Genomic DNA, 115,343 nt, shown 5'->3' on the forward strand with positions numbered 1-115,343 from the left:
CAAAAGAACGTTATCAAGGAAATAACCAGTTCTGTCATTGGTTCGTTAGCCCACCTTCAAACCCAGGTTGAACGAGGCGAACTGACTGAAGAAGTCGCAAAAACAACGGCTAAAGAAATGGTCAAGACCATGCGATACGGCCAAGACTTCAAAGATTATTTCTGGATATCCGACATGAACGCCATCATGGTCATGCATCCGTACCTTCCAGAACTGGATGGTCAGGACCTCACGGATTTTCAGGACATGAAAGGCAACCCCGTCTTCAAAAATTTCGCAAAAACCATCCGAGAAAAAGGCGACGGATTTGTCGAATACTACTGGCAGTGGCAGGATCAACCAAACCAAATTGCCCACAAGATTTCTTATATCCGCGAATTCAAACCATGGGGATGGATTATCGGGACAGGGCTCTATACCGAGGACGTTGCGGCTAAAATCGCAACATACCGAAACAGACTCGCAATTGTTTTCCTTGCCATCCTCGTGGTCGTCACCCTGCTCTCCTTATACATCATTCAACAAATGTTCCTGTCTGAAAAGAAACGATCCACCATTCAGAATCAACGGGAACGTCTGGTCCGCGTCCTCCAAGAGAGTGAAGAAAGATACCGAACCATCGCGGACTTCGCATATGATTGGGAAACCTGGGTCGATACCAACGGCTCCATCCTATACTGCTCTCCTGCCTGCGAACGCATCACCGGATATCCCCCTGAAAAATTCTTCACCACCCCGGAACTTGTCCGTGACATCATTATTGATGAAGATCTGGCATCTTGGGATGCATACTGCGTCAAAGCCAACACCGACCACGGGGATTCTCTGGATTTTCGCATCACATCAGCACACGGCGAAACTCGTTGGCTCGGAGTGGTAGGCAGGGCTGTATCCGGTATCGGGGGCAAGCCGCTGGGCATCCGATTCAGCTTTCGGGACATAACAGATCGCAAACTCATGGAAGACCAACTCCGACATCAAGCGCTGCATGATCCATTGACCAACCTGGCCAACCGCACACTCTGCCTGGACCGCATCGAACAAGCCATGCACAGAGCTAAACGGCGAGAAAATTATTTTTTTGCTGTCGTCTTTCTGGACCTTGATCGTTTCAAGATCATCAATGACTCACTAGGGCATCGCTTCGGGGACATGGTCCTGACTGAAACAGGTGTACGACTGTCTGAAGAAATGCGAGGGCTGGACACTGTTTCCCGATTCGGCGGAGATGAATTCGTCCTGCTTCTCGATGAACTCTCCAGTCCCGGCGAAGCCATACGAATTATCAAACGCATCCGTGAAAAAATGTCCAAACCCTTCCGTTTCAGCGGCAGCGAAGTACAGACAACAGCCAGTTTTGGCATTGTTCTCAGCCCCGTGATCGACATCAAACCGGCTGATGTACTTCAACATGCAAACATTGCCATGCACCGCGCCAAAGAAGCAGGACGTAATCGATTCAAGGTCTTTACCGAACGCATGCTGGAAACTGCAGTAGACCAACTGACACTCGAAAACGATATGCGTCGCGGACTTAAATCCAACGAATTTCATCTGGCCTACCAACCCATTTTGAATCTGGACAACTCCGACCTGATAGGCTTTGAAGCATTAGCCAGATGGAGTCACCCTAGGCGAGGCAATATTCCACCGTCAGAGTTCATCCCCATGGCTGAAGAATCAGGACTTATTATCCAACTCGGCGAGTGGGTGTTGCGTAAGGCGCTGGAAACTCTCGCTCAATGGCGTGAAAAATCACCTGGCGCAGAGAATGTCTATATGTCCGTCAATCTCTCAAGCAAACAATTCACCCGGCTCGAGCTCGATAAGATGGTCGTCAAGGCGTTGAAAGACCACGACCTTCCACCATCATGCCTCCAACTGGAAATCACTGAGTCAGCCATCATGGATAACACGGAATCCGCCATTCGCTCGCTCCACCGTTTGCGCAAGGCTGGCATCCACTTTTCCATTGACGACTTTGGCACAGGGTATTCTTCACTGTCACAGCTTCAACAATTGCCGGTCGACACACTCAAAGTGGACCGCGCCTTTATTTCTCGCATGAAAACAGACCCCGAGAATATGGAGATCGTCCGCGCCGTTATTGCTTTGGCTCATTCTCTTGAATTGAACGTCATTGCCGAGGGCGTTGAAGACCCAGACCAGCTCTGTTCACTCATGGATCTAAATTGCCAATGCGTTCAAGGATTTTTCTTCCATGAACCCATGACCAACACAAAAGCTCTGGAACTCATTGAACGACGGAGTAATAAAGGGAGTGGGACTTCTAAAAATAAATTGGAACAAGCCAAACGGGACTGCAAAAAGGACAAAGGAAATAAGTAATCAATGCAAGAAAGCCTTCCGAAAGTAATACTTTCAGAAGGCTTTCTTGCATTTTTATACGTGTAGTTATTCGCCGAGATATGCCTTTCTGATATCAGGATTGGACAGCAGTTTGTGTGCGTCGTCCTCCATGACCACCTTACCGGTTTCCAAAACATACCCACGCTGTGCGGCCTGCAAAGCAAGATTGGCATTCTGTTCAACCAACACCACGGTCACACCTTGACTGTTTATCATCTTCACGATGTCGAAAATCTGCTTGACGAGCAATGGGGCTAACCCCATGGACGGCTCATCCAAAAGCAAAACTTTGGGACGGCTCATAAGGGCACGGGCCATGGCCAGCATTTGCTGCTCACCACCGGATAGAGTGCCGCCGAGCTGTTTGCGCCGCTCCCGAAGCTTCGGGAACAAATCAAACACGCGCTCCACGTCTTCCTTGATATTCGACGAGTCAGTGCGAAAAAACGCGCCCATGTCGAGATTCTCCAACACGGTCAAACGCGGAAAAATACGACGGCCCTCGGGTACCTGACATAATCCCATGGTGGGCAATACTTCGGACCCAACGTCGTTAATGCGTTTACCTTTGTAGAGGATATCGCCCTCCACGGCCTTGATTATATTGCAGATCGTCATCAACGTAGTAGACTTTCCGGCACCGTTAGCCCCAATGATGGAAACGATCTCACCATCATAGACCTTGAGCGAGATACTCTTCAACGCCTGGATGCGACCATAGGCCGAAACCACATTCTTCAATTCCAATATAGGTGTCTTATCCGCCATAATTCTACTTTAATTACTCCGCTTCTTCGGAACGGCGTCCGACACGTTTTGCAGGCCAGATACCAGCCGGACGAATAAGCATCATAAGAGTCATGACACCACCGAACACGAGCATTCGGTATAACTCCAGCCCTCTGAACATCTCAGGTAAAGCCACCAAGGCAAGAACGCCGAGGATAACACCCGGGATGGACCCCATGCCACCAAGCACAACCATGGCGAGCACCATTGCGGATTCCAGAAAGGAAAAGGACTCAGGTCCCACAAATTTCATACGCGCGGCAAAAAAGGCACCAGCAAACCCGGCGAATGTTGCACCCATGGCATACGCCAAAAGCTTCAGAAGAAACGTATTCACACCCATAAGTTCCGCAGCCGTCTCATCCTCACGAATGGCTTCCCAGGCACGCCCGATGCGCGAATAGTTCAACCGATATACCGCAAGAATGGTGAATACCGCGATAGCCAGAATGACATAATACATGGACCAAAGCGGTTTGAAATTGAAACCGAACAGCTCAGGGCGAGGAATGGACAATATACCATTTGGACCATTTGTCAGTGCCATCCAGTTGTTCAGGATAAGCCGGACGATCTCACCGAATCCGAGGGTGACGATAGCCAGATAATCGCCACGCATACGCAGTGTCGGATACCCGATTATACAACCGGCAATGGCAGCAGTCAGTGCGGATATGGGCAGACACAGCCAGAACGACAGCCCGAAATGCAGGCTCATGAGGGCATAGGTATATGCACCGACGCCATAAAAGGCGATATATCCAAGATCGAGCAGACCGGCCAAACCGACAACAATATTCAAACCAAGTCCGAGACAGATATAAATAAGCACGGAAATGGACACATCGTGAGCATACCGGCCAGTGACCAACGGGAAAATGATGGCAAGAGCAAGGACAATGGTCAGCAAAATCCAACGAGGTGTTTTCTCATAGGCCTGCCCCAAAACTCCAGTTGCGGACTTGAGGGGCGTGCCCACCATATCCAGATGACCGGCTTCCTTGACCTGATAGAAGAACATGATGAAGACAGCAGCCACAGCCACATAGCCGAAGACCTTGAACGTCTTGCCGAATTCCAGTCCCTCTGGAGTGATACCGAGCAACGGCCACAGCAGAATGAGAAACCAGATCAGGCCGACACCGCAGCCTATCCATAATTTTTTAGACTCGCGTATCGTCAACGTTCTCTCCCATAATGCCGGTGGGTCGGAAATACAGCACGGCGATCAAAATAATGAAGGCGAACACATCCTTGTACTCACCGGAAATGTATCCGGCGGCAAAGATCTCAACCATGCCGATAATCAGCCCGCCAACAAGCGCGCCGGTAATGTTGCCGATACCGCCGAGCACGGCTGCGGCAAAAGCCTTGATTCCGGGAACGAATCCCATGGAATAGTTAACCGAGCCATAATACAGGCCGACCATGATACCCGCTGCCGCAGCCAACCCCGCGCCGATGGCGAAAGTAATAGCAATGATGCGGTTGGAATTGATACCTACCAGCGCGGACATGATCTTGTCCTGTGATGTGGCACGCATGGCACGTCCTATGCGGGTCTTGAAGACCAACACGTTCAGCCCAACCAGAAGTACTGCGGTCAAGGCCACAATGAAAATCTGCATATAGGAAACTGAGACCAGCCCCCATTCGAATCCACCGGATGTAATTTCCGTGGGATATGCCTTGTCATAGACGCCCTGGGTAAGCATAAGCCCATTTTGCAGAAAAATGGACATACCGAGCGCGGCCAGAAGCGCGGCCAGTCGAGAGGCCTGTCTGAGCGGCTTGTAGGCGAGCTGCTCCACGGCCATGGCAAGCAAAGCACAGTATCCCATGGACAGAACCAGCGCGATGGCCAGACAGGCATATGGGTGCAGGCCTTGCGCGGCCAGATAAGAAATCAGGATCACGCCCATATACCCACCCGCAGCAAAAAATTCACCGTGAGCAAAGTTGATGAGCTGAATGATGCCGTAGACCATGGTATACCCCAAGGCTATCAGTGCATAGACACCGCCAAGGGTGATACCGTTGATCAACTGCTGTATGAAAAATTCTAAATCCATGGTGTTCCAGTATCCGGGGCCCTGCTCAAGCAGGGCCCCGATTTGGTTGCAATCTGGTGTATATTAATACTTTTCGCCGGTCAGAGAATTCCAGTACGGAGTAAACTCGCCGTTGATAACCTTGTACACGGTGTAGTTGGAGCCGGAATCACCGTTTTCCACATAGCTGAGCTGTTTGGAAGCGCCGGTAAAATCGAGCTTCAACAGTTCTTCGCGGACCTTGGAAGGTTCCGTGGTTCCAGCGGCCTTGACTGCCAGCATATATGCCATGGCGGAGTCAAAGGAATATGCTGAGTATGCACCAGGTTCATTACCGGTCTTGGCCTTATACTTGGTCAAGAATTCAATATATTTCGGAGCGTCTTTATCAATTGCACCGAAAGTACAATACATGCCATCGGAATCACCCTTGGCAATTTCGATGAGTTTGGGATGATAAACAGCGTCCTGTCCCATCAAAGTAGCAGTGATACCCATACGCTTGGCCTGAAGAACCATGAGCGCACCAGTGGCGGAGTTCTGCAAGGAGATATAAAAGAGATCCGGGTTAGCGGCTTTGACCTTGGTCAGCACAGCCGAAAAGTCCTTGTCGCCCTGATTCACATGGTCATGTTCCAAAACGTTGATACCAGCGGCGGTGGCGGCGGTGGCAACACCTTCAGCAAGTCCCTGTGAATATGTGGTCTTATCGTCAACGATAAAGACAGACTTTACATTTTCAACGTCTGTCATGAATTTAACAGCTGCCGGAGCCTGATGGTCATCACGACCACAGGTACGGAACATATAAGGCAAACCACGCTCGGTCACCTTGGGGTTGGTAGACCCCGGAGTGATCATAATAATATTTTCTTCAGCCAAAGTCTCGGAAGCAGGGATGGTAGAGCTGGAGCAATATGAACCGACAACACCCGTAACTTCTTCGTTTATGAGCTTGTTTGCAGCAGCCACGGCCTGTTTGGGATCACACGCAGTATCCTGAGGAAAGACTTGAATATCGGTAAATCCGGGAATCCCACCCTCAGCCTTGATAACTTCAACGGCAATCTCTGTGCCCTGACGAATATCGTTACCATCAGCAGCATACGGGCCAGTCAGCGGGGACATGGTACCGATCTTGAGAATCTGTTCGGCTTTTTTCTCTTCGCCGCCGCAGCCCGCGAGCAGCAGACCAAGAGCAGCCAGAGCCACTACCAGTACGAGTAAACGTTTCATAAACACTCTCTCCATTCGTTGCGGTTGCAGCCAGCCTCTCTACTGGCCCAAATATGCTTCAATTACTTCAGGATTCTTCTGAATTTCTTCAGGCAGTCCTTCCGCAATCATCACCCCATGATCGAGAACAACGATTCTATTGCATATGCCCATAACGACCTTCATATCATGCTCCACCATAAGCACGTTAATGCCGAGGTCGGTGATATGGCCGATAAATTCCATCAACTCCAAAGATTCTGCCGGATTCAAACCAGCCGCAGGTTCATCAAGTAAAAGTGTGTGCGGTTCACTCGACAAGGCACGGGCTATCTCGAGTCTCCGCTGATGACCATACGGCAGATTGGAAGCCACCTCATCGGAGATGTCACCCAGTCCCATGAACTCAAGGGCTTTTTGCGATTTCTCGATGATGCGCTCTTCTTCCCGCTTCTGACCGGGACTGCGCAAAATCGCACCGATAACACCGCTTTTTGACCGGCTATGCTGGGCCACCATGCAGTTCTCCAGCGCCGTCATATTCTGAAAAAGCCTGATATTCTGAAAAGTACGGGCTACGCCCATGGAAAGGACTTGATACGGTCGGCGGCCCGTAATGGTCGTCCCGTCATAGGACACAGTGCCACTCGAAGCCGTATATACGCCAGTGATGACATTGAAGACAGTCGTTTTCCCCGCTCCGTTGGGGCCGATCAATCCGACGACCTCGCCCTTACCCACGGAAAAGGAAACGTCGGTCAAAGCTTGTAGCCCACCGAATCGGACACATATGTCGTCAAGAATAAGATTTGCCATACAATTCCAATGAAAGAGTAGTATCATGCACTCCCGAGTGGGAGTCTCCGAGCCATTCCAATGCAATCATATGAAATGACGAACTTTTTACAGGGGCTATATTTATTACCCCATTTAAAAAAAAATGTCTAACTCACGTTGAAACAATTGATAAACAGAGTAATATTTAGCCAACTTCACAAAACACAGAATTTCATTCAGAATTGATCACGCTTTTTTCAAACAAACGTGATAATTGTTGCGAATTCTCATTCTTTCGAATCCGTGGAAAAACCAACGCGTGCGCTTTTCTTCTTTTCGCGGATGCGATAATCCCTTGCCAGACATCAAAGAGGAGAGTCCAAATGACAAAGACAGTTTTGATTACAGGTGCCACAGCCGGATTCGGAAAGGCTATGGCCGAACGTTATGCGGCAGAAGGCTGGCAATTGGTCCTGACAGGACGTCGAAGCGACAGGTTGGAACAATTAAAACAAGATCTCACCCCAGCCAAAGTTCACACCATCACCTTCGATATTCGCGACAAAGAAGCCTGCTTCAAAGCAGTGGAAAAACTCCCTTCCGGATTCAAAAATGTGGATGTTCTCGTCAACAACGCAGGTCTTGCACTCGGTCTTGACCCAGCCCAGTCCTGCGATCTCACAGATTGGGAAACAATGATCGACACCAACATCAAGGGACTCATGTACATGACCCGCGCCCTGCTCCCGTCCATGGTCGAACGCGATCAGGGCCATATCGTCAATCTCGGTTCCGTGGCCGGTACATATCCATATCCCGGTGGCAACTGCTACGGCGGAACCAAGGCGTTCGTAAATCACTTCTCCAAGAACCTCCTTGCTGATCTGCTCGGCACCAAGATCCGCGTCACCAACATCGAACCCGGACTCTGCGAATCCGAGTTCTCAGTCGTCCGCTTCAAAGGCGACAAAAACTCCGCCGACAAGGTCTACCAAGGTACCCAACCCATCGTCCCCCAAGACATAGCCGAGATCGTTTACTGGACAACAACCTTACCCGCACACATCAACATCAACTCACTCGAAGTCATGCCCGTCGACCAAGCTTTCTCGCCTTTCGCTATCAATAGAAAATAAGAATGCCTCCGGCGGCTGGGGGAAGGGGAGGAAAACCCCTTTGAAAAGGGTTCTTTCCTCCCCTTCCCCCAGACCCCCATCCCTTCCTTTTCCTAAACTTTTTGTGTCGCCTTCGGCGATAAAAACGCTTAATCACTATTTGTAATATTCAAAAAAAACGTCTTTATAGTATCCAACTCCTAATATAGCATTTAGCTAAAACATTAAGGAGATGCCATGACTGACTTTCATTTTTCATTACGCTTTAGTCCCGATAAAATCCCCGCATTAGCAAGTAAATATAACCCTAAAGATGATTTAGAAGTCGAACAAATTGGTAAGACAGCACAAGAGCGAGGGTTTTTATTAAAACCCGAATTCCTTAAAATTTGCGCCTGAAAGTCACCAAGAACAAAACCACATGTCGAAAAAAATGAAGCATCGCTCGTTGAAGAAATCACACGCATAGCGTTCTCCAATCCCTTTGAAGACATTCGCATCGGCATATTACCCTTATTACAAGGTGTTCAATTCCCGACAGCCTCTGCAATTCTCCACCTAACTCATAAAGATCGTTATCCCATTCTCGACTTTCGAGCCTTATGGTCATTAGGCATTGATCCTCTTCCAAATGATTACACAGTTTCCTTTTGGAACAACTACACAAAAAAATGTCGCAAATTAGCCGACCAAACTAAACTCTCTATGCGCACAGTTGACCGTGCCCTCTGGCAATATTCATCAGAAAACCAACCCAAATGATCTAAACAGCTCTTCAAATTTAGCTGGAGTGCCTTGGGGTGCATCGCACCCCAACAACGGCTATCCCTCCCCGACCACGTGAGACTTGGGAGAGTGGTGCAGATGTGCATTTTCTCGGGCGCAGCCGACCCGCAACCGTATCTTCATACGGTGAGGACTCGGTAAGGCCGAAAAATGTGCAGATGCGCCGCTATCGCAAGCCGTGTGTAGCCCGGATAACGCGCAAAAAAAGACCCCGCGCCATACAGCGCGGGGTCTTGTTTTTGAGCGGTAATCCGGGTCTACCAGCTATCGCCGCCGAATGCGTCGCCACCGAGACCAAAGTCGGCTTCGGGTTCGCCGCCAACTTCGGGGCCGGTGGACTGAGCGTCACCAGCGTCAGCAGCAGCGCCGTCACCGGCAACACCGGCAACCACAACGCCCTGGCTCTTGACCTTGTCGACTTCCGCCATCAGATCATTGAGCTTCTTGGTCATATCGTCGAGCTTACCAGAAGCAACGGTGACTTTCTGTTCACCAGCAGCATTCTGAGCATCGATGGTCTTGACCTTGGCTTCCAAGGGGCTGATCTTTGCAGCCAGCTCGGCCTTTTCAGCATTCAGTTTTTCAACTTCAGCCTGAAGGGCAGCTTTTTCTTCTTTCAAACCGGCCAGGATGTCCAGGACAGCCTTGGCGCGGACAGCCTCACCTTCGGGCAGGGCTTCAATCTTGACCTGATTACCGAGCTTGGCGATGTCGCCTTCGGCATAAGAAGTCAGACCGGGTTCTTGTTCATAAATCCAGGCCTTGGACAGAGCTTGTGCCACAGGGGCGACGTCTGCGTCCACGGAATCAGCCTGGGTGATGTAAGCCAGCATATCGAGCTGAGTCTGGTCAGCGGTGTCACCGCGGAGCACAGACACAAAAGCGTTCATTGGGAATACCTTAGCTTCAGCCATTTGATGCCTCCTTAACTAAGTAAGCTTCGTTTTTATGTTCACCCAGGCGACTATTTGTCGGCGCCCATGGGGATGCGGCCAATCTTCTTGGCGTAGGACAATGCCACTGTACGGTATACCAAATGACCCAACTTGGACCACGGCAGGTACGCGAGCAACATGAACACACCGATCAGATGCACGTAATAGATCGGGTAAGCCAGTACTGCTACGTCGAGTACACGGAAAACCATGGCAGCGATACCAGTCAGAAAGATGGTCCAGATCAAAGTGATCAGGTACCAGTCATACCAACTGGAGGACTGCTTGGCTTCGTCCAGGTTCACACGACGTTTGGTCAGAGCCATAAGGCCGTAAACCCCCAGACCAGCGCCGACCAGAGCCAGCAGCTTGACAGGATGATAAAACGGCATGGGTGTATGACCGATAGCAGACACGATGTCGCCCAAGCCAGTGATGCCAAGGAAACGCAGTGTCCAGCCGCCCCAGTGACCTGCAGCGACAGTACCGGTAACGATCATCAGAGCGATAAAAGAGAACATCAACCAGCGGTGGCCGGCAGCGCGCTTGATATCCAACTCGTCAGCTTCGTCATCATTACAATCCAGAAACTGGGTGTGCTGCAGAATTTCATACTTGGCAGTATCGATCAGACAAGCAATGAAGCTCGGCTCATCCTTACGACCAACGATGAATGTCTTGGGCTGCTCTTTGAAGGCCTTGAGCATATTGCGCACACCTGCATAAAAACCCCAAATCATGAAGGCGAAAACCAACATGAAGACAGGGTCAATGACATAGTCACCAGGGAACAGACCACCAAAGACGATCTGGCCGTCTGCGGCGGGGACCCAACCATGAGTGGCTGCATCCCAGTTGAATGTAGGCAGGAATGAACCAACCTTGCTGGCCATAATAAACCAGACGATACCATAAAACAGGGCCGGAACAGCAGCCAGAGGCAGCATGCCGCTGGAGCTGGACATCAGCTTGCCGATAATCGGCAGCGGAGCCAGAGTGCGATAGGCCATGTTACGCAGGGCAGCCAGCAGGTCACCCGGCTTGGCACCACGAGGGCACAATGTAGAACAGGTGCCGCAGTTATGACACAACCAGATATCAATATCGTTAACCAGGCGATCCTTGAGTCCCCACTGAGCCCAGACCATCTCCTTGCGGGGATACGGGTTGTCAGCCGGAGACAGAGGACAGACCACCGAACAGGTGGCGCACTGGTAGCATTTTTTCAGGGAGTCGCCGCCTATGGCCTGCAACTCTTCTACGAACTTAAGGTCCGGTTGTACCTTGACGGTATTAGACATGCCGTACCTCCTAGTAACCCTTGAACGGGTTGGGGCCGAAGTTGGTGGTGATGTTCTCAACGAACTCGTCGATCATGGCCGGAACCTGATCGTACATGTCGATGGAGACCTCGTACTGTTCAACGCGTTCAGGCTCGACACCGAGACGTCCCAGGGACTCAGCGATGTTTTCCTTACGGCGGTTACACAGTTCCGAACCCTTGACGAAGTGGCACTGATAGTCGTCGCCGTACTTACAGCCAAGCATCATCACGCCATCAATGCCCTTGGACATTGCGTCAGCGACCCAGATGGCATTGACAGAACCAAGGCAGCGCACAGGAAGGAAGCGCACATATGGGCTCCAGCTTTTACCGCGCATAGCAGCCATGTCCAGAGCCGGGGTAGCATCGTTCTCACACGCCAGGACGATAATGCGGGGACCGCCTTCTTCCAGGGTATCGGGAACTTTGACTTCCTTGATGGCCTGACCAATCTGGCTGACGCCATAGTTGGAGAAGGAGATAACACGTTCCGGACATGCACCCATGCAGGTACCGCAACGGCGGCAGCGGGTGGGATTCGGAAGCGGCGTACCCTTCTCGTCATCGTCCAGAGCACCAAACGGACACTCCTCGGTGCAACGCTTACACTGAGTACAACGCATGAAGTTAAACTCAGGAAAGCTCAAGTCACCAGAACGGGGATGTACAGACATACCACGGTTGGCGGACTCAATGCACTGGATAGCCTTAAGGGCGGCACCAGCTGCATCCTCTGCGGCAAGACCAAGGCCCATGGGCTGACGCACGCAACCAGCGGCGTAAACGCCTGTGCGGCGGGTCTCGTAAGGGAAGCAGATATAGTTGGAATCAGCGAACCCGTCGAACAACTCAAGGTCCGGGAATGCCGGGCCTTGGCGGTAGACGAAGTTCATAGTCGGATTTGCTGCGGTAGTCGGGACGATGGCGGTGGGAACCACAACCATGTCGGCGGCCAATTCGATATCTGCACCCAACAGGGTATTCTCGGCCTTGATGACAACGGAGCTGCCAGCCTCGGAAACACCGGTCACGGTGCCCTTGGTCAACATGATGCCCGGATCGTCCTGAGCGGCCTGATAGTATTTTTCATTAATGCCGGGAACCATCATGTGATCATAGATCACGTAGGCTGTAGCATTGGGAGCAAGCTCACGCACATAGTTGGCATGTTTCAAAGCGACCAGGGAAGTCAGCTCAGAACTGTATGCCAGGTGCTTAGCGGATTCCTTATCAGGATAATGGAAGGTCTCACACTCATCTTCTTCAGTGCTGCTTTCGTCGCAAGGCAATTCTTCTTCACATGCTTCGCCGCATGGGTCGTAAGAAACGCCTTCCATCAACAGAGTGGTATCAACGATGAAAGCGACAGAGGACGGAGTGCGACCATCTGCGGTCTTAATGCCACCGTTTGCAGCCATGGCTTCAAATTCGGCAGAAGTCACGACGTTCTTGATGGAACCGTAACCCAAAGGAGCCAAGAATTCGGTCTTGCCCGGCACGAATCCGGTAGCCATGACGACTGCGCCGATCTCGTACTCGGTACCAGCGATGGTAGCCTTGTACTGAGCCGGAGCGCCAGCCAGGGCTTCAACAGTAGCACCGGTAATAACCTGAATCTTGTCGTTGGACTCGACCTGGCTAATAACACCGGCAATATCAATCTTCTCCGCACGGTCACCAAAAGGTGCACCCAGCGGATAGGATTTATACATGGTAGCAGCCTTGCCACCAAGCTTATCATCCTGTTCAACGAGGATTACGGAGTAACCCACACTGGCAGCGTTGAGAGCCGCGTTCAAACCGGTGTAACCACCACCCACGACCAAAATGGTCTTGTAGGGATCCGGCAGTTCCGGTTCGGGAATCCGGCTGTTGAACAGCTTGATGATTCCCATGTTAGTGTAATCCTTGGCGATGACTTCCATCTGACCAGGGAACTGAGGATCTTCCTGATAGGACCAGACGCACTGCTCACGCAGAGAGACTCGTTCCACCTGGACTTTTTCGCCGAACTTGAAAACGTCCCACTTGGCGCGGGGCGAGCAGGCGCAGCAAACCACGCCATCCAGATCGTTCTCGGCGATATCGGCCTCAATCATGGCCTTGCCTTCCGGGCTACAAAGAACCGGGTTGGACTTGGCCACGGCAACGTAGGAGGAGTGTTTGCCATTGGCAGCGAATTCGGCCAGGGCATCGACATCGAGATTTGCCCCGATGTCACAACCTCCACAGATATATACTCCAAGCTTTTCAGCCATTGGTTACCTCCCTACCACGGTTTGAATCGCCTTCATCGCGGCAGCAGTGCCGGACTGGGCGGACTTCATGACGTCAAAGGGCTGTTTGGCACAACCGGCGGCAATGATTCCTTCGCCGTCGATGACGAAACCGTCAACGTCAATCTTTCCAGCCGGGGCCTTAAGACCAGCACAGCTGGGCTCCATACCGGTAGCCAGAACGACCATGTCATATGTCTCTTCGGTCTTGATACCGGTGAGCGCATTTTCCACGGTGACGATGGGGTTGCCTTGGGCGTCTTCAACAATGTCAGCGACCTTGCCCTTAACCAAGCTGAGTTTTTCATCGGCTTCGGTGATGGACTTGAACTTGTCATAACGACCGGGGGTACGCAGATCAATGTAGTAGATCGTTGCACTGGCGTCAGAACGTTCACGGACATAGCGAACATGCTTAAGTGAAGCCATGCAGCAAATGTAGGAACAGTAGTTCAGATGATTCTGGTCGCGAGAACCGGCACACTGGACAAAAGCAATCTTCTTGGGTTCTGCACCGTCAGAAGGACGCTGAATCTTACCAGAGGTCGGGCCGTTAGGCGCACACAGACGCTCGAACTGCATGTTGGTGACCACATTTTTCAAAGTACCGCCACCAAGGTTGGTCAGCTTGGAAACATCATAAGGTTTCCAACCCGTTGCAACAACAATAGCACCGACAGCCAAGTCAATTTCCTTGGCAGCGTCGTCCAGCTCAACGGCATCGTACGGACAGGATGCCTTAATGGCTTCCAGTTCGGACTCGGATGCATTCTCAGCATCCACAACGTAGCGCATGGGGAACATGAAGGGATGTGTCTTGTATGCCAGACTGCGAGTACCTGTGCCGAAATCAAATTCGGACTCGATCTTGGTGGAAGTTGCCTTCTCACACTTGCCACAGGCAGTACATTTTTCATTCACGAAGCGAGGACGCTGCGTGATCTTGACATCGTAGTTACCGGCGGTACCGGAAACGGATGTCACATCGGCCATTGTAATGACCTTTACATTTGGATTGTTCTTAATCCGTTGAAACTGAATCTCCAGACCACAGGACGGAGGACACAGCTTAGGGAAATACCGATTCAGCTGTGCAACCCTACCACCAATGTAGGGGTTTGTTTCAACGATGTAAACCTCGTAGCCGACTTCGGCAGCTTCGAGGGCGGCGGTGATTCCTGCGAACCCCCCGCCTACAACGAGAATACTATTATTCGACATTCTCTTAATTCCTCCCGAATAAAGTTGAGGCTCAGCCAACAAAATGGCCTAAACCCGGACCGGGAGCCCGTTCCCGGCCCGGATTCAGACCATTTTAGCCCCGGACATTTAGAAGTGTCCGCGGGCCGGGGGCCCGCGGACACGGGGTGATCATTACCTAATGCTTAGGCGTCGGGGATGATCTTGACGTAAGGCTTCTTGAAGATAGTAGTCACGCCAGTGGCGGGATCGTACGTGGAGTTACAGAAGCACTTCCACTTGGAATCGTCCAGACCCATGAAGTCGCCGCGGTAGTAGAAGCCCGGGTAACGGGATTCTTCACGGAACTCGATGTGCTGCATGTGCAGGCGGACGGTCCAGAGGCGGTGGAACTGTTCCCAACAGCGCATCAGTTCGTGGAGATCACGAGCTGCGAGCTTCTTGGAATCTTCTTCCATCATGCCGATCAACCAGAAACCGGTGTTCAGCAGAGCCTTGGAGGTCATGTACAGAGTAGCAACACCACCACCATATTCATCGGTGCACTTAATGAGGCGCATCATGAAGTTATGGGGAGTGATGTAAGCAGGGTTGACAACAGGATCGGTGGAACCGGCCTTGTTCTCTTCGTATGTGTACCAGGGCTGATAGAGCTCTTTAGCGAGATCAGCAGCGGTTTCCTTGATTGCGGGCTTGAAGTCCTTGTGGTCGACAACCCAACGGACCATCTGCTTACCGACGATGCGGCCTTCAGCATGGGAACCGGAGGAGAACTTGTGACCAGAAGCGCCAACACCATCAGCACAAGTCCAGAGGCCGTTGACGGAGGTCATACGGTTGTAGACCTTACCGTTGTCAGCTTTGATCTTGTAAGACTCGGGAACCCATTCTTCATCAGGGCCGGAACACCAGATGCCGCAGCAACCGGAGTGAGAGCCGAGGAGGTAAGGTTCGGTAGGCATGATTTCAGAACCACGATCCTCAGGAGCGCAGTTAGTAGCAGCCCAGAGGTTAGCCTGGCCAACGCACATGTCGAGGAAATCTTCCCAAGCTTCAGACTCGAGATGCTTCCATTCGGGACCGGACAGGTCGCCGCCAACAGTGTTCAGCAGGGCAGTCTTGGTGTCCATGAAGATCGGGCCGCGGCCTTCACGCATTTCACGGAGCATCATGTGGTTACGCAAGCAGGTGGGGATAATGTGACCCTTGGCGTAGCCGCGATCCTCGTAAGGCTTCAGCATAGCACGGTTGGTCTCACAGTAATCTTCACCCTTGTAGTTGGTAGCTTTGGCCTTGAAGAGGAGGAACCAAGCGCCGACCGGACCGTAACCATCTTTGAAACGGGCGGGGACGAAGCGGTTTTCCATCATGGTCATTTCGCCGCCAACCTGGGCAACCATGGTGTAAGTGGAACCTGCGTTCCATACGGGGTACCATGCGCGACCCATTCCCTCTCCAGTGGAGCGGGGACGGTACACGTTAACAGCACCACCACAAGCGACAACAGCTGCGTTGCACTTGTAGACGTAAACTTTATTCTCGCGAGTGGAGAAACCAACAGCACCAGCGATGCGGTTAGGCTCGTTAGCGTCCAGCAACATCTTAACGATGAATACACGCTCAACGTAACGATCTTCACCAATGGCGTTCTTGGCAGCTTCAGCAACGATGCACTTGTAGGACTCACCGTTGATCATGATCTGCCAACGACCGGAGCGAACCGGAGCGTCGCCGTTACGGATGGCGAGGCCTTCAGCCTTAGCCTTGGCACCGTCGAGGTTCTTGCCGTCTTTCTTAACCCAAACGGGGAGGCCCCATTCTTCAAAGAGATGGACAGAATCATCAACGTGACGGCCGAGGTCGAAGATCAAATCTTCGCGGACGATGCCCATGAGGTCGGTACGGACCATACGGACGTAATCGTCGACATCGTTGTCGCCGCAGTATGTGTTAATAGCAGACAAACCCTGAGCAATTGCGCCGGAGCGATCAAGAGCAGCCTTGTCAACGAGTTCGAGGGTGATGGACGGATCGACTTTTTCGATCCAGCGCATGGCTTCGAAAGCGGCACCGCAGTTACCCATGCCACCGCCGACCATCAGAATATCAACGTCTTTTTCGATGATTTCCGGCTCGGCGAGAGCAACACCCTTGGAAGCTTCTTTGCTGGGAAGCAGAGGCATAATATTTCTCCTAGTATTTAACGTGATTCAAGCAGTCTTAAAGACAATTACACAGGCTGGACTAGACCAGGCTGCCGTAATCTTCCATCTTCCACTCTTTCTTCAGGTCAGCTTCGGTGATGGAAGCTTCTTCCATTGCAGTCGCAATCGGGGTAACGAGTTCAGACTCGGTGAACAACAATTCGTTGTCCAGATCGGTCGGCTCGGGCTTACCTTCGAAAGGCTTGATGGAACCTTCAGCAGTAGTACGGATGGGGAACTTGAAACGTTTCACGCTGCCATTACGGAATTTGATGGTCCACATGATATCTTCAGCGGAGCGCATCGGGATGGAAGTACCACCCATGGGGGCGAAGTCGGCATACGGACGGGCTTCAATAGCGCCCTGGGGGCAAATTTTCACGCAAGAATAACATTCCCAACATGCAGATGGTTCCTGGTTGTAAGCTTTCATTTCGTCAGCATCCAGAATCATCAAGTCGTTAGGGCAAATGTACATGCAAGCGGTCTTTTCGCCACCCTTGCAGCCATCACATTTTTCCGGGTTAACAAAGGTCGGCATAACTTCTCCTCCTAAATAGGGTTTTATTATTCACAAGAACCGACATCCTCTACCTAAACAAAATATGCTCCACACAGTTCAACTGTGCGGAATCTGGGAATTAGCAAGACGATCATCCCTTGTCAACGTGAAAGTGAATTTTTTAACAAGCGACCCCTTTCTTACCAGGCACCAACCTCTTGGATATCGGCATAAAACCTCGGGTTTCGGCCTATTCCCACCAGAATAAAACCTGTGCGTCATGCCGTATATAATCCATGAAACACCAAATTTATTAATTTAAATAAACGGATCAATGCAAGCCTTTTTTCCAGCATCGATATCTTTATCACTTCTATTTCATAAGTTGTCTAAATATAAGACTAAAATTATTCGGGGCAAAAGCCTTTTCTCTAGACTTTCTTCTGAAAAACTCTACTGAGACTATTCCGCATCATATTCCTATAAAGACGATACCCTATCGCCAGAAAAAACAGCTTGACACGACTTTCACAAACGGACAATAAAGGCTGACCCTTACATGGGAAATAATCATGATGGATTGAGCGACTAGAATCGCACATCATGAATTAAGGCAATGGTTTCATTGACAAAAACTATTTTAGGAGGCTTAAATGTCCAACCTCGTAGCACCTCACGGTGGAAAAGGTCTCGTCTGCTGCCTGCTCGAAGGCGCTGAGCTCGAAGCTGAAATCAAAAAGGCTGAAGGCCTGAAGACTCTGGAAATTTCTGATCGCGCCAAAGGCGACCTGATCATGATGGGTATCGGTGGCTTCTCTCCGCTGAACGGCTTCATGACCCAGGCTGACTGGAAAGGCGTCTGCAAAGACTTCCTGATGGCTGATGGCACCTTCTGGCCCATCCCCATCACTCTGGACACCAATGACGAAGACGTCGCAGTTGGTGATGAAGTCGCTCTGAAAGCTGCTGATGGCACCGTTTACGCCACCATGAAGGTCGAAGAAAAATTCGCGATGTCCGAAGAAGACAAGAAGTGGGAATGCGAACTCGTCTACAAGGGCGAGGGCGAAGAGTCCGCTGATGACGTTTTCTGGAAGATCGCCATGGAAGATCATCCGGGCGTTCAGATGGTTATGGCTCAGGGCAAGTTCAACTTGGCCGGCCCCGTCAAAGTCCTGTCCGAAGGCGACTACGCTGCTCGTTTCCCCGGCGTTTACCTGACTCCTGCTCAGATCCGCGCTGAAATGGAAAAACGTGGCTGGTCCAACGTTGCCGCTCTGCAGCTGCGTAACCCCATGCACCGTTCCCACGAATTCCTCGCCAAGATCGCTGTTGAAGTCTGTGATGGCGTCGTGATTCACTCCTTGATCGGTAACTTGAAGCCGGGCGATATTCCCGGAGATGTCCGCATCGAGTGCATCCAGATCCTCATCGACAACTACTTCGTTCCCGAGAACGTCATCAATGCCGGTTACCCCCTGGACATGCGTTATGCTGGTCCCCGTGAAGGTCTCATCCACGCTACCTTCCGTCAGAACTACGGCATCAACAACATGCTCATCGGTCGTGACCACGCTGGCGTCGGCGACTTCTACGGTCTGTTCGAAGCTCAGGATATCTTCAAGAAGATCCCTTACCAAGATGGTTGCACCGCCGAGCCCGGAAAGGCCCTGCTTTGCAAGAACATGAACATCGACTGGACCTTCTACTGCTACAAGTGCGACGGCATGGCTTCCATGCGTACGTGCCCCCATACCAAAGAAGACCGCGTCATCCTGTCCGGTACCAAGCTGCGTAAAGCCCTGTCCGAAGGCGCTGAAGTTGTCGACCACTTTGGTCGTGACGAAGTGCTCGTTCGCCTGCGCGAATACTACGCCAGCCTGACCGAAAAGGTTGAAGTCAAGATGCAGAAAGCAGCATCCGGCGCAGACATGTAGTTCTGTCCGGTCGCTTTTTAGCTGACCATTCAAGGGGAGGTAGCAATGCTACCTCCCCTTTTTGTTTACCAGCTCTTACAAATTCCTCACGACATCGATGAAAAAGTCGCTGTTGGACAGATATATCAAAAAAAGGAGGCAATCGACTCTCGATTGCCTCTCTTTTCACAAGCGTATCAAACCAACTCTCTAAAAGATTATCCATGATACCTTTTACTGCTTGAGATGCCACACGCCCTTGTCATCACGCCAAGCCTTGGCCATAATTTCCTGACCATCCTTGGCATCTTTGATAACTACGTCACGATACACCTTTTCTTCCGACATATAAGGCGGCGCAGGTGTCGCGGAATAACTTGCACCCGTATCAGGATTGGTCCATGTCTGAGCCTGACCGGAACGACCTTTTTCAAGCGTATGCTGCACCTGTTTTTCGTCGCTTTTGTCCCACTCATTACCTACTATATAGCCCATCAAAACACCCACGCCAGCGCCGACTGCCGCACCGAGCAACTTATCATTGAAGGTCAACGCGCCGATGGTCGCACCGGCCAGACCTCCCACCGTGGCCCCTTGCTGTGCTTTGTTAGCACAACCGACTCCGGCCACTAGAAAACAAATCAGCAATGTCACAATCAAAATATTTCGCATAACAGACCTCCATTTGTTTAAAAACGACGACTATCTATTCAGACATATGTATTTTTCACGCACCTTCCATATCCTTCCAATTGCTGGCACTTTATCTCAATAAGTAAACCGAGCTTATTATTATTTCCATATCACAATTATGCCCATACCGTCACGAGCAACCTTAAAGCTTAGGTAAATTAGTGAGATAACCACCCGACAGAGCCACTTTCTGCAACACTTGCATATCGGGAACTTTCACGGTAGGAAGTCGGTTCCTCTTTTTTTGAAGAGGAACCATATCATTTATAAGGAAGACGGTAAGACTATGATCAAGATCCGCAAAAACGACAGCGGTGGTCCCTCCCCGGAACGCCCACGCAGAGACGACAGCCGAGCTCCACGCAGAGACGACAGTCGCTCCGGTAGAGACGAAAACCGAGCCCCGCGCAGAGATGAAAGCCGCGGCCCACGCAAATTTGAGAAACGAGATGGTCCTAGAGATGGCGGCCGCAAGTTCAACAAACGAGGTGGTGGCAACCGTGGTGGCCGCGACTTCTTCGGCAACAAGCCAGAAAGGCCCATGCGTGACGACGATGCTCCCGCCAAGTCCGAAGTTGTCGCCAACCATCGATTCAACGACATTTCCGACATTGACGATCAGATTCTTCATCTGCTGGAAAAACGTGCGTTCCTCATCCGCAAGGAAGGCGCATGGCGCAAATCCAGACAGAAATCCCTTGTCGATCCCAAACTTGAGAAATTGCTCAGAGGCTCCTTTGACCGCAAGGCCGGAGAACTCAGCCTCGACGCCAAGCTCGCCAAACAGCTCTTTACCGTGCTCAACCAGTTCTCACTGGCTGACGTTCGCAAAAAGTTTGAAGGTGAAGGCTACAAACTCGCTCCCCGAGTAGATCGCATCAAGGCCGGTATCGCCGGACCTCGTTCCTTCCGCTACACCCGCATGATGCTCGCTATGGCCGCAAGCTCCGGCTCAAAGGTCTCGTTGTCTCCGGTGACCATGAACGCACCCAACAAGGACTTGGCCAAAGCACTGAAACAAGTGGGCGCCCCCATTTTCTGGGACGACGATTGGATCAAGAACGAAGGCGGAAAAACCCTCGAATTTGAAGGCAACATGGCCTTCGTGGGCGAAGACCCGTTCAACTTTTACATGCTGCTTTGTCTCGCACTGGGCCATGCAGGCCGCTGCAAATTCACCGGCAAGCCGGCTTTGCAACTGCTGGACGTAGCCTCCCTGAACAAAACACTGCCGAGCCTCGGTGCACGTCTTGTTCCCATGAATCCGAACAACCCCGGCCTGCCTGTACGGTTAGAGTGTGGCGGTTTCATGGATGAAGCAATCACCCTGCCTGGCAACGTTGACCCGGAATTTGCAGCCGCACTGACGCTGGCTGCCTGGTCCTTCTCCGGTGGCCTGACGATCAAAGGTTTGAACAAGGCCGCACGCGTCCGTGTTGCTGAAGCAGTGGAGGTTCTGACCGCCTGCGGAATCAAGGCCACACTGAAAAAGGATTCTGTCACCATATCCGACGGTGTTCCAGTCATTGACACCAACCCGCTCTTGCCGTTGTCTGTCAAGCTCAACTCCATGCTCCTGGCTCTGCCCATCCTCAGTGGTGGCTCCATCAACATCGAGGGGGGCTGGCCCAAAAACGATCACGCAGACAAGGTGCTGGAACAACTCGGCGCTCTTGGCCTGACCGTGAATGTTGCCACGGAAAATGTGGTAGCCGTCATGGATGGCACTCTGCCCGAAAGTGCAATGATTACTCTTGGTGAAGACGCAGATCTCATGCCCCTGGCACTGGCTCTGGCCCTCAAGGTGGGCAACGCCACTCTGGTTGGGGCTGAAGACCCAACGGTTTTGGAATTGCTTGATCGCATGGGTGCTTCTTACGAAATAACCGAAGAAGGCGTAGAGCTAAAAGCCGGAAGACGTAAATGGGATGACACATGGTTCAGCCCGGACCCGACTTGGTCCATGGGTTGTGCGCTGGCCGCTTACTCCGTCCCCGGCATTGTGCTTGAAAACCATGGAGAGGTTACCTCGACTTGGCCTGAATTCTGGAACTTCTACAACTCCCTGCCCACCGGCATCATGAAACCCAAACCGGTACGCGAGAAGAAAGATGACACACGCAGAAGAATCAAAATTCGTTGAGAAACGTCTCAGTGAAGACATACCGACTCTGGAAGCCGAAGTCGTTGAACTGACCGTTGAGCGTGACGAAGCCATGCTCAAGATACGTCAGCTCAGGAACGATGAAGACCCGAAAAATGGCGTCTATTACCATAAAGAGATTTTCCAGTTACAGCAGGACAAGCTGCGGTTGGATGTGGAAATCAAATTCCGCACCAACAAAATCAACAGGATCAATCTTGGCATTGAGGAAATGGACACCAGCGGCGGTGTGAAGAACGGATTCCTGTTCTAGACTGGTAGCTATCCGCTTGAGCGCGTCACATCCGGGAGGTGAGAGACCCGGACAGCCTTCGGGCGCGCGCTCAAACGGCTTTGAGAGAGACCCTTTTGAACATTGAGGATTGAAGACATGGGCAAGAGCATTACGCACAAGATCATTGAAAAACATCTCGTATCCGGCGAAATGATCCCCGGACAGGAAGTTGGACTGCGCATCGATCAGACCCTGACCCAGGATGCCACCGGCACCATGGCATGGCTCCAGTTCGAAGCCATCGGCGTTGGCACGGTCAAAACAGACCTGTCCGTTAGCTACGTGGATCACAACACGTTGCAGATGGGCTTCCGCAACCCCGACGACCATCGCTATCTGCGCACTGTAGCCGCCAAATCCGGCGCTATTTTCTCCCCGGCTGGCACAGGCATCTGCCACCAGCTGCACCTGGAGAACTTCGGCAAACCCGGCACGACCCTGATCGGTTCCGATTCCCACACGCCCACGGCGGGTGGCATCGGTTCCATGGCCATGGGCGCAGGCGGGCTGTCCGTTGCACTCGCCATGGCTGGCGAAGCATACTTCATTCCCATGCCCGAAGTGGTCAAAGTCAACCTGACCGGCGAACTCACCGGCTGGGCCGCAGGCAAAGACGTTATTCTTGAACTGCTCCGTCGCCTGACCGTTAAAGGTGGCGTAGGCAAAGTCTTCGAATACGCTGGACCGGGTGTTGCAGCCCTTTCCGTGCCGGATCGCGCCACCATCACCAACATGGGTGCAGAACTCGGTGCCACCACCTCCATTTTCCCATCTGATGACCGGACCCGGGATTTTCTGGAGAAAATGGGCCGTAGCGACGACTTCATGGAATTGATCGCTGACGAAGACGCGCACTATGACGACGTCATCGAAATCAACCTGTCCGAACTTGAGCCGCTGGTCGCCCAGCCTCACATGCCGGATCAGGTGTGCAAAATCAAAGATCTGGCCGGGAAAAAGATCGACCAGTGTGCCATTGGTTCCTGCACCAACTCTTCGTACTCCGACCTCAAGAACACGGCCCAGATTCTGACTGGCAAACAAACTCCGCCTGAAACCGACCTGATGATTTCTCCCGGTTCCAAGCAGGTTATGAAAATGCTGGCCCGTGAAGGCCTCATCGAACCACTGCTGGATGCTGGAGCACGCCTGCTGGAATGTTCCTGCGGTCCATGCATCGGCATGGGCGGATCTCCGACCACAGCGGGTGTATCCGTTCGTACCTTCAACCGCAACTTCGAGGGCCGTTCCGGTACTCTGGACGGCCAGGTGTATCTGGCTTCAGCCCAGTCCGCTGCCCGTTTAGCACTGGACGGTGAATTCACTGATCCCGCCACCTGGGGCCCAGCCCCTGAGCGCGTGGAGTTGCCCGAGGACGTCCCTTCCATCCGCAACCTGTTCGTGTTTCCACCTGAAGAGACTGCCTCCGTCGAGATTCTTCGTGGACCAAACATCGTGGCCCTTGAAAATTTCGATAAACTACCTGAGACTATCGAAGCCAAAGTGCTTCTCAAGGTCGAAGACAACATTACCACCGATCATATCCTGCCTGCCGGTGCCGAGATCACGGCCTTACGGTCCAATATCCCGGCCATCAGCCAATACATCTTTAGTCGTGTCGACCAAGGATTCGTTGGCCGCATGAAAGAAGCTGGAACAGGTATTATCCTGGGTGGTGAAAACTACGGACAGGGTTCCAGCCGTGAGCATGCCGCTCTCGGCCCCCGCCATCTCGGCGTCAAAGCCGTAATCGTCAAGTCCCTGGCCCGTATCCACCGCGCCAATCTCATCAACTTCGGTATCCTGCCGTTACTGCTGGTCACCCCGGCAGACTACGACACTTTATCTGAAGGGTGCGAGTTGACGATTCCTGCCAACGACATGACAGCGGGCGGAACTATCGACATTTCGATAGACTCTGGAGAAACCATTACGGTCACAAATGATTTGACCAAAAAGGAACTGGAGATTATCCAGTCAGGTGGTCTTCTCAATGCTGTCCGAGAAGATCAATCATAAGAAGCGAGCAATTGCCGCCCTTTTTTTCGGGGTGGCGTCCTGTCAAACAGAGCTACTGGAGCTGAAATGTTAGAGATAATGCGTGAGAACGCCTCCGGCTGGATCGTCAAGATCCTGTTTGCCATCATCATCATCGTTTTCGTATTTGCCTTTGGTATGTCCGGCCTTGCCCCTACCGGTGATCCGGTTCTGGCGACCGTGAACGACCAAGTCGTCACAAGAGCCGAATACGAATTCGCTTACCAGCGCATGGCAGAAGCCATTGGCCGCTCAAATCCGAACGTCACCTCCGCACAATTGCAGAGCGCACAATTCAAGCAGATGGTCATGGGCGAACTCATCAGCAAAAAACTCCTGTTGGGTGAAGCCGAGAAACTCGGCATAGGCGCATCCGACAAGGAAATGATTGAAGGCATTGCTGCCCAGTCCATGTTCAAAGATAAGAAAGGCGCGTTCAACAAGAACATCTATCAGGCCGCTCTGCGAAGCATTCGCATGACTCCGGCCCAGTTTGAAGCCGACTTCAAGCAAGAAATAATCATTGAGAAGGTCAAGCAGGGCGTCGGGAGTGCCGCCTCGGCGACTCCAGCTCAGGCTCGCCAGTTGTTTGACTGGGTGGGAGAGCAGGTCCGCATCGACTATATTCAGGTCGCTCCCAAAGATTTCATGGACACCGTCACGGTATCCAATGATGAAATCAAAGCCTACTTCATGGCCAATCAGGAACGCTTTACCGCTCCCGCACAGGTTCGCCTGCGTGTGATCTCCTTTACCCCTGACGCTCTGGCCAAATTCCAGACCGTCACTGATGACGAGATCAAGGCTTACTATGAAGCCAACTCGAAGCTCATGCAGCAACCGGAGCAGATTCACGCCCGTCACATCCTCGTGATGATCAAAGACTCTGATTCTGACGCTGACAAAGGAAAAGCCAAGGCCAAGATTGAGGAAGTCCTCAAAAAAGCCAAAGCTGGTGAAGATTTCGCATCCTTGGCTCAGGAATACTCCGAAGGTCCCAGCGCCCCGAACGGTGGCGAACTTGGCTGGTTTGGTCGTGGTGCCATGGTCCCTGAATTCGAAAAGGCCGCATTCGACACCGTCACCGGTGACATCTCCGGGCTGGTCAAGACCCAATTCGGCTGGCACATCATCAAGGTTGAAGAACGCAAAGATGCTTCTACTCAGACATTGGATGACGTCAAAGACGAACTGCGCACAAAGATCGCTCAGGAAAAAGCTTCCGAAAAGATCACCGAGCAGTTGGATCAAGCCATGGATCGTTTGATTTCCGGTATGACCATCGAAGAAATCGCCAAAGAACTCAAACTTGAAGCAGTCACCACCGAGCCCATGCCTGCGCTCTTCCTGACCCAGATATTCGGCCTGTCTCCTGAAGCAGCCAAAACGGTTCAGGATCTGGCTGTCGGCGAAGCTCACAAGGCTCCCATTGCCGTCAACGGTGGATACATGCTCGTCGAAAAAGTCGAGGACATTCCGCCGACTCTCATGTCGCTGGACAAAGTCAAATCGAACGTCGTCGGCAGCATCAAAAAGCAAAAATGCGACGAAATGGCCCAGAATGAAGCTGAAAAGATTCATGCTGCGTTGACCGGTACAAACGCTGCCAAGGCCGCCAAAACCTACGCAAAACGCATCAAGACCTCCAAGCCTTTTGGTCGTCAGGGTAACGTTGCAGGACTGGGTCAGAGCAAGCCTTTGACCGAAGCCGCTTTCTCGGCCGAAGATACCGCATGGCTGCCTTTGGTCTACACCATGCCGAATAGCGTTCTGGTCGTCCGACTGAACGAACGCGTCCCCGCCTCCGAAGACGCATGGAAGGAACAAAAGAAGTTCTGGATGGAACAGGCGACACAAAATTACCGCAAGGAAATGCTCGCATCCTTCATGGATGAGTTGAGCAAAAACGCGAAAATCGACATCGTCCAACCAGAAGTTCTCCAATAGACTTCATCAAAAAGAAATCAAAACGGCCTTCCCTAATACAGGGAAGGCCGTTTTTTTGGTTCATCCGGCTCACAAATACTTTTGAGCCAAATGCATCTTATTTTTCACGCTTCACAATTTGTTGATAATAATCTCCCACGGCTTCCTGCAAGGCGTTAGCTGCCAGCCAGGCGCAATGTTGATCATCTGTAGGCAAACATTCTGTCCCTCCCAAGCCCTCAAGGACAGTCTCTCCGGTGATGGCAACAATCTCGTCACAAGGCTTGCCCACTGCCAGTTCTGCAGCCATAGACCCACTGATCATGCTAGAACCGCAGCCGTCAGTAGCAAACCCGGCGTCACACACTTTGTCATCGTCAATATACAGAAATATTCGTATGGTATCACCGCATCCCCCGGTGGATGCGCCCTCATAATTGGCCTTGGCGGGTTTACCCCGATGCGGCGGGTTGCGCCAACGCTCAAACCCCGCCTGCCCATAGGCCTCAATAGTTTCTTCATTAACCTTACCCTGAAGTTCATTCACAATATCATCAAAACTGGGCATTCTCTCGTCCGTTTGTTGAATGGTTATCTGCCCCAATGTGAGGTCTTCGGCAGGCCTGTTAACAACCCGCGCCTTGCTCAGCAATAATACAGGTTCATCCAATTTAAAAGTATCCTTAGCTTATATAAAATCGTTTTTTTACACTGTTCATTCTGTCGAAATTCAACCGACTTGCAAAATCTCATCCCACACTGTCGTGTATCGTGGAGAACGCATCTCCCGTTTCATCTTCCACCCTTGGCGAATACCTGATGCCGCGAATGCAACCGTATCACGCCCCCATTTTGTATTGCAGTTGTCCACGGCCTGCATAAGCGGCTTATCGCTTGGACGGTGTGCAGGAGGCAATGCCAACAGATTAAGCCAACGTCCATGCTCAGGTTCAAGCCCCGAAAGCATGACCCCGCACTTCTTGTAGGTGTATCCCTCTTTAAAAAGACGCTCCATGCCCGCCTGGGCAGCACGAATAAACGTGGGCGTATGTGAGGTGCTTATTGCCAACGGAATAGATAAGGTGTCGGAATATTGCGGCTCCCCCAATTTGAACCGATTGGTCTCCAAAGAAACGTGAATAATCGAAGCCACGGACCGTTGCTTGCGCAATTTCTCGACAGCACGGGTCATATATTTTGCCGTTGCCTCCAGCATATCCTCCAACGAAGTCACCGGATGACCGAAGGAACGGGACGAAACTATGGTTTTCTTGCCCACCGGCCCCATAGCAAAATCAAGACACGGCCAACCTCGCAATTCCAACAAGGTCTGAAGTCCGGCCACAGTCATCTTCTTCTTGACCCAGTTTCGTTTCAATTCCCGAAATTTCAACGCATTGGTCACGCCCATTTTTCGCAACCGTTTTGCATGGCGTGGGCCTATGCCCCACACATCCCCGATCTCAGTCCATTGCAAAACCAGATCAGGGGCCGGACTCGCTCCGAAATCAAACACCCCACGGCACCGTTCCTGTTTCTTGGCAAAACGATTGGCAAGCTTTGCCAACGTCTTGGTTGGCCCCACACCCACAGAGACCGGAATCCCTGTCCACGCATGCACTGTGGCTCGCAGTTTGCGTCCAAATGCCTCGGCTCCCCCTTGTATGCCTGTCAGATCGCAAAAGGCCTCATCAATGGAATATATCTCCACCTCCGGACAAAACCGAGTCAAAATCTTCATAACACGCGCCGACATATCTCCGTACAGGGCATAGTTGGATGAAAAGACAGCCACGCCACGGCGCTCCAGCATAGACCGGCATTTATAATATGGTGCTCCCATGGGTACGCCCATATCTTTTGCCTCGTTCGACCTTGCAATCACGCACCCGTCATTATTGGACAGAACCACCACAGGACGACCAACCAGATCAGGTCGGAACGCCCGCTCGCAGGAAGCATAGAAATTGTTGCAGTCGATCAGTGCGTAGCTTTTCGGCATGGTGGATCTCGTTATGGAAATGTCTCCGACGGGCCTACCGGCGGTCCCTCCGGGGGCTCAAGAACCTTTTGAAAAAGGTTCTTGAGCATCTCCCAAACTTTTTATTGCGCCTTCGGCGGGGTATTTATGGTGTGTTTTAAGAAAAAAAGAGAATCCATTTTCAAAGCTTGTGAATCACGTGTTGAACAACACCCCAGACTTGAAAATCGGTATCTTCGGAAAGTGGGACCGGCGGGTACTCTGGATTTTCCGGGGCAAGCTCCAGACCAGTCGCAGTCTTGCGGAGTCGCTTGACCGTGAATTCACCGTCCACGCAGGCGATGATGACATCACCAGAGCGCGGTGTCCGGGATCTATCTACCACCAACAAATCATCATGATGAATGGCTGCACCGATCATTGAATCGCCACAGACACGGACAAAAAACGTTGCCTCCGGCCTCGGCACAAGGTGCTCGTTCAAATCAAGCGTCTTCTCAAAATACTCCTCGGCTGGCGATGGAAACCCCGCAGGTACGGCCTCGCCAGCCAAGACGATAGGCACGTGGCTCCCACAATCAGCCCGAGCAACGCTCTCAACCCAATCAACTGAAACCGGCAGCCCGGTCCCTTCATATATTTGCATTGTTCCATGCACCGTTTGTTAAATTTAATAAAACATTCTTTCGTTTTCTACTCATTTTTGTCAATCAAAATAATACACAATTCGTCAGTTCTCCCGCTATAGACCGAAAAAAAAGGCGCACTATGAACATAGTGCGCCGCCTATTCTGCTTTGTTTCTTACAACAATTAAATTTCACAGCCTACTCTGGCATTCGTGTCATACAATAAAATCCGGCTGAATGATGCCCGTTCATTGTTTCGAACACGACCTCCTCAAAGGTTAGGGTGTCAAAGTCAAAGAACAAGGCCTCCATATGATTACGATCATGATGCCTAACGATACCACCGTCAGGCAAATCAAAAATGCCGTAAATACCATGCTTTTCATGACCAAGTTTGTACCGATCAAGATTGCGTTTATCCCGGTTGAGCAAAAAATCGTTAACGTACAGCAGCCCGCCCGGAACAAGAACCCGCTTCAACTCAAGCAGCGTCTCGGCCTGCATCTTGGTTTCGGGCATGCAAGTGAATACACCAAGCATGATTGCCGCATCAAAACTATTGTCCTCAAAAGGCAAAGGGCCGCCGGGATAGGCTCGCAGGTCAAGAGTGGGATATTCACGTCGCCCCCGATCAACGAGAGGTTGTGAAAAATCAATACCAGTCACATGGACATATCCGGTCTCGGTCAACTCTGCGACAGTTCGGCCATACCCACACCCAAAATCAAGTACCCGTGTGTCCAAAGGGACATAGCCCTTGAATTCATCAAGCATAAGTGGCGTGGTAAAGGTCTTGTCCGCGCCTTTGCCGGTCCAGTATTCTTGTTGGGATTCGATGACGGACCTCCTACAGAGTCATACGAACATTATACAAATTACGCCCCCGCTGCACGCGCATGAGAATTGTCTTCTGCATACGATTGCGCAGGAAGGCATTGAGCAAGTCAATGCCTGACTTAAGCCGCCTGTTACCTATCTGATGGATAGTGTCACCGGTTTTCAGACCAAGTTTGGCAGCTGCAGAACCGGGGACCACCATAGTTACTTCCGCACCGGCCCCTTTCGCGCGATCACCCAGCTCAAATCCCCAACGGGTACGAACGAGATCCAGCGCCATACGCTTATCCAACACTTGAGGCTTGAGCGTGTGACGAAATTTCTTCCCGTCACGAAGGACAACCAAAGAAAGGGCTTCCGATTTAGTCGTACTGTAAATCCGGGTCAGATACTCATCCTTATTGGTGATATTCTGCCCGTTGACAGTCAAAATAATATCCGCCGCCTTGATACCGGCCTTGGCTGCTGGCGTATTGGGGTAAACCTCGGAAACCAGCATCCCTTTCAAGTTCTTCAAGTTAAAGTAACGGGCTGCGGCCTGATCAATGTCCTGTCCGAACATTCCGAGCCAGATGGGAGAAACATGGCCGGAATCCAACAGTTCGTCGATCACGAATTTGGCCTTGTTGATCGGAATGGCAAAACCGATACCCTCGGCGCGGGCATGGATGGCAGTATTAATGCCGATGAGTTCTCCGTGAATATTCAAAAGCGGCCCACCGGAGTTGCCGGGATTAATGGCCGCGTCGGTCTGAATAAAACTGCCGAACGCCCCCTTGTTGGTACGCATGGGCCGATTCAGGGCCGAAACAACACCAGTGGTCACCGTATGGGAATAGCCAAAAGGATTACCGATGGCGATAACGGTTTCGCCAATAAAAATATCACCGGAATCACCCATGTCGACCTGCGGCAGATTGAAAGCCTTGTCCAGCTTGAGTACAGCCAAATCAAAATCAGTATCCGAACCAACCAGTTCCGCCGTAAACTCACGTCCATCGTTGAGACGAACCGTAATCTTGCCACCCGATGCAACCACATGCGCATTGGTCAACACCAGGGCTTTAGCACCGTCGATAATAACGCCAGAACCGAGGCTCTGAGAATCCCGTTTGCGTTGATTACCATAAAATTCCTTGAAAAATTGATCAAAAAAAGGATCACCAAAAGGCGATACCGAACCGCCTTTGTTCTTCTTGATGACAGTAATATTAACAACTGACGGACTGACGGCTTCCACGGCCTTGACCACTGGAGTACGACGATCATTTTCTGCTTGGGCCGGACTGATAACGACAGCGAAGCACAGAATGAAGGAGAGAACGACAAGCAACTTATTCATACTATTTATTCTCCTGCCATGGCACGAAGCCGGGCAATACGATCTTCAATGGGAGGATGCGTCGCGAACAGGGACATGGTCCGTCTGCCCGAAAAAGGATTGACGATAAACATGTTTTCCGTGGCCGGGCTGCCCTCAAGCGGAACCTGTCGAGAGGCTGCATCAAGTTTTGCCAATGCCCCGGCAAGATGCAGGGGATTCTGCGCAAGTCGCGCTCCGGTTGAATCAGCCAAATATTCACGGGAACGGGAAATAGCCATCTGAATCAATCCGGCCGCCACGGGAGCAAGAAAGGCCATGGCTAACGCAGCAAGAGGGCTGCCGCCTTCATCGTCGTCACGGGAAAAACCACCGAAAATAGCGGTCCACTGCAACATGTTGGCAATAAAAACAATAGCCCCGGCCAACACCGCCGCGATAGTTTGGATGAGAATATCACGATTGGCGATATGCCCGAGTTCGTGCGCAAGCACACCTTTGAGTTCGTCGGGACTCAGGATGTTGACGATACCACGAGTGACAGCCACCACGGCGTTCTCAGGGTTACGCCCCGTTGCAAAGGCATTGGGCGAATCTTGAGGGATGAGAAAAACACGCGGCTTGGGAATGCCTGCGGAAACGGCCATTTCTTCCACTACACGGTGGATATGCGGAGCATCGCCCGGAGACAATTCCTGTGCTTTGTACATCTTGAGCACAATTTTATCCGAATACCAATAGCTACCCACATTCATGAGCATGGCAAGGCCAAAGGCCAGAAACAAACCAACACGGCCCCCCATGGCACCGCCGAGCATCATGAGCAGGCCGGTGAGTAAGCCCAGAAGCAAAACTGTCTTTATCTGACTGGTCATGTCAGCTGTATCCTCCAAAATATTTCAACTTGTTGACTGCCAATAGATAGGAATTCGGGTACAAAGGTCAAGAGAAAGGCAAAGGGAGAAATCCGGCCACAAAGCTCTGCTGTCACATAATTGAATGACAATTATTTGCATAACGCGCCGAGAAAACGCATTTATAATTTGCCCAAGCGCCAAAATCATTATATTTACATGTTCAATAACCACCCTCGCGCCCGGGAGATCGTTTATGAAAACAAACCAGGACGAAACTGTAATGCCAAAAAGCACTGAAATTCTGACCGTTGGTCCAGCCAAGATCAAAAATCCAATTAATTTCGGAAGATTCGCCGAAGATGATGAAGCGGTTCTGGTAAACATCTCTCGCAGAAATGTGGATGGTTCCAACCGGAGCAAGAAGACCCCGGACCATGTTTATTTCGAAGCCGCCGGGCCCCGTGAAAAAATCTATTATGACGCGAGCAAAACCAAATGTGCTGTCGTAACCTGCGGCGGCCTGTGCCCCGGCCTGAACGATGTTATCCGGGCTATCGTCATGACCGCCCACCACGAATACAAGGTCACATCTGTCTTCGGCATCCAGTATGGTCTGGCCGGATTTGTACCAGAACAAGGCTATGACGTAATCGACCTGACCCCGGAATATGTCAGCCGCATCCACGAATTCGGTGGAACCGTGCTTGGCAGCTCCCGAGGTCCTCAGGAACCGGAAGCTATTGTGGATGCTCTGGAGCGCATGAATGTCGGCATCCTGTTCATGATCGGCGGTGACGGGACCATGCGGGCCGCCTCCAAGGTCGTAAAAGAAATTTCTCACCGGGGCCTGTCCATTTCTGTAGTGGGACTGCCAAAAACCATTGACAACGACATCAATTATGCCTCGCCATCATTCGGCTTCGACACCTCCGTAGAAACTGCGGCCATGGCCATCAAGGGCGCACATGTTGAAGCCACGGGCGCACCCTGGGGTATTGGCCTAGTCAAGGTCATGGGACGTGATGCAGGTTACATAGCCGCACAAAGTGCACTCTCCTGCCAAGAAGTCAACTTCTGTCTCATCCCCGAAGATCCGTTCGACATTCATGGTGAAAATGGTCTTCTGGCCGCTCTGGACAAACGAATGAGAAAGAGTGGTGATGCGGTCATCGTGGTGGCTGAAGGGGCAGGGCAGGAACTCCTCAAAGAATCCAGCCAGAAAGATGCTTCGGGCAATGTCCAACTGAGCGACATCGCCTCCCTACTCAAAAAAGAAATCATCACGTACTTCGAAGATCAAGGGATCGAGCCGACCCTGAAATACATCGACCCGAGTTATATCATCCGTTCCGTCCCGGCCAACGCCAACGACCGTATCTACTGCTCATTCCTCGGCATCAACGCCGTCCATGCAGGCATGACCGGACGCACAGGGATGGTCATCTCCCGCTGGAACGGACGGTACGTCCACATTCCCATAGAGTTGGTGACTAAAGGGAAAAAACGTATCAACGTTCAGTCCAATTACTGGCGCGCAGTGCTTGAGTCCACAGGGCAACCAACAAGCCTGAAAAATTCATAACGACTTATGAGAGTGATAATTATTGTTGATAAAGACAAAAGATAGGTATAGGGTCCTCAGAATCTTGAATAAATTTTTGGTAAAAGTTTACGAGCAATATCCGCAAGGGGGTTTGTATGGATGTGCTGATGCTTTCACGGCTGCAATTTGCTGCGGCCACCATGTTTCACTTCATCTTCGTCCCACTGACTCTGGGGCTATCGGTACTCATCGCGTTCATGGAAACAAGGTATGTCCAGACCGGCGATGAAGTGTATCGAAAAATGGCAAAATTCTGGGGAAAAATCTTCCTGGTCAACTTTGCCCTCGGTGTTGTCACCGGTATCACGCTGGAATTCCAATTCGGCACAAACTGGTCAAGATACTCCGCCTACGTGGGCGATATCTTCGGTTCGCTGCTCGCCATTGAAGCGACAGCCGCATTTTTCCTTGAATCCACCTTTATCGGCGTCTGGCATTTCGGTTGGGAAAAACTGTCACCCAAGGCTCACGCCACCGTGGCATGGCTGGTGGCCGGTGCTTCCAACCTGTCCGCCATCTGGATTCTCATTGCCAACGGCTTCATGCAAGACCCGACCGGTTTTGTCCTCCGTAACGGTCGCGCTGAGCTGACCGACTTTGTGGCAGTCATCACCAACAAGTGGGCATGGCTGGAATTCTTCCACATGATCCCAGCGGCTTTGTGTCTCGCAGGATTCTTCCTCATGGGCGTCTCCGCATGGCACTTAATCCGAAAGAGTGAAGTCGATTTCTTCCAGAAGTCCTTCAATATCGGTGTCACCGTAGCACTGGTCTTCTCCATAGTCGTTGCGGCCGAAGGGCACATCCATGGTAACAACATGTCCCTCAAGCAACCCGCCAAGCTGGCTGCCATGGAATCCCACTGGGAAACCCAGACCAATGCGCCCATGTACCTGCTGGTTGTTCCGGGTGAAGATGGCAATCTGGTGGAAGCCCTACCGATCCCCGGTGCTTTAAGCTTCCTGGCCTACAACGATTTCAACGCCGAGGTGAAAGGGCTGAACGACTTCCCCAAGGAAGACCGTCCGCCTGTGCTCATCACTTTCCTGGCCTTCAGGACCATGGTTGGCATCGGAACACTGATGCCTGCAATTGCTCTGCTCGGTTGGGTCATGCGCAACAAGCTTGATAAAATTCCGTTGTACCTCAAAGTACTACCGTACTGCATTCCGCTTCCCTATATCGCCATCTGGGCCGGTTGGACTCTGGCAGAGGTCGGACGTCAGCCGTGGATCGTCTACGGACTCATGCGCACCTCGGATGCCGTTTCACCAGTCGGGGCGGGCGAGGTCACATTCTCGTTCGTTCTCATGTGCCTCCTGTATTCCCTGCTTGGTGCAGCCGGTATATGGCTGATGATTAAGCTTGCCAAAAAGGGTCCCGAAGACAACAGCCCCATCCAGGTCTAGCCTGAGTGTGCGAATAGAAGGAGTTACTCTATGGAAAATCTGATAGAAATCGGTTCGCTGCACTATTACCTGGCGATGATCTGGTTCGTCCTCTGGGGTGTGCTTTGGGCCGTCTATTTCATTCTGGATGGCTTTGACCTTGGCGTGGGGACCCTACTTCCCTTCCTTGCAAAGGATGAAGCAGAGAAACGGGCCATGCTCAATTCCACCGGCCCATTCTGGGACGGCAACGAAGTCTGGTTGATCGCAGCAGGTGGTGTCACTTTCGCAGCCTTCCCATATGCATATGCCCAGATGTTCAGCGGGCTATACACTGCCCTCATGCTGCTCTTGTTCACCCTCATCGTGCGCGGTGTGTCCTTTGAATTCCGTTCAAAGGTGGAACATGACGGCTGGAAAAAACTCTGGGACACCGCCCACGCGGTCTGTTCCTTCCTTCCCGCCTTGCTTCTCGGGGTTACCTTTGGAAACATCTTCCAGGGACTGCCTCTGGATGCAACCGGATTCTCCCAGGCCGGACTACTCGGCCTGCTCAATCCGTACGGTCTTGCTGGCGGCGTGCTGTTCGTCGTCATCTTTTTGATGCACGGCGCACTCTGGATGACCATCCGCACTACCGGCGAACTGCATACGCGGGCCGAGAATTTGGCCATCAAGCTCTGGCCAGTTGAAGTCGTCCTGACGGTCCTGTTCCTCGCCTTCACAGCCGTGAGCACCAAGCTGTTCACCAACTACCTGGTCTACCCGATCCTCTTCGTCATCCTATTGCTGCCCGTGGCCGGCCTGGTGCTCATGCGCACCTACCTCGGCGCGAAGAAGTACTGGATGGCATGGGGCGCATCTTGCCTGTACATCGGCGGGACAGCGTTGTTCGGTGTAGTCGGTATCTTCCCGGCCATTATCCCGTCCAACCCAAGCCCGGCCAACAGCTTGACCATTCTGAATTCCTCATCGAGTGAATTGACGCTGACAATTATGCTCGGCGTGGCCGTGATTTTCATCCCGTTGATTATCGGTTACCAATTCTGGGCATACAAGACCCTTGCAACGCCTATCACAGATGAAGATATTCATTACTAGGCCACAAACCAATTGAAATATAAAAGCCCTGCCCAGTTAACTGGGCAGGGCTTTTATTGTATTCATTAAACCGCCTTCGGCGAAGGAGGATATAATTTTTTTTTATAAACGACAGCCTTCGCGAAGCGACACAAAAAATTTTGGAAAGTCCAGAGAACCTTTTGGAAAAGGTTCTCTGGTCCCGCTGAAAACGACCGCCGGTAGGCCCGCCGGAAGCATTCGGTTATTTTTGTTTACGGGTTCCGGCGTAAAGTTCGTATTCGAGCAACCGGCATTCGATTTTAGCGTTCCAGAAAATCTTTCGACTCTTAGTGCGTAAACCGATGCGCTTGGCGAGACTGGAGTTACCTGTAAAAATAAACCCTGTTTTGCCACCGCAGTGCTGCTTAAAGAAATCGCCGATGCCACTATAAACACTTTCGAGTTGTTGAATTTCGCCAAGCCGCTGGCCATATTCCGGGTTGAGCATAACAATACCGGGACCTTCAGGAATCTCTGTTTCCGAATAATCACAGAGAGCAAACTCAATAAAATCACCGACTCCTGCGAGACGGGCATTATCCTTGGCGGCCTCGATAGCTTCAGGATCATGATCGGTCGCGATAATCCGACCCTTGATTTCAGGGTTCTCTGCATCTTCGGCCTGACCGAGCATGTCATCCCAGAATTCCTGATCAAATCCAAGAAGCTGCTTAAAAGCGAAATCATCCCGCAACAACCCAGGAGCACCATTCAGAGCCATAAGTGCAGCCTCAATGGCAAGAGTGCCTGCGCCACACATGGGACCGATGAAATGTCCGCCCTGCTTGGCAAGCTCTGGCCATCCTGAAGAAAGTACACAGGCAGCAGCCAGCGTTTCCTGCATGGGTGCAGTGTGGGGACGCTTGCGGTACCCACGCCGAGGCAAAGGATCACCTGTTGTGTCGAGATAGATGGTCGCCTGATTTTCCCGCCAATGCAGGAACAAACAGACACCTGTTGTCTCCGGGCCTGAATCCGGCCGCACATCAAACATCTCCATGAAGCGATCAGCCACAGCATCCTTGACCCGCAAACCAGCGAATCTGGAATCTGTAACCGTTGTATCGCGAATGGAAGCATCCACTCGAAAATACCCGTCTTTGGCAATAAACTCTTCCCATTGAAGGGACCGAATTTCACGATAGAGTTCATCAGTATCAAAAGCGCGGAATCGCTTAAGCTCAAGAAGCACGCGATGACCGGTTCGAATCCAGAGATTCAGGTTCATGCAATCCTTGAGTGAACCATAGGTCTGAACGCCAGCATCCATGACATACCTGCGAGAATACCCGAGCTGTTCAAGCTCACGGTCAAGATACTCGGGGATACCCTTGGGACAGGTGACGAGAATGGGGGCCTCTTGAGAAAAAATATCCATGAAAACCTCGATTATAAAGGACGCATGTCCCACTCGACCACAGGATCATGATCGGCGGCGGGACCGGATGAAAAGTCAGTAACGGAAGCCGTCCTGACATTGGGCAAGGGGGCGGGACTGGACAGGGCCAAAAAGAAAGCCAGGCCAGTGGCAACACCCAATGACGGATCAAACAACAAGGGAACAACCATCCCCAAGGTAAACAAGACAACGAACAGCCCTGCGCCCAATCGTGACATCCTACGATACAATAGGACAAACAAAACAACCAGACAAAGACCCGGAAGAATCATGCCCCACCCCAGAACAAGCCGAAGCCAGAATGCGGACACCTGAGGAAGATGCGCTCCCATAAGAGCAAGCGATCCTGTCGCGGCTTCCCAAAGCCCGGCCATACCGGGCGGGAAAGTCAAAGGCAGGGCCTTGGTCAAAGGAAGACCGGTCAAAAGCAACATAGGGTCGCTGACAAACAGAGACAAAGATTTGGCCCACAACCAATAATCCACATAGCGAACGGCTTCGGAGGAAGTCGTTGGTAAAAGAAAGGTCACACCGATCAACAATAAAAAAGCAAGTAGAACTACTGTACGAATAGTCTTTGACCCACGGCCAAAACAAAGAAATATCCAACCGGCAGCAAACAGACCGGTCCGGGACAAAGTGGCTGCTATGCCAAGCAAAATCAAGAACCGCCACACCGGCCTTCCCTGATCAGGTTCGTATACGCCGCCGTCGTTTTCTCCACACCGAAGGCTGGCGCACAAAGAAAGCAGCAGCAACCCGGCCAGAATGTCGATATTCCCAATCCAACGCGTAACAGGCGCACTGTGATAAATAGACGCCTCGACCGCCAGATCAATCAAGCACAGGAGACCAAGCAGGCCGCCATACCGTTGAAAATCAGCCCTATCCGGCAAGCCAAAGGTGATGATCCACAAGAAACAAAATACGAGCATGACCACTGGCGTCAACTCGACAACTACTGGCACAAAAATTTTCAACTGATGTATGAGATCCTGACCATTTTTGACAACTATAAAGACCAACGTAATAAACATTCCCACTTCAAAAAAGAAACGCTTTTTAAGACGAGCACCGGAACGGCGGAACAACATGGCGTAGATTACCCCGACACCGGCAAGAAGCAACCACGGCAGGACTGGCGAAACAGGTCGAGTCGAAGGCATAAAGACGCTCAACACTGCCACCAACGGCACAGCCACATATGCAATGGCAAGAGGAAATGGTGCCAGTCTGGTTGCGGCACCGGATACGGGTTGTTCCTGTTTCATACGCACCGTCAGTTACCTTGTTGGGTAACGCAGGTAAAGGCGGATTCCACACCCGGAGTTTGTTCCCCTAAAGCCTCTTAAAAATATGTTTTTTTAACTCACCGCGATTATTAAAGATTCGCTGCAAATTTCCACACAAGAGACAATGTGCCGATATAATTAAGAAAACATGCAACCCCTTAAAGAAATTGAAAATATTGTTTAATACAAAAAATTCCTGTATAGTAGCACGGTGTTACCAAGCCTGGGGGGCATGTGTGGACAACGATATTCCGATAGGAGTGTCCATGAAAAAGGTTGCACTGATTAATTCCGGGAAACCGGTTTTCACTGCATTTCTCCTGACTCTGCTACTCGGACTTTTGCCGGGATGCGCAGTAGTGGGACCGTTGTTGAGTTTAGGCAGTTTTGCAGGGCTCGCGCCGCTTCAGTATATTTCGACAGCCTACACCATAGGTGAATTCTCTTACGAATACGCTGCCAATGACAAGGACCCCGGTGAAGTCATTGAGGGCAAGATCAACGCCATGGTTTCCGGCGAAGCGTTTGAACTACCCGAGTATATGCAGGATGACCCCGCAGGGCCTGAAGCACCTGTCATGGTTGCGGAAGCAGAAATTGACCAGACACCATCCATGGCCGAAGAAGCCCGACAGCACCGGATCGAGAATCTCATGGGCCGCCGCCAGGTGCAATTTGAACGACTGGAGCTACGACGCATGGCCTTTCTCAAGGCGCAATCCAACAACGAATTAAGCCTTCGCCAGACTGCAATGTCAGAAAGGACCGACCTGTTCCGAGGTGCCATCGACGAGGTCTCATTGGACTAATTGCACCCGCTCTCCGCGGAATTTCAGGCACACGTCCCACCGGATGTGTGCCTTTTTTCGTCTGGATAAATAAAACCAACATGCGTATATCCTTTTTCAACACTATGAAAAAATCACTCACATACACATACGTTCTGCTCATTACCAGCATGATGCTGTGGGGCGGCACCTGGGTGGCTGGCCGAGTTCTGGTACAGTACATACACCCTATGTCCGCAGCTTTTCTGCGTTTTACATTTGCTTCAGCAACGCTCATCTTGATGTGCTGGAAAACAGAAGGACGCATTCCTCGACTCGCCCGCCACGAAATCATACCGGTCCTCGGCCTCGGTGCGACGGGCGTATTCGCCTATAGCTACTTCTTTTTCACCGGGCTACAGACGACTTCAGCCGGACGTGCCGCGCTCATCGTGGCCTGTATTCCGGTCTGCATCTCCGTACTCTCGGCCGTGTTCTACAAGGAAAGATTCGGCCCGATACGCATCGTTGGCGCACTCATTTCTCTCGTCGGGGTATCCGTGGTCATCGCCAACGGCAGTCCTCTCGCCCTTCTCTCCGAGGGAGTGAGTCGGGGAGACTTCCTGATTCTCGGCTGTGTAGCCAGTTGGACCGCCTATACGATGGGTGGACGATCAGTCACAAAAACCCTGTCTCCCCTCACTTCAGTGGCATGGTCCTGCATTTTCGGAACGATGTTGCTCATCCCCGCAGCCTTCGCAAACGGCCTGATTTCGGATATCAGCAACGTCCCGCCCGTAGGATGGGTTTGTGTCGTCTTTCTCGGAGTTCTCGCGACAGGATTCGCTTATTGTTGGTACTATGAAGCCATTTCCATCATCGGTGCATCCAGATCAGGTATCTTCATCAACACGGTCCCCATATTCGCAGTGGTCATGGGCTTTTTCCTGCTGGATGAACCTATCCATCTTTCTTTGGCCCTCGGTGGCTTCATGGTCATCACAGGCGTATACCTGACCAACAGACAGTAACCCTTTCATTGCCAACACACAGCGCATGGCGCACAATGGGTTCTCCAAGGAGGACATCATGGAAAAACGTTTGGAACGACTGGAAAGCCTTGTGGCTCTTCAGGACAGGACCATGGAAAAACTAAACGATCAGTTGTTTGAACAACAACAGCAGATCACAGGTTTGGAACAATTGGTACGTCGGTTGGCGGGTAAAGTCCGCGAACTGGATGCAGACATGGAACAATCAGGCGGATTGGACGTTCCGCCGCCTCACTATAACGGATAAAGGCGTTCCATGACACACCCCACAGCACAACAAGTCATCGACCACCTCGGACTCATCCCGCACCCGGAAGAAGGTGGTTGGTTTCTTGAAACCCACCGTTCCGAGGAATCTTTCACGCAAGAGATTTTACCCAAACGGTACTCTGGCAACCGCTGCCACTCTACGGCCATCTACTACTTGCTAACGCCGGACACTTATTCTCATATGCATCGCCTCGTGACCGATGAAATATTTCATTTTTATGCAGGAGATCCGTGCGAGATGCTCCAGCTTCATCCAAATGGAAATGGGGAAATCATTACTTTAGGAAACGACTTGCTGTCCGACCAAAATCCACAGGTAAGAGTTCCGAGTTCCTCGTGGCAGGGTATGCGCCTCCTCCCCGGTGGCACCTTCGCCCTCATGGGATGCACTGTCGCCCCTGGCTTTGAATTCGCAGACTATTCTCATGGCACGCGGCATGACCTCATCGAAAAATTCCCAGATTTCGAAGTGCAAATCAGCAGACTGACAACCAAATAGCAAAAGGCGTCTTCATATGAAGACGCCCCTTTCACAAATCGGCACAAACGCTTATACCGACTCAACGTAACAGACTTCAATGACTTCCACTTCCGCAGCAGTAACCGCCGCATCCAATCTGTCCTGATAGGCAAGCCGTTGGCCGACAATTGTCCCGGCAAGCAGTCCCCAGGCTGCACGATTTTCAACGATGTGCATAGCCAATGTAGACACGTCCATGCCCCTGTTCACGGCAATGACATCCAGAAGCGGAACACTTGATTCAGGATCAGCACGATACGCAAGGGCCTCGGCGTATTGCTGTCCCCAGGTCTGTCGCTCCATCAACCCATACTTGCCTTCAACCTCCATGATAAAGGAATCTGCAAGATTGGATATTTCCCGCTGTTTAGCTTTGCGGGCGGCATTCATTTTGGCAGTTTCATCCACCGTGGCCGTGATGATCTTTTCCCGAAAAATCAGATCATCATTTTTACACCACTCGGTTACATAGGTTGTAAACGGCTCCCGATCGATGGGGACGGCTTCATTATAACCCAACCCATCCCACTGTTCTCGAGACAAGTCTGTAAATTTTCGAATAAGCCCCATGTGCTCGACTTTGGCCGGGGGATTCTGTCGATAAGTACCATCGGAATATCTAAACATGACGTTCTCCTTAAAAGGCGTTGCTGTATTTTGTTGATTCAAGAATGGCGAGGCCAACGACTGTACTGGCAGCACCATTGATCCACGCATCCGGGCGAATGACCTTAAAGCCCTGCGATGTCGCAAGGACAACATCCCCTGTCCACTCGGCGCTATTATCCGAGGGGATAAGCCCCTCGTTGACCGGATTGGTCATTGACCTCCGGGTATCAAAGTTCTGCCAATCAGTAGATGAAGACGCTGTATTTTTGAGGAAGGGGACCGAAAGCAGTTTCCCGCCAAGGCTCACAAACGGACCGTCAGCAAGGCCATTGCCAACATACGAAAAGGCCTTGAACACGTCTGAATCAGTGAACAGGTACGCGACATATTGACCCGTCGGCGCGTCGTGAGAAAAGCCAAATGAGGTGGCTGTATTACTCCACGACATAGGGCTTGCGGCGGTAGTATCGAATTTCAACCCAAGGGCTTGCCCTAGAGCAGTATGGTATATCCGCCATGGATCTTCCCCGTCTCTCCGCTTGACCATTGCAAAGGTCACAGGTTTTCCAAATCCATGCCCCACGGAGGTTTCAACGCCTGAAACATGATCAAATGTCACAATCTCAAACCCATGCGCACTTCCGGCCTTCAAACAAAGATCGATAAACCTGTCATCAAATTTATTGCAATTATCATTCGGACCTAACGAATATCCATTGCTATCAAACGATTTGAGAGCAATGGCAGACGACCTCTCCCACACATCGTAGTTTGTATTCAACATCTTTGTCGCGCCACGCTTAGAGTCGCAAAGTGTCCACTTAAAAGAACAATCCCTATTTTTTATATTTACAAAATCAGGACAAAAACCCAATGAGCAAATAGCTGTGGTCCCCACTTTTCCAGTAAAGAATTGAGCTTCGATAAGGTACACCGTATCCACGCCCGCCCCCGGAATCAGCATCCGATGTTGCAGATAGGCGACAGACCCTGCGTAATCTATGGTAGCGACTTTTTCGTCAGTAATGGTTAGGGTTCCAAGCGTTTCCCAATGTGTTCCATCATCCGACCCTTGAAACTGTATTTCACGAGAATGATGTTGATAGGTAATTCCATAATTGGAAGCCCCGTACCACCGTGCGCGGGAAATCAATTTCGGCTCATCCCATATCTTTCCAATCATCGGAGATGGGCCAGCATTGGCCAGCCTCTGAGAACCATTGGAACTAATGGACAACGTTATTCCATTAAATGCTTTGCTCAGATTACCGTCTGAATTGTATGTCCACGTACTTCCAATCGGTGTACCGACAGCACCATCAACAAGACTTGCTCCTGCATCCTCGCCTTCTCCCACCCGACAGACGATATCTACAACGGTTGCAGAGACAAGGGGACAGGGAGTTGGGAGTTTATTGGAACAAAGCGGCAGATATCCGGCGGGAAGCCAATCGAAGTCTTCGGAACCAAAAGAGACAACACTGCTAAGGGTATCTCCACTGTTGTACTTACCAAATACCGGAACATAGTCCCCATCAGACACTATGGCGACGGTCCCTACAGCAACCCCGTTGTTCCAAATCTCGACGGGAGAATTATCCCTCATGATCCTGAGTTCTCTCAAATCAGCATCATACATGATGATTGCAGACGAAGGGAGCAAGTTGTTTTTAGCGACACTGCCACCCCAGGAATCACCTGTTAGACCGACCATGCTTTTGGATGCGCCCTTAACCTTCATGATTCCGGAAAAAGATTGAGGACCTGACATCGCAGTAGTTTCAACCCTCCATGCCCACCTGCCGATCTTCGGCAAAACATATGTGCCTGTGGACCATTCATCGCCTGCACCACCAGTGCATTTTCTGACACAATTTCCATGAGAATACTGAACCGTCCCATTGTCCAACGAAGATAAAGGATTCAACACACAAAAGTTGTTGGTTGGCGTGTCCACGGTCTGCGTCGCATTGTTAAAGGTCCAGTCGTTCCCATTACCAGAACTGTCTTTCCCCAAATTGGAGGCGTCCGAAAAACCCAAATAGGTATGTTTTATAATATATTCATCCAGCTTCTGACGCCGAACGACAAGACCGGAAACAATATCTGACACTTCCAGAAAATTAAAAGGATTTGGCCATGTTGCATTATCATCAAAAACAATCAGGTCAGAATAATAGCCCTTGTCAGTTCCGGCAAACTCAGTCAGGACAGCCGACACGAAAGCGGCATGGGTTGAAGGGACAGCCCCGGAGAACTCTCCGATTTTCACTGTATTTTTGTAAACATTGACGCGAAGGTTCCCGACTTTCTGAATAGTGATCCAATAGTGATTCGTCGGATCGCCAAGCGGTTTGACGGGATTAACGGCTGTCGGCTTGAATCCAAAATGGATTGTACAACCATACCCAACCGTGGCTGAAGAGGAGAACCCCGACTCACAAAGGGCGGAATAGGCTATCTCAATCGGATAGACAGCCCTTCCACCAACTGTTTCCTTTGGTGTGAGCATGGCTAGACCTCCATATTCTGCACAACAAGAATGGTCTTGCGTGCATTGAATTGCTCAACCACCACACGAATTTCCCCAGCCAATGGATTGGGACTCGCCAGCATTTCACTCATCTTGTAGGAAACTGCCAGATTCAATTCGTAGCCTGCGGGATATACGTGAAAGACATAGGTCCCATCATACGGCAGGGATACATCCGTAAAATGGCTTTCTTCCGTTAGGGTCCAGACAACATGATTGCGTTCCACCACCAGTTCGGACAAATCCGTACCGGTATGTACCTGGGCCTCATCTCCATAGACAGCCTTGAGCAAACTGCCGGAAAGAGTCCGAACGATGTTCCCTTCCGAATCAATGGTCTGAAGAACTTCCTCTCCGGTACTGCAACAGGACACAGCCATACCAGTCGCTCCGAACCCAAGGCCAATCAGGGCCTCCGTGGGATTCGTGGCCCCGGTTCCGCCCTGCGTCACAGAGATAGGAATAGCAACCTGACCAAAATCTATGATCTCCTTATTTTCCAAATTATCTTGAGCGGCATTCCAACCAAGGACGTTGTCTGCGGCTGGTTCCGGCAAAACCAAACCTTCTACGGCGGATGAAATGCGCAACGAGATCGTCCTATCGAGCCGTTCGGACAACGCCTGACAAATCATGGTCAACTTATCCAGAGCCGCTTCATGGGATGCGGCAGGAAAAGCCCCATTCTCGAGATAATCCGCCTCCTGGGTCAAAGCAGGACAACGACGCACAAACAGGACCTCCCCCTTCTGCAAAGTCCGGTTCATGTGGCATTCCCCACACGCCTGTTCTCCGGCCCCTGTCAGTGTATAATCAGAGCCAAGAATCTGTACGGTTTCAACGCCTTCAACGTCACTCACAAGAACTTTAACGTCTTCATCCCGCATAAACATAAACGGCAGTTCAAAAACGCAAGTCGACCCATTCCCATCAAAATAATCTCTTGTCTTCAGTGATGCGATAGTCATGACTATTTCCCCGTTCCATAGATTTTCGATCCCATGGACAAAATGGAACGATTGGGTGACGCGCCACTATTGATGCGCAACATGTTCGCACTGTTCCTCCCATCCTGAAGGGAGGATTCGGCATCTGCAGCACCTTCGAACAACACGTCTTCTTCATCCTGCCTGTCCTTGATGCGATCAGCGTCCCGAACCAATGATTTGGAGCCGGACATGACAAGGTTCGACCCACCCCACCCGGCGGCCCGTCTGGACCGACCTCGTTCTCTTTCGGATCGCAAATCCTCAGCATCACCCGCCGCATGTCGTTGTGTTTCCCAGGCCTTACGCTTGGCATCAGTTTCCCTGAGTCTGGCCTGCTCTTCACTGGAATTGTCACCCGAAGAGGGGTTCCCCACCATTTTCTGAAAATCCTGGACCAGCCCCAGCCCGTCCTGAACCATGTTTAAAGCCTGCGTCGAATTGGTTCCCATAATCTTATCCTTATATATTTCAGGGTTGATCCCGGTTATTCGTTGACCACCAGATATGGAACAATGAGCAAAACCGACATGGGCAGAGGTTGATCCTGCACAATGGTAAGCACACCGTCCCGATTCCAGCCTTTAGGGAAATTCACGATCTTGTCGCCGCTAAATGCGTCAGGGGCATACCCCATGGGGACGGCAGCTGTGCGGAAGTAGACCGGCTCAAGATGTTGCTCATCCGGGCCAATCTTGCCGCCCAAAGTATTGTAAAATCGAGCCGCCACCTTGACGATACGTTTCTTCTTGGTCTGGGCCGTGCCACGCTGACTCCCCGATTCAATACGCATCGGCTGGACTTTGGAGACAAAGGGCAGCCCCGCATGGACCGTGGAAGCAAAACGATCAAGCTGGATGGTTCCATCGTCCGCCACGGCTCTGTCGGCCAAGACAGCTCCATCAGCGAGCACAGACACCGTCCGCCCCGCGAGATGCCCCAGTCCTCCCATGGTGACCGCAGGCTCGCCTTCATACGTCACGCCGCTATCCACGAAAAAACCATTGGTAATTGATCCGTCGAAATCCCCTTCAAGAATTTCGAGAAATCGCCGATCAACTCCTCGGACGACACGACGAACGACAATCCACAATTCATCTCGCTTGTCCCTGTCACTATAAATTGACGTGACACCCTCCACGATTCCGTCAGTGAGGATTCGAGACCATGCCGCGACCTCCTGATCCGGCACATACGTCATAGCAACCATGACCCCGTCCTTGCGTACGCCGTACACAATGGAGTCCGGCTCCTGCACATAGGCCATCTGGGTCAATCCGCTTTCGGTGATATGTTCGGACAAAATGGTCAGGTCCTTGGAAACATAGGCGTCGGATTCATATCGATAGGCCATCTCTCGAATCTTCTTGCCCGCCCGTTGAATATAGAGCGTGGCAAATCCAACAGACTCAGGCCGAGTGGGAGAAGCCCCACTGGTACCTTCGTGATTGGCCTTGATATTTTCTGGCGTCACAGGCTCACTCATGCCGCCGCCCAATGTCCACTCACCACCCGCCGTGCCGACCCACAAAAGGTTACGAGGAACAATGAACTCAATTCCATTCCCCTGATGACCGGCCAGAGTGACTTCAATGGCGTCATCATCAAGCGGTTTTTCTCCTGCCGGAGCAGCCGTCCTGTCGCCGACCTCAAAACATTCCCAAAACTCGCTCTGAAGTTCTCCGGCTGCATCCCAAATGGATTCAATCTGCTTGTCTCCCGGCGAATCCTTAAAGGTGATGGTGACATTGGAGCCGGTAGCCACATAATTTTTCGCGCCTTTGTATCTGTAATACCGAGTGGAGCCATCCCCGTGCTGTCCCTTGAGACCGTCTTTTGCTTCAAAACCGTCACCGTCGAGCAACTCAATTGTGTCACCGGCTTTTCCATCACGAAAGCCATCACTGTTGGCATCCTTGATTTCACGGTCACGCCAGCCGTCGAATGGCACTTCACACGTCTTCAGACGAAAATCCTTCATCTCTCCAACACGGGACATCCACAAGGTGTCAGGTTTGTCCGGTATCCCTGCCAAAACCAGTCGTTGTTGATAAAAGCCAACCACTGACGGATAATTATTTTCAGCCCAGGATTTTGGCTTGCCGATAAAAACCATTTCTTCAATGGTCCACGCCTCAACACTTTCACGTTTCACGGTGCGGGGGGGGATGGTCGGGATGCACGACAATAAGCATGTCACCGGACTGTGCATACCGAAGCTGTTTGAATTCCTGTGCCTTGTAGGGGATGTCTCCCTCGAATTCGCTCTCTCTCGTCAGGGCTGAAAAAACACGCATACGCCCTTGCCCGGATTGATCCTCACCAAACTCCACAACAAAAGTTCGTGAACCATCCAATTCAAACGGTATAAGCAGCGCCTTTTTTTTCGAATTTATGGCTTCTGCCAAAAATCGAAAACCGGACCGTCGAGTCGTCCCACCGTGGGGATGTACTTGAAAATTCTCTAGAATTCGGCATCCGTTGAAATATTTGGAAATGTCAGTTCGTCCGTCCAAACGGGGACTGATTTCACCCGCTGTAAAATTTGTCACTGATGGTGTACTTATACTCATAACTCGCTGGCTCCTTTTATCGGGGGCTCACCCCTGGCATGCGACAGAGCGTAGCCCCGGTTTTCGCACCGGAGAACGATCCGGTACTCACAGGAGCCGAGAGGTATAAAAAAACAACTTGACGATGTTTTAGGAATGACGATGACGGGGATGCTTCAATAGGAATATTTTACCGACATAATATCAAATAGTTACAGCTATATTCAAATCTAAAACTACGGTTATAAGACACAAGATGTGAAAGAATGACATACGAATGAGTATCCAATGACATACCAAAACACAGGCAAAGGAAATTCTCGATCGGCAGGGGAAGCAAAAGATAAAAAAATACAACAAAAAAAACCCTTATTTCAACAGTTTAAGCTGAAATAAGGGCATTAAAAACGCCGTGCGGATGCACACGATTAATTCACCGCTGCGGACACCGGTTCGTCACCGCCTCCCTTCTCACGGTTCAAACGAATGACCTGCGTGGTAAAAGTTGTCTCACCGGGCATACAGGCAGGGCATCCTTCGGACAGAATCACGCACCGTTGATCAAGAGTAGACACATCGATTCCGGCCAACTTGAGCAGCCGAGTTGTCATGCCTGGCCGCCAAAGGACTGGCTGGCCACATCGGTGGCACTCCACATACAGAGTTTCAGGATCAAATTTCTTTGTCATACTTAGAAAATAATCCTCCTCAGAAGGAATGGCAAGGGCGATGATAGTATAATCATTCATATTTGACAGACCGGAAAACCCTGCTTGGCATTAAATTTGATATATCGAATCGGTTGGCAATATATTCCCCAAAACGCTTTCAAGGACACGTTGTGAAAACTCAATATTTGATTATCGGAGCAGGCCCCACCGGACTTGGCGCGGCTCATCGACTGAAAGAACTGGGCAATGACGATTTCCTGATTCTGGAACAAAACGACTACGCAGGCGGTTTGTCGGCCAGTTTCACGGATGACAAAGGATTCACTTGGGACATCGGTGGACACGTTGTCTTTTCCCATTATAAATATTTCGACACGCTCATGGACTCCCTACTCGGCGACGAACGACTGGAACACGAACGAGAATCATGGGTCCGTTCCAACGACACATGGGTGCCATACCCGTTTCAGAACAATATCCGCCATCTGCCCAAAGAGGCACGGTGGGAATGTGTCAAAGGACTGTTGCCGGGAAACAGGACCGAAGTCTCGCCCACAAATTTCGCACAGTGGATCGACTCTATTTTCGGGACGGGCATCGCAAAACATTTCATGACCCCATACAATTTTAAAGTATGGGCCACGCCACCTGAATTAATGCAGTTCAACTGGATCGGCGAACGCGTGTCTGTTGTGGACCTGAAAAAAGTGCTCAAAAACATTATCCTTGAACAGGACGATGTTGCCTGGGGACCAAACAATACTTTCAAATTTCCGCTCAAGGGTGGCACGGGTGAAATATTCCGGCGTCTGGCTTCACGCATGGAAGACCGTATTCAATACGGGCAATCTGTGGTCGCCATTGATGCAAAAAGCAAAAAAGCAACGACTGCTGAAGGGCTTGAAATCGAATACGAGACCCTGCTCAACACGGCTCCTCTCGACATGTTGGCAAGCCAATGGCTCACCGAAAAAGATGATACTATGATAGATGCCGCTGGCAAGCTCACCCATAATTCGGTCTATGTGGCAGGCGTGGGCATGGACATTAAAAATGACGCCGAGCGCAATTCCCGGTGCTGGATGTACTACCCAGAGTCAAATTCACCCTTTTACAGGGTCACAAATTTCCATAACTACTCACCCAACAACGTGGCCAAACCGGGACAGCAACTCGGATTCATGTGTGAATCATCCTTCTCCGAACACAAGCCGGAAAAGCTCAACGAACTGATGGACCGCACCATAGAGGGTCTGGTAAACACTTCCATGATGGACGCGGCCAGGAAAGACGACATCCTGACCACATGGGATATCGCTGTGGATTACGGATACCCCGTACCCTGTCTGGAGCGCGACAAGGCTCTTGCCGTACTTCAACCGACGTTGGAAGCCATGCAAATCTATTCCCGAGGCCGTTTCGGTGGCTGGAAATATGAAGTCGCCAACATGGACCACTCGGTTATGCAGGGTGTGGAATGGGCAGAACGCATGGTCCTCGGCACACCTGAAAAGACCTATACACTGGATTAACACACCATGAATACAGCTGTTTTTGAACTACGCCGCGAAGCTCTGAAAGAAGAACTCAAGGCGCGTAATCTTCCTGCTTTGCTCGTTTCCCACGCCGCCAACCGCTATTACCTGTCCGGTTTTGAACTGCACGATCCACAGTGCAATGAATCCGCTGGCTGGCTGCTCATCACGGCAGATGGCGACGACTACCTCTTCACCGATCCCCGGTATATGGATGCAGCCCGACAGGTTTGGGATGAAAAGAATATCGGCATCTATGCGGCCAGAAAACACGATGAAGTCTGCGCATTCCTCAAGGGAAAAGGCATTACTTCCATGGGATTCGAACCCAAAGCGCTGCATCTTTTCGACTACGACAAGCTCAGCTCTTTGGTCCAACTAACCCTCACGGAAAACGTAGTTGAGAGCCTGCGCCTGTACAAGGATGACGAAGAAATCCGACGCATGGAAGAATCCATCCGACTCAACCATGAACTTTTCGAATACATTGAAGGGCAACTTGTCCCCGGTAAAACCGAAGTGGAAATCGCCTGGGAAGTTGAAAAATTTTTCCGTGAACAGGGAGCCGAAGAATTGGCTTTCTCCACCATCGTCGGCGTTGGCCCCAACGCGGCCAAGCCCCACTGCATCCCCAGTGAAACCAAGCTGAGAGACAACGAACTGGTCCTCATCGATACAGGGTGCCGGTATCTGGACTACAATTCCGACCAGACACGCACCTTCTGGGTCGGCGACACGCCATCCGACCGCTTCAAAAAGACCATGGATCAAGTCCGTGAAGCACAACAGGTCGCCATCGACATCATCCGTCCGGGTCTACCCTTTGTAGACGCTTACAAGGCTTCCTACGCCGTTTTTGAGAAGGCTGGTGTAGAGTCATTGTTCACCCATGGTCTCGGCCACGGTGTTGGTCTGGAGACCCACGAACCTCCGAGTCTGTCCAGGGGTGCCAGAGGCGTACTGGAAGCAGGCATGGTGGTCACAGTAGAACCCGGCCTTTACGACCCCGAATGGGGCGGCATCCGCTGGGAATACGAAATACTGGTCACCGAAGACGGCTGCCGAGTATTGTAGTCCTATCCTGATTCAATAACAAAAAAAGCCCTGATACTTCATTGGTATCAGGGCTTTTTCATTGCAAAAAAATATACACTAAAGCAAGAACATCTTCACAGCCAACGCCACCCCCAACCAGAGGCCGGAGCTGACAATGCCGAACCATGCGAAACGGGCCAATGGTTCGGACAACCATCGTTTCTGTACGATCAGACCGATAAAGATAATATGCAAAGGCACCGGAAGTGCCAAAAGCAGGGCATATGTATGGTGCTCTGCGACAAGTTGACTGCCTGAAAAGTACTTGACAGCTAAAGTACCTTCATAGGCATCAAGACCAACCAAACCAAGCAGGCACAGACCGATAATAGTCACGGTGGTGCAGATGTTGCGAATAATGCCTTTGAATGCCGGAGAATCAAACATGGTCAAGATCATGCCTCAAACCGTCTGATACCGCAACATCCCGCCAATCACCCCCTTGACCAAGAGGCTACGCTCTGTCATCGTTTTGAATGACAGAGTGAAAACATGTGAGGTGGCCATGAGCAAGAAAGTCCGTAGCGTCCGCGTCCCCAAGGAATTCGAGACCTTGAACCTTTCAGGCATGATCCGTGAGTGCGAAAAACATTTACGCGACATCGAATCAGCCACCTTGCTCAAACAGCAAGGCAACCCGGATGCAGCCGAAGCCCTTATCAAGGCGCGGCAGCAAGACCTCGGCCGCAAGGTCGGCAAATTAGTCTGGGAAGCCCGCGTTCAATTCGGAAAAACACGAGGGGATTAATATGGAACCGAAATCCGCCACAGAATCCGCCGTGGTCATGACCCATCTGGTCCTGCCACAGGACGCCAATCCCGCCGGCAATTTGCACGGTGGCGTCATCCTCAAGCATATCGATACGGCAGGCGGTGTGGTCGCAAAGAAGCACTCGCGCACCAATGTCGTCACAGTATCCATCGACCGCATGGCCTTCAAGCAGCCCGCATATATGGGTGAACTGCTGACCTTCAAGGCGAGCCTCAACTATGTAGGTCGGTCCAGTATGGAAATCGGCGTCCGAGTGGAAGCCGAGAACCTCGCCACCGGAGAAGTGCGTCACACAAATTCCGCCTATCTGACCTATGTGGCGTTGGGTGAAGACAGCAAACCGACCCCGGTTCCGCCGCTCACACTTGAAAATGAGACAACCAAACGGCGACATAAAGAGGCCGTGCTTCGGCGAGAACTTCGCAAAAAGGAACTGGAGTTGGAAGCAGGTCAAAAAATCTGTCTTGAGAAGAAATAGAAAACCGCCTGCGGCGGATTGTCAGATGATTTCGTCTCCGACGGCTTAAGGCCGAAGGCCTTGAGAACCCCGTGTCGCCTACGGCGAAGCTACTTATATGAATAATATTTTTTTACAAACGACAATTTTCGCGAAGTGCACCAAAAAGTTTAGGAAAGTCCAGAGAACCCTTTTCAAAGGGGACTTTGGCTGGTCCAGGACAGCGTCCTGGTCCCGCTGAAAGCGGTCACGGCAAAACGACAGAAAGTCGTTGCCCCAGAGTAATTCCATGCTCATTCACATGAGCAACGTAGGGCCACATTTCGACGCCTTTGTCCATCGCTTCGTAAAACAATTCGGCATACACAGGGTCGATAAAATCCGCTGGCCCGAAACAATCTCCATCAGAGCGCTGGATCAAAAAGAAAAGAGCCACTCGTGCCCCGGTCTTGGCGAGTGCCATAAGCTCACGCAAATGCTTTTGCCCCCGCTCGGTGATAGCATCAGGGAAACAGGCTATACCGTCCTCAACCATGGTGACATTCTTACATTCCACCCAAAGATCACCACGCTCGCCGGACAAAAACGCATCAAGCCGACTCTGACCAACCTTGGCTTCCTTCTTGAAATACTCGTAGCCATCCATCTCTGACAAGGCACTAATTTCCCAAGCCTTATAAAGCATTCGGTTGGGAGTGAGCGTATTCACACCAACCATGGTTCCGGCAAGATCCAACGCCTCCAGGGTATACTTGAGCTTCCGATTGGGATTGGCTGCCGGAGACAGCAATGCAGTAGAGCCGGGCCTGAGCAGCCCGAGCATGGAGCCGGTATTATTGGTATGTGCCTTGAGTATCTCACCTGCATCCGGGCCAGTCAGGGCTTCAGCATCCACAGTGAATCGCTTGATACGCCGAATAAAAGCAGCAGTCCGGCAAGGCGCATGAAACGGAAGCGTACACGACATGTCAGACAAAACTATTTCCCATTCCTTTTCCGCAATGCATCGACCACCTGCCGTCCTTCTCCTTCATACACTTCCCGTTCACCATCAGAGGTAGGATATGTCACCTTAGGCCAGACTCCGGGCTGCCTTTCGGGACCCTTTCTGGCCTCAATACTGGGATTGGAATCCGCCATAATCGGCGTCTTTCGCAGGTCCACGCCCGCCACAGGCGCACTAAATTCGATGGGGATATTATTGGGATCAAAGGCATAGATTGAATGGATAAACCCGTGGTCCACCACTTCAGAACACCAAAGATCAGCCGCCTCAAGCTTATCTTTGATCTCCCACAGATCATCATCCGAGGCCACACCAAAAGAGACGTGATCAAAACCAATTCGACCTTTCACCGGGAACCCGTGATCTCGTTCCTCAAGTGATTCAACATCCGGCCACTCGAAAAAGGCAATCATATCCTGTTCGGAAATCTCCAAAAAATAATGACGATAACCGGGATGACCAAGTCCGGCCACCAAACGCATACCGAGCAGGTCACGCCAAAACCGGATGGTACCATCCATATCCCCGGTGACCATGGCGAGATGGTTGACGCCGGTGTATTGAGGCATGAAATCCTCCTTTTGTTATCCGAAAGCGAGCCGCTGAATGATAACATTGGACACGAGCATACCATTCTTGGTCAACCTAAGTCGCCCCTGATTGATACGCACCAAATTTTCACGATGCAAAGCCGAGATCAACTGCTCCTGTCGCTTCACCAGATCATACCCGGTCCGCTCCCTGAATGCCTTGAGATCAAGACCACGACTGGTCCGCAAGGACAACATAATCATCTCTGCAAGCAGATCATTCTCGGTCAGATCTTCAAAATCATTGCCCACCATGTCACCACGCACATAGGCGTCGTATTCATCCATGTACCGAGGCGTGGTGAAACGACGCTTACCGAGAGTGGAGACCGCTGAAGGACCAAGACCAAGGTAATCTGACCCATCCCAATACCCGGAATTATGCACGGACATAAAACCCATGCGCGCGAAATTGGACACCTCGTAATGCATGTATCCCATGGACTCCAGATATTCAGCGCCATAGATGAACATCCGCCCCTGCTCCGTATCGGTGGGTAGGGTCAGATCGCCGGACTCGCCGCACCGCTTCGCCATGAGGGTGTCGGATTCCAACGTCAGATTATATGCGGAAAGATGCTCGGGCCGCATTTCAGCCACGACCTTCAACTGGTCAAGCCATGCCTTAAGCCGCTGACCAGGCAACCCCCAAATCAAGTCCAGTCCGATATTACCAAACCCCGCTCGTTGGGCATTGGCATACGCCTGCATGGTCATGGCAGCGGAATGCGGTCTATTCATGATCTGAAGATCATGGTCATTACCACTCTGCATCCCCAGAGAAAGACGATTGAATCCGATAGAAAGCAACCCTCTGAAATAACTGACGTCCTGCGCCGAATCAGGATTGGCCTCCAACGTCACTTCCATGCCCTCACTCAACACGAAGTGCTTATCGAGGGTCTTCATAATTTGATCAAGCTGATTCAAAGGAATAAGACTCGGAGTACCACCACCAAAATAAATAGTCCGCAAGACCGGCCGCTTCAGTCGTCTGCCCCACAACGCGATCTCTTGCAGCAACAGCTTATAGTACCACGCAAAGGTGACATCATTAAAGGCCTGCGAGTGAAAATTACAATAGGAACAACGAGATTTGCAAAAAGGGACATGAATATATAGATACAGCCCTTTGCCATTGGGATTCGTTCCTTTTTCCCGGCTGCTGACTTCCGGGAACGCAGGCTTTACAGGGACTCCTTCACCATAGATTTTACCCATGACTTACCCCTGACCATGACGGCTGGAGAACACGACCAGCCCACCAAGGATGAGATACGCTCCGACAACAAATCCGAGGGAAGCCAAGGCTGGCGATGAGGCAAAATACGTCCAGGACGTGAGCAGCGTTCCGGCCCCTTCATAAAGCATGATTATGGACAAGGCCCAAATGGAGATAACCCGCCGCTTGTAAGCGAACCAGGCGATGACCCCGTAGGTCAGCACTGCAAGGACACCAATACCCCATATTTCGTTGGAGTTGACGGTCACCCCGGAAAAGACGGCGGCAATGGTCTTAAGAATCATAAATACGACAAGCACGACTTCACGCCGAAAGAGGAGGTCGAACAACTTGCGCATGATTATTTCCCCAGCTCTCGTTGATACCGTTCATTTTCGCTGTAAAGACAGCCACAATACTGTTGGCGGTAAATCCCCCATTCCTTGGAGATCACAATGCCGTCCTGCCAACCTTCACGAAAATCATGGTAGAAGAAGCGCGTCTTCTCGGACTGAAGGTCCTGTCCAAGCTTCGAAATATCGTCATGCTTCTGATATTTTGAGTACAACAATGTCGTGGTGAAAAAATCGAACCCACCCTTCTTGGCTATCTGGGATGTACGCTCCATTCGACCGGCATAACAATGAAAACAACGGTTAATCTCACGGTAGGCCACACTGCGGAACCATTCCTGCGGCTTATACTCGTTATCCTTGACGATAACCTTGATGCCGAGCTTTTCCGCCACTTCCAGACAGCCATCGCGCCGCTTCACATACTCCATCAGGGGATGAATGTTCGGATTGTAGAATAATCCGGTGACATCATGTCCCTGATCCTGAAGGGTTTTAATGGTGGTGATGGAACACGGACCGCAACATATGTGAAGAAGGACTCTTTTCATTTAAGAACCATTTTGAGCGCATTTGATGCGATTTGTAAAGGATATGCCATGCCACCCGCAACCGAGATGGAATCTAGGAAGATTTGGCTGCCTGTCCGGTGGAAATGGTCTTGCCGATTTCAGACGTTTTTGCTGCAAGCTTATCAAAATCAATAAACCGCTGGAGCATGGTCTCTACTTCATCCAAAGCCACGGTGGTATCGAGACACGGACCATTGGGCCGTTGATTGAGCACACCATACACCGGCAACGGATAGGTATCCTGAATACCGCTGGATAAATCTCGATGACAGGCCACGGCAATAATCATCTGCGGCCGAAGCTGTACCACAATACGGCGGGCAATGGTGCCGCCTGTAGCTACAGCCAGATTCACCCCGTATTTATCATGCAAACCAAGCAACCCGGCAATGGGACATTTCCCGCATCGCTCGCAATTGTTGATATCGTAAGTCAGTCGTTTGTCGCACCGGGAATTCTGCAGGCAATGCGGCATGAGCAACAGAATCTTATCAGGAGCATACCGCCCCGCTTCAGCCAAAACTAAATCGTTGTTCACAGAAATAAACGATAGTCGAATCAATTCCTTTTCAATGCCGAACACTCGACCGAGCAAAACCATCAGTGGCAAGAAAAGCTTGATTGTCAGGCCGCGAAACCGTTTGGCTCCGGGCAGAGGCTTTCTGATGATGATATTCAGAAACAAGCCCCAATAGGCGATACAAACCACTCCAATCAGAATAACAAGTACACTACCCAACACCCATTTGGCCGCAGGGTGTATATTCTCAAGCCCCACATAGGGGACCACCCATAGAGCCATAAGGAACAGACAGACCACCAGACAGGCGCAACTTATCAGGCCGATAAAGAGACGTTTACGCGCCTTATGTATGGATCGAATCGGACTCATGTCGCGCCCTCTATTTGCATTCCTTCATGTACCCACAAGTAAAAGCCGTGGCATCCATCGCTTTTTTGCCCTGAGGTTTCACTTCCGGGGTCAAATAAATAGTGTCAGCGGCAACAATGGCGAGCTTGCCGTCCATTTCACCCAACACTGTTCCCGGTTCGACATTGGGAGCAGAATCTTCGGAGGGCTCACCCGGCGTAACATTCAATCGAATGACCTTGCCTTCCGGGTTGGTCCAGTCAAAAAAGGCTCCGGGCCACGGATACATGGCACGAATCTGGTTATGGATGGCCGCAACAGGACGGTTCCAATTGATTTCGCCTTCCTTCTTTTCCAACTTCTTGGCGTAGGTGGCATTTTCGTTATCCTGCTCCTTGAGGTCATAGGCTCCGGTCTGTAATCGGGCCATGGCCTCACAGATACAAATGCCACCAAGTTTTGCCAGTTCATCATGGATGGTCCCGGCGTGGTCGTTATGGCCTATACGCAGAGCGCGTTGTACCATGACCGGGCCGGTGTCCAATCCGGCTTCCATCTTCATGATAGAAACGCCAGTAACCACATCCCCATTCTCAATAGCCCGTTGAATCGGAGCCGCGCCACGCCACTGAGGCAACAGGGAGGCGTGGATATTAAGCGGATGAATGGTCGGAATATCAAGCACAGCCTGCGGCAGAATCAACCCGTAGGCAGCCACCACCAGCACATCAGGTTTAAGCGCGGCCAGCTCGTCGATAGCTTTCTGATCCTTAAAATTTTCAGGCTGAAAAACAGGAATATCATTTTCCAAAGCCACCTTTTTCACTGCGGACGGCTTGCACTGTCTGCCACGACCGCACGGACGATCTGGCTGGGAATATACCCCGACAACATCAGCAGCATCAAAAGCGAGCAGGATGCTCAATGCCTCGGCAGCAAAGTCAGGCGTCCCCATGAAGACTATGCGCAACGGCTTCAAATCCACAGCGCCCCACGACTCGGAGGGGGTCGAATTCGTATTTATCTCTTCCACTTGAGAGCCTTTTTTTTGTACATGGCTTTTTTCAGACGCCCAACACGATCAGCCAGGGTCACACCTTCAAGGTGATCTATTTCATGCTGTAATATGATCGCCAAAAAACCAGCGGTATCAATGACAACTTCCTTGCCGTCCGGGTCCAGAGCCTTGCATACGACATGCTCGGAACGTTTGACCTTGGTGCTCAGTTCCGGGCAGCTCAGGCAGCCTTCCTCGGATTCCACTTCACCGTCACATTCCACGATTTCCGGGTTGATGAGCACCCGCAGATCGCCACGCACCTTGGGACCTGTCTGATCCACACAGATGAGTCGGATGGACTCGCCAATCTGCGGGGCAGCAAGGCCCACGCCATCAGACTCGTACATGGTCTCGATCATGTTTTCGATGAGTTCTTTCAACTCGGGAGTGACCTCTCCAAGAGGTTCGGCCTTGGCAGCCAAGACTTCATCAGGCCACGTACATATATCTAATTTCATTATATTGCCTCCGGCGGCTGGGGAAAGGGAAGAGGGAAACCTCTTGAAAAAGGTTCTCCCTCTTCCCTTTCCCCAGACCCCTATCCCATTTCCTTTCCAAAACTTATTATAACGCCGCTGGAAAGGCATTCGTTATCGAGAAAATTATATGCGGCGAAACGAAAACAGATTCGTTTTATATCAATAAGTCCTAAAATTCAAAAGGCGAGTTTTTTTGTGACCCGCCAACCCCTTACCATCGAAATCTTCGTGGCGATTATTTTCAATCCCGCACAACTTCGAGCGAAGCGAGCGATATTAAATTTCAAAAAAAAGAATGCGAGAGGAAAACCTTTCTCAAAAGGTTTTCCTCTCGCATCTTCAATTCTTACTCTTCTTTTTTCTTTTCCCGTAAACGAATGCCCAAATCGCGAAGCTGCTTGTTCGGCACTTCGGACGGAGCTTCTGTCATGAGACAAGTGGCCCTCTGTGTCTTGGGGAAAGCTATGACGTCACGAATGGACTTGGAACCAGTCAAAATCATGATGAGACGATCCAGACCAAAAGCGATTCCGCCATGGGGCGGTGCACCAAACTTGAGAGCGTCCATAAGGAAACCGAACTTCGCACGGGCTTCTTCTTCATCAATACCGAGGGCAGCGAACATGTGCTTCTGCTGTTCCGGGGTATGAATACGGATAGAGCCACCGCCAACCTCGTAACCGTTCATGACCAGGTCATAAGCGCGGGCAATGGCGTTGCCGGGATCTTTTTCCAGCACTTCCATCTGCTCAGGCAGAGCGGAGGTGAAGGGATGATGACGAGCAACATAACGCTTTTCTTCAGCATCATATTCAAGCAGCGGGAAATCTGTGATCCAAACCGGCTTGAACACGGATTCATCAATGAGATCCATGTCTTTAGCGATTTCGCAACGCAGGTTACCAAGTGCAGCGTTGGCAATGTCAGCGGGACCGGCCTGAAAAAACAGGATGTCTCCGGGCTGACAATTGGTGCGGCTGCGCAATTCTGCAATCTCGTCTTCGGAGAAGAACTTGACGATAGGCGACTGCCATGCGCCGTCTTCCTTGACCTTGATCCAAGCAAGGCCCTTGGAACCATAAATTTCAACAAACTTGGTGTACTGATCGATCTCCTTGCGGGACAAAGTCGCGCCGCCGGGGACGAGCATGACCTTGACCAATTCGGAAGAAGCGAAAACTTTGAAACCAGAGTTTTTGAACACGTCGGTGATATCGATGTGCTTCAATTCGAAACGAAGGTCAGGCTTGTCTACACCATAATAATTCATAGCGTCTGCGAAGCTCATACGAGGAAACTCGGCGGGCAGTTCCACGTCGATGGTTTCCTTGAACAAGGTCTTGACCATGCCTTCAGCCATATCCTGAATCAGGGCTTCGTCGGTGAAGGACATTTCGATATCAATCTGAGTGAACTCAGGCTGACGATCGGCTCGCAAGTCCTCGTCGCGGAAGCACTTGACGATCTGGAAATACCGGTCCATGCCGGAAACCATGAGCATCTGCTTGAACAACTGTGGAGACTGAGGCAGAGCGTAAAACTCACCCTGATTGACGCGACTGGGCACCAAGAAGTCACGCGCACCTTCGGGGGTGGACTTGGTCAGTACCGGAGTCTCAACCTCAAGGAAGCCGAGGGCATCCAAATAGCGACGCACAGACTGGGCAGCCTTGTTGCGGATAATAAAATTCTTTGCCAGCGAAGGACGACGCAGGTCGAGGAAGCGATACTTGAGGCGCAGGTTCTCGCCCACTTCCACGCGATCTTCGATGGGGAACGGCGGGGTATCGGAGGTATTGAGCAACTTGTACTCGAAAACTTCGATTTCCACTTCACCGGTGACCATATTCGAATTAGCCATGCCTTCGGGACGAGGACGGACCTTGCCCTTGATTGCCACCACATATTCGGGACGGATGGCGTGGGCGCGTTCATGCACCTCAGCGTTTTCCTCAGGATTGAAAACCACCTGAGTCAAACCTTCACGATCACGCAGATCGAGAAAAATCAATCCACCATGGTCGCGTCGGAACTGGACCCAACCCATGAGACAAACTTCCTCGTCCATATTGGCCGCGGTCAGCTGATTATTGTGATGTGTACGGCGCCAACCGGCCAAATCTTCAATAACGCGAAATTCTTCGTAGTCTCGTTCTTCCTGATGTTCAGACATTATTTCTCCATTCTCTCAAATGATGTCGGTCCGAGCTTTGCCGAACCGCGATAGTCATATTTATACTTTCGCCAAATACTCGGACCGGCCCAGGGTTTCCTGGTCGCGCTCCTCTTCCATGTACTTGACGGTGATGGTCTCATTCGTCAACTCGTCGCCACCCATGATCAGGCAGACTTTTGCGCCGGACTTGTTGGCGGCACGCATGCGGGACTTCATGGACCCGCCGGAAAAACTCGTTTCACCCTTGAGTCCCTTATCGCGAAGCTGCTGGGCAAAAAGCATGGCCGCATTGGCCGCGCCCTTGTCCACCACTGCGAGATAAAAGTCGGGCTTGTCCAGCTCCATCTGATCGAGCAAAAGAGCCAGTCGTTCCATACCACAGGCAAACCCCGTGGCAGGACAATCTGCGCCTCCAAGATTCTTGATCAGGCCGTCATATCGACCACCACCTGCAACAGCGGTCTGGGAACCAATATCATAAGACGCCACCTCAAAACAGGTACGCACATAATAATCCAATCCACGCACCAATCGGGGATTCAGCTCGTAGGCAACGCCGGCGCCATCCAGAATGGTCTTCACATCCGTGAAATGCGTTTCACACTCATCGCACAGGTGATCGGTAATGCTGGGGGCATCCGCAACCAATTCCTTGCAGGCAGGAACCTTGCAGTCGAGAACACGTAACGGATTGGTTTCCATGCGGCGCTGACAGTCTTCGCAGAACTGTTCCTTGTCTTTGGACAAGTAGTAATCCACCAAAGCCTGCTTGTAGGTAGGACGGCACTCGTGACAACCCAGCGAATTCAGCTCGATAGTCAGCTTGGTCAGTCCAAGGCTGTTCAGGAAAGAACGGAGCATGAGAATCAACTCGGCATCAGCCTGTGCCTCAGGAGCGCCGAAAATCTCGGCATTAATCTGATGAAACTGACGCTGACGGCCCTTTTGAGGGCGCTCATAGCGAAACATCGGACCGAACGTGAAATATTTGGAAACCTTGCCGGGCTGATGCGTCTTGGATTCGATGAATGCACGGACAACACCCGCCGTGGCTTCAGGCCGCATTGTCAGGGAACGATTCTTGCGGTCAGGAAAAGTGAACATTTCCTTGCCCACCACGTCTGTGTCTTCACCGATGGATTTCTGGAACAATTCCGTCTTTTCCAAAATAGGTGTGCGCAATTCGCCAAACCCATATCGCGTGAAGGCTTCACGAGCCTGAGACTCCATAAATGAGAATTTGGCGGCCTCTTCTGGGAAAAGGTCCACGAATCCTTTGATTTTTTGTACTTTCGCCATGTCGCGTTCAATATCCTTAATAAGTGTCAGGTCGCTGGAACCGAATTTGGTTAGACCATTCGACGCCAATTGTCAAAAAATGCCTGCCAAACGCCCCTTTTTTTCGCTGTTTTTCACAACTGACACATAAACAACGAATCGATTTTGCACCAATGAACATATGAGCGGGCATTGACATCATCAAATCACGAGAGTATTTGCCAAACAGTTTGTTGCGGAAATCAAATACGACTTCAGGCAGCGGACATAACAGGCAAAGGTGCCTGATTATTTTTTCAGCAACACTTGGCTTTTTTGCCAAGCATTACCTCTTGACCAATGATAAAGGAGTTACTGATGGACGAGTTCAATGACATCTTGGAAGAAATGGACTTTCAGTTCTTTGGAGCCGGCGAACATGGCATGAGCGTTGAAGATATGCGTCACGCAATCGGCAATGATCATTTCCTTTTTCTGGACGTTCGCACCAACGAAGAAGTTGCTCACGTATCTTTCCCGTTTGCCAAACATATTCCGCTCAACGAATTACCGAAACGTCTGGATGAACTCCCCCGCGACAAGTTCATTGTAACTTTTTGCGCAGCAGTATTCCGTGGCGCCATCGCCTTTGCCTACCTGCGAGCCAACGGCTTTGATGAAGTCAAAGGACTGACCGCATCGCTGGAAGACATGGTCATGCCATTCAAACCCGGCCCGCTGGCTAAAATCTAGCGTATATGCCGCGCCGTGACAGCTATCTGACACGACGCGGCTTATTTTTTATACGAGAATTATGGCATGTCCACCCTTGAATTAATCATCGCAATCCTCTCATTCAGCCTGAGTTTCGTTTTTGCTCTGGGTGGCGTGGGTTCGGCCCTCGTCCTCATTCCGACCCTGACATGGATGGGGGTCCCCTTGAGCATGGCACGACCAACCGGCCTGTTTGTCAATGCCGTCTCCATGCTCGGTGCGACCTATTCCAATATCAAAGAAAAGCGTCTCGACTTTCGCCTTGGTGTACCCATCATCGTGGCGTCCATCCTTCTAGCTCCAGTGGGAGCCTGGGTGGGACACCTCATGCCAACACGCATCGTTCTCATAACATTCATCGGCTTTCTCATTTTCGCAGGAAGCATGATGATCTTTTTCAAAAGTTCAAAATACGCCGATCAATACCGAGAAGACAGACCTGTACTCGGTCCACTGCTGGTGGGTATAGTCGCTGGATTCTTCTCCGGCCTACTCGGCGTGGGTGGTGGCGGACTTATTTCTCCACTCATGATCCTGCAAGGATTCAACCCGAAAAAAATCGCCGCAGTGACAGCTCTCGCCGTCCCTTTCTCTTCACTCTCGGCCTTCGCCGCATATGCCGCCATGGGTTCTGTTTCCTGGCGACTGCTCATCTTCGCAGGACTGGCCGCATGGGGTGGAGGATACCTTGGCACCAAGGTCATGCAACGAAAAATGCAACCCGGCACGGTCAAAAAATTCCTCGGTGGTGTTCTGCTCGCCCTCGCCTCAAAACTCCTCTGGCAAACGCTTTCTTAAATCGAACACAACCCACTACACTTCTTTCTCTTGATAAAAACAAACAGGCTGTCGCGCCCAATATGCATTTGACCTGAGAAGAAAACTCCTCCAAACTTATGGCTGGAGGACGATCATGACTATAATCACGGCCTGCACCATGGACTGCGGGGACGCCTGTTCCCTTCTTGTCGATACGGACAAAAAATCCATCAAAGGCAATCCCAAGCATCCGTTTACCAAAGGATTTTGCTGCAAAAAAGGCAGCCGGTATTTCGAACGTCTCGATGCCGAAGACCGCATTGTTACGCCTCAAATCAAGGAAAACGGCGAATTTCGAGAGGCTTCCTGGGATGAAGCCATGGATTTGGTCGTCGCGAAACTTGATACAGCACGAGCTGTGCCTAAATCCATCCTGCACATCCACGGACACGGCTACCGGGGTATACTCGGCAAAGCGAGTGACATCCTTTTCAACAAAATGGGAGCCTCCACCACGTATGGTGCAGTCTGCGACGACACAGGCATCACCGCGTCCATCCGAGACTTTGGTGTCCTCAATCACAACGCTCCTGAGGATATCCTGAACGCCAGCCGCGTCATCAACTGGGGTCGGGATTTAACACGATGCTCCATCCATCAGCTCGCTCTCATCCACAAGGCTCGTAAAAACGGCACCGAGGTGCTGACCATCTCCCCCGGCGGAGACGGCACCGCAGAATTTTCCGATGTCAACGTCGTTATCCGTCCCGGCACAGACCGATTCCTGGCTGCCGCTGTCCTCAAACTCTATCTGGAAGCCGGCGACCTCAATCCGTGGGTTCTGAATCGTACGTTCAACTGGCCCGCCCTTCGAGGTCTTATCGACGGCATGAGTTTCAATGAGTTGTGCTCGACGTGCGAAGTTTCCTCCTCGGACGTCGAGATGATTTACGACTGGTATGCCGACACAGGCAACGTTGCCACCGTCATCAGCTGGGGTGTTCAACGCCATGTTTTCGGCGGCGAAAACGTCCGCTTCATCAATGCTTTGGCAATGATCTCCGGCAACATCGGCGTTCCCGGAGGAGGGGCATATTTTAATGTTTCCTCAGGCCGAGATCTCGGTACTTGGGAGCATCTGGTCAAGGGAGGCAGCTCGGCCAAACGCCGTGAACTTCTCATCCAAAACATTGGTGCTGAAATACGAAAAGCGACCCCACCCATCGAATTCATCTGGGTGGACGGGCACAACATCGTCAATCAGGTCCCGGATTGCCTTTCGGTAGTCGAAGCCTTTGCCAAACCCTTTGTGGTCGTAGTGGACGGATTCATGAACGACACAGCCATGCAAGCTGATGTCATCCTCCCGCCCGCCTTCATGTTTGAACGTGAAGATGTGCTCGGCTCATTTGTCCACAATTACGTGAACCACTGTGCTGCAGTCGTCAAACCACGCGGTCAATGCCGATCCGACTTCGACGTATACAGCGACTTAGGCTCACGTTTGGCCGCCCCCATCACTTTTCCGGACAGCGAGACCTGTATCAGGGAAGGACTGAAGCAGGCTGACATCTCTTATGATGAACTCATGGAAAACGGATTCGTTAAAGTACACCACCCTTCCGTGGCCTTTGAAAACATGCAGTTCGGCCATCTGGACGGGTTATATCGTTTCCCAGAAGAGCTTCACCCAGAGCCACAACGCGACCCGGATTACCCCTTGCAACTTCTCTCTTTGGTGAGTGGCAAATATCTTCACTCCCAAATCCCGGAGAAGGATCAAGCTGGAGCTCCGGTGGTTTTTGTGTCTAAACAAAATCCTGCATGGGGCGCACTCAATCCAGCCATGGACACCTACCTCGTCACACCGGAAGGCGCGATGCAGGTCAAGGTTGATACCGTGGAAGAACTCCACCACCGTGCAGTCATCATCCGTCGCGGCGGGTGGATGAAATATGGACAAAATGCTAATGTCATCATCAAGCCCATGATGACGGACATGGGTGATGGGACAGCGTATTACAGCCAAGGTTGTCGATTGGAAAACAGATAAAACATTGAGGGATGTTATGAAAACATGGAAAAAATTGATTCTGGTTGCCTGTGTACTCACCATGCTCATTCCTGCGTTCGGATGCAGTGAAGAAGGCCCCATGGAAAAAGCGGGGAAACAGCTCGACCAGGCCGCTGACGATGCTGCTGACGCAGCCAAAAAAGTATTCGAATAGACCTGCACACGCCTTACCACGTAAAACAGCCTCTTCACATTGATGCTTCTTTAAAGGAATCATGAGAGTGGAGAGGCTTTTTCCATATCTAAAGGCAACATGCAGCTTGCACAATGACCGCTTTGAGAGTAATGATTCCTGAATGCAAGCACGTTCAATAAAGCCCCTTCCTCCGGCGAGGCAGGTGGCGCTCGAAGCACTTTTCCGCTGCCTCATGAATAAGCAGGACATTCAGGCTGCTCTTGATGTAGCGCTCTCCTCCGGCGAAATTGACCCCCGCGATGCGGGCCTCGCCACTGAACTCTCTTACGGGTATCTCCGTTACAAAAAACGCATAGAATATGTATTGTCGCGGTTCCTCAAGGATCCTAGCAAACTAACACCCAAAATGCGTCTGGCCATAGGTGTCGCGGCTTACGAAATCCTCTTTCTCGATAAAGTTCCCGCATACGCTTCCGTGGACTGGGCCGTAGAATTTTCCAAATCTAAACCGGGCGCACGACTTGCCGGTCTGTTCAATGCCGTTCTCCGGCGAGTATCCGAACTGGGCGACACTGCTCACGACCCGGATTTTTTCCGTAAGGACGCATCGTTGCCCGAATTTCTGAGTCGCTGGTACTCCTGCCCGCAATGGCTGGTTGACCTGTGGTGGCGGGAATACGGAGAAAAAGACGCCACTCAGTATCTTGAAGCACAACTCAAAGCACCAGCCCTCGGCTTTAATCTGTATGGTCATCCCGAAGCAGAAGAACTGTACGGAGAGATTGCCGGCTGGCCGGAGATTATCGATATCGAAGGTATGAGCTTTGCCCTGCCTGCAGGGACCTCTTTTGAGGGAGAACCCGATCCGCCCATGTCCCGACAATCCTTTGCGGCCCGTCAGGCCGTGGAAGCACTTGATCCCGAAACATGGAACAGTCCCATTTGGGACGCATGCGCCGGACGTGGCGGCAAGACTCGGATATTGCTCGAAAAGGACATGTCAGTCTTCGCCTCTGACCCACACAGAGGTCGTCTGGCCGCGCTCCAACGAGAGTTGCCTGACGTAGAAACTTTTGTGGCCAATGCGGCCACGGATTCTCCGCCGAAAAAGCCCGGTTCCATCCTGCTCGATCTTCCCTGCTCCGGATTGGGAGTCCTGTCTCGCAGGCCTGACACAAAATGGAAGCGCAAACCCCACGATCTGGCCGACCTGACGCGCCTCCAGACCGAGATTCTGCAAAACGCCTACGACCATCTCCTTCCGGGGGGGGAAATCGCCATCATCACCTGCACTTTAAATCCAGAAGAAAACGAAGGGTTGATCGAAAAATTCGTCAGTGCCCACCCCAAAGTTTCGGTAAAAAAAGAATGGACCACACCACCGAATTCTCCGCTCAATGAATTCTTTTATGCAACACTGCTCAAGGTGAATTAAAAAAGAACTAGTTCTATTTAAAAAATTCAGGCACTAATATAGCCATTCCTATTCATGCTGAGTATCTATTCTGGAGACGCGTAATGATAAAGTCTGTTGTGAAAAAAAACCTGATAGCCTGTATTTTTGTATGTTTACTGTGTCCTTTGGCCTTTGCGAAAGACAATTTTTCCGGGCCTTATCTCGGAGCTCATTTTGGTGGAGCACAATTAGATAATACTATCATCGACAGCCACGGGTATTCGAGTCATCCAACAGGATATGAATTCAACTATGATGACTCGAATCTTATTGGTGGCTTTGTTGGTGGCTATAATTGGCGAATCAATAATTGGGTGACAGGACTCGAGGCAGATTTCAATTTTGGTCAGATTGATGCCTCTTCCGATGCATTCGATACGTCGCAATATGATGAAATCGTTAAATCGACACACAACTGGTCTTCAACCCTCCGAGGGCGCGTTGGTTATGTTTTCGATAATTTCTTCCCCTATATTACAGGCGGTTTAGCTGTCGCAAATATAACGAATAAACTCACAGATTATGATGGTGCCAATGTGGACCCAAGGGATTCCTATTCAAGCACGAAAAACCAAATAGGCTGGGTTGTCGGAGCAGGTGCAGAAATGGAAATATCCGAATCCTGGGGACTTCGCCTGGAAGGATTGCATATGAACTATGGGCGCGTTGACAATTCCACAGGTGCAAACACGGCCTCTTTTGGACAGAGAAATAAAATGAACACCGTTCGGGTTGGACTTATTTATTTCTTTTAGTTCTTCTCTGTTTTTACAATGTGCAAAAGCGGGCAAAACAATATTTTCTGCCCGCTTTTGCGTGTAAGTTATACGTGTTGTTTTCTTTTTCCCGTTTTCTGACCTCAGTACCTACCGTGCGCCCATTTTCGCTCCCAACCAATTTTTCGGAGTGACCGATTCCGGCACACCTTCTCGTGCGTCTACCCCCCGCGCTTCGCGCAATTTATCCTGATAAACCTTCCAATAGGACTGAGCCAGCGCGGTGGACCCCGAAAGTGGATATGCCAAAGTCGCGGCTAGACGCGCCGAGAGCGTCTCGGCCAGCAGAGAATCGTATTTCCTGGGATCCGCTTCACAACGGACATAGGAAATAAACAGCGGTGCTTCCTCATCACACAAGATAATATTGGACTGAATCTCCCAATCACGGACTTCTTCCCCATTGACACCCACCACTTGAATTATGCGCAAAAAATCCACAGGCAGGTTGTACTTGTATTCCCACCGCCACAATGGGGCCACTGTCCCAGCGGCCAGCTCAGCCTGAGCCATGGCGCAATTCCACGGATGGGACCGCAAAACGGCATCACGAACAGCAGGCCAGCGATGATTGCACAGTCCAGCGGCCTTGGAATTGTCACCAAGGGACATAATGACGTCCTCTCCCAAATCAAGCAGGGCATTGTTGCAAATCTCAATCACACTCGTTGCCATCGTCGTTACCTCTCTTTTCACTCGTTAATGGAGCGCATCCTAGCTGCCCGGCACAGTGACCGGAGGCGAAAAAAGATAACACGAGTTTTGGTCAACCTCATAAAATGTTAACGAATGTCATAAAGAAGCAAACGATTGGCATATAAAAGCACCTTGACACACTTTTCAATAAGGCCATTTGGCAAACAAAAAAACGCCTCCCCAAACAGGAGAGGCGCCAATAAAAAGCATTGAACCCAAAGACTATACTTCGTCAAATAATCTTCGAATTTCATTCATATCAGACGTAAGCCCAAGAGCGCACAGAAGCCGAATTCGTGCCTTAGGACCACCCAGTCTTCCACAAAGGATAACACCCTTGCTCTCCAGGTCAGCACCGCCGCCGGGATATCCATACACAGGCCAGACGCCACCCTCGATACATCGTGTTGCCAGCACCACGGGAACGCCTTCTTTTATGCAGTCTTCAACACCCTCAACGACATCCGGTGGAATATTCCCCGCGCCAAACCCTTCAATCACAATCCCTTTCACACCAACACTTTTGGCATGATCGATAAATGATCGATCCATCCCTGTATATGCTGTAATAAGGGCTACGTCCTGATCAATGGATTCCGGGCTGACCTTGCGCCGACGGTTTGGAGTGGAATGTTGCCTTGCCAACACCACGGACTCCCCTGCCACGTATCCAACCACCCCAGCTTCCCGAGACTCAAACGCATCAACATTCAAGGAGTTCACCTTGACGGCTTCACGGGCAGAAAAAATGCGATCCGTCATCAAAATACAAGCACCTACTCCCGGAGGCAAAGGAAGCAAGCAGGCACGAATGCCGTTGCTCAAATTACGAATACCGTCATACCCTGACTCTGAATAGTAACGCATGGATCCGGTCAAAATAATCGGCTTGTCGGAATCAATGACGAGATCACACATGTAGGCGGTCTCAACCAACGTGTCAGTACCGTGCAGAATAATGGCCCCAATCACACACTCTTCATTCAAAGCCGCTTCAACGTCTCTGGCGAGTTGAAACATATCCTTTGGTGTCATGTGGGGACTCGGCTTGTCCGACCACAAAACAGGTCGCAATGAAGCATTCTCACCTTGAGGAACAAGCTGTTTGAGAAGCTGATCGAAGTTACCGCCAGGTGCCACACCAGGCACACCTTTGACCGGTGACATTCCAATGGTTCCACCAGTAAAAAACACCGCTATTTCAGTCTTTTTTGCCATATTCTATCCATTGTTGCGGTTCGTTGCAGTTATTCGTTTTCGCGAGGAGTTGCCTGACGCTTAACTGCTTCTTGCAGAGCTTTGCGGAAGGTGCTTTCATGCACAGCTCCCGTGATGGGAGGCAGCCCCTCTATAATAAACATTGGCAATGCAGTCACTCCGGCGGAACGCGCTGCTTCAGACCCTTGTGCTACGAGTTCAGCATACTGATGTTCTTCAAGAGACGCTTGAAGACCTGCCCGATCCAGACCACAGGATTCACCTACATCCAACAGTACATCCATGTCGCCAATGTTTTCTCCGTCCGTAAAACAAGCCTTGAAGACCGCGTTGTGGAAAACGTGATAGGCCCCATGCTCGCGGGCATACTCTGCCGCTTCAAGAGAAAGACGAGTATTACTCAATAACGCCATATCCCCAAAAACAATACCATACGGTTTACCGCGCTGATTACACGTTATGGAGGCCTGATCAATATCAAACTGATTGAAACACTCAGTCATGGGTTGCCCCTGCGCCGGAGTTTCTGGATGCAATTCGTGCGGAACCCATGTGTCCTCAATATCAAATTCATTTTTCAGGTGATCGACAATTCCCGTGCCGACATAGCAAAACGGTCAAACGAAGTCAGAAAAAATACGTATCTTGATGGGCATGATGTATCCTTGTTTTTCCAACTCTAAGTTTCAGACGGAAAAAGTAAAGGATCATTTCCGCACGGAAGTATTCAGGAACGAAAAAGAAAGAGGGGGCACTGGCAGAATAAATCTATCGTCAAAAGGCGTTAAAACTCAAATAAAAGAAATCGGTCGGGAGCCTTTCCTCTCTCCCGACCGATGGGTCAGTCATGCGGGGACGACTGACAAACGCCGGGTAGGCGCAGGGACTCTCAAACCTCACATATACCCGGCTGTCTTGGTCCGAAATTATCTCGGACCAAAAACAAAATTCACACTACGTTTTAAGTATCAACTTTAGCAAAATGAAGGCCAAGAAAAAACGGCGGGATTCCTACGTTTCTCCATTGAAACACATATTTCCCTTTACATTTTTGGTAAAAATAAAAAAATAAATCACATTTTTGATAAACAATTAACTTTCCTCATCTCATTTAATCATACCCCAAATTACACATTTGACCTGCTTCCCCGACAGTTATATACTAATAGATAATAAGAACAGTAATCTGGGAGCACACCGAACCGGGGAGGTTCCCGTGCACATGAAGACAAAAAGCGCACTGGTTGTATTTACGGGCCTCCTTGTGGCCTTTGCTACGATCTTTCTCTTTGACTACACCGACGATTACATGGAAGACCGCTTTGTCCAGGCCATCGAGAAACAAAAAACCTATGCTGGTGACACTTTTTCATTGGACGCCCTTATGGAATACTACGACTGGGATGTCGTCTGTATCCTCCTACCGGACGAAGAACACTCTCTTAAAAACAGACTGGGTCGGCCCTACAAAGGTAAAAAGATAAGCCCGGATTCATGGAGTTTGATTTTCGTCAAGGGCAAAAGCGTTCTTGCAGAAATCCCCATAGCTCGATCATTTCTCCAACCACCACTCCAACTTGAGGAACCATGTTTCGAAAGATGGGCTGCCATTTTCAGCATTAACCACGACCAAAACGGCGACCTGCGTCTCTTCGTCGTCGGCCAATAAAATACCATGTCCAATCATGCTCTTGAGAATGCGTCGCAGGCGCTGAAAAACGCACGTTGCGCCATGGCCTTTACCGGCGCGGGAATTTCCGTAGAGTCCGGCATCCCGCCTTTTCGCGGTCCCGGCGGTGTCTGGTCAAAGTATGACCCCGAAAAATTCGAAAAAGGATACTTCAAACGGCATCCTGACGAAGTCTGGCCGCTCCTGAAAGAGATTTTCTTTGACATGCTGGAAAAAGCCAAACCCAACCCGGCGCACATCGCGTTAGCTCAATTGGAAAGCGAAGGGAAACTGGCCGGAGTCGTCACACAAAACATCGACTCATTGCATAAGGAAGCAGGAAGCTCTGTGGTTCACGAATATCACGGCTCCACCCGACGCATGCAGTGCATGAGTTGCCGCACGTTCTTCGATTCTCACTCCATACCTCTGGACAAACTCCCCCCGGCTTGTCCGGCCTGTGGCGGTCTGCTCAAACCAGATTTCATTTTTTTTGGTGAAGGCATCCCCACCGACGTGCACCGGGCAGCAACGGACCTCGCCAAACAATCGGATGTCTGTCTGATCGTCGGCACGGGAGGACAAGTCATGCCCGCCGGACGCATTCCGTATATCGTAAAAAATCGTGGAGGAACGATCATTGAAATCAACCTCCACGACACGGACTACAGCTACACGACCAGCGACTATTTTCTGCAAGGAAAGGCCGGGGATATGACGCCAAGACTGGCACGACTAGCAATGGCGTAACGAATTATCCAAGCCTCATTCAAATAAAAAAAGTCCCTCGTCAACGAATGGACGAGGGGCTTCAAATTTCCTTTCGAAAGAGCTTATGCAAGATCTTTCTGATGCCAATCCCAAGCGGTCCGCACAATGTCTCGTACATTACCGAACTGTGGATTCCACCCCAGCACACCATGTGCAGCCTTAGCCGAACTGACCAGAGACGGGGAATCTCCAGGGCGACGTTCAGATTCCGTTACCGGGATATCTTTCCCCGACACTTCCTGCGCCACGTCGATAATTTCACGTACCGAAAAACCGTTGCCGTTGCCAAGATTAAAGGCACGTGATGCACCGCCCGACTCGAGATACTCCAACGCCTTCACATGCGCATTCGCCAAATCGGTAACATGAATATAATCACGCAGGCAGGTACCATCCGGGGTGGGATAATCAGTCCCGAAAATAGTGATGTTGTCGCGCAAACCAAGTGCGGCATGCAAAATAAGCGGAATAAGGTGAGTTTCAGGCTGATGCCGTTCGCCGATTTCACCATCCGGGTCTGCTCCGGCAGCATTAAAATACCGTAAACAGACATGCTTAAGTCCATAAGCGTGGTCATAGTCCGCCAACATCTGCTCGATCATTCGCTTGGACCATGCATAGGGAGACAACGGAGAAAGGGGATGATCTTCAGCAATAACATCCGTTACCGGCTCTCCGTACACTGCAGCCGTAGACGAAAAAACCAACCGCTTCACATCGGCTTCCAGCATGGCATCCAACAGATTCAATGTATTACGAACATTGTTTCCGTAATACATATCCGGTTTCTCCACGGATTCACCCACGGCAATAAACGCGGCAAAATGGAGGACTTCACCAATATCATGTCGGGAAAAAACGCCTTTCAAAAACGCAGAATCGGCCAGATCACCCTGCTCAAATTCGCCCCATTTGAGAAAATCACGGTGGCCGGCCACCAGAGAGTCCAAAACCACGACCTCACGTCCCAGAGAAGACAAGGCTTTGGCCGCATGGGAACCAATATATCCGGCACCGCCGGTGATAAGTGTCTTTTTCATGAGGTCGTCATACTCCACAGATCAACGAAAGAGAAGTGGACTTTGTGCTATGACTGCATGCGTCCGATCAATTCCTTGAGAGATCCGGCCAGTGTGGACAAATCATTTAACGCGGCCCGGGACTCGCCCATGGCGTGGGCGGTCTCACTTGAAATGGTATTGATCTCATCCGTAGCCCGATTGACCTGCTCACTGGTGGCAGACTGTTCTTCCGCTGCCGTAGCAATGGACCGGATCTGATCCGCAGCCATATCGACACTTTCCCGGATACGCTGCATGGATTCACCGGCCTTGGACACTAAATCCGTAGACTGCTGAATGGATGCTACCGCGTCTTCCGTGGCCGCGACATTTTGCTGCGTACCAACACGAATGGACTGAATGGCTCCGTGCACTTTCTTGGTCGCATCCATGGTCTTCTCAGCCAATTTGCGCACTTCGTCCGCAACCACGGCAAACCCACGACCGGCCTCACCGGCACGGGCGGCCTCAATAGCCGCATTCAAGGCCAACAGGTTCGTCTGGTCGGCAATATCATCAATGACCTGCATAATGGCCCCGATGTCCTCAGTTTGCTGATCCAACCCGGCCATGGACTCCTTGAGCTGTGCGGACTGTGTCCCAACTCCTTGGATGGCACCAACCACCTGATGCACCAGCTCGGCCCCTTCTTCGGCAATACTCCGCATTTCTTCCGCATTGCTGGAGGCATCTCCGGCGTTTCGAGCGACTTCGAGTACCGTGGCATTCATCTGTTCCATGGCCGTGGCCGTTTCACTGGCCCGATCACGTTGAATATCCGAGCCATGACTGGCCTCGTCCACCTGCTGCGACAACGTCGAAGAAGCAGCGTCAAGCTGATCAGCTATGGAATCGGCTTCCCTGGCTGTTTCCATAAGCAATTCATGTTGATGCTTGGCTTCTTGTTCACTCTGTTTAATTTCGGTTGTTTCTGTCAGAATAGTAAAGGCACCGACAATTTTTCCATCCAAATCCTTAATCGGCGAAATATCCACGAGCAGATGATATGGGCGCCCTTTACGGCCTTCGCCAGCCGTAGCCTGACCAATTATCACCTTATCTTCGCGCATGCATTGACCAAGCATGGTGGATCGACTGGCGTCGCCATAAACAAACTCGGCCATAGGCATACCGATGAACGTCTCCGGTAATTCATCGATCTGAAGCAAATCAAGTTCCGGCTGGTTCAAAAAAGTGATGATTTCATCCTGATCAACGACCACACAGGGTTGGGTCATGTTGGTCAACAATCCTTGTGACATGCCGAGTTTGGTCTTGAGCTCCGCAGTCATATCCTGCACGGCCCCAATGGTCTCACTGATAATATCTTTGGCTTCGTAATGAATGGTGGCGTTATAATTACCTTTGGCCACCTCATGCGTAAATTCGGAAAGATTAGAAAGAGGCTTGATCAAGGTTTTGACCAAAATGATACCACCAAGAAAAGAAACCAATATTCCACACGTGACAATAATGACACTGACCAGCAAAACGCCATTGATCATACTATCCCGACTGGCCTGATCAAGATTCAATCCATCCAACACGGAATTAACCTGAAAAATGATGCCACAGGCAAGGACGATGGCCGTGACGGCCACCATAAAGACAACACCACTGACGAGCTTGAAACGAAAAGGAACTTTCTTCGGATTGAACATGCGCACCCACCCTGATTGGTTGCCGGAATCGACCACTCGCATCCGTACGAAGCAGCCAATACTCTAAATATTCTTTAGACCACTACGAGGCCCAAAGAAATCTGTCAACCAGGGAGACAAAAATCAAAGGAAGAACACGCCAACAATCGCACCCATCTACGTGCTCACGACATGAAAAAATTATTCGTCGCTGTTCCACATGCCACTGTGAACCCATCCGAGATACTTCCGCGCGAGGAATCCAGCGACTTCCTTGGCATCATCAAGGCCAAACTTGGGTACATCTGCATCCACGCCCCGATCTGTCACCATGGCAATAATATTCCTATCTTCCTGATTCTGCCGGGTACATAAAGGATTCTGGTGGACGTCCCCTCGATGTACTTCAACCTTGGGGCTGTCAGAACTGAAATACCCCTCAGTCAAAATCATATGTTTCCCCGGGAACAGACTTTCCGCCAATTCAGGCAGGGTGTGTTCATGGTCCACACTCCTGATCATGGCGATTCTGTCAGGCGAAGAAATCACCACAGTTTCAGCCCCGGCCTTCTTCAGCCGCCAGGAATCTTTGCCTTCATGATCCATTTCAAAGGAATGGGCGTCGTGCTTAATCGCACCCACAGCCACTCCAAGAGCTTTCAACTCAGGCAACAGTTTTTCAATAAACGTTGTTTTGCCGGATTTTTTCTTGCCGACGACGCATATAATCTGCGGTTGCATATATCCCCCTCACTTTCGTCAAATTTTGGTCCTTTTGGCAGGAAAAAGGACTATACGCAAGCGCAAAGAAAAAATCGACGACTCTTTACAACAACCCATGCCAATGCCACTCTGTTTCAACCCATACTTTCGACGACAAGGACAGACATGAACAGTATTATTTCCCGCCAGCGCGCTCTTCGCGATCTGTTACGGCAAACACGCCCCATGCCTCCCAAAGAGACACCCCCCTTTGAAGGCGTGGGCAAGACCACCGCTGAAACGGTAAACGCTGTCTGTCAGGTCCCGGAACACGCCTGCTCTGTCAGGGATGGGTATGCCCTACGCACGGACGACATTGAACGGGCGACAGTTTTGAAGCCGGTCCGCCTTAAGGTCAAACAGGCCATACATGCGGAATCCCGGAACCCGAAATCTCTCGGCCCCGGAGAAGCGGCCAGGGTGCTCACTGGTGGCCCTGTGCCGGACGGAGCAGATTCCGTACTCGCCGAAGAAAACATTGAAATCAACGGATCATTCATCGTCGTTCGCGAACCTGTGCGCAAAGGCTGGTTTGTCCGTGCTGCCGGTGGGGAGATCGACGCTGGCATACGCATTGCCCAACAGGGCCAAATAATTTCTCCGCAGGCCGCGGCCGTCATGACCCGCACACGGACCGGGCTGATCAAAGTTCATCCCAAGCCCACTGCACGGCTCATAGCCTTGGGCAGCGAACTGATCGACCCGACCATCCATGATGATCCCACCCGTTTTCCGGCAGACAATCTCGTTCTACAACGCGGCCTTTTCGAATCAAGTGGCGTTACTGTCATCGACGCCACAGTCGTCCCCGACAACAAAAGCACACTGATTTCCCTGCTCAACGACACGACGCTTCCCGAACTGATCGTCACGACCGGAGGTACAGGCCGAAGTGAACGGGATTTCGCCCAAACAGGAGCACTCGAAAGCGGATTCACCATGCTTTTTGAAGGAGTTGATATACGACCGGGACGCCACGTCTTTGCCGCAGTCCGCGACAACACCCTGCTTTTCGGCCTGCCCGGACCTCCCGCCGCAGGTCATGCCTGTTTTCACGCGCTCATCCTGCCTGTCATCCGCCGTCTGCGCGGGCTACCGGACCAGACCGAACCGCTCATGGCCCGATTCACCCAAGGTATCAGCGCTCGTCCCGGCAGCGAGTGGCTCGTCCAATGCACCCTGAAAATGCAGGGCTCACAGCTCACAGCAACCCCTTTGGCTGGAAAAGAAGTCCCTCCCATGGTCGGTCTCTCCCAAGCCAATGGTCTGGCCATCCTCCAAAGCGGCGACGCCATCCTCCCCGGCGAAGAAGCCGAGGTTGTGACGACTTTGTTTTAAAAAAGCCTCCGGCGGCCGGGGGAAGGGGAGGGAAAACCCTTTGAACAGGGTTCTTCCCTCCCCTTCCCCCAACCCCCCATCCCCTCCTTTTCCTAAACTTTTCGTGTCGCCTTCGGCGAAATTTATACGTTTTAAATAAACAACACATCTGGGTTCTCTTCCTTCCAAGCACCCGCGAAGCAATAGACTTGAAATGCCTTGAGAGATGCACCGCACTCCAACAACGATTCTCTTCTGCCGCCCCCAGAACTGTCACTCAGCTTTCGATTCTCCGTCACGAAATCGTAACATGGTCGGTCTATCAATACGCAACACGTCATCGAGGACTGTACTTTTTTTACATAATTTCAAGGAAGGAAAACTGATGAAAAAACTTCTGATTGCATTCGTTACACTGGCTATTCTGAGTGTTTCAGCCCTGGCTAACGCCGCTGGAATCCGCGTCAAAGGCTCCACTACCGTTGACCCAGCCATGAAAAAACTGGTTGCCGCCTACCAAATCAAACATCCCGGTGTGAATTTCTCCATCTCAGCCACTGGCTCAGGTGATGGTGCCAAGGCTATCATCAACAAGACTGCCGACATTGGCATGATGTCCCGCGACATGAAATCCGCTGAAGCCGAAAAATGCAAAGCCAACGGCATCACCCCTGTCCAGTTCGTGATCGCTCTGGATTGTCTGGTTCCCATCGTCCACCCATCCAACCCGGTTTCCGCGCTGACCACTGTTCAGCTCAAGGACATCTATCAGGACAAGATCCGCAACTGGAAAGACGTTGGTGGTAACAAGGGTATGATCGCCCTGTTCTCCCGCGAAACCAACTCCGGTACATACGAAGTGTGGCACAAGAAAGTCATGAAAAAACAAGACGAGTTTGACCTTGTTTCCCGCATGCCTTCCAACGCAGCCATGGCCGCCAAGATCTCCGGCAACAAGAAAGGAATCGGCTACGTCGGTCTCGGTTTCCTGAACCCCAAGGTCAAGGCTATCACCGTGAACGGTGTTGTCGCTTCCGTTAAAACCGGCAAATCCGGTGAATACCCGCTGTCCCGCGGCCTGAACCTCTATACCGGCGGCCAGCCCACTGGTGAGACCAAGAACTTCATCGATTTCGTCATGTCTCCGGCCGGTCAGAAAATCATAGCCGAAGTCGGCTTTGTCCCCATGCAGTAAGCCGGATTGAATCGATTAAACCAACTCCCGCCGAGGTGCGCACGCACCCCGGCGGGATCACGCTTGAAAAGAGGCTCCGTAAATGCTTTCGCGTACACGCAAGGAAAAAGCCATCAAGGCCGTATTTTTGATCGCCGCCAGTGCATCCATCATCGCACTGGGACTGATCATGTATTTTCTGGTGGGAGAGGCCCTGCCCACGTTCATGGGCTTTGATGCCATGGGCGAAAAATTTCAGGGCGTTAATTTTATCGACTTTATATTCGGAGGACAATGGAAGCCTGTTTCCGAAAATCCTCAATGGGGCATTTTGCCGCTCATCATGGGGTCTGTCTGGGTAACGCTCATTTCCTCGATCATAGCCATTCCGCTCGGCATTATGACAGCCGTCTATCTGGCCGAAATAGCTCCGAACAAAGTCCGCGAAATCGTCAAGCCCATGGTTGAACTGTTGGCTTCACTGCCGTCCGTGGTCATCGGCTTTTTCGGTCTGGCCGTCGTGGCACCGCTTCTCCTTGATATTTTTGATATCCGTTTCGGCGTCAACATGCTTAATGCTTCGATCATGCTCGCCTTCATGGCGGTTCCAACCATCACTTCCATTGCCGAGGATGCCATTCACTCTGTCCCTGCCGAACTCCGTGAGGGATCACTGGCTCTCGGTGCCACTCGCTTCGAAACCATCTGGCGTGTAGTCATTCCGGCGTCCCTATCCGGCCTGTCCACTGCCGTCATTCTCGGCATGTCCCGCTCCATCGGTGAGACCATGGTCGTACTCATGGTGGCTGGTGGAGCTGCACGTATCCCGAACTCGATTTTCGATCCAGTCAGACCCATGCCCGCGTCCATTGCTGCCGAAATGGGCGAAACAAGTTTCGGTTTGGAAATGCACTATTTTTCACTCTTCGCCATCGCCATGGTCCTGTTCCTCATCACATTCCTGTTCAACCTTCTGGCCGATCACATCGCACACAAATACAAACAAGTCGGCTCTGCAAGCCTCTAGGTATAAGGAAATGTCTGAAATGATAAGTAATGACATGGTCATCAACGGTTCCAACATCCCGGACACAGCCAGATCCCGCTTCCGACGCAAATGCACACAGGAAGTATGGTTCGGCATGTTTCGAGGTGCGGTCGCCATCAACGGCCTCGCCCTCTTCATCATCGTCGGCTACATGGTCTATTATGGTTTGCCCGCCATTTCCTGGGACTTCCTCACCGGACAACCTACAGAGGGAGGACTTGCTGGTGGCATCTTCCCTTGCATCGTCGGGACATTCTACCTGTCCATCGGTTCCATGGGGCTAGCTCTGCCACTGGGTGTAGCCGCCGCCATCTATCTACACGAATATGCCACACCCGGTCCGTTCATGCGCATCATCCGACTGTGCATCAACAACCTGGCAGGCGTACCCTCAGTGGTCTTCGGTCTGTTCGGAATGGCTTTCTTCGTGGCCTCGAGGGACCTCGGCGGTCTCGGTATGGGTGTATCCATCGCCGCAGGCTGCATGACGCTGGCGGTGCTCATCCTGCCGGTTATCATCGGCACTTCAGAAGAAGCTCTGCGATCCGTTCCCGACACCTACCGCGAAGCCTCACTAGGGCTTGGTGCCACCAAATGGCAAACCATTTTCAGGGTTGTCCTTCCCTCAGCCATGCCCGGAATTCTGACTGGCTCAATTCTATCCATTTCCCGTGCTGCCGGTGAAACGGCAGCCATCATGTTTACCGCTGCGGCCAGTTACAATCCGACGCTTCCGTCCTCAATCTTCGACGAAGTCATGGCCTTGCCTTATCAAATATATTCGCTTTCGGTATCCTCCACCGACCCCGAAGCAACCCTTCCGCTCCAGTACGGCACCTCTCTTGTACTAGTGGCTTTGGTCCTTGGCATGAACCTCATTGCCATCCTCCTGAGATCTCACCTCCGAAAGAAGCTGACCTAAACCGAAGCCTCAGCGAAAAGCCCCCTGTTCCTTAAGGGACAGGGGGCTTTTTTTACTGATTCTGACTATCGAGAGTTCGGGCATACAGTTGCATATACCCGGAGACCATGCGTTGATAAGAAAACCGTTTTTGGCCAGCCGAAAAAGCCTCCATCCCCATCTGACGAATCATGACAGGATTGGCGAGAAGCGTGGTGGCAGCATCCAAAAATGCGGCCGGATCTCCCGGCGGCACAAGCATACCGGTAACACCATCAGTAATTTGCTCCGGTACTCCGCCCACAGCGTAGGACACGACGGGCAGATTTTGAGACATGGCTTCCAGAATAACCAAGGAATGATTGTCCGCCTTGGTGGGGTACAGCAACACATCGGCGGCCGTCATGAGCAAAGAAAGCTTCCGACGCTCCACATAAGGCCAAATCACGAGATCACCCTGCCGCTCTTCTTTGTCGCCACCCACTGCAAAACACAAGAGTTCCGGGTGTCGATCCTTGAGTTGCTGCCATATCCCCCGCCACGCATCTCCCGACTTATAGGCTGCGGTCATGCCCCCGTGGGCTGCGAATACCACTACTTTGGCAGCGGGGTTAATACCGAGTTGCTGCCGCGCCGCAGCTTTGGGAAGCGGACGATTAGGCCACGGAATACCATTGGGAATTACGACCACAGCACGATGAAGATGTGTCCGAGCCAAACGAGCCAACCAGCGCGATGGAGCTACGAGTGTCGACTCCAATCGCCGGACCTGCCGAAACTTTGCTTTTCTGATCCCGGTAGAGTCTGGAAATTTTCTTGGGCAAGGCTCTGCACACCCTTCGTCAAGATTGGAACAATCCAACGGATACGGACAACCGCCGGTAAACAAATCACAGTCATGCATGGTAATAATGGTTTTGCGTCCAGGCGCAATGGAACCCAGCAAAGCAGACCAATTCCCTGTGCAGTGCACATGCCCCAAAGCCACATCCGGAAGATAACGACCAAAATCTTCAGGCAAAATGGCCGCACCATCCGCTTTTTCAGCCAGCTCGAAGCTCAGATTTGTTTCAACTTTCTGCTTCTTCAAGCCAGAAATGAGAAGACGGGCGACCCGGGTCGCTCCACCGCTCGTTTCAAGCCCGGTATGATGATAAATAGGAGGGAGGTCCATAAATTAAATCTCCACGGTCTCCATATCCAGCGTCATGTTTACCAAGTCCTCGTCGTGTTGATCGGGCGTGACCACAAAACCAAATTTTTTAGACAACCCCTGCATGGCTTTGTTCTCGCGCATGGTCTGACCTTCCAGTACGAGGGTTCCTCGTTCCTTAGTGTATTGAATACCCTTATAAAACAGCATTGACCCGAGGCCCTCTCCTTTCTGATCGGATCGAACCACAATGGCGAACTCGGCTTCGGAATTATCCGGTCTGGTGTTGGTACGCATGACGCCCAAAGTTTCCGGTTCCCCCTTTTCATCCAGTGCCGTGGCAATGAACGCCATTTCACGATCATAATCAATCTGGGTAAACCGAGCTATATCCTTGTGATCGAAATCGCGTTGGACCACGCCAAAGAACCGCAATCGTAAATCCTCGTCCGTCAGGCTGGACAAAAATGTCCGGTGTGTCTTCTCATCTTCGGGACGGATAGGACGCAAAGTCACATGACGCCCGGCTTTGAGCACAACACATTCTTCCAATTCACGAGGATAAGGCCGAATGGCAAGTCGAGCTTCGCCCTCGCCCTCGAACGGCGCGATTTCAACCTTGCCGCCCAAAGCAAGCACCCCTTCGGAATCTGCGTACAGCGGATTGATGTCGATGGACATAATCTGCGGCACATCCACGATAAGCTGTGAAATTTGAATCAGGGTCAGGCAAATATCATCGATGTCCACCGGCAACTGAGAGGGGGTCCCCCGAAGCAGGGTGGCTATCCGAGTACGACAAACCAACTCCTTGGCCAGAGACATGGAAAGTGGAGGCAAGGTAAGCGCCTGATCTTGAATCATCTCTCGAGCCATGCCGCCATGCCCGAAATGAAGAACCGGCCCGAACACGGAATCAACCGTGGCAGACACGGAAAGTTCGTGAGCACCGAGCCTACGGCCCATCTTCTGCACCGTAAAACCTTCAATATAGGCATCCGGCCTTTCGCGAGTGCATCGGGCCAAAATGGAAGCCGCACCTTCCCAAACCCGTTCCGGAGTCTCCAGGTCGAGCATGACCCCACCCACATCAAACGGCTGTGGAATCTGTGGGCTACGGAGTTTTAACGCCACGGGATATCCCAAGGCATCTGCTGCAATAACCGCTTCCTTGGCCGACACCGCAATGCGGGTTTCCACCACGGGAATACCATACGCCGCGAGAAGATCCTTGGCCTCGGGTTCAGTCAGGGAATCACGCTCATCGTCGAGCGCCTTCTGAACAATGGCTCGCGCACCTGTGGTATCCGGAAAAAAATCTGTAGGCAAAGAATCCGGGGTCTCAATGAGCATCTCCTGGTTGCGCAGATACTCAGCCATATACAAAAACGCCTGAACCGCCTGAGTCGGAGTTTCATACGTGGGAATATCTGCTTTGCGAAACACCTCTCGGGCTTCTTCTGCCGCACCCGAACCAAGCCATGCCGTCAGCACCATACGCCTGACTCTCTTCAACGAATCACGCAAGGCCTCGGCCACTTCCCTGTCAGGCTGGGCCGTCCATGGTACATGCATAACCAGTATGCCGTTAGCAGTCTTGTCCTTGATAAGCAGCTTGAGAACAGCGGAATATGCATTGCCATCCGCATTGAACGGGATATCCACCGGGTTGGCACGGGACCAGTTTTCCGCTCCCAATACGCCGTCGATGGCTTTGATGGTTTCATCAGAAAGCGGCGCAAGTTCTCCACCGCCATTCAACAGTCGATCTGCTGCGAGAATTCCCGCCGAAGTTCCATTGGTGAGGATGGCAAGTTTCTTGCCGTACACTTGTCTCGGAGTACTCAGTGTTTGGGCCGCATCAAAAAGTCCGTCAATATCTTCCACCCGAAGCATTCCGGCCCGTCTGAAGGCCACATCATACACTTCATCCATGAGCCAATGGTCACCGGTTTCCCGCAACTTCACGTCACCGAGCACGGTATCCAGTGCCTGACCGGGACGGATAACCAACACTGGTTTGTTGCGTGAAGCGGCCCGTGCTGCAGACATGAATTCACGAGCGTCCTTGATGGACTCCACATAAAGCATAATGGACCGTGTCAAAGGGTCCGAGCCGAGATAGTCCAAAATATCCGCAAAGGTCACATCAATACGACTTCCCAAAGCGATCATGTGGGAAAAGCCGACCCCTTTGTCGATGGCCCAATCCAGAACCGTGGCGAACAACGAATCGGACTGAGAAATGAAGGCAACCTTGCCCGGTCCCACAGCTCCATGAGCCAAAGAGGCGTTCAAATTGAGGGACGGGACCATAAACCCGAGAGACTTGGGACCAATAATCCGTATTTCAGGCGATTTGGCAATGCCGAGAATGGTGGATTTAACATCCAATCGCTCTTCCGGCGTCATAGAAGCAAAACCGGACCCCATGAGTACGGCCCCTTTGGTTCCTCGTTCCTTGAGTGAATGAATTATTTCGGGAACCTGATCGAGCGGAGAACAAACCACAGCTAAATCCGGGGTCTTGGGCAAATGTTTGACTGACGGATGGGTCAAGACACCCGCGATGGCCTCTGCCTCGTCAGAAACAGGCATGACCGGCCCCATGAAGCCGCCAGCCATGATATTACGCATGACAATGTTGCCCGCATTGCGTGGATCATTGGTAGCCCCGATAACCGCAACAGATCTGGGCTTGAGAAGATATTCAAGATTAATGACGCTCATATGGTGCCTCGCGTGACATGTGTGCAGAATATATGGATGCAGGATAGCGTGTTTTCCATGGGTCCGGCAACCAAGTATTGAAAACTGCCCATATTCTTGTTTCATATGCCCAGATGTCATATGGTCCTATTATGAAAACAGTCTCGACGTTTTATGTAATGCTCTTCTGCCTACTGTTTGTCCCCTTTGCCAGGGCTGAAAAATTGTCGATCGTCACCATGCTCGCACCTCCTCTGGCCTATGAACAAGACGGCAAAGTCGTTGGTGCAATGACAGATGTCGTTCGCGAAGGCCTCCGACGTATGGGACTCGAAGCAGACATCACCATCACTCCCTGGAGACGAGCCTTGCACATGACGCAGGAAGGCGAGGCCGATGCCATTTTTCAGGCAGGAAAAAACGCCGACCGACAACAATGGTTTCACTATCCCGAAGAACCGCTATACGCGGTAAAAATCATAGCAGTAAAACGAACCAATGAATCCATCCTTTTTTTACCTGACCGATATGACTACACACAATATACTCTCGGTATGGTCCGCAGTTATTATTTTGGCCCGCATCTCGAATCTTTTCTCAAAAAGGCTCGTTTCAAAAAAAAAGAACTGGTTTCCAGCCCTCGATTTAATTTCACCAAGCTTGCTCAAGGCCGCATAGATATGCTCATCACCAATATAGACACTGCCCGACAAATCATCAGCGAACCAGACTTTCGACATTCACTTGAAATAATTACCGGGCCAAAGGAAGTGCCCATAGCTCTGGACGAACCGAAGGCTTATCTTGCCTTTTCCAAAAAAAACATGACAAAAAAAATCGCCGATAAATTTTCCAACACACTCAAAGCAATGAAAAGAGACGGAACGTATGACCGCATTCTCAGCACATATTATCCGTCACGAAAATGAAAAATGAAAAAACCGTTCAGACACCCTAAAGATAACGCTCCGCTTGCCGATAAGGGCTTATGAGAAGGTCGAACCAGTTTTATAGAAGGAGCGTTTCGTCATGGCTATCGAATCTTTGGCCCAACAAACTTCTACATTTGTGGATTCCTTAAGCATCAAGCCCGCACCCTCTGCCGAAAAGACAGCGGATGAAACCAGCATGGAGATAAAAACTCCTGTTCAAGGGGATACCGTGACCATTTCCGAAGAAGCACGCGCTCTGATTGCTCCGGAAAACTCTGGCGAATCCGGCCAAAGCGAAGATTCTGCTATCGACCAGACAATCAAAATGCTCAAACAACAGATTGAAAAGCTGGAACAAGAGGTTGAAGAGCTTGAAAACAGCGACCTACCTGAAAAAATGAAACGCACACAAGTACAGCAAAAACAGAACCAGATCATGGAACTACGTGACCAGTTAAACACGGCGCTGGAAACCAAAATGAAGGCCGCTGGAGTGGCTGTGGGCGGCGGAACTCGCGCCAATGGCTTCGGCAGCAGCGCTTCCGATTTCTAGACGAAATTACACGATTTTTTAGACGCGGCAGGATACTCCTGTCGCGTTTTTTTTGGAAGAGGCCAACCGCACTCGTTCATTCACATGAGGAACGATTATACACCTTGACTGACATTTTAGCGTTCGTATATTGTATATATGCCGAAATGCCCCGGTGTGGGCATCAATCAGACCATGGAAGGTCTGCTCGCGGCGGGGAGAGACACCCATGTCCATGTCGAGTGTAACCGACTTCATCGTAGCCGGACCAGCCGGACAGGTGACAGCCGGGCCAGCAGGCTCATTTCAAGCCGGACCAGCCGGTCAGATCGTTACAGGAGAACCGGGCCATGTGCCCATTGACACCACTCCTGCACGCGTGATGATCGACACATCCATGGCCAGAATTCCCTATTCCAGCCCAACCGGGGGCAGCAATGCCAGTGCCTATGCAGGTGCCGGAGGCACATCGTTTGGCGGCGGCTCCCTCGCAGGAACAAGCAGCACTGGCGGCTCGTTTGGCGGCGGCACAGTCGGCGGCGGTTCAAGCGCATCACACATCGGCGGTGGTGGCGGAGGCGGCGGTGCAGTCAACAACACTGGTGCCGCACATATTGGCACAGGCGGTGGTCCTGGCACAGTCCAGAACAACACCGGCGGCAATTCAGTCGGTCAATCAACCGGCGCAGGAAGCTCAGGCCAAACCGGCGGCTCCAACCCCATCAGTATGAACAATACAGGTTCCGGCGGCGTATCCGGTGGAGCCAATGTGCCCATCTCCACAGAGTCGGGCAAGCCTGCCATTTCCCCATCCACTGGCGGCGGCGGACTTTCAGGTGGAGGCGGAGGAGCACCTGCCCAACCAGCAGGCAGCCCCCCAACAAGCTCAACCGGCAACGTTGCCATCGCACCACAAATGGGTATTCAGCCCATCTCTCCTGCGGGATCTGTTCCCATGACACCCAAAGTGGGATTTTCCATGCCAAGCCTGTCTGGATTTGTCCCCATCTCACCAGCTGGCACCATCCCTGCTTCCAAGATGACACAACCGCATGGCATGTATTTCGGGCATACTCAGAATTGGCCCAGCGATGTCATCCATCACACCAAGCACTCAGCACCGTACTCTCCGCCCAAAACACCCATGGCCCCATGGATTCCCACGGCGGACGGCTATGCTGAACCATACGAATCTCCAAAGTTAAACTTTGCCGACACCAACGGTCCCGGCAGCAATATCGATATGCGGTCAGAGTATTCCATGAATATCGACCAGACGCAGGACATCCAGCAGTCGCACCTGACCACAAACAATGAATCCGTGGACCGTTCCCTGGATCAGTCCATGAACTCGTCCATCCACCGTAGCGACCAATATCTCACCGAAAACAACGTGGATAATTCCGTCTCGCGCAATCAGGATATGAGCACCGAAGAAAATCATCAATTGACCCAGCAGATCAGCCAGGTAACCAATCAGGAAAATATCACCGACAATGAAACCAACATTGTCAGTCAGCAGGACAACTCCAAGACGATCAACAACTCCGAGAACCAACAAATCACCAACGAATCTGAAAACGTGAACGTCAAAAACGTGGACGCCAGTCAGACCACCAATGAGGACAGATCAACAGACCGTACCGAAGTGGACAATTCATCCGTTAGTTTCGTCAACGATCAAGATCTGACACTGGAGAATGACAACTCAGTCACACGAAATGAGGACCATTCAACCACAGTACAAAACAATGCTGAGTACACCCAGCAACAGGTAGACAACTCACAGACGAATTATAGCACCGACAATGATGTCAGCTTCACGGAAAATCGTAACTTCGAACAGAACATCAACGATACCCATATCAATGAGACTGACAATTCACGTCAGATAGAACAATCCACGGTGTTCAACTTCACGAAGCAGGACAATTCCGTGGAAAACCACATTAACAACAACGACACCATTCTCAACGAACACAATGAAATGTCGTTTTCCTACAACCTCAGCTCAGAAAACAATTTCGACCAGTCGCGAAACATCGATCAATCCACCAACTATACTTTCGTGGATCAAAACAATGCCAAGACCACATATGTGGACGACAGCGACACCAATGTCGTGGAGAACCACAACCTGACCATGGCTTTTCCCGAAACACACGTTGTGGAAAACGACAACTCCACCTCTCTTTCGGTGAACAACAACTTCAATAGGGTAGTGGAAGACAACTCCGTCACCAACATCGTGGACGCCCGTGAAATGCATATCGTGACGAATGAAGCGCCCACATACGTGTTTGACAACTCATCCCAGATCAACATGAATTTCGCAGCCCCTGAACGAATCGGCGGAGATATCGTAGCCGGTGCGGCATAGTTCCAAACAACATCACAAACGAAGGAAGACGCACATTCATTAATGTTCGTCTTCCTTGATTTTCTCGGCAACCAGAAGATCAATCAACACGAAGCGTTGCCATTTGAATCGTGTGCATTTCAGTAAATCCAAACAACCCGGCAAACTTAAAAAGTCGAGGATCAAATTGCCCTCGGTCATCGGCACGAATACCCATGACCTGACTCTTTCCAAGCCGTCGGGCCTCTTCCTTCAACCATTCAACGTCCTCTTCAAGATTTTCCCTGACATCTCTTCCCCACCGAACAAGGGTCACATGCAACTCAAGCATATTATCGTGTTCAGCAATTGCCGAATAGCCATAAACTTTTGTTGCGTTATGCAATTCCAACCACTGATACTTCCCCGTTTCCGGGAAATTAGATAATTCCTCCGGTCGATGTTCCAACTTACGAACGGCCATGGGACCTCCCGAATGGATTATAGTCGTTGGATGTTTTCGATGCTCTATGGCCCGACTCGGGTTGACGAAATCCCACGGCAAAATAACGGAATCCATCCACGGCGTGGCTGGTCCAATCATGCACTGGTCGGGTGGAAAAGTTCGCGGTTCTGTCGTTGAAGGATCGACGGTAATGTCGAAGAGCCTCGATGCCCAACGCACATTTTTTTTCATCGAACCAACAACTCGGCAGGATGGTGCGTACGGCATTGATCCCGTCCTGCACTGGGATATTCGGGGCGATATCAAACCGGATTCCAAGAGAACGAGACACTTCAAGCCGGGACTTACCTGTCCCCAATTCACGCACCCGGATATCATGAGGCGCAATGTGCATGCCGTATTTGTACCCTTTCTGGTCCAACACCTTGGCGTAATGATCCAGCCCTTCGCCATTAGCCTCGTAATAGTCGATGACAGCATACGTGCCGCCAGGTTTGGCCTGAATAAACCAGATGGATGTTGAATCGGACATGCCGAGGTCCCAGGCCGTATGCACGGGCATGGACGGATCTTGCAGCACAGAGGTCACACGGCCATCTCTGTCCGCATCACTCATAAGCTGACCAAAGTACGCCCCACGAATGGCTGCCGTAAACGAACATTCAAATTCCTGCTCATATTCCTCGGGCGACATTTCTCGCCCACTGGCGGACAATTCATCCGGGTGAATAATCCCGGTCTCGGAAGCACGATACATGGCCGTAAACCAATCCGGATCAAGCTTGGCTTTTTCCCATATCTCATACAGAGCATTTTTGCCGCGCGGAGTGCCTATGAACAAGGCCCAGCCCTTGCGGTCAGACAAAGCAGGCCGGATAACCTCGGTCCAAACCCGATGGGGCATCTGCGCCACTTCGTCAAAAACCACACCGTCCAGATACATGCCGCGCAGACTATCGGGATTATTAGCGCCAAAAAGCCGAATACGTGAGCCGTTTTCAAAATCCGCACGCAATTCGGTTTCATTGAACTTCACGGTGCAATTATCCAACCCCAACCCGCAATATCGTTTGAGTTCATCCCAAACCACGGTTTTTGCCTGCCTATAAAGTGGGGCGATATAAGCTCCGCGCCAATCGGTCCGGTCAGTTTTTCTGGCAGCACGAATAAGCTGATTGACCGACAACACGGTCTTGCCGAACCTACGATGGCAGACCAGAACCGAAAACCGGGCCAATGAGGCCTCGATCTTTGCCTGATGCTCTCGTGGTGTATACATATCTTGTGTCATTCTTCATTTTCCTTATGTTGACGGACGGTTCACCGAAAGGTATCTTATGGTAATGCGTTGTCCCGTCCTGATATTCTTTTTTCTCGTCGCCATATTGGCCGGTTGTGCAAACAATCGACCGACTCCGCCCCCTTTGACCTCTCAGGAAATAAACCTTCAGGAACATCAGGCAGAAGCCGCCGACGCCCTGAGTCAGGCCATGCAATTGATGCATGACGGCCAATTCTTGGATGCCAATGCGGCTCTCGATTCCCTGAACCGAGCCTTGGAGCTTGATCCATCCTTGGCGGGAGCACGGTATTACAGATCGTCATTGCTTTTCGAAATACATCAGTACGACGAAGCGTTGGCAGATGCGAACATACTGCTGGAAGCCAAACCCAATCACACTAAAGGGCATTACACCCGAGGCTTCATCCTCTTCCAACTCGGAGATCTCAGCAATGCCGCCAGAGATTTCACGCAAGTCATCAGCACAGACCCCACGATTGCCGAAGCATATGTCCGGCGTGGGTTTTGTTATGATGGATTGGGACGCACGGACGAAGCCATTGACGATTACACACACGCACTAGCACTGGACCCCGCTCATCTAGACGCCAACTACCGGCGGGGCATGGCCTACATGACTCTTGGACAGTACGAGCCAGCCCTCCGCGACCTGAGTCAGGCGTTCATTCTGGATTCTGAAAACAGCCAGATCATCATGGCTCGCGCACAAGCGGCCATAAAACTTGGACAATTCGACACTGCAGCCACCGCTCTCAAACGAGCTGTTGCTCTTGACCCTCGCAGAAGCACACTTCAAGCTCTGTTGGCCGAGGCGCTGGCCGGAAGCAACGATATTCCCGGAGCCATCAAATCCATACACCGAGCCATCAGCCTTGCTGACGCCACTGGCGACAAAGCCATGGCCCGACTGTACCGGCAGCAACTCGAAAGCTATCTGGGGAAACCCACTCCCTGACGATCTCATCGCACGACCTCAAGCAGCACTCTGGCTCCCAAAACTGCCACCGTCGCCATACAGCCCCAGACAACACGCTCCAAAGACCGTATTTTCACCTGATTGCCTGCACACCGACGCGACTCATTGATCTCACGAATATCTTCCTGAATCGTTTTAACCCGCTCATCAATACGAACGAGCAAATCTTGTAAATCCTGTCGTTCCAGTGCGGTCATTTCACGCCTCCCCAAGCATCCTTGATACCGCGAACGGCACCGGGCAGAAAATCACCGATTTTCTTGACGCCAAGCACGGCAGCCACAATCCAGAACGTAACCTGCAAAAACCAATCTGGCAGATTTTCCCAAGAGTGGATGACTTCCCCGGCTCCTTCAGGGTCAATCCCCGACCAGATGAAAAATCCTATCCAAGCGAAAAAAAGGACATCGTCCTTCCAACCTGCGTTCTCCAACTGTTTCATTTCCCATTCATGGTTAAATTCCCGATCACTCCGAGCCAGCCGCATGCGGTTTTCCATAACAGCTTTTTTCAAATCCTCTTTTCGTTTGAGGTGACCGGATACGCCGTCCACAACCATGGACAACAATCCTGCCACCGCACCAATGAGCGGTATCGCCATTTCGCAATTCTCCAATTTCTAGAGGGTGAAACTCATCGCCCCCGGATTCGAGAAACAGCATACCCCCGCTTTTAGGAAAACCATGAAAATGTGAATGATTGCATACTAAAATCATTTGATAGGTATAAAAAATCAGCTTGACAGGATACGCACCTGACTGACGAAACCGCTTCACAGCAAAAGAACACACACGGCAACGAGCCGCCTTGCCACTTCACGATGGGGCTAGCCAAAACCAGCCGTTGTCTGTATGGAATAGTTAAGGAATATCGAATGCAACCGGTTCACGCAGGCCGGAAATCAAGGAGGAACCCATATGCTCGTAGCCAACTGGATGACCAAGGATGTCAAGACCATCTCCCCGGACCGTTCCATGATGAAGGCCTCCAAAGTCATGAAAGACAAATCCATCAGCCGCGTGCCTGTGGTTGATGAAGAGGGTAAAATTGTCGGTATCATTTCTGACCGAGATATCAAGGATGCCTCGCCCTCCAAGGCCACGACTCTGGACATGCACGAACTGTATTACCTGCTCTCCGAGATCAAGATTCAAGATATCATGACCAAAAAGCCGATGACTATCAGATCCGACGAAACAGTTGAAAAAGCGGCTGTTCTCATGCTGGAAGGCAACTTCGGAGGTCTGCCCGTCATCGATGAAAACGACAAGGTCGTGGGTATTATCACTGATACCGATATCTTCAAGGTACTGGTGGAAATTTCCGGCGTCTACGAAGGCGGCTCACAAGTTTGTCTTCAGGTTTCCACCGAAGCAGGAAGTCTGGCTCCGGTTCTCGATTACCTCAAAGCAAACAACGCCCGGATCATGAACATCATGACACGCAATGTTTCAGAAAGCGAAAGTATCAAGGACGTCTATATCCGCATTCGCGAAATGGAAAAGCCCGAATTCAAGCGACTCCAACAAGGTATGGCAGAAAAATTTCAGGTTCAGTACTGGGCTAAAGATCCGGTCCACACCGTCCTGTAACCCCATCCACGTAATCACTCTGAGGCCGGACTTGTTCCGGCCTTTTTTTATGACATACTGCCCCTTGAAGTGACACGTACTAGACACTCTATGCCTGCATTTGTTCGTATTTAAAAAACTTTGACAAATATGGATTCACCCAAACAGACGCCCTTGCCTTTTGATACTTTACGATAAGTTAACTTTTTATAATATTTCGAAAATAATAAGAATTACGATGACGATTACAAGATTAAATAATGATATCACAATCCGAAACATTCTCAACATATCCCCATGACGCACTCTTCTTAAGCAAAACAAACCCTAAAGCAAAACTTGAACTCTGCCGAAAAGAAGAGTGACTAAGAAGGAGAAAGGAGTGGTCATGGGTAGCGTTGTTGCATTGGAAGAATTCCGTCAGACTCTCGACAAACGGGCGTCGCGTGTTCCTGTAAGAGAACACCCTGAAATTCGGGGCGGTGAAATATGGGGACGAGACTACACCGAAGTCGAAGCCATTGTTTTCGGGCTGCTTCTGATTCGGGATATAGTGGCCTACCATCAAGGAGGCCTGAACACCGAATTCGATCACCTCTGTGTGAATGGGTTGGAAGCCGCGTATAAGGTCAATGACTTTGGACCGGCCAAACTCAAAAAAACCATTAAACCGATCAAGGAATGGGTTCTCGATGATATGACCGAGGATAACAAACGGGACATGTCGTGGGCTCTTGTGGTAGCCGACCTCATCGAGAAATCTCCAACCAAGTAGATACCGATAAGTGATGATTCTTTTTTTATTTGAAATAATTCACTTTACAAATTACCGACACTCATATCCCGACCAAACTATATAGCCTGGTCGGGATTCTTTTCCCCCCAAATAGAACCCTTAATTCCAGCCCAAAAAAACACATTTGCTCCCTGCACCTTCCTTGAAACGTCCACTTTCTGTTTGCCGTTTACCCGATAGTTTCTGCCCTTCCCCGATTATTTGATTGCCTGAGGCCTTAATTCATCTATTGTCTATGACATGGACGCAGAATTCACTGGTCGTACCGGCCCCCAAATCCTGCTGTCGGCAGGGTGTCTTTTCCATCTCCCGCTGAAGCTCATCGCGCGCATTGGCCGGGACGCTGGTTTTGTGGGCATGGAGTTAATCATGAATTCCCCCAAACTCACACCCGAGGCCGGACTGGAAAAAATTGATGAAATACTGCCCATACGAAGTTTGCACGCACCGTTCCGCGATTGGTCAGCCTGGGGCGGGCACCTCAATTCATGGAAAGCGACGACAGCCTTGGCCAACTCGCTTCCTCAAGCCGACCACATAACCATGCACCCCCCTGGCTCCAAGCTCGCTAACATGATCCAGAACCGCTGGTTCGAAAAGGCGTATGATTTACCATTGTTGCTTGATGCCAAAGGGCGTATTCAATTTTCACTAGAAAACATGCCGTGGGTCGAAGGATCTCCTTTCGCCAGAGACCCACTCGAAAAACTCATGGACCAATGCCGAGACAAAAATGTCGGCCTTACCTTCGATGTGTGTCACATGGGTGTCTCTGGACGCGATGTACTCCATGCCATAGACAAAGTACCTGACGAACTGTTGTACAATGTGCATTACTCTGATGCAGTTGGGTACACCGAACACCTGACGCCCGGCGTAGGGAACCTGCCACTGGAAGACTTTCTCCACCGACTTGGCAAACGCGGCTATGACCGTTACATAACTCTTGAATTGGAGCCGGCTGCATTCCCGGATGATGTTGAGGGGACCATTAGAATTCTCTCCGACTTACGGGAAACCATACAAGCGCAATTGGAACAAGGAAAGAGAGACACCAAATATGCCGCACGCATACCTTGAACAAGTTCGCCAAAAAGACCAAACCATCAATCCACTCCTTGCCTTTCTTGGCATTGAAGTTGATGAAATCAAACCGGACAACGCCGTTCTCAGACTGCCAGCCAAACCGGAACTCCTTCAAGGCGCGGGGGTTGTCGCCGGTGGCATACTGGCGACCCTGTTGGATGAAACCATGGCCCATGCCGTACTGGGCGGGAATCCGCAAGGTAAACGCACCGCCACTGTAGACATGAATGTCAGCTACCTTCATCCGGTACAACCTAATACAGATCTCGTTTGCAAAGCCCGAGTGGTCAAACGAGGCAGCCGCATAATTTTCGCTGAAGCCAGCGTACTGGGCGAAGGACGTGAAGTTGCCCGAGCCACCGCATCTTTCCTGCCAATATGACACATTCCCTTGCCCTTGATTTTTCCATGATTACATCCTGAATTGGAGGACATACCCATGACGACTGACACCAAACTCATTGTCTGCCCCGCCTGCCGCGCTCTCAACCGTGTTCACACAGGCCGTGAAGCCGAAGCTGTGTGCGGCAAATGCAAAACCAAGGTCTTCGAAGCAACACCTCTGGAACTGGTCGGCCCCACTTTTGATCGCCATATCACCAAAAACGACGTCCCCGTGCTGGTGGATTTCTATTCTCCCACCTGCGGGCCATGTCTAATGATGGGGCCACAGTTTGACGATGCGGCCAAACGGCTTCACCCCAAAGCGCGCCTAGCTAAACTGGATACGACGGCGGACCAAGCCATTGCAGCTCGCTTCAATGTCATGGCCGTTCCCACGTTGATCCTTTTCAAGGAAGGTCGTGAAATCGCACGCCAGCAAGGTGCCATGAATACGCAGGATATTGAGAACTGGGTCAACAGCTCCATAGGCTAATTCCCTAAACCCCCTTGACGTAAAGTGGTACAGAGGCGAGAACTATCTATGCTCTCCCTCGACGTACCCTTTGTCCCGGATGGGGACTATCCTGATTTCCTGGCCCGACATGCAGCATCGCTGACCTCGGTTCATTTCTCTTTATATGATCAACGACTGGCAGATAGTCGGCACCGCATGGAAAGCCCGGGACTGGACAAAATCATCTCGGGCCTTTCTGCCCTTGTGGATGTGGATAAATATGTGCTCATGAACGCACGTCTTCATGCACCAGGACGGTATTTCGGTAAAACCGGACTGGACGAGACTGCACGACGCCTTGAACACATTCTTGAAAAAACAGATATTTCAGGTGTCATCTTTGCCGATCCGTATTTTCTTCAGGCACTTTCCGACACCCATCCTGATCTGGCAGGATCGCTGGAAGCCATCCCAAGCGTCAATTGCATGCTGGATTCACCCGAACGACTTTTTGCCATGATTGCCATGATTGACGGGACCATGTTCAAGCCACCGTCCCGCATCGTCCCCGACCGGGCGCTGAATAGAAATCCTTTACGGCTACAAGAAATAGTGAACGCAGTACGCAGTCTCTACCCGGCCATGAAGATTCACCTTCTGGCCAACGAAGGATGCCTGTATCAATGCCCATACAAGCCGGCCCATGATGCACATATATCGTTGGTCAACGAAGGACTGTGCCACGAACGAACCTTTGCCATGAACCGAGACCTCGGCTGTATTCGTAGGCTGCTACAGGACCCCGGTCTCATACTCGCCTCCCCCTTCATTCGGCCAGAAGACATCCATCGCTATGAAGGACAGGTGGACGGTATCAAATTGTGTGGACGCACAAAGGGAATCATTTTCCTCAAACGCGCCATAACCGCCTATATTGACGGCTCTTACACAGGCAACCTGCTCAATCTCATGGATGCCATGGGCGACCTCGCAAACCGAATAAATATCCCCAACAAGGAACTACCCGACCAAATATTCGCTCAGGTCTCGACTTGTGACAAGAACTGCGCCGACTGCGGGTGGTGCCACGGCGTCATGCAATCGATTTCCACACAGACCGATCCGGCTCTTTCCAGACTGTAGCCGCCGGTTTCCATTCCATCTTTTTTAAAAATGACATAGACTTGTCTGCATACAAGGAGAGACTCATGAAAAAATCACTCGGCCCCAAGACACTGGCCCAACCCGCACCGGTATGGGCTGTTGGCGCATATGATGAAGACAACAAACCCAATGCCATGATCGCAGCTTGGGGTGGCATATGCAGCTCCGACCCTGCCAGCCTGACCGTGTCTTTGCGTCCGTCCCGCCACACCTATGCGGGCATCATGAAACACAAAGCGTTCACCGTCTCTGTCTGCCCTGAATATCTGGCCGCAGAGTCGGATTTCCTCGGCATGGTCTCAGGCAAAAAAGTAGACAAATTCGCTGCCACCGGCCTGACTCCGACAAAGAGTGACTGCGTCAATGCCCCTTACATCGAAGAATTTCCGATGGTCATCGAATGCGAACTGACCGGCACGTATGAACAGGGCATCCACACTCTGCTCATCGGCGAAATCAAGGACGTAAAATGCGACGAAGACAAACTCGTTGATGGCAAACACCCTGATCCTGAAAAAATCCTTCCCCTGATTTTCAGCCCCGGCACTCGCGCCTACCACACTGTTTCAAAATTCGTGGGGCAGGGTTTCAGTATCGGTAAAAAATACATAAAAAAATAGACGGTGAATATGACCCGGCATGCCATTGCGCTTGTTCTGACGCTTCTTCTATTCGCGGGTTGCGCTGCACAAGACCCAAACGCCCCCGTTCTTGATCTGATCGAACTGGAACAAAATGCGGGTGCGTATCATGGCCTGCCGGTCAATTCCCCACTCATTTCAGCCGAAGCCCAGCAGCAAGCCTTTGACGATTTTCTGAAGAAACACTTCGGTCCTTGGGAACAAATCGAACCCAAACACCCGGCGGATGAGGCTTTCTGGGGATTGGCAGTGTACGGCCACAAAAATCTATACGGTGAAAACACGCTGCTTCGTGATCCTCGCTGGATACTCAATATGACCGAGGCCTCACGAATTGAGGCCTATCCTTCCATGGGCCGACGCGCCATTGCCGTGACCAACACAAACATGCGGGTACTGCCCACCAATCAACCGGTATTCTATAATTTCAAACGGGCCGGAGAAGGATTCCCTTTCGACTACATGCAAAACTCGCTGATCCTTGCCGGAACGCCGCTATATGCGGCCCATGTCAGCGCAGATGGAGCATGGATTCTCGTGGAATCACGCTTTGCCTTCGGGTGGGTACCGGCTCGAGAAATAGCATGGGTGGATGACACTTTTGCCACGGCATACCAAACCGGAACATACAAAACACTTACTGCAGACAGTGTTCCAGTAACCGATAAAGATGGAAACCATTGTTTCATCGCGCACATCGGGACATTAATCCCCGTCATTCCGGCAACACAAGGCCAACCGGAATCCTTCATAGTCCCGACCCGTGACCGCCATGGAAATGCTATCGCCGTCCATGCGACACTTCCGCAAGGGACAACAAAAACAGCACCGATCTCGACCACTCCCGCCAATTTCACCAAGCTGGCAAACGCCATGCTTGGCATGCAATATGGCTGGGGTGGATTATATGAAAACCGAGATTGTTCAGCCACAACCATGGATCTGATGGCCGCATTCGGCATATTCCTGCCGCGAAACTCCAGCCAGCAAATCAAATTTGGCACTCAGACTCCACTTGAAGGGCTGGACCCAGACGAAAAAAAGGAACTGATTCTGAAAACAGCCGTTCCATTTATGACACTTGTCCGCAAGCCTGGCCATATCATGCTCTACATCGGCAGTCACGATGACGAACCGATCGTCCTGCACTCGGTATGGGGCGTAAAAACCAAGGTCGGCGACGGCTATGGCCGAAAAATCATCGGAACCACAGCCATCACCACACTGGAACCGGGACTTGAACTGGACAATCTGGCCACAACTCTACTCGATTCAGTCTCTCGCATTTCAACTTTGCCATAAAGCGACGGGACTCCAACTCACTCATCGCCTTCAAGATCGTCCCACCGCTCACGGAACACGTAATTACTTATGTTCCGATCTCGCTGTTCGCGTATCCAACGGTGTAAATCTTCAGGAAGAGCACGCCACGCCCCCTTGTCTTCCCGCTTCCAGGCGGGCAACCCCTTGTCTCGAACCAGTTCTATAATGTTTCGCGAATTTTCCCCGACCGCATCACAAATTTCACGCGCACCTTTCAAACATATGTCCTGAGATTTCAGCATCGCTCTTCCACCCTCACCACAAAAAACCGTTGACCACCCAACCGATCCAAAAATTCACGAAAAGCGGATCGCGACTGCATGACCCCTCGAGAACCTTCAAGAAAACCAAAATTCCTGCCGAGCAAAACACACCCATGGGTATCACCCACTACATTGCCGGGATGAAACAGAATATGAGACCTCCCCGGCACATCAGATACTTCATACGTCCGTCCGAAAGAATGCGAATCCACTCGGCTGCATAAGTATTCACCCGCGGGAATACACGACTTGTCTGGCTGATTACCACGATCCGGTGGTTCCAAGGTCACGCACAGAACCTGTCCATTAAAACGTAAAACTCCAAAGGTTCCTTCTTTCCCCTTTTCCAATCGCACAATTTCCACTTTTTCCATGATTCACCGCTCCTGTTTTTGCCAAATCACAAATTGCTTTTTTGTGATATAGTCAATGGTCTATTTGAAAGTCAACAAAATTAGACACAATCATTTAGACATTTACCAATTTTTATGTATAAACAGACCAACCATTAACCCAAATAAGAGGATCTCATGGGATTCACCGACGATGTGCGGCAAGCACTTATTAACCGCATCGGCCCAGGTAGACGATACTCCAACAACAAACGGATGGCAGACGAACTCGGGGTCGACCCATCCCAACTCAATCGCTTTCTAAAAAAGGAACGCGGTCTCAATTCGGAATCTCTCGGACACATTCTCGACAAAGTGGGAATCTCCGTTGTCTTCGGTGATGAACCGGCAGATGCCTCACGAGAGGTCTGCTTCACCCTGCCGGACGCAAACAAATCCAAAACAACAAGGTCAGAGCCACAATCAGACGATTACATGGCAGTTCCGCTGGTCAGCCCAGCCCTAGCTGTGTCCCCTGGTATGATCCCTGAAGCAAATGTCGAAGGATGGATACTGGTATGGCGGCATCAGGAATCTATTCGCTTCCGCTCGAATCTGGTGGCCGTGGAAATCGGTGCCGGAGAACACTCCATGGAACCGACACTTCACTCTGGCGACATTGTCATCGTTGATCGAAGCGACCGAGACCCCAGTCCCGCCGGAAAAATCATGCTTGTCCGCGAACCGGGGTCTACCGGCGCAATCAACATCAAACGCGTCAATACCAGACGCTTTGATGACGACGTGGAATTGATCTTTTACTCGGAAGACAATCGTGCCCATCCTCCAATGACGTACCGACTAAAACGAGACTTCCAAGGGGATATTGCTCACGCCATCGGTGGCAATGTGGTTTGGGCCTGGAACGATATGTCCAGGAAATAGATATCCAACATCACAAAGGACACACATGTTAGACTATCGACAATTTCTGACAAAAAATATGTACGGAACATTCGTCATACTCCTTATCGGGCTACTGGCATTTCCTGTTCAAGCCGCTGACACGACAAACACCGCTCTTGCCTCTGAAATTGCATCCATGCTGCTCAGTCAGGACCAAATAAAACGCGCCGCTGGGGTCAAAGCTTTGTCTGAAAACGGGCAGGGATGTATGGAGTGTTTCCTGAAAATAACCGACAATGGGACAACAGACCAACGCCGCGGTGCTGTTCTCGCGCTGGCTCTCCTGCCCGTACCGGAACTGGCGACAAACGGGCTACTCAAGGCTTTGAACGATAAAGACGCCACCGTCCGCAGTCTGGCTGCACACGCACTGGCAAAAATAGGACAAGCCGCAGCCAAACCGACCGCCCGACTCCTGCTTCATCCAGATGAACGGGTCCGCAACGGCGCAGCACTGGCTCTCAGCAAAATGGGCGAATCAGCAATTCCCGCCTTGACGACCATGCTAAAAATGGATGATCCCTTTGCCAAAGCAAAAGCGGCTTGGCTGCTCGGGAGAATGGGTCACGAAGCCTTACCCGCCGTACCGGCTCTGATCCACGCACTGAATGACAAAGATATACGTGTAGTCCATGTCATCTGTGAAAGTCTTGACCTGATCGGCCCGAATCCGGCAGTCGTCTACCACGAATTGACACTGATCGGCATTTCCGGCAGCCAATGTCCGGTCACACGCATAGGGACAAATGCAGCCCCTAGTCTTGTCAGACTTCTGACCAGACCGGGTACACCCATGGGCAACATTGCCCTTTATACGCTTGCTCGCATGGGCAGAGTTGCCGAACCTGCCCTCAAGGCGGCCCTTGCAACCGGCACTGATAGCCAAAAAATCGCCGCAGCCCTGCTGTTGACGGGGATAGACCCGGAACTAGCAAGCACGCTGCCCGAAGAACTGCGCCGGTCCATGACCGGAGCCATGCATACCCAATAACATCGGAGTCATCATGACAGAACTTATTTACGCGCTTATCTGCTCAGACCTCATCATTGATAAGGATTCAAATTCCACGTCGTTTATTCGCACCATCGAACATGCCGTGGTTCCCGAACTCCCGGCTACCCTGCCATCAATCTTCTTTGCCAGTCTGTGGGACTTGGAAAAGAGTGGAGAAAAGCCCTTTACCGTTTCCTTGAACCTCATACCGCCTACAGGAGACCCCATCACTCTGGGTATGCAGGAAATTACTCCCGGAGGCACCATGCTGCACAAGATGAATTTCCAACTTCCAGGCTTGCGGGTAGAAAATGAAGGCAAGCATATTATCGAGGTTGCAATGAAAGCAGAAGGGGACTGGAAAACACTGGCTCAGCTCCCGATATTCGTCTTTGAAAGCGACAACAAATAGTCCCACCCAAATATTCAGCTACTCGCGTTCAACGTAAAAGGCCATGTAGTGCATCATTGTTTGATGCACTACATGGCCTTTTACGTTGTAGAAAGAATGTAACAAGACAGAAGAGATTTAAACTTACTTATTCCATGCCTGTATTAAGCTAAATTTTTTAGAATATTTTACAATTTTTTCAAAGTAAAATAGGCTATTACGTATTAAAATTGTCAGTTTTAACTGGACATTCAAACACGCCTGACTTAGCCATCTATCATCGATTCGATATTTATAGAAAACCACATCGTATATGCAGTATTACTGTACGACTCAAGTTGAAAAGGATCACAGATGCGCCAAGTCATGCTCATGATTTCAAAGGGGACACAGCGACTCCCTACAGTCAGGGAACTCGAATCCAGAGGTATTCAGGTCTCCTCTGCCGTAAAAAGAGAAAGACCTATAAAAATCGAAATTAACAACCACGCGGACGGCATGGCAGCAACGCATTGCGCAGTTAAATATTTGCAAGAAGGGGAAACAGACGAATCCAGAATCTAAAAAAACTTCAAACCGGAACAAATAAAAGGCCCTGATACAGAACTATATCAAGGCCTTTTATTCTATCAGACAAAGACAGATTTTATAAAATATCCTCGTACCCTTCCACGGCTTCATCCACAGGAGCGCCTTCATGGACAATACGATTGAGGACTTCCACCAACCGTGTGGGGTTTGAATGCTGAAAAACATTCCGGCCAACAGACAATCCGGCACCACCAGCATCAATTGATGTTCTGACGATATCCAGAAAATCACGGGTGGACTTCATCTTGGCACCGCCAGCGATAACCACGGGCACGCAAGCACATTCCACGACACGGGCAAAACTCTCGGCATCTCCAGGGTAATTAACCTTGACCACATCCGCGCCCAATTCCGCGCCCACACGAGCACAATGAGCTACAGCCTGCGGATCATATTCGTCAGCCACCTTCGGACCACGGGCATAGACCATCGCAAGAAGAGGCATACCCCATTCGGAAGCCGAGGCCGCGACCCTTCCAAGATCGGTCAACATTTGTCCTTCAGTTTCGTCGCCCAAATTAACATGGACACTGACTCCGTCCGCACCGAGGCGAATTGCTTCTTCCACGGTCGTCACCAACCGCTTCATATTGGGAAACGGCGACAAACAAGTTCCGGCAGACAAATGAACAATACATCCGAAATCGCGGCCTTGCATCCGATGCCCAAGCTTGACCTGTCCTTTGTGCACAAGGCCTGCATTGGCTCCGCCTGCCACCAAATTTGTCACGGCATCCCGCATTTTCTCAAGTCCGGCAATGGGTCCAACTGTGACCCCATGATCCATGGGGACAATGATGGTCCGTTTGGTGTCCCGATTGAATATACGCTCCAAACGGATGGCTTTTCCGATATGCATCCTGCACCTCGCTCATGGCTGTTTCTGTCATGTTAAAGAATCCACGTTCACATAATACACTCGGTCCAAAGATGGAAGGACAAACCCACCGCCATGAACAGCATCACATTTCTTTACAACCGGAGTTGTTGACGAAACATACAAGACACGACTATTCTTTCATAGAGCGGCGGTATGTACAGGATCAATTGATGAAGAAGCGACAGCCCAAAGGGGATGACAATGAGTGACGAAAGGACCTACGAATCCGTCTTTGTAGCCCGCCAGCCCGTCTTCGACGCCAATAATGAAACCTGGGGCTACATGATGCTCTTCAGGGACAGCAAAGACGCTGATCGGGCCATTTTTGCCGACAATTCAGAAGCCACCATGAACCTTGTGGCCAATCTCCCCCTGTGCGGCGGTGCCTGCGGCAATCAGGCCAGACTCTTGATTCATTTCACCCCTGAGGCCATAATCCGTGGCGTCCCCTATGCTGTCCCTTGGGACAACACCGTTATCATCCTTGAAGAAATGGCCGACCCGGACGATACGCTTATTGTGGCTCTCGGCGATCTACTTATCGACGGCTACGAGTTCGCCATCAACAATTTTGAAGGCAAACCCGGTTGCGAACGACTGGCAGAATTGGCTGACACACTGATTATTGATCTTGAAGGTAAAGATGAAGCCGACCTGAAAGCCATTATCTCGCAAGGAAAGAAATTTGGCCCGGCTAGAATGATAGCCAAACGGGTAGAAACAAACGACGACCTGACAATAGCGAAAGATGCCGGCTTTCCCTTATTCCACGGTTTCTATTTCAAGAAACCGTTAATCAAAACAGGCAGAAAAATTAATTCATCCGAAACGACCCGTCTCAAACTTTTCGAAATCATCGAAAAAGACGAACCGGATTTTGACACACTGGCGCTCGCCATCGAAGCAGATGTGGCGATCAGTTACCGGTTGCTCAACTTTCTCAACTCTGCAAATTTCAGTTTTGCCACCACGGTCACATCCATTAAGCAAGCCGTTGTCCTGACAGGATGGAAACCTATCCGCAATTGGCTCAGACTTATCATTCTCACTGACCTGGCCCCGTCTGAAAAAACACAGGAACTCGCCTACTTGTCCGCACATCGAGCCAAACTCTTTGAAACGGCAGCCCTAGGAAGCGGTTATGAAAATGATTCGGATAAACTCTTCATGGTCGGACTTTTTTCCCTGCTTGATGCCATGCTCAACACGCCCATGAAAGAGATCACCACCCATTTACCGGTGGATAAAGAAATCAAAGCGACCCTGTGTAACAAAAAAACCAAATATTCCCCATGGCTCGACTTGGCCAAAGCTATCGAAGCATCGGACTGGGAAGCGGTCGGAGATCGTGCCAAGGCATTAAACCTGCTCCCCGGTACAGTAGCCGTCAGTTATCAGCACGCCTTTACTTGGGCCGACGCTTTTTTTGCATCCTCAACCAGCGGGAAATAAAGACAGGAACGCCCGCAACACCATGCTCCTCACCAGACGCGATTTCCTCACTTCGCTGATTGGCCTCGGCGCACTGCCTGCCCCCCTTAGCTTCGCAAAAAACCTGCCGACAAAGACTTTTGCCCTTGTCGGACGAATTGTCATCGGGGATGGCTCTCTCCCACTCGACGACCATGCCATCCTCATACACAACGGTTTTATTGAAGCCATCGTACCTGCCAAAAAAGTCACTGACCGTCCCGTGCTGCCCTTGCCGTATGCGACCATACTTCCTGGTGTGATCAATGCCCACTGTCATCGAATTCACACTTCAACAGGCCGCCGAAAACGGTGGTTGGTGCAGGGCGTCACGTCTATCGGAGATGTCGGCTCGCCGCTGGATGCCATGCCCCTGTTGGCCAATTCACCTCCGAACGTCACTGCCACGGCCAGTTTTTCCGGCCCCATGCTCACCCCTCCCGGGGGGTACCCGCTCCCTGTTCACGACTCAAAATACGCCTTGGTCGTAAAGTCCCCCGACGATGCACGCACAGCCGTTTCCATGTTGGCCGATCAGGGCGCGACCATGATCAAATTAGCCTTTGAACCAGGTGTACTCCCTAAGACATGGCCTCAGTTCGACGCCACGACAGCCGGGACCCTCTGCAACACAGCCCGAAGACTTGGGCTGACAATTCGTTGTCATGTAGAAGATTTCTCTGGCCTGGAAAAGGCCTTGAATGCCGGTGTACACACTGTGGAACACGTCCCGCATCGTTGGCGAAAAAATGGCCATATCCGTCCGATTCTGACTTCGGACAACAAACTGATAGATCAATATACGGATTTGCTGGAGCGCATGAAACGGGAAGACATCATTCTTACGCCCACACTAGATGTATTGTGCCGTTCACCATGGCAGGGGGCTTCACTTTTCGAACCAGTCCGGGTCTTCCATACTATGGGTGGACGTATTGCCGTCGGCAATGACTATCCCTATAAACGGACAGACGCGGGCATGCCTTCACGCGAAATGAACCTGCTTGCCAAAACAGGCATGTCACCTCTTGCTATCATTCAGGCGGCGACCCAAGTCTCTGCCGCAGCGTGTGGGTTTACAAATCGTGGAATATTATTTTCGGGTATGGTCGCAGACATGATTGTAGTGCGGGGCAATCCCGCCCTCGGGCTGGAGAAGATGGACACTCCCTTGCATGTCATCAAAGATGGTGAATTCATTCGCTGAAAAAATCAAAGTCGACGAGCGGATTCAGGCGTCAAAACGGCCTTACCGGACAGAGCTTGGTCTATACGATCCAAAGCCGCCTGTTTGCCTGAGGGCAATCGCACCTTGAGCGGAAGATAATTGGAGGCGTGGTTGGCAAGAAACAACCCACGACTCAATGTCAAACCAAACAATATTTCCCGTATCTCGGTCAACATGCCAACGCCGTCCGGCACCTCAAATTCACCACGCTCCCACTGATCGTGCAAAGGAGTGCCCGGCACAAGCATCAAGCTGAGCGCACCCACTTGGTCCGGGTCCATCTCACTCAAGGCACGGGCTGTTTCACGGGCATGCGCGGCAGACCTTTCCACTCCTCCCAAACCATTGATAATTGTCACATTAAGTTTAAGCCCAGCCTCTCGCACGCGCCGCCCCTGAGCCACGATAAAAGCGGAGTCTCCGTTTTTGTTCATGGCCTTGAGTATCTGATCGTCACCGGATTCCAACCCCATATAAACGATGCCTAATCCCAGATCCCGAAGTTCCTGTAGTTCGGCATCAGACTTGCGTTTAAGACTCTTTGCATTAGCATACACCCCAACCCGGGTAACCCACGGAAGGTGCATACGAATAAGCGATAGAATTTCTGTCAGTCGTTCGTGCGGGAGAATCATGGCATCCCCGTCACAGAGAAAGACCCGCCGCTGTCGTTGGCATTCACGAGCGGCGAATTCGATATCACGGAGAACTATCTCCCGATCCTTGATACCGAACCGTTTATTCAAATAAGCACCACAAAATGCACATTTCCCATGCGAACAGCCAAGGGTAACTTGCAACAAGATACTCCCGGCTTCGCTGGGAGGGCGTATAATCATTCCCTGATAGTCCATAAAATCCTCCTGATCGAAGTCACGATACGGAAACGCCAAAAAATGGCAATAGTGTCTAAACAAAATGGTGCAAAACCACGAGGCAAGGTTTTATCATTGACCAATATACGATGTTTTTTTATGATTTTTAGGATTGGAAATCTTTCACACACCGACAGGCATAGGCGCGGACAAATGACCCCACCGCCACACTCAGAAAAGACTTCAGGCACACCATGACGATCAAAAAAAAACCGGCGAGACCAACGTCCTACGTCGCTTTAGACGAGACATCGCGAGCCTTGATGGATTCCTCCGTGGAATCCGCATTCGTCATGGATGTGAGCGGCTATGTGCTGGCGGCCAACGGAGCAGCGGAAAAACTCTTTGACCTAAAACCGGGGCAGACGCTCCAACAATCCAATATTTACGATCTCCTGCCCAAAGGAGCCGCCGATTCACGCAAAACCAAAATCGAAGAAGCTATTCGTGAAGTCCGTTCTGTTCGTTTTGAAGAAGAAATCGATGGTCGATCTCTGGTCCATTCCATTGTCCCGGTAGCTAATCCCTGGGGCGAAGTGGCCCGACTGGCGGTTCACACTCTTGATCTGACCAAACTAAGGCGAACCGATGAAGACCTACGACGCGAACAACAGAGACAAATTTTCTTCATGGAATCCCTTCCGGGCATTGTTTATCACCTCTACCCGGACCAGACCATTCGGTACGCAAACCGCTATTTCAGACGATATTTCGGCAGCCCTAAGGACAAAACATGCAGAGAGGCTCTAAACTGTTCTTCCGACTCCTGTGCATCTTGCCCCCCTATGGAAGCGATGAACACTGACCGAGCCGAGGAATGGGACTGGACCGATTCCCAGGGCCGGACGTTCCACCTCCAATGCAGTCCCATGACTGACTCCGCCGGAGAACGGATGATCATGGTCCTCGGCATTGACATCACGGCCAGACAACAAGCCGAAGATGCCTTAAAACGAGCACACGCTAAACTGGAAGACCGGGTTAAAAAACGTACGGAAGAATTGGAAGAAGCCAATATCAAATTGACCAACAAGTCGACAAGGCTGATCTCCGCCATGAAAAAGGCAGATGCCGCAACACGGGCAAAATCATCCTTTCTGGCAAACATGAGTCACGAGATACGCACTCCTCTCAATGCAGTGCTCGGCATGTCTGAACTGGCCCTGACAATGAGTGACCCGGAACGGAAAGACTCATACCTCAAACGAGTCATGGAAGCAGGTAATTCCCTGCTCTCCATCATCAACGACATACTCGATTTTTCCAAGATCGAAGCCCGCAAACTGGCCCTTGAAGCCATTGATTTCGATATAAACAGGACCGTGGACGCCACCGTTGACCTCCATATGCTTCTGGCGACAGACAAAGGGCTTAACTTAACGTCCACTGTGGACACCTCAGTTCCTTCTGTACTGGAAGGCGACTCGTCACGGCTACGCCAGATTCTTATCAACCTCGTTTCCAACGCCATCAAATTCACAGAATCCGGTGATGTACATATAGCCGTAACAGTTGACACCCCGCCTACAGACATAAAGCCGGGGACCCCGGTTACCGTGACATTTAAGGTACGAGACACGGGCATAGGTATCCACAAAGACAAACAAAAAACCATTTTCGGTTCATTTCTTCAAGCTGACGATTCCATCACCCGCAAGCACGGAGGCACAGGCCTTGGCCTCGCCATTTGCACATTACTGGTGAAACTCATGGGGGGAAAACTCACACTCGAAAGTGAGGAGGGTAAAGGAAGCGCATTTTCCTTCACCGCCAACCTCCGCGTCGGTAACCCCGAAACCCTGCATGCACAGGAACAAGACTTGATCAGTACTTCCATCCCGGAACTTCCCGAAATCAAAGTCCTGCTGGCCGATGACAACCCACTCAACCGAGAATTGGCGACAACACTGCTGACAGAACAGGGCCACACCGTCATAGCCGTAGAAAACGGAATTCAGGCTCTAGAAGCACTCAAAGAAGAACGTTTCGATCTCGTCCTCATGGATGTCCAAATGCCCATCATGGACGGCGTTTCGGCCACACGGGCCATCCGCGCTCCGCAATCCGGTGTCATAGATCCTTCCGTCCCCATCCTGGCTCTGACCGCCCACGCCCTCAAAGGGGATCGCGAACGTTTTCTGGAAGCAGGAATGGATGACTACATTGCAAAACCCATTACCATGAACAATTTTTACAATGCCATTGCCCGAAACGTGGGCAAGGGGCAAAAAAGACACCAACCGATACAAACGCCTCAGCCAAGACCGGACAACGGCCAGCCCTACGACCGGATAACGGCTTTGGACATGCTCGGAGGCAAAAAAGGATTGCTGGCTCGTATGGATGCAATTTTCCTTCGAGATGTTCCCGGAGAAATGACGGAGCTGACAGCGGCCTTTGACGGCCAAAACTGGGACACAGCCATGAGATTAGCCCACTCCATCAAGGGGTCGTCAAGAACCGTTGGGGCACTCAAAGCCGGTGCGGTCGCCGAGCAAGTCGAATACTTGTGCAGACACCAAGACGCCTCTTCTGCCAAGAAAGAACTTAAAAGCCTTGAATCCGAAGTGAAATCTGCGTTACAGTATATCAATCTGACGCAAGGCTCGCCGTAGAAGAGCCACTCAGCCCAAGGAGCATAAGATGAAAACCATACTTGTTGTAGACGACGCACCCATGATTCGCGAATTACTCAAATCTGTACTCGAAGCGGAAGGATATGAAGTAGTTGAAGCCGCTGATGGCGAAGAGGCCATTCATATATGCCAGGAAACCAAGATAGACCTCTCCATCATTGATATTTTCTTGCCCAAAAAGGGCGGCCTTCAAGTCATGGGCGAATTGATCAAAGCTGACAGTTCCCACAAGTTCATCGCCATATCCGGCGGGGAAGCCTTCAACCCGGAAGCCATTGTCGAACTGGCCAAAGTATACGACGTGGTCGACACCTTTACCAAGCCCATTGATACCCGCAAACTGTTGAATGTCGTTAACAAGGCACTGGCTGACTAACAAAGTACACGCAACAAAGCCCTGCCCGATTCTTTGATCAGGCAGGGCTTTGTTGCGTGTATGGTAACGCCGAAAACTAATTTATTCCATATCGACGGTCACACCCTCGACCACATAGAAAAGAAGTTCATATTTATCCTGAAGGATACCCACAACCTCTTCTACGGACATGTCACCCATGTCAGCCACGGTGACATAGGCATTGGTAAACCCGGATTGAACCGGATCATGCGCCGTAAACACGCTTGTAAAAACAATCCCCACTGTCCTGATTTCGCACAGCAATTCTGCCAAAAGCTCTGGCCGACCATCCATACGGATGGCAAACTGTGCGCCACCCCGCAGGGACCCGGACGCCGTACACAGAAAACGCAGTACGTCAGCCTGGGTAATAATACCCTTCAGTTGGCCACCATCCACCACAGGCAAACCACCAACCTTGTTCTTCACCAATATTTCGGCAACTTCGGTCATGGCTGCATCCGAATGAACGCTAATGGGGTCCGAAGTCATGATATCACTGGCGGTCAATGTATACAAACCACCACTTTTCCCGCTCGCAAGATCACTGGGAATAAACTTGGAAGGCATGGCATCACGGATATCCCGATCAGACACAATGCCGACTAAAGCACCCTGACTGTCGATAACCGGAAATTGTCGGATATTCTTCTCTCGCAAAAACTCAGCAGCGTCCAGAACGGACGAGTTAACCCCCAAAGAAATGACATTGATCGTCATCCAATCTCTGACCAGCATTCTCCACCTCCTGCATGAGCTTTTCCAGAATGAAAATGATCGGCAGAGCCTACGTGTTCAAGAAACGAATTGCAACGGAAGTTACAGTTTCACCGCTTCCGCACTCACAACCTTAACCAACTCCTTAAAACTAGACTTTAGCGGTCCGAGTTCCTCTATAACCGAATCCAACCGCCCAAGATAGCACCATTTTTCCAACTCCCTTGACTTCTTAACCAACTCCATCGCCAACACATGGCTGGCAATATTGGTAATAGAATGCAAAGAAGCGCCCATCATCTTGGCATCACGAATCTCGGTGGCTTTATCGAGATTGACAATTTTTTCTTCTGCCTCCACCACAAACAAATCAAGAATATCCTTAAGCAAAGCCATGTTGCCCTCAAACCTGTCAATCAAAGCCTGCATATCGAGTTTGACCGAAATGACTCCTTCAACATTTTTCCCAGAGGCCTGCACTGAGGACGCCCCCGCTCTTCCCTGCGGGCACCGATCCCCCATGCTACGAATGATTGCATCCGAAAGTTCGTGCATATCAACAGGCTTGCTGACGTAATCGTTCATGCCGGAATCCAACATCCGTTCCTTGTCACCCTTCATGGCATACGCTGTCAGGGCAATAATCGGGATGGATCGATCATACAATTTCCCATCTGATTCCCGTATGGCCTGAGTAGCCTCAATACCACTCATTTCGGGCATCTGAACATCCATAAGAACAAGATCAATGGATTTACCTTGTGTCTCAAGAATATTCAGCGCTTCGATACCATTCTCAGCGGTGGTAATAGTATGACCAAACATGGAAAGGAAATGGGTCAAATATTTCCGGTTCAACGGATTGTCTTCGGCCAACAAAATATTCAAATGCAAAGTCTTGGGTGTCAAAGGAGCCCGTACCTCTTCCACTTCCTGTTCTTTCGCGACACCGAACCAGGCTGTAAAATGAAACGTTGAGCCAAAGCCCTGTTCGCTCTCAACACCGATTTCCCCCCCCATCATATTCACCAGCTGTCGGGAAATGGTCAGTCCCAATCCAGTCCCCTGATGCTTCTTCCGAAGCGAACTGTCCGCTTGGGTAAAACTGTCAAAAATGCTTTCAAGTTTATCTTCCGAAATACCAGTGCCAGTGTCTCGAACTTTGAACAGCAGACAAATACGGCCCGATTCCTGTCGGGTTACGCTGACCGTCAATTCGACCAACCCTCGTTCAGTAAATTTGAGAGCATTGCCCAAAAGGTTCCATAATATCTGCCCCAACCGATCAGAATCACCATTGAGCACGGTCGGAACGTCTTTGCTCACTGAATACCGAAAGGCAATATTACTCACGTCAGCCTGCGGTCCAAAGGACCGGACGCTTGTCTCAAGTGCAGCCCGGAAATCGAAATCCACAGGCTTGAGTTCCATCTTGCCCGCTTCAATTTTTGAAATATCAAGAATATCATTAACAATATGCAACAACGACCCAGCTGCATCACGGATCATATCCATATGTTCCCGCTGTTCATCCGTCAGCCCTGTAGTGACAACCATTTCAGCCATGCCAAGAATTCCACTGATAGGAGTCCTGATCTCATGGCTCATGTTGGCCAGAAACATGGACTTGGCCAGATTCGCTTCAAGCGCAACCGCGGAAGCTTCCTCTGCAGAGCGGTTCGCGGAGACCAATTTTTCTCCCATACGGCCATAGTGAATGGCTGAGCCGAAAAGATTGGCCGCAAGTGTCAAAGATTCTATCTCCACAGGTAACCAATCTCGTTCCATGCGGTGTTCGGAAAACCCCAGGAACCCCCACCATGTATTCCCGGCAAATACCGGAACAATCATAACGGACTTCACCCCGGTCGCCTCGAAGAAGCCACGCTCCCCTTTGCGGAAATCCTTGACGTGACCACAAATAATCTTGCGCCTGAGCAATGGAATGCGCCACGAATCATATTGGGGAGAAAAACTCTGATTGATGAATTCCGGCTTTCCCACAAGACTCGGAAAACCATCAGCCACCCATTCATAATTCAACGACAGGGTTTCCTCCGAAGAACCTTCTTCACTCTTACTAAAAAGAAAAACTCTCGTAATATCAGCGGCTTTTCCTAATTCATCAAGAGCACTGCCAATACCTTCTTCCCAATCCGCTTTGCGCAAAAAACGACCGGCAAAAGAGGTCAAAACCTGTAGAATAGCATCCCTGCGAAAAAGCATCTCCTCCAATTCCTTTTGCAAGGAAACATCTCGCACCATACCATACGCCCGACGAAGATTCCCGGCATCATCAAGTTCGACTTCTCGATTAACGTGTAGATAGTTAACCGTGTTGTTCTTGCCCTGAATTCTGTATTCAAAATCAAGCGGCCAACCTTGTTCGAAAGTCGCTTCATTGGCGCGATCAAAAACCTCAACGTCTTCGGGGTGGACACAGGCCCGAATCGAATCAAAATCCTCAGTAAGAGAATGACAACCACGCTCCATAATCCGACGGAACCCTTTTGACCATTTCACCCGACTCTGACTATCCATTTCCCAACGGCCAAAACGATCAGTCTCTTCCATCCACTCATGCATGAAGCGTTCTTTGTCCAACTGCCTTTCCAGCATCAGACGGCTCTCAAGATGCCGAAGGCTTCGGGTCATATTCTCCGGTAATGCTTGCGCTTGAGAAAAGAAATCAAAAAGCCCCAAGGCACGGGCTTTATCCTCATGCCCACCATTCGTCACGACGATGACATGAACACCATATTCATTACGAATACGCTGAACAGCCCGTAACCATGTGGTATCACCTTCGTCTGGGACAAGAAGAACGCAATCAGCATCATGTTTGTCCAAACGACGCACACCACGAGAGACTGATGCCAGATGAACCAATGAATACTCATATCCTTGCACCATAAGAACAATGGATGCCGATTCCACGTTTTTCCCGGCCAAAACCAACAGTTTCAAATTCGCCTCCGCTTCTCCATCACACACAGGTTTCTTCTCAAATATTTACCCATGAGTCATACGCCCAACATATCTTCTGGACAAGTTTTTTCAAATAAATATCATTGCTTCACACATTACAAGGGACTGAAAACATGCGCTGAAAGCAGTTTGCAACTGTCTGAAAAGACAGTTCTTACCGCCGAACTACCCCTTGCTTTCTCTAGTCACGAGGTTTACACACACCCCAAGGTTCATAAAAAGTAAACATCGACCATTAATCTCCATAGGTGCTACCATGAATTTTTTACCTGAAAGCGACATGCTGACCCTCCTGACAGGGGCCACTCTGGCCGTAAAACTTGTCATGATCTTTCTCGCTCTGATGTCAGTGTGGAGTTGGACCATCATATTCTTCAAATTCTTCACCATTGGCTCAGCTCGGAAAAAAGTCATGCAGGGATATGATGCCTTCATGGAATCTCAGGATTTAACCAGCGGCCTCAATAAGCTGGGAGACAAGGAACATTCACCTCTGGCCCGCGTCTCTACTTTGGCAGTGCAGGAATTCCGACTGTTAGAAAAAGCGGAAGTAAACAGAGAACGCAAACGGCTGCTCGTCAAAGACACCCTGCGCCGCGTCCTCAAACAGGGCATCACCAAAGAAATGCGTGTGTTAACGCGTAACCTCCCCTTCCTCGCCACCTGCGCCAATGCGGCTCCATTCATTGGCCTGTTCGGCACGGTATGGGGCATCATGCACTCTTTTCACTCCATCGGGCTGGCTCAATCCGCAGCTCTAGCGACCGTGGCTCCTGGTATTTCCGAAGCTCTTATCGCCACGGCCATCGGTCTTCTGGTCGCCATTCCGGCCACCATTTTTTATAACTACTTCCTTGGCAAACTCGGTGAAATCGAAACCGGCATGATCGATTTTGCTGGAGCCTTTCTGAATCGGGCTGAACGCGAAATAACGTGGGCCTCCAAGATGGAAAAAAGATAGGAGCAAGCCCATGGCAATCAAGACTGGCGGCGGCTTCCTTAACGAAATCAATGTCACACCCTTTGTGGATGTGATGCTGGTATTACTGATCATTTTCATGGTCACAGCCCCGCTCATGACTCAAGGAGTCGAAGTGGACCTCCCTGTGACCAAAACGGTCAAGAACCTGCCTCAGGACTCCGAACATCTTATCTTATCGGTAAAAAAAGACGGCACCATCTTTCTCGACGAATATCAAGTGACGCTGGATGAATTACAGGATCACCTGAAACGACTGGTCGCCAAACAGAAAAAGCAACTTTTCCTTCGCGCCGACAAAGACGTTGCTTATGGCACCGTGGTCATGATCATGGGCGAAATCAAAGGGGCTGGTATTGACCGACTAGGCATTGTGGCAGAAAAATCCATTGATCTGAAAAAAGAGAAAAAGTAAATTTCATGCGACACGCCCTGAGTTGGTTCCTCTCTATCCTCTTTCACGCCATTCTGGTGGTAGCACTGCTGCAGTCGGTGGATCTTGAACCGTTGCTGCCCGAGGATATCATGCAAGTGGATCTGACTGAGGTGGAAGAACCGCAACCGATCACTCCCATGCCGGAGCCACAAAAAATCCCCGCTCCAGACCCCATGGCGGAAATAGCTGCCCCCGAAGAACCACCTATGGCAGCCCCTCTGCCCATGAACAAAACCGTGGTTCTTGCAAACGAGCTCCCACCACCGCCAGAACCGGAACTCGCTCCCGAGCCGGAACCAGAACCGGATGTAATCGAAATCAGCCCTAACAAAACGCTACCGCCGGAAGAGGAGCTGGAAGAAGACGGCAAACCAAGAAAGATTGTCACTCGTAAAGAATTTACTGTTCATCGCGGACATGAAGCGCGTTTTGGTCGCGCCATGATGGGAGACTACTTTTCCTACTCAACCAAAGAATTTTCAGGCCAATTCCGCACCAAGGATAACCGGGTCGTTTCCATTATCGATGCCCGAAACACCAAATACGGACGATTCCTGATCTACGATTCAAAAAACAAGACTCTACGTCGCCTTAAACAGGCCTTTGGCAAATACGTATATACCATCGGACCATCAGTCTATGCGGACGAACCGGTCACAGGGTCGGTCACATTTCTGGCAAAGAACGACCGTATCGAACGGTTCATCCTCATGACAGACGATGACCGCATCGCCCATTACCCTCGCAAGGTCC

General features: G+C 51.0%; 109 protein-coding genes and 1 pseudogene (2 of these 110 running past the window's edge). 54 read left to right on the forward strand and 56 right to left on the reverse strand.

The features are described 5' to 3' along the window. Positions 1-2,349 carry the 3' portion of an EAL domain-containing protein gene (locus SYK_RS10665; protein ID WP_281760248.1) on the forward strand. The gene continues 141 nt to the left of window position 1, outside the view, so 2,349 of the gene's 2,490 nt are visible here — the last part of the coding sequence; the start codon falls outside the window, past its left edge; it ends in the stop codon at positions 2,347-2,349. A 66-nt stretch (positions 2,350-2,415) separates the two neighbouring features. Here the strand turns inward: SYK_RS10665 and SYK_RS10670 are convergent, their stop codons facing one another. The 5 genes from SYK_RS10670 to SYK_RS10690 form a co-directional block, all read right to left on the reverse strand. Next, positions 2,416-3,138 (reverse strand): ABC transporter ATP-binding protein, encoded by a 723-nt coding sequence (locus SYK_RS10670; RefSeq protein WP_281760249.1) that lies wholly within the window; start codon positions 3,136-3,138, stop codon positions 2,416-2,418. Positions 3,139-3,151: 13 nt separating this feature from the next. Beyond that, entirely contained in the window at positions 3,152-4,342 is a 1,191-nt protein-coding gene (locus tag SYK_RS10675) for an ABC transporter permease subunit (RefSeq protein ID WP_281760250.1), read from the reverse strand. Beyond that, positions 4,323-5,231: a branched-chain amino acid ABC transporter permease gene (locus tag SYK_RS10680; protein WP_281760251.1), complete on the reverse strand. Its 909-nt coding sequence runs from the start codon at positions 5,229-5,231 to the stop codon at positions 4,323-4,325. Before SYK_RS10680 ends, SYK_RS10675 begins: the two co-directional genes overlap by 20 nt. Positions 5,232-5,294: 63 nt before the next feature. Further along, a complete protein-coding gene (locus SYK_RS10685; protein ID WP_281760252.1) occupies positions 5,295-6,446 on the reverse strand; it encodes a branched-chain amino acid ABC transporter substrate-binding protein in 1,152 nt (383 codons plus the stop codon). A gap of 39 nt (positions 6,447-6,485) precedes the next feature. After that, positions 6,486-7,241: an ABC transporter ATP-binding protein gene (locus SYK_RS10690; protein WP_281760253.1), complete on the reverse strand. Its 756-nt coding sequence runs from the start codon at positions 7,239-7,241 to the stop codon at positions 6,486-6,488. A gap of 344 nt (positions 7,242-7,585) precedes the next feature. Here SYK_RS10690 and SYK_RS10695 point away from each other — a divergent pair, with 344 nt between their 5' ends. Together SYK_RS10695 and SYK_RS10700 are read left to right on the forward strand one after the other, a co-directional pair. After that, on the forward strand, positions 7,586-8,338 hold the full coding sequence (locus tag SYK_RS10695; protein ID WP_281760254.1) for an SDR family oxidoreductase: 753 nt from the start codon (positions 7,586-7,588) through the stop codon (positions 8,336-8,338). Between the two features lie 216 nt (positions 8,339-8,554). After that, entirely contained in the window at positions 8,555-8,716 is a 162-nt protein-coding gene (locus SYK_RS10700) for a hypothetical protein (RefSeq protein ID WP_281760255.1), read from the forward strand. Between the two features lie 644 nt (positions 8,717-9,360). On the opposite strand, the gene SYK_RS10705 is transcribed toward SYK_RS10700, so the two are convergent. From SYK_RS10705 to aprB, 6 genes are all read right to left on the reverse strand, one after another. Next, positions 9,361-10,017, reverse strand: coding sequence for a hypothetical protein (locus SYK_RS10705; protein ID WP_281760256.1), 657 nt, complete (start codon positions 10,015-10,017; stop codon positions 9,361-9,363). A 50-nt stretch (positions 10,018-10,067) separates the two neighbouring features. After that, positions 10,068-11,339 carry a quinone-interacting membrane-bound oxidoreductase complex subunit QmoC gene (gene qmoC / locus SYK_RS10710; RefSeq protein ID WP_281760257.1) on the reverse strand — a complete coding sequence of 424 codons (1,272 nt, stop codon included), beginning with the start codon at positions 11,337-11,339 and terminating at the stop codon, positions 10,068-10,070. 10 nt (positions 11,340-11,349) lie between these two features. Continuing rightward, positions 11,350-13,620 carry a hydrogenase iron-sulfur subunit gene (locus SYK_RS10715; protein ID WP_281760258.1) on the reverse strand — a complete coding sequence of 757 codons (2,271 nt, stop codon included), beginning with the start codon at positions 13,618-13,620 and terminating at the stop codon, positions 11,350-11,352. Positions 13,621-13,623: 3 nt separating this feature from the next. After that, positions 13,624-14,868: a CoB--CoM heterodisulfide reductase iron-sulfur subunit A family protein gene (locus SYK_RS10720; protein WP_281763268.1), complete on the reverse strand. Its 1,245-nt coding sequence runs from the start codon at positions 14,866-14,868 to the stop codon at positions 13,624-13,626. A gap of 155 nt (positions 14,869-15,023) precedes the next feature. Next, a complete protein-coding gene (gene aprA / locus SYK_RS10725) occupies positions 15,024-17,021 on the reverse strand; it encodes an adenylyl-sulfate reductase subunit alpha (RefSeq protein WP_281760259.1) in 1,998 nt (665 codons plus the stop codon). 61 nt (positions 17,022-17,082) lie between these two features. After that, positions 17,083-17,583 carry an adenylyl-sulfate reductase subunit beta gene (aprB, locus tag SYK_RS10730; RefSeq protein ID WP_281760260.1) on the reverse strand — a complete coding sequence of 167 codons (501 nt, stop codon included), beginning with the start codon at positions 17,581-17,583 and terminating at the stop codon, positions 17,083-17,085. Positions 17,584-18,197: 614 nt separating this feature from the next. Here aprB and sat point away from each other — a divergent pair. Further along, a complete protein-coding gene (sat, locus tag SYK_RS10735) occupies positions 18,198-19,481 on the forward strand; it encodes a sulfate adenylyltransferase (protein ID WP_281760261.1) in 1,284 nt (427 codons plus the stop codon). Between the two features lie 213 nt (positions 19,482-19,694). Here sat and SYK_RS10740 read toward each other — a convergent pair whose 3' ends face one another. After that, complete coding sequence (locus SYK_RS10740; RefSeq protein ID WP_281760262.1) at positions 19,695-20,132, reverse strand: RT0821/Lpp0805 family surface protein; 438 nt, start codon at positions 20,130-20,132, stop codon at positions 19,695-19,697. 307 nt (positions 20,133-20,439) lie between these two features. Between SYK_RS10740 and SYK_RS10745 the strand changes: the two genes are divergently transcribed. The 4 genes from SYK_RS10745 (at position 20,440) to SYK_RS10760 (ending at position 26,575) form a co-directional block, all read left to right on the forward strand. Further along, a complete protein-coding gene (locus SYK_RS10745; protein ID WP_281760263.1) occupies positions 20,440-22,296 on the forward strand; it encodes a chorismate mutase in 1,857 nt (618 codons plus the stop codon). Then, positions 22,265-22,570 carry a hypothetical protein gene (locus SYK_RS10750; RefSeq protein ID WP_281760264.1) on the forward strand — a complete coding sequence of 102 codons (306 nt, stop codon included), beginning with the start codon at positions 22,265-22,267 and terminating at the stop codon, positions 22,568-22,570. Before SYK_RS10745 ends, SYK_RS10750 begins: the two co-directional genes overlap by 32 nt. A gap of 117 nt (positions 22,571-22,687) precedes the next feature. After that, positions 22,688-24,610, forward strand: a complete 1,923-nt coding sequence (locus SYK_RS10755; protein WP_281760265.1) for an aconitate hydratase — start codon at positions 22,688-22,690, stop codon at positions 24,608-24,610. 66 nt (positions 24,611-24,676) lie between these two features. After that, complete coding sequence (locus SYK_RS10760) at positions 24,677-26,575, forward strand: SurA N-terminal domain-containing protein (protein WP_281760266.1); 1,899 nt, start codon at positions 24,677-24,679, stop codon at positions 26,573-26,575. Positions 26,576-26,672: 97 nt separating this feature from the next. Here SYK_RS10760 and SYK_RS10765 read toward each other — a convergent pair whose 3' ends face one another. From SYK_RS10765 to SYK_RS10790, 6 genes are all read right to left on the reverse strand, one after another. After that, positions 26,673-27,224, reverse strand: coding sequence for an iron-sulfur cluster assembly scaffold protein (locus SYK_RS10765; protein ID WP_281760267.1), 552 nt, complete (start codon positions 27,222-27,224; stop codon positions 26,673-26,675). Between the two features lie 60 nt (positions 27,225-27,284). Beyond that, complete coding sequence (locus tag SYK_RS10770; RefSeq protein WP_281760268.1) at positions 27,285-28,556, reverse strand: Y-family DNA polymerase; 1,272 nt, start codon at positions 28,554-28,556, stop codon at positions 27,285-27,287. Positions 28,557-28,716: 160 nt separating this feature from the next. After that, entirely contained in the window at positions 28,717-29,181 is a 465-nt protein-coding gene (locus tag SYK_RS10775) for a LexA family protein (RefSeq protein WP_281760269.1), read from the reverse strand. A 180-nt stretch (positions 29,182-29,361) separates the two neighbouring features. Next, positions 29,362-29,937, reverse strand: coding sequence for a class I SAM-dependent methyltransferase (locus tag SYK_RS10780; RefSeq protein WP_281760270.1), 576 nt, complete (start codon positions 29,935-29,937; stop codon positions 29,362-29,364). A gap of 73 nt (positions 29,938-30,010) precedes the next feature. Then, on the reverse strand, positions 30,011-31,342 hold the full coding sequence (locus tag SYK_RS10785; protein WP_281760271.1) for a trypsin-like peptidase domain-containing protein: 1,332 nt from the start codon (positions 31,340-31,342) through the stop codon (positions 30,011-30,013). A 5-nt stretch (positions 31,343-31,347) separates the two neighbouring features. After that, positions 31,348-32,196: a zinc metalloprotease HtpX gene (locus SYK_RS10790; protein WP_281760272.1), complete on the reverse strand. Its 849-nt coding sequence runs from the start codon at positions 32,194-32,196 to the stop codon at positions 31,348-31,350. Between the two features lie 235 nt (positions 32,197-32,431). Between SYK_RS10790 and SYK_RS10795 the strand changes: the two genes are divergently transcribed. The 3 genes from SYK_RS10795 to cydB all read left to right on the forward strand — a co-directional run bounded on the left by SYK_RS10795 (position 32,432) and on the right by cydB (position 36,270). Beyond that, positions 32,432-33,760 (forward strand): ATP-dependent 6-phosphofructokinase, encoded by a 1,329-nt coding sequence (locus SYK_RS10795; RefSeq protein ID WP_281760273.1) that lies wholly within the window; start codon positions 32,432-32,434, stop codon positions 33,758-33,760. A gap of 116 nt (positions 33,761-33,876) precedes the next feature. Then, positions 33,877-35,190, forward strand: a complete 1,314-nt coding sequence (locus SYK_RS10800; protein WP_281760274.1) for a cytochrome ubiquinol oxidase subunit I — start codon at positions 33,877-33,879, stop codon at positions 35,188-35,190. A 30-nt stretch (positions 35,191-35,220) separates the two neighbouring features. After that, the gene (cydB, locus tag SYK_RS10805) at positions 35,221-36,270 is read left to right on the forward strand and encodes a cytochrome d ubiquinol oxidase subunit II (RefSeq protein ID WP_281760275.1); all 1,050 of its coding nucleotides are present in this window, start codon (positions 35,221-35,223) and stop codon (positions 36,268-36,270) included. 223 nt (positions 36,271-36,493) lie between these two features. Here cydB and SYK_RS10810 read toward each other — a convergent pair whose 3' ends face one another. Both SYK_RS10810 and SYK_RS10815 read right to left on the reverse strand, forming a co-directional pair. Then, on the reverse strand, positions 36,494-37,669 hold the full coding sequence (locus SYK_RS10810) for a THUMP domain-containing class I SAM-dependent RNA methyltransferase (RefSeq protein WP_281760276.1): 1,176 nt from the start codon (positions 37,667-37,669) through the stop codon (positions 36,494-36,496). A gap of 11 nt (positions 37,670-37,680) precedes the next feature. Next, complete coding sequence (locus SYK_RS10815) at positions 37,681-38,961, reverse strand: hypothetical protein (protein ID WP_281760277.1); 1,281 nt, start codon at positions 38,959-38,961, stop codon at positions 37,681-37,683. A 287-nt stretch (positions 38,962-39,248) separates the two neighbouring features. Here SYK_RS10815 and SYK_RS10820 point away from each other — a divergent pair, with 287 nt between their 5' ends. The 4 genes from SYK_RS10820 to SYK_RS10835 all read left to right on the forward strand — a co-directional run bounded on the left by SYK_RS10820 (position 39,249) and on the right by SYK_RS10835 (position 41,570). Next, positions 39,249-39,791 carry a hypothetical protein gene (locus SYK_RS10820; protein ID WP_281760278.1) on the forward strand — a complete coding sequence of 181 codons (543 nt, stop codon included), beginning with the start codon at positions 39,249-39,251 and terminating at the stop codon, positions 39,789-39,791. A 104-nt stretch (positions 39,792-39,895) separates the two neighbouring features. Next, positions 39,896-40,780 carry a DMT family transporter gene (locus tag SYK_RS10825; RefSeq protein ID WP_281760279.1) on the forward strand — a complete coding sequence of 295 codons (885 nt, stop codon included), beginning with the start codon at positions 39,896-39,898 and terminating at the stop codon, positions 40,778-40,780. Between the two features lie 58 nt (positions 40,781-40,838). Next, positions 40,839-41,048 (forward strand): SlyX family protein, encoded by a 210-nt coding sequence (locus tag SYK_RS10830; protein WP_281760280.1) that lies wholly within the window; start codon positions 40,839-40,841, stop codon positions 41,046-41,048. A gap of 9 nt (positions 41,049-41,057) precedes the next feature. Continuing rightward, positions 41,058-41,570 carry a cupin domain-containing protein gene (locus SYK_RS10835; RefSeq protein WP_281760281.1) on the forward strand — a complete coding sequence of 171 codons (513 nt, stop codon included), beginning with the start codon at positions 41,058-41,060 and terminating at the stop codon, positions 41,568-41,570. A 51-nt stretch (positions 41,571-41,621) separates the two neighbouring features. Here SYK_RS10835 and SYK_RS10840 read toward each other — a convergent pair whose 3' ends face one another. From SYK_RS10840 to SYK_RS10870, 7 genes are all read right to left on the reverse strand, one after another. After that, positions 41,622-42,218 carry a hypothetical protein gene (locus SYK_RS10840; protein WP_281760282.1) on the reverse strand — a complete coding sequence of 199 codons (597 nt, stop codon included), beginning with the start codon at positions 42,216-42,218 and terminating at the stop codon, positions 41,622-41,624. A 10-nt stretch (positions 42,219-42,228) separates the two neighbouring features. Further along, positions 42,229-44,712 carry a DUF7483 domain-containing protein gene (locus SYK_RS10845; RefSeq protein ID WP_281760283.1) on the reverse strand — a complete coding sequence of 828 codons (2,484 nt, stop codon included), beginning with the start codon at positions 44,710-44,712 and terminating at the stop codon, positions 42,229-42,231. A 2-nt stretch (positions 44,713-44,714) separates the two neighbouring features. Beyond that, positions 44,715-45,701, reverse strand: a complete 987-nt coding sequence (locus SYK_RS10850) for a phage tail fiber protein (RefSeq protein ID WP_281760284.1) — start codon at positions 45,699-45,701, stop codon at positions 44,715-44,717. Between the two features lie 2 nt (positions 45,702-45,703). After that, positions 45,704-46,171, reverse strand: coding sequence for a hypothetical protein (locus tag SYK_RS10855; RefSeq protein WP_281760285.1), 468 nt, complete (start codon positions 46,169-46,171; stop codon positions 45,704-45,706). A 35-nt stretch (positions 46,172-46,206) separates the two neighbouring features. Continuing rightward, on the reverse strand, positions 46,207-47,874 hold the full coding sequence (locus SYK_RS10860) for a phage tail protein (RefSeq protein ID WP_281760286.1): 1,668 nt from the start codon (positions 47,872-47,874) through the stop codon (positions 46,207-46,209). Further along, positions 47,864-48,292, reverse strand: coding sequence for a hypothetical protein (locus SYK_RS10865; protein ID WP_281760287.1), 429 nt, complete (start codon positions 48,290-48,292; stop codon positions 47,864-47,866). The genes SYK_RS10860 and SYK_RS10865 overlap by 11 nt, the downstream gene beginning before the upstream one ends. 407 nt (positions 48,293-48,699) lie before the next feature. Then, entirely contained in the window at positions 48,700-49,020 is a 321-nt protein-coding gene (locus SYK_RS10870; RefSeq protein WP_281760288.1) for a hypothetical protein, read from the reverse strand. 92 nt (positions 49,021-49,112) lie between these two features. Between SYK_RS10870 and SYK_RS10875 the strand changes: the two genes are divergently transcribed. Together SYK_RS10875 and SYK_RS10880 are read left to right on the forward strand one after the other, a co-directional pair. Next, positions 49,113-50,474 carry a protoporphyrinogen/coproporphyrinogen oxidase gene (locus SYK_RS10875; protein ID WP_281760289.1) on the forward strand — a complete coding sequence of 454 codons (1,362 nt, stop codon included), beginning with the start codon at positions 49,113-49,115 and terminating at the stop codon, positions 50,472-50,474. A gap of 6 nt (positions 50,475-50,480) precedes the next feature. After that, positions 50,481-51,551 carry a M24 family metallopeptidase gene (locus SYK_RS10880; protein WP_281760290.1) on the forward strand — a complete coding sequence of 357 codons (1,071 nt, stop codon included), beginning with the start codon at positions 50,481-50,483 and terminating at the stop codon, positions 51,549-51,551. Positions 51,552-51,629: 78 nt separating this feature from the next. On the opposite strand, the gene SYK_RS10885 is transcribed toward SYK_RS10880, so the two are convergent. Then, a complete protein-coding gene (locus tag SYK_RS10885) occupies positions 51,630-51,971 on the reverse strand; it encodes a hypothetical protein (RefSeq protein WP_281760291.1) in 342 nt (113 codons plus the stop codon). Positions 51,972-52,077: 106 nt separating this feature from the next. Here SYK_RS10885 and SYK_RS10890 point away from each other — a divergent pair, with 106 nt between their 5' ends. Next, positions 52,078-52,320: a hypothetical protein gene (locus tag SYK_RS10890; RefSeq protein ID WP_281760292.1), complete on the forward strand. Its 243-nt coding sequence runs from the start codon at positions 52,078-52,080 to the stop codon at positions 52,318-52,320. 1 nt (position 52,321) lies between these two features. Further along, positions 52,322-52,822 (forward strand): acyl-CoA thioesterase, encoded by a 501-nt coding sequence (locus tag SYK_RS10895; RefSeq protein ID WP_281760293.1) that lies wholly within the window; start codon positions 52,322-52,324, stop codon positions 52,820-52,822. A gap of 226 nt (positions 52,823-53,048) precedes the next feature. Here the strand turns inward: SYK_RS10895 and sfsA are convergent, their stop codons facing one another. The 10 genes from sfsA to hisS all read right to left on the reverse strand — a co-directional run bounded on the left by sfsA (position 53,049) and on the right by hisS (position 62,429). Further along, positions 53,049-53,768 carry a DNA/RNA nuclease SfsA gene (gene sfsA, locus SYK_RS10900; RefSeq protein ID WP_281760294.1) on the reverse strand — a complete coding sequence of 240 codons (720 nt, stop codon included), beginning with the start codon at positions 53,766-53,768 and terminating at the stop codon, positions 53,049-53,051. 11 nt (positions 53,769-53,779) lie between these two features. Next, on the reverse strand, positions 53,780-54,376 hold the full coding sequence (locus tag SYK_RS10905; RefSeq protein WP_281760295.1) for a VOC family protein: 597 nt from the start codon (positions 54,374-54,376) through the stop codon (positions 53,780-53,782). Between the two features lie 15 nt (positions 54,377-54,391). Continuing rightward, positions 54,392-55,618 carry a radical SAM family heme chaperone HemW gene (gene hemW / locus SYK_RS10910; protein ID WP_281760296.1) on the reverse strand — a complete coding sequence of 409 codons (1,227 nt, stop codon included), beginning with the start codon at positions 55,616-55,618 and terminating at the stop codon, positions 54,392-54,394. 3 nt (positions 55,619-55,621) lie between these two features. Then, positions 55,622-55,978, reverse strand: coding sequence for a hypothetical protein (locus tag SYK_RS10915; RefSeq protein ID WP_281760297.1), 357 nt, complete (start codon positions 55,976-55,978; stop codon positions 55,622-55,624). Positions 55,979-55,980: 2 nt separating this feature from the next. After that, positions 55,981-56,523 (reverse strand): epoxyqueuosine reductase QueH, encoded by a 543-nt coding sequence (locus SYK_RS10920; RefSeq protein WP_281760298.1) that lies wholly within the window; start codon positions 56,521-56,523, stop codon positions 55,981-55,983. Between the two features lie 73 nt (positions 56,524-56,596). Next, complete coding sequence (locus SYK_RS10925) at positions 56,597-57,436, reverse strand: DUF116 domain-containing protein (RefSeq protein ID WP_281760299.1); 840 nt, start codon at positions 57,434-57,436, stop codon at positions 56,597-56,599. A gap of 10 nt (positions 57,437-57,446) precedes the next feature. Next, positions 57,447-58,439 carry a methionyl-tRNA formyltransferase gene (gene fmt / locus SYK_RS10930; RefSeq protein WP_431194134.1) on the reverse strand — a complete coding sequence of 331 codons (993 nt, stop codon included), beginning with the start codon at positions 58,437-58,439 and terminating at the stop codon, positions 57,447-57,449. Further along, positions 58,436-58,933 carry a peptide deformylase gene (gene def, locus SYK_RS10935; protein ID WP_281760301.1) on the reverse strand — a complete coding sequence of 166 codons (498 nt, stop codon included), beginning with the start codon at positions 58,931-58,933 and terminating at the stop codon, positions 58,436-58,438. The genes fmt and def overlap by 4 nt, the downstream gene beginning before the upstream one ends. A gap of 367 nt (positions 58,934-59,300) precedes the next feature. Continuing rightward, positions 59,301-61,127, reverse strand: coding sequence for an aspartate--tRNA ligase (gene aspS / locus SYK_RS10940; RefSeq protein WP_281760302.1), 1,827 nt, complete (start codon positions 61,125-61,127; stop codon positions 59,301-59,303). Positions 61,128-61,187: 60 nt separating this feature from the next. After that, positions 61,188-62,429: a histidine--tRNA ligase gene (gene hisS, locus SYK_RS10945; protein WP_281760303.1), complete on the reverse strand. Its 1,242-nt coding sequence runs from the start codon at positions 62,427-62,429 to the stop codon at positions 61,188-61,190. Between the two features lie 336 nt (positions 62,430-62,765). Between hisS and SYK_RS10950 the strand changes: the two genes are divergently transcribed. From SYK_RS10950 to SYK_RS10975, 6 genes are all read left to right on the forward strand, one after another. Next, entirely contained in the window at positions 62,766-63,140 is a 375-nt protein-coding gene (locus SYK_RS10950) for a rhodanese-like domain-containing protein (RefSeq protein WP_281760304.1), read from the forward strand. 66 nt (positions 63,141-63,206) lie between these two features. After that, positions 63,207-63,959: a sulfite exporter TauE/SafE family protein gene (locus SYK_RS10955; protein WP_281760305.1), complete on the forward strand. Its 753-nt coding sequence runs from the start codon at positions 63,207-63,209 to the stop codon at positions 63,957-63,959. Between the two features lie 115 nt (positions 63,960-64,074). Next, positions 64,075-65,973, forward strand: coding sequence for a molybdopterin-dependent oxidoreductase (locus SYK_RS10960; protein ID WP_281760306.1), 1,899 nt, complete (start codon positions 64,075-64,077; stop codon positions 65,971-65,973). A 16-nt stretch (positions 65,974-65,989) separates the two neighbouring features. Continuing rightward, entirely contained in the window at positions 65,990-66,148 is a 159-nt protein-coding gene (locus SYK_RS10965) for a hypothetical protein (protein WP_281760307.1), read from the forward strand. 184 nt (positions 66,149-66,332) lie between these two features. Next, the gene (locus tag SYK_RS10970) at positions 66,333-67,565 is read left to right on the forward strand and encodes a transcription antitermination factor NusB (RefSeq protein WP_281760308.1); all 1,233 of its coding nucleotides are present in this window, start codon (positions 66,333-66,335) and stop codon (positions 67,563-67,565) included. Positions 67,566-67,648: 83 nt separating this feature from the next. Next, entirely contained in the window at positions 67,649-68,341 is a 693-nt protein-coding gene (locus tag SYK_RS10975) for an outer membrane protein (RefSeq protein ID WP_281760309.1), read from the forward strand. Positions 68,342-68,452: 111 nt separating this feature from the next. Here the strand turns inward: SYK_RS10975 and SYK_RS10980 are convergent, their stop codons facing one another. From SYK_RS10980 to SYK_RS10990, 3 genes and pseudogenes are all read right to left on the reverse strand, one after another. Continuing rightward, a complete protein-coding gene (locus SYK_RS10980) occupies positions 68,453-69,037 on the reverse strand; it encodes a phage connector family protein (RefSeq protein ID WP_281760310.1) in 585 nt (194 codons plus the stop codon). Positions 69,038-69,280: 243 nt separating this feature from the next. Further along, complete coding sequence (locus SYK_RS10985) at positions 69,281-70,276, reverse strand: asparaginase (RefSeq protein ID WP_281760311.1); 996 nt, start codon at positions 70,274-70,276, stop codon at positions 69,281-69,283. Positions 70,277-70,305: 29 nt separating this feature from the next. Then, a pseudogene (locus tag SYK_RS10990) lies at positions 70,306-70,881 on the reverse strand (DsbA family oxidoreductase); the annotation flags it as partial. 611 nt (positions 70,882-71,492) lie between these two features. Between SYK_RS10990 and SYK_RS10995 the strand changes: the two are divergent. Then, complete coding sequence (locus SYK_RS10995) at positions 71,493-71,945, forward strand: hypothetical protein (protein WP_281760312.1); 453 nt, start codon at positions 71,493-71,495, stop codon at positions 71,943-71,945. Between the two features lie 6 nt (positions 71,946-71,951). After that, on the forward strand, positions 71,952-72,695 hold the full coding sequence (locus tag SYK_RS11000) for an SIR2 family NAD-dependent protein deacylase (protein ID WP_281760313.1): 744 nt from the start codon (positions 71,952-71,954) through the stop codon (positions 72,693-72,695). 83 nt (positions 72,696-72,778) lie between these two features. Here SYK_RS11000 and galE read toward each other — a convergent pair whose 3' ends face one another. The 3 genes from galE to mobB form a co-directional block, all read right to left on the reverse strand. Beyond that, a complete protein-coding gene (gene galE, locus SYK_RS11005; protein WP_281760314.1) occupies positions 72,779-73,756 on the reverse strand; it encodes a UDP-glucose 4-epimerase GalE in 978 nt (325 codons plus the stop codon). Positions 73,757-73,803: 47 nt separating this feature from the next. Beyond that, a complete protein-coding gene (locus tag SYK_RS11010) occupies positions 73,804-75,480 on the reverse strand; it encodes a methyl-accepting chemotaxis protein (protein WP_281760315.1) in 1,677 nt (558 codons plus the stop codon). A gap of 138 nt (positions 75,481-75,618) precedes the next feature. Continuing rightward, positions 75,619-76,158: a molybdopterin-guanine dinucleotide biosynthesis protein B gene (gene mobB, locus SYK_RS11015; RefSeq protein ID WP_281760316.1), complete on the reverse strand. Its 540-nt coding sequence runs from the start codon at positions 76,156-76,158 to the stop codon at positions 75,619-75,621. Positions 76,159-76,305: 147 nt separating this feature from the next. Here mobB and SYK_RS11020 point away from each other — a divergent pair, with 147 nt between their 5' ends. The 4 genes from SYK_RS11020 (at position 76,306) to pstA (ending at position 80,640) form a co-directional block, all read left to right on the forward strand. Continuing rightward, a complete protein-coding gene (locus SYK_RS11020; protein ID WP_281760317.1) occupies positions 76,306-77,517 on the forward strand; it encodes a molybdopterin molybdotransferase MoeA in 1,212 nt (403 codons plus the stop codon). A gap of 364 nt (positions 77,518-77,881) precedes the next feature. Further along, the gene (locus SYK_RS11025; RefSeq protein WP_281760318.1) at positions 77,882-78,691 is read left to right on the forward strand and encodes a PstS family phosphate ABC transporter substrate-binding protein; all 810 of its coding nucleotides are present in this window, start codon (positions 77,882-77,884) and stop codon (positions 78,689-78,691) included. Between the two features lie 82 nt (positions 78,692-78,773). Next, positions 78,774-79,697: a phosphate ABC transporter permease subunit PstC gene (gene pstC / locus SYK_RS11030; protein ID WP_281760319.1), complete on the forward strand. Its 924-nt coding sequence runs from the start codon at positions 78,774-78,776 to the stop codon at positions 79,695-79,697. Between the two features lie 10 nt (positions 79,698-79,707). Beyond that, on the forward strand, positions 79,708-80,640 hold the full coding sequence (pstA, locus tag SYK_RS11035) for a phosphate ABC transporter permease PstA (protein ID WP_281760320.1): 933 nt from the start codon (positions 79,708-79,710) through the stop codon (positions 80,638-80,640). A 52-nt stretch (positions 80,641-80,692) separates the two neighbouring features. Here the strand turns inward: pstA and SYK_RS11040 are convergent, their stop codons facing one another. Together SYK_RS11040 and SYK_RS11045 are read right to left on the reverse strand one after the other, a co-directional pair. After that, a complete protein-coding gene (locus tag SYK_RS11040) occupies positions 80,693-81,793 on the reverse strand; it encodes a glycosyltransferase (RefSeq protein ID WP_281760321.1) in 1,101 nt (366 codons plus the stop codon). A gap of 3 nt (positions 81,794-81,796) precedes the next feature. Next, entirely contained in the window at positions 81,797-84,502 is a 2,706-nt protein-coding gene (locus SYK_RS11045; RefSeq protein ID WP_281760322.1) for a bifunctional acetate--CoA ligase family protein/GNAT family N-acetyltransferase, read from the reverse strand. A 113-nt stretch (positions 84,503-84,615) separates the two neighbouring features. On the opposite strand from SYK_RS11045, the gene SYK_RS11050 reads away from it, so the two are divergent. From SYK_RS11050 to SYK_RS11060, 3 genes are all read left to right on the forward strand, one after another. Beyond that, positions 84,616-85,410, forward strand: coding sequence for a substrate-binding periplasmic protein (locus SYK_RS11050; protein ID WP_281760323.1), 795 nt, complete (start codon positions 84,616-84,618; stop codon positions 85,408-85,410). Between the two features lie 100 nt (positions 85,411-85,510). Further along, positions 85,511-85,966 (forward strand): hypothetical protein, encoded by a 456-nt coding sequence (locus SYK_RS11055; RefSeq protein WP_281760324.1) that lies wholly within the window; start codon positions 85,511-85,513, stop codon positions 85,964-85,966. Positions 85,967-86,174: 208 nt separating this feature from the next. Further along, positions 86,175-88,325 (forward strand): hypothetical protein, encoded by a 2,151-nt coding sequence (locus tag SYK_RS11060; RefSeq protein ID WP_281760325.1) that lies wholly within the window; start codon positions 86,175-86,177, stop codon positions 88,323-88,325. A gap of 79 nt (positions 88,326-88,404) precedes the next feature. Here the strand turns inward: SYK_RS11060 and SYK_RS11065 are convergent, their stop codons facing one another. Together SYK_RS11065 and SYK_RS11070 are read right to left on the reverse strand one after the other, a co-directional pair. Then, on the reverse strand, positions 88,405-88,767 hold the full coding sequence (locus tag SYK_RS11065) for a hypothetical protein (RefSeq protein WP_281760326.1): 363 nt from the start codon (positions 88,765-88,767) through the stop codon (positions 88,405-88,407). Then, positions 88,754-90,040 carry a terminase large subunit domain-containing protein gene (locus SYK_RS11070; protein ID WP_281760327.1) on the reverse strand — a complete coding sequence of 429 codons (1,287 nt, stop codon included), beginning with the start codon at positions 90,038-90,040 and terminating at the stop codon, positions 88,754-88,756. Before SYK_RS11070 ends, SYK_RS11065 begins: the two co-directional genes overlap by 14 nt. 52 nt (positions 90,041-90,092) lie before the next feature. Between SYK_RS11070 and SYK_RS11075 the strand changes: the two genes are divergently transcribed. Then, entirely contained in the window at positions 90,093-91,007 is a 915-nt protein-coding gene (locus SYK_RS11075) for a tetratricopeptide repeat protein (RefSeq protein WP_281760328.1), read from the forward strand. 5 nt (positions 91,008-91,012) lie between these two features. Here the strand turns inward: SYK_RS11075 and SYK_RS11080 are convergent, their stop codons facing one another. Both SYK_RS11080 and SYK_RS11085 read right to left on the reverse strand, forming a co-directional pair. Continuing rightward, complete coding sequence (locus SYK_RS11080; protein ID WP_281760329.1) at positions 91,013-91,225, reverse strand: hypothetical protein; 213 nt, start codon at positions 91,223-91,225, stop codon at positions 91,013-91,015. Further along, positions 91,222-91,629, reverse strand: coding sequence for a hypothetical protein (locus SYK_RS11085; protein ID WP_281760330.1), 408 nt, complete (start codon positions 91,627-91,629; stop codon positions 91,222-91,224). Before SYK_RS11085 ends, SYK_RS11080 begins: the two co-directional genes overlap by 4 nt. 316 nt (positions 91,630-91,945) lie before the next feature. Here SYK_RS11085 and SYK_RS11090 point away from each other — a divergent pair, with 316 nt between their 5' ends. From SYK_RS11090 to SYK_RS11125, 8 genes are all read left to right on the forward strand, one after another. Beyond that, on the forward strand, positions 91,946-92,620 hold the full coding sequence (locus SYK_RS11090; protein ID WP_281760331.1) for a CBS domain-containing protein: 675 nt from the start codon (positions 91,946-91,948) through the stop codon (positions 92,618-92,620). A 367-nt stretch (positions 92,621-92,987) separates the two neighbouring features. Continuing rightward, on the forward strand, positions 92,988-93,374 hold the full coding sequence (locus SYK_RS11095; protein WP_281760332.1) for a hypothetical protein: 387 nt from the start codon (positions 92,988-92,990) through the stop codon (positions 93,372-93,374). A 261-nt stretch (positions 93,375-93,635) separates the two neighbouring features. Next, positions 93,636-94,475, forward strand: a complete 840-nt coding sequence (locus SYK_RS11100) for a sugar phosphate isomerase/epimerase family protein (RefSeq protein ID WP_281760333.1) — start codon at positions 93,636-93,638, stop codon at positions 94,473-94,475. Next, complete coding sequence (locus tag SYK_RS11105) at positions 94,456-94,863, forward strand: PaaI family thioesterase (protein WP_281760334.1); 408 nt, start codon at positions 94,456-94,458, stop codon at positions 94,861-94,863. Before SYK_RS11100 ends, SYK_RS11105 begins: the two co-directional genes overlap by 20 nt. A gap of 57 nt (positions 94,864-94,920) precedes the next feature. Continuing rightward, positions 94,921-95,358: a thioredoxin family protein gene (locus tag SYK_RS11110; protein ID WP_281760335.1), complete on the forward strand. Its 438-nt coding sequence runs from the start codon at positions 94,921-94,923 to the stop codon at positions 95,356-95,358. A 48-nt stretch (positions 95,359-95,406) separates the two neighbouring features. Further along, positions 95,407-96,462, forward strand: coding sequence for a hypothetical protein (locus SYK_RS11115; protein WP_281760336.1), 1,056 nt, complete (start codon positions 95,407-95,409; stop codon positions 96,460-96,462). Between the two features lie 65 nt (positions 96,463-96,527). After that, positions 96,528-97,103 (forward strand): flavin reductase family protein, encoded by a 576-nt coding sequence (locus tag SYK_RS11120; protein ID WP_281760337.1) that lies wholly within the window; start codon positions 96,528-96,530, stop codon positions 97,101-97,103. 9 nt (positions 97,104-97,112) lie between these two features. Further along, complete coding sequence (locus tag SYK_RS11125; RefSeq protein ID WP_281760338.1) at positions 97,113-98,426, forward strand: SH3 domain-containing protein; 1,314 nt, start codon at positions 97,113-97,115, stop codon at positions 98,424-98,426. A 17-nt stretch (positions 98,427-98,443) separates the two neighbouring features. On the opposite strand, the gene SYK_RS11130 is transcribed toward SYK_RS11125, so the two are convergent. Then, entirely contained in the window at positions 98,444-98,689 is a 246-nt protein-coding gene (locus SYK_RS11130) for a DNA-binding protein (protein ID WP_281760339.1), read from the reverse strand. Next, on the reverse strand, positions 98,683-99,084 hold the full coding sequence (locus SYK_RS11135; RefSeq protein WP_281760340.1) for a DUF5675 family protein: 402 nt from the start codon (positions 99,082-99,084) through the stop codon (positions 98,683-98,685). Before SYK_RS11135 ends, SYK_RS11130 begins: the two co-directional genes overlap by 7 nt. A gap of 156 nt (positions 99,085-99,240) precedes the next feature. Here SYK_RS11135 and SYK_RS11140 point away from each other — a divergent pair, with 156 nt between their 5' ends. The 4 genes from SYK_RS11140 (at position 99,241) to SYK_RS11155 (ending at position 101,957) form a co-directional block, all read left to right on the forward strand. Continuing rightward, positions 99,241-99,987, forward strand: coding sequence for a S24 family peptidase (locus SYK_RS11140; protein WP_281760341.1), 747 nt, complete (start codon positions 99,241-99,243; stop codon positions 99,985-99,987). A 58-nt stretch (positions 99,988-100,045) separates the two neighbouring features. Further along, a complete protein-coding gene (locus SYK_RS11145) occupies positions 100,046-100,999 on the forward strand; it encodes a HEAT repeat domain-containing protein (protein WP_281760342.1) in 954 nt (317 codons plus the stop codon). A 13-nt stretch (positions 101,000-101,012) separates the two neighbouring features. Further along, positions 101,013-101,414 carry a hypothetical protein gene (locus SYK_RS11150; RefSeq protein WP_281760343.1) on the forward strand — a complete coding sequence of 134 codons (402 nt, stop codon included), beginning with the start codon at positions 101,013-101,015 and terminating at the stop codon, positions 101,412-101,414. A 333-nt stretch (positions 101,415-101,747) separates the two neighbouring features. Next, positions 101,748-101,957: a hypothetical protein gene (locus tag SYK_RS11155; RefSeq protein WP_281760344.1), complete on the forward strand. Its 210-nt coding sequence runs from the start codon at positions 101,748-101,750 to the stop codon at positions 101,955-101,957. 82 nt (positions 101,958-102,039) lie between these two features. Here the strand turns inward: SYK_RS11155 and SYK_RS11160 are convergent, their stop codons facing one another. Then, complete coding sequence (locus tag SYK_RS11160; RefSeq protein WP_281760345.1) at positions 102,040-102,843, reverse strand: 2-amino-3,7-dideoxy-D-threo-hept-6-ulosonate synthase; 804 nt, start codon at positions 102,841-102,843, stop codon at positions 102,040-102,042. Positions 102,844-103,065: 222 nt separating this feature from the next. On the opposite strand from SYK_RS11160, the gene SYK_RS11165 reads away from it, so the two are divergent. Together SYK_RS11165 and SYK_RS11170 are read left to right on the forward strand one after the other, a co-directional pair. Beyond that, positions 103,066-104,316 carry an EAL and HDOD domain-containing protein gene (locus SYK_RS11165; RefSeq protein WP_281760346.1) on the forward strand — a complete coding sequence of 417 codons (1,251 nt, stop codon included), beginning with the start codon at positions 103,066-103,068 and terminating at the stop codon, positions 104,314-104,316. Positions 104,317-104,338: 22 nt separating this feature from the next. Then, entirely contained in the window at positions 104,339-105,541 is a 1,203-nt protein-coding gene (locus SYK_RS11170; RefSeq protein WP_281760347.1) for an amidohydrolase family protein, read from the forward strand. A 5-nt stretch (positions 105,542-105,546) separates the two neighbouring features. Here the strand turns inward: SYK_RS11170 and SYK_RS11175 are convergent, their stop codons facing one another. Then, a complete protein-coding gene (locus SYK_RS11175) occupies positions 105,547-106,416 on the reverse strand; it encodes a radical SAM protein (protein ID WP_281760348.1) in 870 nt (289 codons plus the stop codon). Between the two features lie 215 nt (positions 106,417-106,631). Here SYK_RS11175 and SYK_RS11180 point away from each other — a divergent pair, with 215 nt between their 5' ends. Continuing rightward, positions 106,632-109,052, forward strand: a complete 2,421-nt coding sequence (locus SYK_RS11180; RefSeq protein WP_281760349.1) for a PAS domain-containing hybrid sensor histidine kinase/response regulator — start codon at positions 106,632-106,634, stop codon at positions 109,050-109,052. Positions 109,053-109,080: 28 nt separating this feature from the next. Continuing rightward, positions 109,081-109,449 (forward strand): response regulator, encoded by a 369-nt coding sequence (locus SYK_RS11185; RefSeq protein ID WP_281760350.1) that lies wholly within the window; start codon positions 109,081-109,083, stop codon positions 109,447-109,449. Positions 109,450-109,530: 81 nt separating this feature from the next. Here SYK_RS11185 and SYK_RS11190 read toward each other — a convergent pair whose 3' ends face one another. Further along, on the reverse strand, positions 109,531-110,208 hold the full coding sequence (locus tag SYK_RS11190; RefSeq protein ID WP_281760351.1) for a CBS domain-containing protein: 678 nt from the start codon (positions 110,206-110,208) through the stop codon (positions 109,531-109,533). An 81-nt stretch (positions 110,209-110,289) separates the two neighbouring features. Next, positions 110,290-113,154: a hybrid sensor histidine kinase/response regulator gene (locus SYK_RS11195; RefSeq protein ID WP_281760352.1), complete on the reverse strand. Its 2,865-nt coding sequence runs from the start codon at positions 113,152-113,154 to the stop codon at positions 110,290-110,292. Positions 113,155-113,431: 277 nt separating this feature from the next. Here SYK_RS11195 and tolQ point away from each other — a divergent pair, with 277 nt between their 5' ends. The 3 genes in view from tolQ to SYK_RS11210 are tightly spaced (at most 10 nt apart) and all read left to right on the forward strand, a layout consistent with a single transcriptional unit that may run on beyond the window. Next, positions 113,432-114,136: a protein TolQ gene (gene tolQ, locus SYK_RS11200; RefSeq protein WP_281760353.1), complete on the forward strand. Its 705-nt coding sequence runs from the start codon at positions 113,432-113,434 to the stop codon at positions 114,134-114,136. Between the two features lie 10 nt (positions 114,137-114,146). Continuing rightward, positions 114,147-114,569 (forward strand): protein TolR, encoded by a 423-nt coding sequence (gene tolR / locus SYK_RS11205; protein ID WP_281760354.1) that lies wholly within the window; start codon positions 114,147-114,149, stop codon positions 114,567-114,569. Between the two features lie 5 nt (positions 114,570-114,574). Next, positions 114,575-115,343, forward strand: the 5' portion of a protein-coding gene (locus SYK_RS11210) for a hypothetical protein (RefSeq protein ID WP_281760355.1). Its footprint extends 683 nt past the window's final position; 769 of the gene's 1,452 nt are visible here — the first part of the coding sequence; it begins with the start codon at positions 114,575-114,577; the stop codon falls past the right edge of the window.

It is taken from the genome of Pseudodesulfovibrio nedwellii, assembly GCF_027923765.1.
In the GTDB taxonomy this organism is placed as follows: Bacteria; Desulfobacterota; Desulfovibrionia; order Desulfovibrionales; family Desulfovibrionaceae; genus Pseudodesulfovibrio; species Pseudodesulfovibrio nedwellii.

Excerpts from the sequence above, each read along its gene's own strand:
- SYK_RS11180 (WP_281760349.1), top strand. The coding sequence starts at position 106,632 with ATGACGATCAAAAAAAAACCGGCGAGACCAACGTCCTACGTCGCTTTA.
- SYK_RS10825 (WP_281760279.1), top strand. The coding sequence starts at position 39,896 with ATGAAAAAATCACTCACATACACATACGTTCTGCTCATTACCAGCATG.
- SYK_RS10950 (WP_281760304.1), top strand. The coding sequence starts at position 62,766 with ATGGACGAGTTCAATGACATCTTGGAAGAAATGGACTTTCAGTTCTTT.
- SYK_RS10690 (WP_281760253.1), bottom strand. The coding sequence starts at position 7,241 with ATGGCAAATCTTATTCTTGACGACATATGTGTCCGATTCGGTGGGCTA.
- aspS (WP_281760302.1), bottom strand. The coding sequence starts at position 61,127 with ATGTCTGAACATCAGGAAGAACGAGACTACGAAGAATTTCGCGTTATT.
- SYK_RS10845 (WP_281760283.1), bottom strand. The coding sequence starts at position 44,712 with ATGCTCACACCAAAGGAAACAGTTGGTGGAAGGGCTGTCTATCCGATT.
- SYK_RS10905 (WP_281760295.1), bottom strand. The coding sequence starts at position 54,376 with ATGCCTCAATACACCGGCGTCAACCATCTCGCCATGGTCACCGGGGAT.
- SYK_RS10740 (WP_281760262.1), bottom strand. The coding sequence starts at position 20,132 with ATGCGAAATATTTTGATTGTGACATTGCTGATTTGTTTTCTAGTGGCC.
- SYK_RS11070 (WP_281760327.1), bottom strand. The coding sequence starts at position 90,040 with ATGACACAAGATATGTATACACCACGAGAGCATCAGGCAAAGATCGAG.
- SYK_RS11025 (WP_281760318.1), top strand. The coding sequence starts at position 77,882 with ATGAAAAAACTTCTGATTGCATTCGTTACACTGGCTATTCTGAGTGTT.
- SYK_RS10870 (WP_281760288.1), bottom strand. The coding sequence starts at position 49,020 with ATGAATGATTATACTATCATCGCCCTTGCCATTCCTTCTGAGGAGGAT.
- SYK_RS11190 (WP_281760351.1), bottom strand. The coding sequence starts at position 110,208 with ATGCTGGTCAGAGATTGGATGACGATCAATGTCATTTCTTTGGGGGTT.
- SYK_RS11065 (WP_281760326.1), bottom strand. The coding sequence starts at position 88,767 with ATGGCCGTTCGTAAGTTGGAACATCGACCGGAGGAATTATCTAATTTC.
- SYK_RS11155 (WP_281760344.1), top strand. The coding sequence starts at position 101,748 with ATGCGCCAAGTCATGCTCATGATTTCAAAGGGGACACAGCGACTCCCT.
- SYK_RS10670 (WP_281760249.1), bottom strand. The coding sequence starts at position 3,138 with ATGGCGGATAAGACACCTATATTGGAATTGAAGAATGTGGTTTCGGCC.
- qmoC (WP_281760257.1), bottom strand. The coding sequence starts at position 11,339 with ATGTCTAATACCGTCAAGGTACAACCGGACCTTAAGTTCGTAGAAGAG.
- SYK_RS10865 (WP_281760287.1), bottom strand. The coding sequence starts at position 48,292 with ATGAGTATAAGTACACCATCAGTGACAAATTTTACAGCGGGTGAAATC.
- SYK_RS11150 (WP_281760343.1), top strand. The coding sequence starts at position 101,013 with ATGACAGAACTTATTTACGCGCTTATCTGCTCAGACCTCATCATTGAT.
- SYK_RS11100 (WP_281760333.1), top strand. The coding sequence starts at position 93,636 with ATGGACGCAGAATTCACTGGTCGTACCGGCCCCCAAATCCTGCTGTCG.
- SYK_RS11140 (WP_281760341.1), top strand. The coding sequence starts at position 99,241 with ATGGGATTCACCGACGATGTGCGGCAAGCACTTATTAACCGCATCGGC.
- SYK_RS10855 (WP_281760285.1), bottom strand. The coding sequence starts at position 46,171 with ATGGGAACCAATTCGACGCAGGCTTTAAACATGGTTCAGGACGGGCTG.
- SYK_RS10975 (WP_281760309.1), top strand. The coding sequence starts at position 67,649 with ATGATAAAGTCTGTTGTGAAAAAAAACCTGATAGCCTGTATTTTTGTA.
- tolQ (WP_281760353.1), top strand. The coding sequence starts at position 113,432 with ATGAATTTTTTACCTGAAAGCGACATGCTGACCCTCCTGACAGGGGCC.
- hemW (WP_281760296.1), bottom strand. The coding sequence starts at position 55,618 with ATGGGTAAAATCTATGGTGAAGGAGTCCCTGTAAAGCCTGCGTTCCCG.
- SYK_RS10775 (WP_281760269.1), bottom strand. The coding sequence starts at position 29,181 with ATGCAAATATATGAAGGGACCGGGCTGCCGGTTTCAGTTGATTGGGTT.
- SYK_RS11175 (WP_281760348.1), bottom strand. The coding sequence starts at position 106,416 with ATGGACTATCAGGGAATGATTATACGCCCTCCCAGCGAAGCCGGGAGT.
- SYK_RS11115 (WP_281760336.1), top strand. The coding sequence starts at position 95,407 with ATGCTCTCCCTCGACGTACCCTTTGTCCCGGATGGGGACTATCCTGAT.
- SYK_RS11145 (WP_281760342.1), top strand. The coding sequence starts at position 100,046 with ATGTACGGAACATTCGTCATACTCCTTATCGGGCTACTGGCATTTCCT.
- SYK_RS10780 (WP_281760270.1), bottom strand. The coding sequence starts at position 29,937 with ATGCTTGATGAATTCAAGGGCTATGTCCCTTTGGACACACGGGTACTT.
- SYK_RS11075 (WP_281760328.1), top strand. The coding sequence starts at position 90,093 with ATGCGTTGTCCCGTCCTGATATTCTTTTTTCTCGTCGCCATATTGGCC.
- SYK_RS10770 (WP_281760268.1), bottom strand. The coding sequence starts at position 28,556 with ATGCCGAAAAGCTACGCACTGATCGACTGCAACAATTTCTATGCTTCC.
- SYK_RS10760 (WP_281760266.1), top strand. The coding sequence starts at position 24,677 with ATGTTAGAGATAATGCGTGAGAACGCCTCCGGCTGGATCGTCAAGATC.
- SYK_RS10895 (WP_281760293.1), top strand. The coding sequence starts at position 52,322 with ATGGAACCGAAATCCGCCACAGAATCCGCCGTGGTCATGACCCATCTG.
- SYK_RS10705 (WP_281760256.1), bottom strand. The coding sequence starts at position 10,017 with ATGGCTGAAGCTAAGGTATTCCCAATGAACGCTTTTGTGTCTGTGCTC.
- cydB (WP_281760275.1), top strand. The coding sequence starts at position 35,221 with ATGGAAAATCTGATAGAAATCGGTTCGCTGCACTATTACCTGGCGATG.
- SYK_RS10885 (WP_281760291.1), bottom strand. The coding sequence starts at position 51,971 with ATGATCTTGACCATGTTTGATTCTCCGGCATTCAAAGGCATTATTCGC.
- SYK_RS11165 (WP_281760346.1), top strand. The coding sequence starts at position 103,066 with ATGAGTGACGAAAGGACCTACGAATCCGTCTTTGTAGCCCGCCAGCCC.
- SYK_RS10680 (WP_281760251.1), bottom strand. The coding sequence starts at position 5,231 with ATGGATTTAGAATTTTTCATACAGCAGTTGATCAACGGTATCACCCTT.
- SYK_RS11135 (WP_281760340.1), bottom strand. The coding sequence starts at position 99,084 with ATGGAAAAAGTGGAAATTGTGCGATTGGAAAAGGGGAAAGAAGGAACC.
- SYK_RS11040 (WP_281760321.1), bottom strand. The coding sequence starts at position 81,793 with ATGGACCTCCCTCCTATTTATCATCATACCGGGCTTGAAACGAGCGGT.
- SYK_RS10820 (WP_281760278.1), top strand. The coding sequence starts at position 39,249 with ATGAAAAAGGTTGCACTGATTAATTCCGGGAAACCGGTTTTCACTGCA.
- pstA (WP_281760320.1), top strand. The coding sequence starts at position 79,708 with ATGTCTGAAATGATAAGTAATGACATGGTCATCAACGGTTCCAACATC.
- SYK_RS11010 (WP_281760315.1), bottom strand. The coding sequence starts at position 75,480 with ATGCGAGTGGTCGATTCCGGCAACCAATCAGGGTGGGTGCGCATGTTC.
- SYK_RS10685 (WP_281760252.1), bottom strand. The coding sequence starts at position 6,446 with ATGAAACGTTTACTCGTACTGGTAGTGGCTCTGGCTGCTCTTGGTCTG.
- SYK_RS10815 (WP_281760277.1), bottom strand. The coding sequence starts at position 38,961 with ATGAAACAGGAACAACCCGTATCCGGTGCCGCAACCAGACTGGCACCA.
- SYK_RS10850 (WP_281760284.1), bottom strand. The coding sequence starts at position 45,701 with ATGACTATCGCATCACTGAAGACAAGAGATTATTTTGATGGGAATGGG.
- SYK_RS10750 (WP_281760264.1), top strand. The coding sequence starts at position 22,265 with ATGACACACGCAGAAGAATCAAAATTCGTTGAGAAACGTCTCAGTGAA.
- SYK_RS11055 (WP_281760324.1), top strand. The coding sequence starts at position 85,511 with ATGGCTATCGAATCTTTGGCCCAACAAACTTCTACATTTGTGGATTCC.
- hisS (WP_281760303.1), bottom strand. The coding sequence starts at position 62,429 with ATGGCGAAAGTACAAAAAATCAAAGGATTCGTGGACCTTTTCCCAGAA.
- SYK_RS10915 (WP_281760297.1), bottom strand. The coding sequence starts at position 55,978 with ATGCGCAAGTTGTTCGACCTCCTCTTTCGGCGTGAAGTCGTGCTTGTC.
- SYK_RS10785 (WP_281760271.1), bottom strand. The coding sequence starts at position 31,342 with ATGAATAAGTTGCTTGTCGTTCTCTCCTTCATTCTGTGCTTCGCTGTC.
- SYK_RS10890 (WP_281760292.1), top strand. The coding sequence starts at position 52,078 with ATGAGCAAGAAAGTCCGTAGCGTCCGCGTCCCCAAGGAATTCGAGACC.
- SYK_RS10960 (WP_281760306.1), top strand. The coding sequence starts at position 64,075 with ATGACTATAATCACGGCCTGCACCATGGACTGCGGGGACGCCTGTTCC.
- SYK_RS10795 (WP_281760273.1), top strand. The coding sequence starts at position 32,432 with ATGAAAACAAACCAGGACGAAACTGTAATGCCAAAAAGCACTGAAATT.
- SYK_RS11085 (WP_281760330.1), bottom strand. The coding sequence starts at position 91,629 with ATGGCGATACCGCTCATTGGTGCGGTGGCAGGATTGTTGTCCATGGTT.
- SYK_RS10715 (WP_281760258.1), bottom strand. The coding sequence starts at position 13,620 with ATGGCTGAAAAGCTTGGAGTATATATCTGTGGAGGTTGTGACATCGGG.
- sfsA (WP_281760294.1), bottom strand. The coding sequence starts at position 53,768 with ATGTCGTGTACGCTTCCGTTTCATGCGCCTTGCCGGACTGCTGCTTTT.
- SYK_RS10985 (WP_281760311.1), bottom strand. The coding sequence starts at position 70,276 with ATGGCAAAAAAGACTGAAATAGCGGTGTTTTTTACTGGTGGAACCATT.
- SYK_RS11170 (WP_281760347.1), top strand. The coding sequence starts at position 104,339 with ATGCTCCTCACCAGACGCGATTTCCTCACTTCGCTGATTGGCCTCGGC.
- SYK_RS11020 (WP_281760317.1), top strand. The coding sequence starts at position 76,306 with ATGAACAGTATTATTTCCCGCCAGCGCGCTCTTCGCGATCTGTTACGG.
- SYK_RS11045 (WP_281760322.1), bottom strand. The coding sequence starts at position 84,502 with ATGAGCGTCATTAATCTTGAATATCTTCTCAAGCCCAGATCTGTTGCG.
- SYK_RS10920 (WP_281760298.1), bottom strand. The coding sequence starts at position 56,523 with ATGAAAAGAGTCCTTCTTCACATATGTTGCGGTCCGTGTTCCATCACC.
- SYK_RS11060 (WP_281760325.1), top strand. The coding sequence starts at position 86,175 with ATGTCCATGTCGAGTGTAACCGACTTCATCGTAGCCGGACCAGCCGGA.
- SYK_RS11000 (WP_281760313.1), top strand. The coding sequence starts at position 71,952 with ATGTCCAATCATGCTCTTGAGAATGCGTCGCAGGCGCTGAAAAACGCA.
- SYK_RS10755 (WP_281760265.1), top strand. The coding sequence starts at position 22,688 with ATGGGCAAGAGCATTACGCACAAGATCATTGAAAAACATCTCGTATCC.
- SYK_RS11120 (WP_281760337.1), top strand. The coding sequence starts at position 96,528 with ATGAAAAAATCACTCGGCCCCAAGACACTGGCCCAACCCGCACCGGTA.
- SYK_RS11105 (WP_281760334.1), top strand. The coding sequence starts at position 94,456 with ATGCCGCACGCATACCTTGAACAAGTTCGCCAAAAAGACCAAACCATC.
- SYK_RS10835 (WP_281760281.1), top strand. The coding sequence starts at position 41,058 with ATGACACACCCCACAGCACAACAAGTCATCGACCACCTCGGACTCATC.
- galE (WP_281760314.1), bottom strand. The coding sequence starts at position 73,756 with ATGAAAAAGACACTTATCACCGGCGGTGCCGGATATATTGGTTCCCAT.
- SYK_RS11080 (WP_281760329.1), bottom strand. The coding sequence starts at position 91,225 with ATGACCGCACTGGAACGACAGGATTTACAAGATTTGCTCGTTCGTATT.
- SYK_RS10965 (WP_281760307.1), top strand. The coding sequence starts at position 65,990 with ATGAAAACATGGAAAAAATTGATTCTGGTTGCCTGTGTACTCACCATG.
- SYK_RS10790 (WP_281760272.1), bottom strand. The coding sequence starts at position 32,196 with ATGACCAGTCAGATAAAGACAGTTTTGCTTCTGGGCTTACTCACCGGC.
- SYK_RS10840 (WP_281760282.1), bottom strand. The coding sequence starts at position 42,218 with ATGTTTAGATATTCCGATGGTACTTATCGACAGAATCCCCCGGCCAAA.
- SYK_RS11125 (WP_281760338.1), top strand. The coding sequence starts at position 97,113 with ATGACCCGGCATGCCATTGCGCTTGTTCTGACGCTTCTTCTATTCGCG.
- mobB (WP_281760316.1), bottom strand. The coding sequence starts at position 76,158 with ATGCAACCGCAGATTATATGCGTCGTCGGCAAGAAAAAATCCGGCAAA.
- SYK_RS10830 (WP_281760280.1), top strand. The coding sequence starts at position 40,839 with ATGGAAAAACGTTTGGAACGACTGGAAAGCCTTGTGGCTCTTCAGGAC.
- SYK_RS10880 (WP_281760290.1), top strand. The coding sequence starts at position 50,481 with ATGAATACAGCTGTTTTTGAACTACGCCGCGAAGCTCTGAAAGAAGAA.
- def (WP_281760301.1), bottom strand. The coding sequence starts at position 58,933 with ATGAAATTAGATATATGTACGTGGCCTGATGAAGTCTTGGCTGCCAAG.
- tolR (WP_281760354.1), top strand. The coding sequence starts at position 114,147 with ATGGCAATCAAGACTGGCGGCGGCTTCCTTAACGAAATCAATGTCACA.
- SYK_RS11110 (WP_281760335.1), top strand. The coding sequence starts at position 94,921 with ATGACGACTGACACCAAACTCATTGTCTGCCCCGCCTGCCGCGCTCTC.
- SYK_RS10700 (WP_281760255.1), top strand. The coding sequence starts at position 8,555 with ATGACTGACTTTCATTTTTCATTACGCTTTAGTCCCGATAAAATCCCC.
- SYK_RS10800 (WP_281760274.1), top strand. The coding sequence starts at position 33,877 with ATGGATGTGCTGATGCTTTCACGGCTGCAATTTGCTGCGGCCACCATG.
- SYK_RS11130 (WP_281760339.1), bottom strand. The coding sequence starts at position 98,689 with ATGCTGAAATCTCAGGACATATGTTTGAAAGGTGCGCGTGAAATTTGT.
- SYK_RS10925 (WP_281760299.1), bottom strand. The coding sequence starts at position 57,436 with ATGAGTCCGATTCGATCCATACATAAGGCGCGTAAACGTCTCTTTATC.
- aprA (WP_281760259.1), bottom strand. The coding sequence starts at position 17,021 with ATGCCTCTGCTTCCCAGCAAAGAAGCTTCCAAGGGTGTTGCTCTCGCC.
- SYK_RS10980 (WP_281760310.1), bottom strand. The coding sequence starts at position 69,037 with ATGGCAACGAGTGTGATTGAGATTTGCAACAATGCCCTGCTTGATTTG.
- SYK_RS11095 (WP_281760332.1), top strand. The coding sequence starts at position 92,988 with ATGGGTAGCGTTGTTGCATTGGAAGAATTCCGTCAGACTCTCGACAAA.
- sat (WP_281760261.1), top strand. The coding sequence starts at position 18,198 with ATGTCCAACCTCGTAGCACCTCACGGTGGAAAAGGTCTCGTCTGCTGC.
- SYK_RS11050 (WP_281760323.1), top strand. The coding sequence starts at position 84,616 with ATGTCATATGGTCCTATTATGAAAACAGTCTCGACGTTTTATGTAATG.
- SYK_RS10955 (WP_281760305.1), top strand. The coding sequence starts at position 63,207 with ATGTCCACCCTTGAATTAATCATCGCAATCCTCTCATTCAGCCTGAGT.
- pstC (WP_281760319.1), top strand. The coding sequence starts at position 78,774 with ATGCTTTCGCGTACACGCAAGGAAAAAGCCATCAAGGCCGTATTTTTG.
- SYK_RS10745 (WP_281760263.1), top strand. The coding sequence starts at position 20,440 with ATGATCAAGATCCGCAAAAACGACAGCGGTGGTCCCTCCCCGGAACGC.
- aprB (WP_281760260.1), bottom strand. The coding sequence starts at position 17,583 with ATGCCGACCTTTGTTAACCCGGAAAAATGTGATGGCTGCAAGGGTGGC.
- SYK_RS11090 (WP_281760331.1), top strand. The coding sequence starts at position 91,946 with ATGCTCGTAGCCAACTGGATGACCAAGGATGTCAAGACCATCTCCCCG.
- SYK_RS10695 (WP_281760254.1), top strand. The coding sequence starts at position 7,586 with ATGACAAAGACAGTTTTGATTACAGGTGCCACAGCCGGATTCGGAAAG.
- SYK_RS10810 (WP_281760276.1), bottom strand. The coding sequence starts at position 37,669 with ATGGATATTTTTTCTCAAGAGGCCCCCATTCTCGTCACCTGTCCCAAG.
- SYK_RS11160 (WP_281760345.1), bottom strand. The coding sequence starts at position 102,843 with ATGCATATCGGAAAAGCCATCCGTTTGGAGCGTATATTCAATCGGGAC.
- SYK_RS11185 (WP_281760350.1), top strand. The coding sequence starts at position 109,081 with ATGAAAACCATACTTGTTGTAGACGACGCACCCATGATTCGCGAATTA.